108 protein-coding genes and 1 rRNA gene (1 of these 109 running past the window's edge) are annotated in these 114,413 nt (G+C 75.4%); 35 read left to right on the forward strand and 74 right to left on the reverse strand.

Features of this window, described 5'->3' with window-relative positions; translation table 11 throughout:
- From BMY88_RS12000 to pheS, 14 genes are all read right to left on the reverse strand, one after another.
- Positions 1-170 (reverse strand): 16S ribosomal RNA (locus BMY88_RS12000); the annotation flags it as partial.
- 387 nt (positions 171-557) lie between these two features.
- On the reverse strand, positions 558-1,844 hold the full coding sequence (gene tyrS, locus BMY88_RS12005; RefSeq protein WP_091943460.1) for a tyrosine--tRNA ligase: 1,287 nt from the start codon (positions 1,842-1,844) through the stop codon (positions 558-560).
- Positions 1,841-2,485, reverse strand: coding sequence for a DNA-3-methyladenine glycosylase (locus BMY88_RS12010; protein WP_091943462.1), 645 nt, complete (start codon positions 2,483-2,485; stop codon positions 1,841-1,843). The genes tyrS and BMY88_RS12010 overlap by 4 nt, the downstream gene beginning before the upstream one ends.
- Positions 2,486-2,489: 4 nt before the next feature.
- On the reverse strand, positions 2,490-3,932 hold the full coding sequence (argH, locus tag BMY88_RS12015) for an argininosuccinate lyase (RefSeq protein WP_091943464.1): 1,443 nt from the start codon (positions 3,930-3,932) through the stop codon (positions 2,490-2,492).
- Positions 3,929-4,480: an arginine repressor gene (locus BMY88_RS12020; RefSeq protein WP_091943466.1), complete on the reverse strand. Its 552-nt coding sequence runs from the start codon at positions 4,478-4,480 to the stop codon at positions 3,929-3,931. Before BMY88_RS12020 ends, argH begins: the two co-directional genes overlap by 4 nt.
- Before the next feature lie 13 nt (positions 4,481-4,493).
- Entirely contained in the window at positions 4,494-5,441 is a 948-nt protein-coding gene (gene argF, locus BMY88_RS12025; protein ID WP_091943468.1) for an ornithine carbamoyltransferase, read from the reverse strand.
- Positions 5,438-6,721, reverse strand: coding sequence for an acetylornithine transaminase (locus tag BMY88_RS12030; RefSeq protein WP_244524629.1), 1,284 nt, complete (start codon positions 6,719-6,721; stop codon positions 5,438-5,440). Before BMY88_RS12030 ends, argF begins: the two co-directional genes overlap by 4 nt.
- On the reverse strand, positions 6,718-7,770 hold the full coding sequence (gene argB / locus BMY88_RS12035) for an acetylglutamate kinase (RefSeq protein WP_211435619.1): 1,053 nt from the start codon (positions 7,768-7,770) through the stop codon (positions 6,718-6,720). The genes BMY88_RS12030 and argB overlap by 4 nt, the downstream gene beginning before the upstream one ends.
- Positions 7,767-8,918 carry a bifunctional glutamate N-acetyltransferase/amino-acid acetyltransferase ArgJ gene (gene argJ, locus BMY88_RS12040; RefSeq protein WP_091943470.1) on the reverse strand — a complete coding sequence of 384 codons (1,152 nt, stop codon included), beginning with the start codon at positions 8,916-8,918 and terminating at the stop codon, positions 7,767-7,769. Before argJ ends, argB begins: the two co-directional genes overlap by 4 nt.
- Before the next feature lie 25 nt (positions 8,919-8,943).
- On the reverse strand, positions 8,944-9,984 hold the full coding sequence (gene argC / locus BMY88_RS12045) for an N-acetyl-gamma-glutamyl-phosphate reductase (protein ID WP_091943472.1): 1,041 nt from the start codon (positions 9,982-9,984) through the stop codon (positions 8,944-8,946).
- Positions 9,985-10,102: 118 nt separating this feature from the next.
- Positions 10,103-10,333: a DUF6158 family protein gene (locus BMY88_RS12050; protein WP_091943474.1), complete on the reverse strand. Its 231-nt coding sequence runs from the start codon at positions 10,331-10,333 to the stop codon at positions 10,103-10,105.
- Positions 10,334-10,373: 40 nt separating this feature from the next.
- A complete protein-coding gene (locus BMY88_RS12055; RefSeq protein ID WP_091943907.1) occupies positions 10,374-11,183 on the reverse strand; it encodes an SDR family NAD(P)-dependent oxidoreductase in 810 nt (269 codons plus the stop codon).
- Positions 11,176-13,662 carry a phenylalanine--tRNA ligase subunit beta gene (pheT, locus tag BMY88_RS12060; RefSeq protein WP_091943475.1) on the reverse strand — a complete coding sequence of 829 codons (2,487 nt, stop codon included), beginning with the start codon at positions 13,660-13,662 and terminating at the stop codon, positions 11,176-11,178. The genes BMY88_RS12055 and pheT overlap by 8 nt, the downstream gene beginning before the upstream one ends.
- Complete coding sequence (gene pheS / locus BMY88_RS12065; protein WP_091943477.1) at positions 13,663-14,730, reverse strand: phenylalanine--tRNA ligase subunit alpha; 1,068 nt, start codon at positions 14,728-14,730, stop codon at positions 13,663-13,665.
- Between the two features lie 182 nt (positions 14,731-14,912).
- Here pheS and BMY88_RS12070 point away from each other — a divergent pair, with 182 nt between their 5' ends.
- Positions 14,913-15,749, forward strand: a complete 837-nt coding sequence (locus tag BMY88_RS12070; protein ID WP_091943479.1) for an EamA family transporter — start codon at positions 14,913-14,915, stop codon at positions 15,747-15,749.
- Positions 15,750-15,819: 70 nt separating this feature from the next.
- Positions 15,820-18,105 (forward strand): diguanylate cyclase domain-containing protein, encoded by a 2,286-nt coding sequence (locus tag BMY88_RS12075; protein WP_091943481.1) that lies wholly within the window; start codon positions 15,820-15,822, stop codon positions 18,103-18,105.
- A 24-nt stretch (positions 18,106-18,129) separates the two neighbouring features.
- Here the strand turns inward: BMY88_RS12075 and BMY88_RS12080 are convergent, their stop codons facing one another.
- Positions 18,130-18,759, reverse strand: a complete 630-nt coding sequence (locus BMY88_RS12080) for a TetR/AcrR family transcriptional regulator (RefSeq protein WP_170861084.1) — start codon at positions 18,757-18,759, stop codon at positions 18,130-18,132.
- A 90-nt stretch (positions 18,760-18,849) separates the two neighbouring features.
- Between BMY88_RS12080 and BMY88_RS12085 the strand changes: the two genes are divergently transcribed.
- Positions 18,850-19,767 carry an AurF N-oxygenase family protein gene (locus BMY88_RS12085; RefSeq protein WP_091943483.1) on the forward strand — a complete coding sequence of 306 codons (918 nt, stop codon included), beginning with the start codon at positions 18,850-18,852 and terminating at the stop codon, positions 19,765-19,767.
- Positions 19,768-19,806: 39 nt separating this feature from the next.
- Here BMY88_RS12085 and BMY88_RS12090 read toward each other — a convergent pair whose 3' ends face one another.
- The 5 genes from BMY88_RS12090 to BMY88_RS12110 form a co-directional block, all read right to left on the reverse strand.
- Positions 19,807-20,598, reverse strand: coding sequence for a TrmH family RNA methyltransferase (locus BMY88_RS12090; protein WP_091943485.1), 792 nt, complete (start codon positions 20,596-20,598; stop codon positions 19,807-19,809).
- An 82-nt stretch (positions 20,599-20,680) separates the two neighbouring features.
- Positions 20,681-21,070 carry a 50S ribosomal protein L20 gene (gene rplT / locus BMY88_RS12095; RefSeq protein ID WP_091943487.1) on the reverse strand — a complete coding sequence of 130 codons (390 nt, stop codon included), beginning with the start codon at positions 21,068-21,070 and terminating at the stop codon, positions 20,681-20,683.
- 35 nt (positions 21,071-21,105) lie between these two features.
- A complete protein-coding gene (rpmI, locus tag BMY88_RS12100; protein ID WP_091943489.1) occupies positions 21,106-21,300 on the reverse strand; it encodes a 50S ribosomal protein L35 in 195 nt (64 codons plus the stop codon).
- Between the two features lie 107 nt (positions 21,301-21,407).
- Positions 21,408-22,049 carry a translation initiation factor IF-3 gene (infC, locus tag BMY88_RS12105; protein ID WP_091943491.1) on the reverse strand — a complete coding sequence of 214 codons (642 nt, stop codon included), beginning with the start codon at positions 22,047-22,049 and terminating at the stop codon, positions 21,408-21,410.
- A 440-nt stretch (positions 22,050-22,489) separates the two neighbouring features.
- Entirely contained in the window at positions 22,490-22,978 is a 489-nt protein-coding gene (locus BMY88_RS12110; protein ID WP_244524630.1) for a PH domain-containing protein, read from the reverse strand.
- Between the two features lie 47 nt (positions 22,979-23,025).
- On the opposite strand from BMY88_RS12110, the gene BMY88_RS12115 reads away from it, so the two are divergent.
- Entirely contained in the window at positions 23,026-24,090 is a 1,065-nt protein-coding gene (locus BMY88_RS12115; RefSeq protein ID WP_211435620.1) for an MBL fold metallo-hydrolase, read from the forward strand.
- A 118-nt stretch (positions 24,091-24,208) separates the two neighbouring features.
- Positions 24,209-25,327, forward strand: coding sequence for a uroporphyrinogen-III synthase (locus BMY88_RS12120; RefSeq protein ID WP_091943493.1), 1,119 nt, complete (start codon positions 24,209-24,211; stop codon positions 25,325-25,327).
- A gap of 49 nt (positions 25,328-25,376) precedes the next feature.
- On the opposite strand, the gene BMY88_RS12125 is transcribed toward BMY88_RS12120, so the two are convergent.
- Positions 25,377-26,771 carry a nitrate/nitrite transporter gene (locus BMY88_RS12125; RefSeq protein ID WP_091943494.1) on the reverse strand — a complete coding sequence of 465 codons (1,395 nt, stop codon included), beginning with the start codon at positions 26,769-26,771 and terminating at the stop codon, positions 25,377-25,379.
- Positions 26,772-26,945: 174 nt separating this feature from the next.
- Between BMY88_RS12125 and BMY88_RS12130 the strand changes: the two genes are divergently transcribed.
- From BMY88_RS12130 to BMY88_RS12145, 4 genes are all read left to right on the forward strand, one after another.
- The gene (locus tag BMY88_RS12130) at positions 26,946-27,743 is read left to right on the forward strand and encodes a hypothetical protein (RefSeq protein WP_244524631.1); all 798 of its coding nucleotides are present in this window, start codon (positions 26,946-26,948) and stop codon (positions 27,741-27,743) included.
- A gap of 62 nt (positions 27,744-27,805) precedes the next feature.
- Positions 27,806-28,324, forward strand: a complete 519-nt coding sequence (locus BMY88_RS12135) for a SigE family RNA polymerase sigma factor (RefSeq protein WP_091943498.1) — start codon at positions 27,806-27,808, stop codon at positions 28,322-28,324.
- The gene (locus BMY88_RS12140; RefSeq protein ID WP_091943499.1) at positions 28,321-29,754 is read left to right on the forward strand and encodes a hypothetical protein; all 1,434 of its coding nucleotides are present in this window, start codon (positions 28,321-28,323) and stop codon (positions 29,752-29,754) included. Before BMY88_RS12135 ends, BMY88_RS12140 begins: the two co-directional genes overlap by 4 nt.
- A 210-nt stretch (positions 29,755-29,964) precedes the next feature.
- Positions 29,965-30,417 (forward strand): nuclear transport factor 2 family protein, encoded by a 453-nt coding sequence (locus tag BMY88_RS12145; protein ID WP_091943501.1) that lies wholly within the window; start codon positions 29,965-29,967, stop codon positions 30,415-30,417.
- Positions 30,418-30,496: 79 nt separating this feature from the next.
- Here BMY88_RS12145 and BMY88_RS12150 read toward each other — a convergent pair whose 3' ends face one another.
- The 4 genes from BMY88_RS12150 to BMY88_RS12165 form a co-directional block, all read right to left on the reverse strand.
- Positions 30,497-31,504, reverse strand: a complete 1,008-nt coding sequence (locus BMY88_RS12150; RefSeq protein ID WP_091943502.1) for an iron-siderophore ABC transporter substrate-binding protein — start codon at positions 31,502-31,504, stop codon at positions 30,497-30,499.
- A gap of 79 nt (positions 31,505-31,583) precedes the next feature.
- A complete protein-coding gene (locus tag BMY88_RS12155; RefSeq protein WP_091943504.1) occupies positions 31,584-31,994 on the reverse strand; it encodes a Rieske (2Fe-2S) protein in 411 nt (136 codons plus the stop codon).
- Positions 31,991-34,537: a nitrite reductase large subunit NirB gene (gene nirB / locus BMY88_RS12160; RefSeq protein ID WP_244524632.1), complete on the reverse strand. Its 2,547-nt coding sequence runs from the start codon at positions 34,535-34,537 to the stop codon at positions 31,991-31,993. Before nirB ends, BMY88_RS12155 begins: the two co-directional genes overlap by 4 nt.
- Entirely contained in the window at positions 34,537-37,140 is a 2,604-nt protein-coding gene (locus BMY88_RS12165) for a molybdopterin oxidoreductase family protein (protein ID WP_244524633.1), read from the reverse strand. The genes nirB and BMY88_RS12165 overlap by 1 nt, the downstream gene beginning before the upstream one ends.
- A 157-nt stretch (positions 37,141-37,297) precedes the next feature.
- Here BMY88_RS12165 and BMY88_RS12170 point away from each other — a divergent pair, with 157 nt between their 5' ends.
- From BMY88_RS12170 to BMY88_RS12210, 9 genes are all read left to right on the forward strand, one after another.
- Positions 37,298-38,116 carry a TetR/AcrR family transcriptional regulator gene (locus BMY88_RS12170; protein WP_091943506.1) on the forward strand — a complete coding sequence of 273 codons (819 nt, stop codon included), beginning with the start codon at positions 37,298-37,300 and terminating at the stop codon, positions 38,114-38,116.
- A gap of 119 nt (positions 38,117-38,235) precedes the next feature.
- Positions 38,236-39,024, forward strand: a complete 789-nt coding sequence (locus BMY88_RS12175; RefSeq protein WP_091943508.1) for a DUF2382 domain-containing protein — start codon at positions 38,236-38,238, stop codon at positions 39,022-39,024.
- On the forward strand, positions 39,021-39,629 hold the full coding sequence (locus BMY88_RS12180; RefSeq protein WP_091943510.1) for a hypothetical protein: 609 nt from the start codon (positions 39,021-39,023) through the stop codon (positions 39,627-39,629). The genes BMY88_RS12175 and BMY88_RS12180 overlap by 4 nt, the downstream gene beginning before the upstream one ends.
- Before the next feature lie 70 nt (positions 39,630-39,699).
- A complete protein-coding gene (locus BMY88_RS23845; RefSeq protein ID WP_091943512.1) occupies positions 39,700-40,359 on the forward strand; it encodes a GNAT family N-acetyltransferase in 660 nt (219 codons plus the stop codon).
- A 61-nt stretch (positions 40,360-40,420) separates the two neighbouring features.
- Positions 40,421-40,780, forward strand: coding sequence for a YciI family protein (locus BMY88_RS12190; protein WP_091943514.1), 360 nt, complete (start codon positions 40,421-40,423; stop codon positions 40,778-40,780).
- Between the two features lie 5 nt (positions 40,781-40,785).
- Positions 40,786-42,018 carry an RNA polymerase sigma factor gene (locus BMY88_RS12195; protein WP_091943516.1) on the forward strand — a complete coding sequence of 411 codons (1,233 nt, stop codon included), beginning with the start codon at positions 40,786-40,788 and terminating at the stop codon, positions 42,016-42,018.
- A gap of 61 nt (positions 42,019-42,079) precedes the next feature.
- Positions 42,080-42,922 carry an SDR family NAD(P)-dependent oxidoreductase gene (locus BMY88_RS12200; RefSeq protein ID WP_211435621.1) on the forward strand — a complete coding sequence of 281 codons (843 nt, stop codon included), beginning with the start codon at positions 42,080-42,082 and terminating at the stop codon, positions 42,920-42,922.
- A 56-nt stretch (positions 42,923-42,978) separates the two neighbouring features.
- Positions 42,979-43,254, forward strand: coding sequence for a DUF1905 domain-containing protein (locus BMY88_RS12205; RefSeq protein ID WP_091943518.1), 276 nt, complete (start codon positions 42,979-42,981; stop codon positions 43,252-43,254).
- A gap of 109 nt (positions 43,255-43,363) precedes the next feature.
- Positions 43,364-43,924: a dihydrofolate reductase family protein gene (locus BMY88_RS12210; protein WP_091943520.1), complete on the forward strand. Its 561-nt coding sequence runs from the start codon at positions 43,364-43,366 to the stop codon at positions 43,922-43,924.
- Between the two features lie 133 nt (positions 43,925-44,057).
- Here the strand turns inward: BMY88_RS12210 and arfB are convergent, their stop codons facing one another.
- The gene (gene arfB / locus BMY88_RS12215) at positions 44,058-44,510 is read right to left on the reverse strand and encodes an alternative ribosome rescue aminoacyl-tRNA hydrolase ArfB (RefSeq protein ID WP_091943522.1); all 453 of its coding nucleotides are present in this window, start codon (positions 44,508-44,510) and stop codon (positions 44,058-44,060) included.
- Between the two features lie 735 nt (positions 44,511-45,245).
- On the opposite strand from arfB, the gene BMY88_RS12220 reads away from it, so the two are divergent.
- The 4 genes from BMY88_RS12220 (at position 45,246) to BMY88_RS12235 (ending at position 50,216) form a co-directional block, all read left to right on the forward strand.
- On the forward strand, positions 45,246-47,807 hold the full coding sequence (locus BMY88_RS12220; protein ID WP_091943524.1) for a DEAD/DEAH box helicase: 2,562 nt from the start codon (positions 45,246-45,248) through the stop codon (positions 47,805-47,807).
- A gap of 82 nt (positions 47,808-47,889) precedes the next feature.
- Positions 47,890-48,675: a sulfite exporter TauE/SafE family protein gene (locus BMY88_RS12225; protein ID WP_091943526.1), complete on the forward strand. Its 786-nt coding sequence runs from the start codon at positions 47,890-47,892 to the stop codon at positions 48,673-48,675.
- Entirely contained in the window at positions 48,672-49,442 is a 771-nt protein-coding gene (locus BMY88_RS12230) for a sulfite exporter TauE/SafE family protein (RefSeq protein ID WP_091943529.1), read from the forward strand. The genes BMY88_RS12225 and BMY88_RS12230 overlap by 4 nt, the downstream gene beginning before the upstream one ends.
- 51 nt (positions 49,443-49,493) lie before the next feature.
- Entirely contained in the window at positions 49,494-50,216 is a 723-nt protein-coding gene (locus BMY88_RS12235) for an ANTAR domain-containing protein (RefSeq protein WP_091943927.1), read from the forward strand.
- 54 nt (positions 50,217-50,270) lie between these two features.
- On the opposite strand, the gene BMY88_RS12240 is transcribed toward BMY88_RS12235, so the two are convergent.
- The 3 genes from BMY88_RS12240 to BMY88_RS12250 form a co-directional block, all read right to left on the reverse strand.
- Positions 50,271-51,071 carry a hypothetical protein gene (locus BMY88_RS12240; RefSeq protein ID WP_091943531.1) on the reverse strand — a complete coding sequence of 267 codons (801 nt, stop codon included), beginning with the start codon at positions 51,069-51,071 and terminating at the stop codon, positions 50,271-50,273.
- Positions 51,072-51,201: 130 nt separating this feature from the next.
- The gene (locus BMY88_RS12245; protein ID WP_091943533.1) at positions 51,202-52,881 is read right to left on the reverse strand and encodes an alpha-amylase family protein; all 1,680 of its coding nucleotides are present in this window, start codon (positions 52,879-52,881) and stop codon (positions 51,202-51,204) included.
- Positions 52,882-52,913: 32 nt separating this feature from the next.
- Positions 52,914-53,963 carry a TIGR03885 family FMN-dependent LLM class oxidoreductase gene (locus tag BMY88_RS12250; protein WP_091943535.1) on the reverse strand — a complete coding sequence of 350 codons (1,050 nt, stop codon included), beginning with the start codon at positions 53,961-53,963 and terminating at the stop codon, positions 52,914-52,916.
- Between the two features lie 78 nt (positions 53,964-54,041).
- On the opposite strand from BMY88_RS12250, the gene hrpB reads away from it, so the two are divergent.
- The 4 genes from hrpB (at position 54,042) to BMY88_RS12270 (ending at position 59,310) form a co-directional block, all read left to right on the forward strand.
- Positions 54,042-56,546 (forward strand): ATP-dependent helicase HrpB, encoded by a 2,505-nt coding sequence (hrpB, locus tag BMY88_RS12255; protein ID WP_091943537.1) that lies wholly within the window; start codon positions 54,042-54,044, stop codon positions 56,544-56,546.
- Between the two features lie 70 nt (positions 56,547-56,616).
- Entirely contained in the window at positions 56,617-58,461 is a 1,845-nt protein-coding gene (gene malQ, locus BMY88_RS12260) for a 4-alpha-glucanotransferase (protein WP_091943539.1), read from the forward strand.
- Between the two features lie 156 nt (positions 58,462-58,617).
- The gene (locus BMY88_RS12265) at positions 58,618-59,016 is read left to right on the forward strand and encodes a hypothetical protein (protein WP_244524634.1); all 399 of its coding nucleotides are present in this window, start codon (positions 58,618-58,620) and stop codon (positions 59,014-59,016) included.
- A gap of 93 nt (positions 59,017-59,109) precedes the next feature.
- Positions 59,110-59,310, forward strand: a complete 201-nt coding sequence (locus BMY88_RS12270) for a hypothetical protein (RefSeq protein WP_091943543.1) — start codon at positions 59,110-59,112, stop codon at positions 59,308-59,310.
- On the opposite strand, the gene BMY88_RS12275 is transcribed toward BMY88_RS12270, so the two are convergent.
- Positions 59,307-60,578, reverse strand: a complete 1,272-nt coding sequence (locus BMY88_RS12275) for an MFS transporter (RefSeq protein ID WP_244524635.1) — start codon at positions 60,576-60,578, stop codon at positions 59,307-59,309. The two genes, BMY88_RS12270 and BMY88_RS12275, sit on opposite strands and share 4 nt — an antisense overlap.
- Positions 60,579-60,633: 55 nt before the next feature.
- On the opposite strand from BMY88_RS12275, the gene BMY88_RS12280 reads away from it, so the two are divergent.
- Positions 60,634-61,446 (forward strand): DUF998 domain-containing protein, encoded by an 813-nt coding sequence (locus BMY88_RS12280; RefSeq protein WP_244524636.1) that lies wholly within the window; start codon positions 60,634-60,636, stop codon positions 61,444-61,446.
- A 14-nt stretch (positions 61,447-61,460) separates the two neighbouring features.
- Positions 61,461-61,919, forward strand: coding sequence for a pyridoxamine 5'-phosphate oxidase family protein (locus BMY88_RS12285; RefSeq protein ID WP_091943547.1), 459 nt, complete (start codon positions 61,461-61,463; stop codon positions 61,917-61,919).
- Between the two features lie 52 nt (positions 61,920-61,971).
- On the opposite strand, the gene BMY88_RS12290 is transcribed toward BMY88_RS12285, so the two are convergent.
- Positions 61,972-62,715: an SDR family oxidoreductase gene (locus BMY88_RS12290; protein ID WP_091943933.1), complete on the reverse strand. Its 744-nt coding sequence runs from the start codon at positions 62,713-62,715 to the stop codon at positions 61,972-61,974.
- Between the two features lie 152 nt (positions 62,716-62,867).
- Between BMY88_RS12290 and BMY88_RS12295 the strand changes: the two genes are divergently transcribed.
- Positions 62,868-64,379 (forward strand): helix-turn-helix domain-containing protein, encoded by a 1,512-nt coding sequence (locus BMY88_RS12295; protein ID WP_091943550.1) that lies wholly within the window; start codon positions 62,868-62,870, stop codon positions 64,377-64,379.
- Positions 64,380-64,451: 72 nt separating this feature from the next.
- Here the strand turns inward: BMY88_RS12295 and BMY88_RS12300 are convergent, their stop codons facing one another.
- Positions 64,452-66,305 carry a PucR family transcriptional regulator gene (locus BMY88_RS12300; protein ID WP_091943552.1) on the reverse strand — a complete coding sequence of 618 codons (1,854 nt, stop codon included), beginning with the start codon at positions 66,303-66,305 and terminating at the stop codon, positions 64,452-64,454.
- A 405-nt stretch (positions 66,306-66,710) separates the two neighbouring features.
- Between BMY88_RS12300 and BMY88_RS12305 the strand changes: the two genes are divergently transcribed.
- Complete coding sequence (locus tag BMY88_RS12305) at positions 66,711-67,706, forward strand: oxamate carbamoyltransferase subunit AllH family protein (protein ID WP_091943560.1); 996 nt, start codon at positions 66,711-66,713, stop codon at positions 67,704-67,706.
- Between the two features lie 115 nt (positions 67,707-67,821).
- Here the strand turns inward: BMY88_RS12305 and hisG are convergent, their stop codons facing one another.
- The 7 genes from hisG to rpe form a co-directional block, all read right to left on the reverse strand.
- Positions 67,822-68,688, reverse strand: coding sequence for an ATP phosphoribosyltransferase (gene hisG, locus BMY88_RS12310; protein ID WP_091943562.1), 867 nt, complete (start codon positions 68,686-68,688; stop codon positions 67,822-67,824).
- A gap of 103 nt (positions 68,689-68,791) precedes the next feature.
- On the reverse strand, positions 68,792-69,055 hold the full coding sequence (locus BMY88_RS12315) for a phosphoribosyl-ATP diphosphatase (RefSeq protein WP_091943564.1): 264 nt from the start codon (positions 69,053-69,055) through the stop codon (positions 68,792-68,794).
- On the reverse strand, positions 69,052-69,576 hold the full coding sequence (ribH, locus tag BMY88_RS12320; protein ID WP_091943566.1) for a 6,7-dimethyl-8-ribityllumazine synthase: 525 nt from the start codon (positions 69,574-69,576) through the stop codon (positions 69,052-69,054). The genes BMY88_RS12315 and ribH overlap by 4 nt, the downstream gene beginning before the upstream one ends.
- Positions 69,573-70,886: a bifunctional 3,4-dihydroxy-2-butanone-4-phosphate synthase/GTP cyclohydrolase II gene (locus BMY88_RS12325; protein ID WP_091943568.1), complete on the reverse strand. Its 1,314-nt coding sequence runs from the start codon at positions 70,884-70,886 to the stop codon at positions 69,573-69,575. Before BMY88_RS12325 ends, ribH begins: the two co-directional genes overlap by 4 nt.
- Positions 70,883-71,506, reverse strand: a complete 624-nt coding sequence (locus BMY88_RS12330) for a riboflavin synthase (RefSeq protein ID WP_091943570.1) — start codon at positions 71,504-71,506, stop codon at positions 70,883-70,885. Before BMY88_RS12330 ends, BMY88_RS12325 begins: the two co-directional genes overlap by 4 nt.
- Before the next feature lie 2 nt (positions 71,507-71,508).
- The gene (gene ribD / locus BMY88_RS12335) at positions 71,509-72,567 is read right to left on the reverse strand and encodes a bifunctional diaminohydroxyphosphoribosylaminopyrimidine deaminase/5-amino-6-(5-phosphoribosylamino)uracil reductase RibD (RefSeq protein WP_244524637.1); all 1,059 of its coding nucleotides are present in this window, start codon (positions 72,565-72,567) and stop codon (positions 71,509-71,511) included.
- Complete coding sequence (rpe, locus tag BMY88_RS12340) at positions 72,564-73,238, reverse strand: ribulose-phosphate 3-epimerase (RefSeq protein ID WP_244524638.1); 675 nt, start codon at positions 73,236-73,238, stop codon at positions 72,564-72,566. Before rpe ends, ribD begins: the two co-directional genes overlap by 4 nt.
- 124 nt (positions 73,239-73,362) lie before the next feature.
- Between rpe and BMY88_RS12345 the strand changes: the two genes are divergently transcribed.
- Positions 73,363-74,007 (forward strand): GPP34 family phosphoprotein, encoded by a 645-nt coding sequence (locus tag BMY88_RS12345; protein WP_170861085.1) that lies wholly within the window; start codon positions 73,363-73,365, stop codon positions 74,005-74,007.
- 87 nt (positions 74,008-74,094) lie between these two features.
- Here the strand turns inward: BMY88_RS12345 and BMY88_RS12350 are convergent, their stop codons facing one another.
- The 17 genes from BMY88_RS12350 to pyrR form a co-directional block, all read right to left on the reverse strand.
- A complete protein-coding gene (locus BMY88_RS12350) occupies positions 74,095-75,492 on the reverse strand; it encodes an RsmB/NOP family class I SAM-dependent RNA methyltransferase (RefSeq protein ID WP_091943576.1) in 1,398 nt (465 codons plus the stop codon).
- Complete coding sequence (gene fmt, locus BMY88_RS12355; protein WP_244524639.1) at positions 75,489-76,466, reverse strand: methionyl-tRNA formyltransferase; 978 nt, start codon at positions 76,464-76,466, stop codon at positions 75,489-75,491. The genes BMY88_RS12350 and fmt overlap by 4 nt, the downstream gene beginning before the upstream one ends.
- Positions 76,415-76,948: a peptide deformylase gene (gene def, locus BMY88_RS12360; RefSeq protein ID WP_091943578.1), complete on the reverse strand. Its 534-nt coding sequence runs from the start codon at positions 76,946-76,948 to the stop codon at positions 76,415-76,417. The genes fmt and def overlap by 52 nt, the downstream gene beginning before the upstream one ends.
- 129 nt (positions 76,949-77,077) lie before the next feature.
- A complete protein-coding gene (locus tag BMY88_RS12365; RefSeq protein ID WP_244524640.1) occupies positions 77,078-79,039 on the reverse strand; it encodes a primosomal protein N' in 1,962 nt (653 codons plus the stop codon).
- 157 nt (positions 79,040-79,196) lie between these two features.
- Positions 79,197-80,393, reverse strand: coding sequence for a methionine adenosyltransferase (metK, locus tag BMY88_RS12370; protein ID WP_091943580.1), 1,197 nt, complete (start codon positions 80,391-80,393; stop codon positions 79,197-79,199).
- 128 nt (positions 80,394-80,521) lie between these two features.
- Complete coding sequence (gene coaBC / locus BMY88_RS12375) at positions 80,522-81,787, reverse strand: bifunctional phosphopantothenoylcysteine decarboxylase/phosphopantothenate--cysteine ligase CoaBC (RefSeq protein ID WP_487410555.1); 1,266 nt, start codon at positions 81,785-81,787, stop codon at positions 80,522-80,524.
- A gap of 116 nt (positions 81,788-81,903) precedes the next feature.
- Complete coding sequence (rpoZ, locus tag BMY88_RS12380; protein ID WP_012949163.1) at positions 81,904-82,167, reverse strand: DNA-directed RNA polymerase subunit omega; 264 nt, start codon at positions 82,165-82,167, stop codon at positions 81,904-81,906.
- Between the two features lie 55 nt (positions 82,168-82,222).
- The gene (gene gmk / locus BMY88_RS12385; RefSeq protein ID WP_091943584.1) at positions 82,223-82,834 is read right to left on the reverse strand and encodes a guanylate kinase; all 612 of its coding nucleotides are present in this window, start codon (positions 82,832-82,834) and stop codon (positions 82,223-82,225) included.
- Between the two features lie 32 nt (positions 82,835-82,866).
- Positions 82,867-83,223 carry an integration host factor, actinobacterial type gene (gene mihF, locus BMY88_RS12390; RefSeq protein WP_091943586.1) on the reverse strand — a complete coding sequence of 119 codons (357 nt, stop codon included), beginning with the start codon at positions 83,221-83,223 and terminating at the stop codon, positions 82,867-82,869.
- A 323-nt stretch (positions 83,224-83,546) separates the two neighbouring features.
- Complete coding sequence (gene pyrF, locus BMY88_RS12395; RefSeq protein ID WP_091943588.1) at positions 83,547-84,440, reverse strand: orotidine-5'-phosphate decarboxylase; 894 nt, start codon at positions 84,438-84,440, stop codon at positions 83,547-83,549.
- A complete protein-coding gene (locus BMY88_RS12400; RefSeq protein WP_244524641.1) occupies positions 84,437-85,375 on the reverse strand; it encodes a dihydroorotate dehydrogenase in 939 nt (312 codons plus the stop codon). The genes pyrF and BMY88_RS12400 overlap by 4 nt, the downstream gene beginning before the upstream one ends.
- The gene (locus tag BMY88_RS12405; protein WP_091943590.1) at positions 85,372-86,265 is read right to left on the reverse strand and encodes a dihydroorotate dehydrogenase electron transfer subunit; all 894 of its coding nucleotides are present in this window, start codon (positions 86,263-86,265) and stop codon (positions 85,372-85,374) included. The genes BMY88_RS12400 and BMY88_RS12405 overlap by 4 nt, the downstream gene beginning before the upstream one ends.
- Complete coding sequence (gene carB, locus BMY88_RS12410) at positions 86,262-89,555, reverse strand: carbamoyl-phosphate synthase large subunit (protein ID WP_091943592.1); 3,294 nt, start codon at positions 89,553-89,555, stop codon at positions 86,262-86,264. Before carB ends, BMY88_RS12405 begins: the two co-directional genes overlap by 4 nt.
- 70 nt (positions 89,556-89,625) lie before the next feature.
- A complete protein-coding gene (gene carA / locus BMY88_RS12415) occupies positions 89,626-90,789 on the reverse strand; it encodes a glutamine-hydrolyzing carbamoyl-phosphate synthase small subunit (RefSeq protein WP_091943593.1) in 1,164 nt (387 codons plus the stop codon).
- The gene (locus tag BMY88_RS12420) at positions 90,786-92,075 is read right to left on the reverse strand and encodes a dihydroorotase (protein ID WP_091943595.1); all 1,290 of its coding nucleotides are present in this window, start codon (positions 92,073-92,075) and stop codon (positions 90,786-90,788) included. Before BMY88_RS12420 ends, carA begins: the two co-directional genes overlap by 4 nt.
- Positions 92,072-92,992 carry an aspartate carbamoyltransferase catalytic subunit gene (locus BMY88_RS12425; RefSeq protein ID WP_091943597.1) on the reverse strand — a complete coding sequence of 307 codons (921 nt, stop codon included), beginning with the start codon at positions 92,990-92,992 and terminating at the stop codon, positions 92,072-92,074. Before BMY88_RS12425 ends, BMY88_RS12420 begins: the two co-directional genes overlap by 4 nt.
- Positions 92,989-93,612, reverse strand: coding sequence for a bifunctional pyr operon transcriptional regulator/uracil phosphoribosyltransferase PyrR (gene pyrR / locus BMY88_RS12430; protein ID WP_091943599.1), 624 nt, complete (start codon positions 93,610-93,612; stop codon positions 92,989-92,991). The genes BMY88_RS12425 and pyrR overlap by 4 nt, the downstream gene beginning before the upstream one ends.
- 279 nt (positions 93,613-93,891) lie before the next feature.
- Between pyrR and bldD the strand changes: the two genes are divergently transcribed.
- Both bldD and BMY88_RS23850 read left to right on the forward strand, forming a co-directional pair.
- Positions 93,892-94,437, forward strand: coding sequence for a transcriptional regulator BldD (gene bldD, locus BMY88_RS12435; RefSeq protein WP_091943601.1), 546 nt, complete (start codon positions 93,892-93,894; stop codon positions 94,435-94,437).
- Positions 94,438-94,696: 259 nt separating this feature from the next.
- Positions 94,697-94,846: a hypothetical protein gene (locus BMY88_RS23850; protein ID WP_170861086.1), complete on the forward strand. Its 150-nt coding sequence runs from the start codon at positions 94,697-94,699 to the stop codon at positions 94,844-94,846.
- 257 nt (positions 94,847-95,103) lie between these two features.
- Here the strand turns inward: BMY88_RS23850 and nusB are convergent, their stop codons facing one another.
- The 15 genes from nusB to BMY88_RS12510 form a co-directional block, all read right to left on the reverse strand.
- Positions 95,104-95,508, reverse strand: a complete 405-nt coding sequence (gene nusB, locus BMY88_RS12440) for a transcription antitermination factor NusB (protein ID WP_091943603.1) — start codon at positions 95,506-95,508, stop codon at positions 95,104-95,106.
- Between the two features lie 11 nt (positions 95,509-95,519).
- A complete protein-coding gene (gene efp, locus BMY88_RS12445; protein WP_091943605.1) occupies positions 95,520-96,080 on the reverse strand; it encodes an elongation factor P in 561 nt (186 codons plus the stop codon).
- Positions 96,081-97,193 (reverse strand): M24 family metallopeptidase, encoded by a 1,113-nt coding sequence (locus BMY88_RS12450; RefSeq protein WP_091943606.1) that lies wholly within the window; start codon positions 97,191-97,193, stop codon positions 96,081-96,083. It lies immediately after the preceding gene.
- A 31-nt stretch (positions 97,194-97,224) separates the two neighbouring features.
- Positions 97,225-97,659, reverse strand: a complete 435-nt coding sequence (gene aroQ, locus BMY88_RS12455; RefSeq protein WP_091943608.1) for a type II 3-dehydroquinate dehydratase — start codon at positions 97,657-97,659, stop codon at positions 97,225-97,227.
- A 25-nt stretch (positions 97,660-97,684) separates the two neighbouring features.
- Entirely contained in the window at positions 97,685-98,734 is a 1,050-nt protein-coding gene (gene aroB, locus BMY88_RS12460) for a 3-dehydroquinate synthase (protein WP_091943611.1), read from the reverse strand.
- Positions 98,731-99,282, reverse strand: a complete 552-nt coding sequence (locus BMY88_RS12465; protein WP_091943616.1) for a shikimate kinase — start codon at positions 99,280-99,282, stop codon at positions 98,731-98,733. Before BMY88_RS12465 ends, aroB begins: the two co-directional genes overlap by 4 nt.
- A gap of 20 nt (positions 99,283-99,302) precedes the next feature.
- Positions 99,303-100,481, reverse strand: a complete 1,179-nt coding sequence (aroC, locus tag BMY88_RS12470) for a chorismate synthase (RefSeq protein ID WP_091943618.1) — start codon at positions 100,479-100,481, stop codon at positions 99,303-99,305.
- 84 nt (positions 100,482-100,565) lie between these two features.
- Positions 100,566-101,168, reverse strand: coding sequence for a prepilin peptidase (locus tag BMY88_RS12475; RefSeq protein ID WP_244524642.1), 603 nt, complete (start codon positions 101,166-101,168; stop codon positions 100,566-100,568).
- 74 nt (positions 101,169-101,242) lie between these two features.
- The gene (locus BMY88_RS12480; protein WP_091943620.1) at positions 101,243-102,064 is read right to left on the reverse strand and encodes a shikimate dehydrogenase; all 822 of its coding nucleotides are present in this window, start codon (positions 102,062-102,064) and stop codon (positions 101,243-101,245) included.
- Entirely contained in the window at positions 102,064-103,755 is a 1,692-nt protein-coding gene (gene mltG, locus BMY88_RS12485) for an endolytic transglycosylase MltG (RefSeq protein ID WP_244524643.1), read from the reverse strand. Before mltG ends, BMY88_RS12480 begins: the two co-directional genes overlap by 1 nt.
- Positions 103,752-104,411 (reverse strand): Holliday junction resolvase RuvX, encoded by a 660-nt coding sequence (ruvX, locus tag BMY88_RS12490; RefSeq protein ID WP_091943622.1) that lies wholly within the window; start codon positions 104,409-104,411, stop codon positions 103,752-103,754. The genes mltG and ruvX overlap by 4 nt, the downstream gene beginning before the upstream one ends.
- A 1-nt stretch (position 104,412) precedes the next feature.
- On the reverse strand, positions 104,413-107,103 hold the full coding sequence (alaS, locus tag BMY88_RS12495) for an alanine--tRNA ligase (RefSeq protein WP_091943624.1): 2,691 nt from the start codon (positions 107,101-107,103) through the stop codon (positions 104,413-104,415).
- Positions 107,104-107,165: 62 nt separating this feature from the next.
- Positions 107,166-107,447, reverse strand: coding sequence for a hypothetical protein (locus BMY88_RS12500; RefSeq protein ID WP_091943626.1), 282 nt, complete (start codon positions 107,445-107,447; stop codon positions 107,166-107,168).
- Positions 107,447-107,872 (reverse strand): DUF948 domain-containing protein, encoded by a 426-nt coding sequence (locus BMY88_RS12505; RefSeq protein ID WP_091943628.1) that lies wholly within the window; start codon positions 107,870-107,872, stop codon positions 107,447-107,449. The genes BMY88_RS12500 and BMY88_RS12505 overlap by 1 nt, the downstream gene beginning before the upstream one ends.
- Positions 107,873-108,008: 136 nt before the next feature.
- Positions 108,009-109,343, reverse strand: a complete 1,335-nt coding sequence (locus BMY88_RS12510) for a replication-associated recombination protein A (protein ID WP_091943630.1) — start codon at positions 109,341-109,343, stop codon at positions 108,009-108,011.
- 45 nt (positions 109,344-109,388) lie between these two features.
- Here BMY88_RS12510 and BMY88_RS12515 point away from each other — a divergent pair, with 45 nt between their 5' ends.
- A complete protein-coding gene (locus BMY88_RS12515; RefSeq protein WP_091943952.1) occupies positions 109,389-110,243 on the forward strand; it encodes an aldo/keto reductase in 855 nt (284 codons plus the stop codon).
- Positions 110,244-110,408: 165 nt separating this feature from the next.
- On the forward strand, positions 110,409-111,266 hold the full coding sequence (locus BMY88_RS12520) for a hypothetical protein (protein WP_091943632.1): 858 nt from the start codon (positions 110,409-110,411) through the stop codon (positions 111,264-111,266).
- A gap of 101 nt (positions 111,267-111,367) precedes the next feature.
- Here the strand turns inward: BMY88_RS12520 and BMY88_RS12525 are convergent, their stop codons facing one another.
- The 3 genes from BMY88_RS12525 to BMY88_RS12535 all read right to left on the reverse strand — a co-directional run.
- The gene (locus BMY88_RS12525) at positions 111,368-112,459 is read right to left on the reverse strand and encodes a pyridoxal-phosphate-dependent aminotransferase family protein (protein ID WP_091943634.1); all 1,092 of its coding nucleotides are present in this window, start codon (positions 112,457-112,459) and stop codon (positions 111,368-111,370) included.
- A gap of 93 nt (positions 112,460-112,552) precedes the next feature.
- A complete protein-coding gene (gene aspS / locus BMY88_RS12530; RefSeq protein ID WP_091943636.1) occupies positions 112,553-114,364 on the reverse strand; it encodes an aspartate--tRNA ligase in 1,812 nt (603 codons plus the stop codon).
- A gap of 29 nt (positions 114,365-114,393) precedes the next feature.
- On the reverse strand, positions 114,394-114,413 hold the final stretch of the coding sequence (locus tag BMY88_RS12535; RefSeq protein WP_170861097.1) for an aldo/keto reductase. The gene runs 961 nt beyond the window's last position; 20 of the gene's 981 nt are visible here — the last part of the coding sequence; its start codon lies beyond the right edge, outside the window; its stop codon occupies positions 114,394-114,396.

Here is a 114,413-nt window from a genome sequence, read left to right on the forward strand (position 1 = left end):
CGGTATTAGCCCCAATTTCTTGGAGTTATCCCAGAGCTGAGGGCAGGTTGCCCACGTGTTACTCACCCGTTCGCCACTGATCCCCCCGCAAGCGGAGTTCACCGTTCGACTTGCATGTGTTAAGCACGCCGCCAGCGTTCGTCCTGAGCCAGGATCAAACTCTCCGTAGATGATTTGATCACAGCTGAGAACCGCGAGCTGACACTCGCGATATCAATCAACCAAAGGAATCCCAAACACCACACAACCAAAGCTGCGCAGTGCACGGGGTAAAACTTGGCACTGACTTTCGGCACGCTGTTGAGTTCTCAAGGAACGGACGCGCGAAGAACCGGACTCCCAGTGGAAGTCGTCGTCAACGGCGGCTTGTCCTGCTCTGCGCCGCATCCGGGGCGACCCTCGCGGGCCCTCCCCCTCGCGGCCCCTCCCGGGGTCCCGCGCGGCGCAGAGAGAAAGTTACGCGCCCGCCGGAGCCCGTGTCAAACCGGTCCGGGGGTGACGGTCGACACCCGGCCGGAACCGGCGCGTCACCTCGCGTTCACACGCCCGGAGGCTCCTCAGGGCGCTGCCGGGCGTCGCTGCACGCCGGCCACGGCCCGCTTGCCGCGGCGCAGCACGAGCCATCCCCCGGGGAGCCACGCGTCCTCCTGCGGGACGGCGTCGGCGTCGGTCACGCGCTCGTTGTTCAGGTAGGCGCCGCCCTCCTTCACGGTCCGGCGTGCCTCGGAGAGGCTGGCCGCCAGGCCGGTCTGCTGGAACAGCTGCGCGATGGTCGGGACCTCGCCGTCGACGGTCACGCTGCCCGCCTCCTGGAGGGCGGCGCCGAGCGTCTCCGGCCCCAGGGCGGACAGCTCGTCACGGCCGAACAGGGCCCGGCCCGCGGCCTCGGCCTGGCGGAGCTCCTCGGCGCCGTGCACCAGGAGCGTGAGCTCCTCGGCCAGGGCCCGCTGGGCCGCGCGGGACGCCGGCCGTTCCTCGCTCTCGGCCACCAGGGCCGCGACCTCCTCCGCCGGCCGCTCGGAGAACAGCGGCAGCCACGTCCGCGCGTCGGCGTCGTCGGCGTTGAGCCAGAACTGGAAGAACGCGTACGGCGACGTCAGCGCCGGGTCGAGCCAGACGGTGCCGCTCTCGCTCTTGCCGAACTTCTGCCCGTCGGCCTTGGTCACCAGCGGCGTGGAGAGGGCGTGCACGCCCGCGCCCTCGGTCCGGCGCACCAGGTCGATGCCGGCGGTCAGGTTTCCCCACTGGTCGGAGCCGCCGCTCTGCAGCGTGCACCCGTGGCGCCGGTGCAGCTCGCGGAAGTCGTTGGCCTGCAGGATCTGGTAGCTGAACTCCGTGTAGCTGATGCCGGCCTCGGAGTTGAGGCGGGCCGACACCGCCTCCTTCGCCAGCATCCGGCCCACCCGGAAGTGCTTGCCCAGGTCCCGGAGCAGGTCGATCGCCGACAGCGGCGCCGTCCAGTCCAGGTTGTCGACGTAGATCGGTGGTCGCAGGCCGTCGCGCTCCGCGGGGGCGTCGAGGAAGGGCGCGACCTGGCGGCGGATGCTCGCCACCCACTCGGCGACCGTGGAGCGCTCGGTCAGCTGGCGCTCGGCGGTCGGCCGCGGATCGCCGATCAGACCGGTCGCGCCCCCGACCAGCACGATCGGCTGGTGCCCGGCCCGCTGCAGGGCCCGCAGGACCATGAACTGCAGCAGGCTGCCCACGTGCAGGCTGGGCGCCGTGGGGTCGAAGCCGCAGTAGTAGGTGACCGGGCCGGCGTCCAGGTGCGCGCGCAGCGCCTCCTCGTCGGTGGTCTGGGCGATCAGCCCGCGCCGGTGCAGCTCGTCGATCACATGGCTCACGGGTGCTGATCCTGCCCCGTGCCGCGCCGGGCCCTCCGGCCACCCGCGCGGAAGGGGCTCACCGTGTCCGAGTCCGCGTCCCAGAACCGCCACGGCAGGTCCGTCGCCGTGCTGATCCCGACCCGCGGCCCGGCGGTGACCGCCGGCGGCGGCGTGCCCGCGTGCAGCCGCACCGGGGAGTCGGGGTCGAGCAGGTCCGCGCCGCGGTCGCCCGGACCGATCGCCAGCGCCTGCGTGAGCCGGGCCGGGCCGCGCGCCAGGTCGCGGGCCACCCGGGCGGCCGGACGGCGGGCGCGCGCCACCCCCTCCCCCGCGACGACCTCGCCGGCCCGCAGGAGCACCGCCGCCCCGCGACCCTCGGGACCGACGACGACGTTGGCGCACCAGTGCACGCCGTAGCTGAAGTACACGTACAGCCGCCCGGGCGGGCCGAACATGATCGCCGCGCGCGGGGTCGGGCCGCGGTGGGCGTGCGACGCCGGGTCCTCCCCGGCCCCCGAGTACGCCTCGACCTCGGTCAGCCGCAGCCCGACCCGCCCCTCCGGCCGGTCGGTGACCACCCAGCAGCCCAGCAGAGCCGGGGCGACGACGTCGACCGGCCCGAGCAGCTCGTCGGCGGTGAGCAGTCGTCCCGGCGTCACCGGGTCAGAGCGCGGGTGCCACGGGCGAGGACGACGCCCACTCGGCGTGCTGCCGGGCCAGGTCCGCGAGCTGCACCAGCTGGTCGGCCACCCGCTCCGGCGCCGTGCCCCCGCGGGCCTTCCGGGCGGCCAGGGCGCCGCGCACCGAGAGCACCGAGCGGACCTCGGGGGTGAGCCGCTCGTCGATGCCGGCCAGCTGCTCGTCGTCGAGCTCGTCGAGCTCCAGCCCGGCGGACTCGCAGAAGGCGACCATCTCGCCGGAGATCTCGTGCGCCGACCGGAAGGGCACGCCGGAGGAGACGAGCCACTCGGCGACGTCGGTGGCGAGCGCGAAGCCCTGCGGCGCGGCCGCCTCGAGCACCTCGGGCCGCAGGGTGAGGGTCGCGATCATCCCGGTGACCGCGGGCAGCAGGAGCAGCAGCTGCTCGAGGGAGTCGAAGACCGGCTCCTTGTCCTCCTGCAGGTCCCGGTCGTAGGCCAGCGGCAGGCCCTTCAGCATGGTGAGCAGCCCGGTGAGGTTGCCGACGAACCGGCCGGACTTCCCGCGGGCCAGCTCGGCGATGTCGGGGTTCTTCTTCTGCGGCATGATCGACGACCCCGTGGCCCAGGCGTCGTCGAGGCGTGCCCAGCCGAACTCGGTCGACGTCCAGAGCACGACCTCCTCCCCCAGCCGGGACAGGTGCACGCCCAGGAGGGCCGCGACGAAGCAGAACTCCGCGGCGAAGTCGCGGTCGCTGACCGCGTCGATGGAGTTGTCCGCGGCGCGGTCGAACCCCAGCTCGGCGGCGACGGCGTCGGGGTCCAGCGGCAGCGAGGAGCCGGCCAGCGCCCCCGAGCCCAGCGGGCTGACCGCCGCCCGCCGGTCCCAGTCGACGAGCCGGTCGACGTCGCGGGCGATCGCGTGCGCGTGGGCGAGCAGCTGGTGGGCGATGAGCACCGGCTGCGCGTGCTGCAGGTGCGTCATGCCCGGTGCGGGGACGTCGGCGTAGCGCTCGGCGAGCCCGACCAGCGCGTACTCCAGCGAGGAGAGCTCGCGGGCCAGCGCGCGGACGTTGTGCCGCAGGTACAGGCGCAGGTCGGTGGCGACCTGGTCGTTGCGGCTGCGCCCGGCCCGGAGCTTGCCGCCGAGCGTGCCGAGCTTCTCCAGCAGGCCGCGCTCGAGCGCCTCGTGCACGTCCTCGTCGGCCTCGATCGGCGCGAAGGTGCCCGCGGCGACCTCGGCCGAGAGCTCGGTGAGCGCCCCGATCATCCGCGCCAGCTCGTCGTCGCTGAGCAGGCCGGCGCGGTTCAGCACCCGGGCGTGGGCGCGCGAGCCGGCCAGGTCATAGGGGGCCAGCCGCCAGTCGACGTCGGTGGACTTGCTCAGCGCGGCCATCGCCGGCGAGGGACCGCCGCCGAAGCGGCCGCCCCACAGCCGGGTGTGTGCAGGCTGCGGTTCGACGCTCACGGTGCGAGTTCCTCCGGGGTGTCGGCGCCGAGGTCGGCGTCCAGTTCGGGATAGACGGGCGGGGTCCGCCGGGCGAGTGCCCGCAGCCGCTCGGCCAGGGCCGGGCCGCCGTCGGGGTCGCGGGACACCACCAGCAGAGTGTCGTCCCCGGCGATGGTGCCCAGGACGTCGGGGAGGCCGACCTTGTCCAGCGCCGAGGCCAGGAACTGGGCGGCGCCCGGGGGCGTGCGCAGGACGGCGAGGTTGGCACTGCCCTCGGCGCTGGTCAGCAGGTCGGCCAGCAACCGGGTGAGCCGGGCGGGCGCGCTCTGGGCCGGGCGCAGCGGGGCGTTCTCCGGCGGCAGGACGTAGCTGGCGGGCGCGCCGTCGGCACCGCGCATCTTGACCGCGCCCAGGTCCTCGAGGTCCCGCGACAACGTGGCCTGGGTGACCTCGATGCCCGACTCCGCGAGCAGCGCGGCCAGCTGCGTCTGCGAGGTCACGGGCCGGGCGTCGATCAGCTCGCGGATGCGCGCCTGCCGGGCGCTGCGCGACAGCGCGCCCGTCATCGTCGGACCGGCCTCATCGGGAGTGCTCCAGCAGCCAGATGAGCACCGCCTTCTGGGCGTGCAGCCGGTTCTCCGCCTCGTCCCAGACGACGCTCTGCGCGCCGTCCAGGACGCCCGCGCTGATCTCCTTGCCCCGGTAGGCGGGCAGGCAGTGCAGCACGACGGCGTGCGTGGCCGCCCGCGCCAGCGCCGCCTCGTCGACGGCGTAGGGCAGGAACGGCGCGATCCGCTCCTCGTACTCCGACTCCTGGCCCATCGACACCCACGTGTCGGTGACCAGCACGTCGGCGCCGTCCGCCGCGTCCGCCGGATCGGCGGTCCAGCGCACCGAACCGCCGGTCCGCGCCGCGATCTCCCCCGCCCGCGCGAGCACCTCCGGGTCGGGCCGGAACGCCTCGGGCGAGCCGATGCGCACGTGCATGCCGGCGGTCGCCCCGCCCAGCAGGTAGGAGTGCGCCATGTTGTTGGCGCCGTCGCCCAGGTAGCTCATCGTGAGCCCGCCCAGCTCGCCCTTGTGCTCGGCGACGGTCTGCAGGTCGGCGAGGATCTGGCAGGGGTGGAACCCGTCGGTGAGCGCGTTGACGACGGGAACGCTGCTGGCCGCGGCCATCTCCTCGAGGCGGTCCTGCCCGAAGGTCCGCCAGACGATCGCGGCCACCTGCCGGTCGAGCACGCGGGCGGTGTCGGCGACCGGCTCGCCGCGGCCCAGCTGGCTGCTCGCGGCGTCGATGACGAGCGGGTAGCCGCCGAGCTCGGCCACGCCGACGGAGAACGAGACGCGGGTGCGGGTGGAGGGCTTGTCGAACAGCACCGCCACGGCCCGCGGCACGCCGTTGGGCGCGCGCAGCGGGGTCGGTGCCGCGTCGGAGTGCCGGGTCCGCTTGAGCTCGGCGGCCAGCGCCAGGACCTCGGCCTGCTCGGCGGGCGACAGGTCGTCGTCCCGCAGGAAGTGCCGCGTCACTGCTGTCCCGCCGCGGGGTTGCTCGGCTCGGCTCCGGCCTCGTTCCGCTCCTCGGTCGCCGGCGCTCCCTGCGATGCTCGCTCGGCCGTCACCGTCGCGGTGCCCAGCGCCGCGGGGAGCGCCGCCACGAAGGCGTCCACCTGCACGTCGGAGAGCACCAGGGACGGCGCCAGCCGGACGACGCCCGGCGCGACGGCGTTCACGAGGTAGCCGGCGTCGCGCAGCGCGGCCTCCACCTCGGCGGCCACGGGCGCGGCCAGGACCACGCCGAGCAGCGCACCCCTCCCCCGCACGCCGGAGACCAGCGGGTGCCCGAGGCCCTCGATGCCGGCGGTGAACCGGTGCTCGAGCTCCTTGGCCCGCTCCAGCAGCCCCTCGTCGCGGATCGTGTCGAGCACCGCGAGGGCGGCGGCCGCGGCGATGGGGTTGCCCCCGAACGTCGAGCCGTGCGAGCCGGCGGTCATCAGCTCGGCGGCGTCGCCGAAGGCGAGGGTCGCGCCCAGCGGCAGGCCGCCACCCAGCGCCTTGGCCAGGGTGACGACGTCGGGCTGCAGGCCGTCGGCCGCGTGGGCGAACCAGTGGCCGGTGCGGCCGATGCCGGTCTGCACCTCGTCGAGGGCGAACAGCGCGCCGGCGCCGGCCGCGGCCGAGGCGGCCGCGGCGAGGTAGCCGGGCGGCGGGGGCTGCACGCCGCCCTCGCCCTGGATCGGCTCCAGCAGCACCATCGCGGTGGCGGTGGAGACGGTGCCGGCGAGGGCGGCCGCGTCCCCGTAGGGCACGTACCGGACGCCGCCGGGCAGGGGCGCGAACGCGGCGGCCTTGCTCGGCTGACCGGTGAGCGCGAGCGCGCCCATCGTCCGCCCGTGGAAGGCGCCCTCGGCGGTGATCACCTCGGTGCGGCCGGTGAGCCGGCTGAGCTTGAACGCGGCCTCGTTGGCCTCGGCGCCGGAGTTGCAGAAGAAGACCCGCCCGGGCCGGCCGGCGAGCTCGATCAGCCGCTCGGCGAGGAGCACACCGGGCTCGTGCATGGCCAGGTTGGAGACGTGGCCCAGGGTCTGCGCCTGCCGCGTGATCGCCTCGACGACCTTCGGGTGCGCGTGGCCGAGGATCGTCGTCGCGATGCCGCCGAGCAGGTCGGTGTACTCGCGGCCGTCGACGTCCCAGACGGTCGCCCCCGCGCCGCGGGCCAGGGCGATCGGCGGCGTCCGGTAGTTGCCCATCATCACGGCCGACCAGCGGGTGGCCAGCTCGTTGGTCTTCTTGCTGCCGGCGCCGGTCACGGTGCTGACTCCTTCCCGGTGTCGGCCGGGACGACCATCGTCCCGGTTCCCTCTGTCGTGAACATCTCCAGCAGCAGGGCGTGCGGCGTGCGGCCGTCGACGACGGTCGCCCGCTTCACCCCGCCGTTGACCGCCCGCAGGCAGGCGGCCATCTTCGGGACCATCCCGGAGTCCAGGTCCGGCAGGATCTCGGCGAGCTCGGCGGCGTCGATCTGCTGGACCAGCGAGCCCCGGTCGGGCCAGTCGGCGTAGAGCCCCTCGACGTCGGTGAGGACGACGAGCTTCACCGCATCCAGCGCCACCGCGACGGCGGCCGCGGCGGTGTCGGCGTTGACGTTGTGCACCACGCCGTCGGCGTCGGGGGCCACGGTGGCGATGACCGGGATGTGCCCGGACTCCAGCAGCGCCCGCACCGGGCCGGGATCGACCTCGACGACGTCGCCGACCAGTCCGACGTCCACCGGCTCGCCGTCGACCGTCGCCGTCGTCCGCTCGGCGCGCAACAGGCCGCCGTCCTCACCGGACAGGCCCACGGCGAGGGGGCCGTGCTGGTTGATCAGCCCGACCACCTCGGGCGTGACCTGGCCGGTGAGCACCATGCGGACGACGTCGATGGTCTCCTCGGTGGTCACCCGCAGGCCGCCGCGGAACTCGCTGGCGACGCCGAGCCGGCCGAGCATCTCGGTGATCTGCGGGCCGCCGCCGTGCACCACCACGGGCAGGATGCCGCAGGTCCGCAGGAACGCCATGTCCTCGGCGAACGCGCGGCGGCACTCCTCGTCGACCATCGCGTGGCCGCCGTACTTGATGACCACGACGTTGCCGTGGAACTCCTTGAGCCACGGCAGCGCCCCGGTGAGGACGGCGACCTTGCGGGCGTCGCCGTCGGGGTCGTAGGTCCGCATCTTGCGGGTGGTGCCGATCCGGCGGCGCACCGCCGGCACCTCGGGCGCGTGCTCGTCGAAGCGCACGTCGGGCGGGGTCGGGTCCTGCGCGTTCGGGTCGTGCACGGTCGTGACGTGGGGTTCGGGCTCGCTGGTGCCGCTCATGTGGAGTACGCCGAGTTCTCGTGCACGTAGGCGATGGACAGGTCGTTGGTCCAGATCGTCGCCTGCTCGGCGCCGGCCCGGAGGTCGACGTCGATGGTGATGGTCCGGCCGGTGAGGTCGACGCCCTCCCGCGGGTCGCCGATCGCCCCGCCGCGGCAGACGGGAACGCCGTTGATGATCACGTCGACCCGGTCGGGCTCGAACGCGGCATCGGTGGTGCCGATCGCGGCCAGCACCCGGCCCCAGTTGGGGTCGTTGCCGAACAGCGCCGTCTTCAGCAGGTTGTTGCGCGCGCAGGCGCGGCCGGCGGTGAGCGCGTCCTGCACGGTCGCGGCGTTGCGCACCGTGATCGCGATGTCCTTGGTGGAGCCCTCGGCGTCGGCGAGCAGCTGCATCGCGAGGTCGGTGCAGGCGGCCGTCAGCGCCGCGGTGAACTCCTCGGCGGTCGGGGTCACCCCGCTCGCGCCGTTGGCCATGACGATCACGGTGTCGTTGGTCGACAGGCAGCCGTCGGAGTCGACCCGCTCGAAGCTGACCGCCGTCGCCCGCGCCAGGGCCGGCTGCAGCAGCTCGGCCGGCACGACGGCGTCGGTGGTGAGGACGACGAGCATCGTGGCCAGGCTGGGGGCGAGCATGCCCGCGCCCTTGGCCATGCCGCCGACGGTCCAGCCCGCCCCCTCGACCGCCGTGGTCTTGGGCACCGAGTCGGTGGTCATGATCGCGCGGGCCGCGGCGGGCCCGCCGTCGGCCGACAGCGCCTGCGCCGCCCCGGTCACGCCCGGCAGGAGCCGGTCCATGGGCAGCCGGACGCCGATCAGGCCGGTGCTGGCCACGGCGACGTCGATCGCGCCCAGGCCGAGCTGCGCGGCGGCGTGCTCGGCGGTGGCGTGGGTGTCGGCGAAGCCGTCGGCACCGGTGCAGGCGTTGGCGCCGCCGGAGTTGAGGACGACGGCCCGCAGCCGGCCGGTGGACAGGACCTGCCGGCTCCAGGTGACGGGGGCGGCGGGGAAGCGGTTGGTCGTGAAGACGGCGGCCGCGGCGTCGTCCGGTCCGTCGTTCACGACCAGGGCGACGTCGGCGGCGCCGCTGGACTTGAGCCCGGCGGCGACGCCGGCGGCCCGGAAGCCCTGGGGGGTGGTGGTGCTCACTGGGCGTCCTCGGTTGCGTAGCCGGTCACGGCGCGACCCCCACGAGGGGCAGGCCGGTGGTCTCGGGAAGGCCGAGGGCCAGGTTGGCGCACTGGATCGCCGCGCCCCCCGTGCCCTTGGTCAGGTTGTCGACCGCGGCGACGACCACGAGCCGGCCGACGTCGGGGTCGACGGCGACCTGGATCGCCACGGTGTTGGCGCCGAGCACCTGGGCCGTCGTCGGCCACTGGCCCTCGGGCAGCAGGTGGACGAAGGGCTCGTCGGCGTAGGCGCTCGCGTAGGCGGCCCGCGCCGCCGCGGCGTCCGTGCCGGGCGCGAGCCTCGCCGAGCAGGTGGCGAGGATGCCCCGGCTCATCGGCACCAGGGTCGGGGTGAAGCTGACCGACACCGGCGCGCCCGCGGCCCGGGACAGGGTCTGCACCATCTCCGGCGTGTGCCGGTGCACCCCGCCGACGCCGTAGGCGCTCACCGAGCCCATGACCTCGCTGCCGAGCAGGTGGGTCTTCGCCGACTTGCCGGCGCCGGACGTGCCGGAGGCCGCGACGACGACCACGTCGTTCTCGACCAGCCCGGCGGCCAGGGCCGGGGCCATCGCCAGGGTGACCGAGGTCGGGTAGCACCCGGGGACGGCGATCCGCCGCGCGCCGGTCAGCTGCTCCCGCTGGCCCGGCAGCTCCGGCAGGCCGTAGGGCCAGCTGCCGGCGTGCTCGGAGCCGTACCACCGGGCCCAGGCGGCGGGGTCGTCCAGCCGGTGGTCGGCGCCGCAGTCGATCACCAGCGTGTCGGCGGGCAGTTGCGCGGCGATCGCGGCGGACTCCCCGTGCGGCAGCGCCAGGACGACGACGTCGTAGCCGGCGAGGTCCTCGACGCCGCTGGGCCGGACCTCGAGGTCGGCGTAGGGCCACAGGTGCGGCTGCAGCTCACCCAGGCGTCGGCCGGCGCTCGATGCCGCGTGCACCCCGGCCAGCCGGAGCTGCGGGTGCCCGGCCAGCAGCCGGCACACCTCACCCCCGGCATACCCGGTGGCGCCGGTGACCCCGACCGTCCACGTCTGCGGTGTACTCACGATGCATGACCATACACGGTCATGCATGACTCCTCATACCGGTTTCCGGGCGCGGAGCATGTCGCGCGCGAGGGGCTCGCCCGGGCGAGCGTTCCGCGCACGACAGGCTTCCCGGGCCTCAGGAGGCGGTCGACACCCCGTAGCCGGCGAGCTTGGCCGCGGCGTCGGTGACGCCGCGGGAGAACCGGCGCAGGTACTCGGCCTCGAGCTGGTCGGTGCGCTCGCGGTGGTTGGCCCAGGCGTCGGCGGAGCCGGTCCGCAGGATGTCGTGCCGCTTCTCGTAGAGGTGGTTGAGCTCGCGGTTCAGGTCCTCGTCGGAGATCTCCGCCATGGCCGGTGGTTGCAGCATGGCCCCGACCCTAGGCAGCGCGGGGCGCTCCCGCAGCCCGTCAGCCGAGCGGATCGCCGTCGCCCCAGGGGCGCAGCCGCAACCGTCGCGCGTCGCCCTCCGGGCCGCGGCGGGCGAGGTCCTCCGGCGCGTCGTTGTTCACGTGCAGGAACCGCCCCGACCAGGCGTCGAGCTCCCCGGCCGCGATCGCCGCGACCATCCGCACCACCCGGTCCGGCGGCGTCCAGTCGGTCTGCCCCTGCCACATGGGCATCCCCCGGGTCATCGGGGTGTCCACCAGCCCCGGGGCGACGTCGAAGGCGTGCACGTCCGACCCCTCCAGCGCGCCCTGCAGCGCCTCGGTCAGCCGCATGAGCCCGGTCTTGGCCACCGAGTACGCGGAGTACTCCGGCCGGGCCCGCAGGCTCATCCCGCTGGCGAGGTTCACGATCCGGCCGCGGTTGCGCAGGACCATCCACGGCACGACCGCGCGGCACAGCAGGAAGCCGCCGAGCACGTGGCCGGAGACGACGTCCCACCACTGGTCGGGATCGGCCTCCCACAGCGGCTCCTCGGCCGCGTCGACGCCGCCGGCGTTGTTGACCAGCAGGTCCACGCGCCCCAGGTGCTCGGTCACCTCGGCGACCGCGGCCTCGACGGCGGCGCGGTCGGTGACGTCGGCGGTCACGGCCAGGGTGCGCGCACCGGTGGCGGCGGCGACCTCGTCCATCGCCGTCGCCAGCCGGTCGCCGGTGCGCGCGAGCCCGGCGACGGCCATCCCGCGGGCGGCCAGGCCCTCGGCGAGCGCCCGGCCGATGCCGGAGCTCGCGCCGGTGACCAGGGCGACCCCGGTCAGGCCGTCGTCAGCCACGGAGGACCGCACCCGTCCGCTCGCCGGCCAGCGCGACGGCCCGCTGCCGCACCTCCCCCGCTTCCTCGCCGGTCAGGGTGCGGTCGGGCGCGCGCAGCGTGAGCGCGTACGCGAGGGACTTCTGGCCCTCGGGCACCGGCGCCCCCGTGTAGACGTCGAAGAGGCGGATCGACTCCAGCAGCGCGCCGGCACCGTCGCGCAGCGCGGCCTCGACGTCCGCGGACGCCACCTCCGCCGCCACCACGAGCGCCAGGTCGGTGAGCACCGGCGGGAACGCGGAGATCGGCGGGCCGACCGGCACGGGCGCGGCGGGCAGCGCGTCGACGTCGAGCTCCATCACCGACGTCCGTGGCGGCAGCTCCAGCGCCGCGCACACCCGGGGGTGCAGCTCGCCCGCGTACCCGACCACCGCGTCACCGACGAGGAGCTCGGCGCAGCGGCCCGGATGCCAGGGCGCCCGGTCCCCCGCCCGGACGGTCAGCTCGACCCCGGCGGTCTGCGCGACCAGCCGGGCGGCCTGGACGGCGTCGGCCCACTCGGCGGGCCGGCCCGCGCCCCACCACCCGCGGGCCTCGCGGGAACCGGTGAGCGCCACGGCGACGTGCCACGGCTGCGCCGGCACCGCACCGAGCACCGCGGCGAGCGTCGCGTCGTCGGGCCGCCGGTCCACCCCCGGCAGCGGCGCCGGGGCGCGCCGCGCTCCGGGGAACACCGCGCCGTGCTCGAACAGCGCCACGTCGCGCTGGCCGCGGGCCAGGTTGCGCGCCAGCGTGGCGAGCAGGCCGGGCAGCAGCGTGGTGCGCAGCGCCGGCTCCTCCTCCGACAGCGGGTTGCGGACGACGACGACCTGCCGGCGCTCGTCGTCGGCGGGCAGGCCGAGCGCGTCCAGCGCCGCCTCGCCGACGAACGGGTAGGCGGGCGCCTCGACGTAGCCGGCCTCGGCGAGCGTCCGCCCGATGCTGCGGCGGCGGCGCTGACCGTCGGTGAGCCCCCGGCCCGGCGGCGCGGTGGGCAGCACCGACGGGATGTCGTCGTAGCCGGCCAGCCGCAGCACCTCCTCGACCAGGTCGGCGGGGTCGGTGAGGTCCGGGCGCCAGGACGGCGGGGTGACCGAGAGGGGGCCCTCGGCGCCCTCGACCGCGCAGCCGACGGCGGTGAGCAGCTCGACCACCCGCGCCGGCGGGTAGGCCACCCCGGCGACACGGGAGGGCTTCGACGCCTCGAGCGGGATGGGCACGCGCGGGCGGCGGGTGTCCACGTCGACCGCCGAGCCGACCACCCGGGCGCCGCCGTACCGCGCCAGCAGCTCCGCGGCGCGGACCAGCGCGGCCGTCGTCATCTCCGGGTCGACCCCGCGCTCGAACCGCTTGGCCGCCTCGCTGGGCAGCCGGTGCCGGCGGGCGGTGCGGGCCACCCCGGTGGGCTCCCAGTGCGCCGCCTCCAGCAGGACGGATGTCGTCCCGTCGCCGATCTCGGTCGTGGCGCCGCCCATGACCGCCGCCAGGCCGATCGGGCCGGTGTCGTCGGTGACGAGCAGGTCGTCGGCGTCCAGTGCGCGGTCGGCGCCGTCGAGGGTGGTCAGCCGCTCCCCCGCCCGCGCCCGGCGGACGACGATGGGGCCGGTCACCGCGTCGCGGTCGAACGCGTGCATCGGCTGCCCGAGCTCGAGCATCACGTAGTTGGTGACGTCGACGGCCAGCGAGATGCTGCGCACGCCGGACTGGGCCAGCCGGCGGCGCATCCACCAGGGGCTGGGCGCGGACGGGTCCAGGCCCTCCAGCGCGATCATCGAGAAGCGGTCGCAGCGGTCGGCGTCCTCGACCCGCACCTGCCAGGCCGGCTCGCCGGACCAGGCGGGGAGCCCGACCGCGCCCGGGTCGCGCCGGTCCACGCCCAGGCCGGTGCCCATCTCGCGGGCGATGCCGCGCATCGACAGGCAGTAGCCGCGGTCGGGCGTGACCGCGAGCTCGATGACGACGTCGTCCAGGCCGACGAGCGGCCCGGCGGGGGTGCCCGGCGCCGGAGCGTCGTCCCCCAGCACGAGGATCCCGGCGTGGTCGTCACCGACGCCCAGCTCGCGGACCGAGCAGATCATCCCGTCGGAGATCCGGTCGTAGGTCTTCCGCGAGGCGATCTCGAAGCCGCCGGGCAGCACGGCCCCGGGCAGCGCGACGACGACGGCGTCGCCGGCGGCGAAGTTCCGGGCGCCGCAGACGATGCCGACGACTCCGCCCCGCCCACCGTCCCCGGCAACGGCCTCCCCGACGTCGACCCGGCAGAACCGGATCGGCTTCTTGAAGTCGGTCAGCTCCTCGATCTCCAGCACCCGGCCGACCACGAGCGGGCCGGTGACCGGCTCGGGGCGGTGGATCTCCTCCACCTCGAGGCCGAGCCGGACGAAGGCGGAGTCGAGGTCCTCGACGCTCGTCCCGGCGGGGACGTCGACGTACTCGGCCAGCCAGCCGATGGGGACCCGCATCTACAGCTCCACTCCGAACGCCCGGGTGAACCGGACGTCGCCCTCGACGATGTCGCGCATGTCGCTGATGCCCGAGCGGAACATCAGCCCCCGCTCGATGCCCATGCCGAAGGCGAAGCCGCTGAACTCCTCCGGATCGATCCCGCAGGCGACCAGCACGCGCGGGTTGACCATGCCGCAACCGCCCCATTCCACCCAGCGCGGCCCGTCGCGGTGCTCGGGGAACCAGACGTCGAACTCCGCCGACGGCTCGGTGAACGGGAAGTAGGACGGGCGCCAGCGGGTGACCGCGTCGGGTCCGAACATCTGCCGGGCCAGGTGGTCCAGCGTGCCCTTGAGGTGCGCCATGGTCAGGCCGCGGTCGATGGCCAGGCCCTCGACCTGGTGGAAGACCGGGGTGTGCGTCGCGTCGAGCTCGTCGGTGCGGTAGACCCGGCCGGGCGCGACGACGTAGATCGGCGGCGTCCGGGACAGCATGGTCCGCGCCTGCACCGGGCTGGTGTGGGTGCGCAGGACGAGCCCGGAGTCCTCCGGCGCGACGAAGAACGTGTCCATCATCGAGCGCGCCGGGTGGTCCCGGCCGATGTTGAGGGCGTCGAAGTTCAGCCACTCCGCCTCGAGCTCGGGCCCCTCGGCGACCTCGTAGCCCATGCCGACGAAGACGTCGGCGATCCGGTCCATCAGCGTCGTCAGCGGGTGCCGGGCGCCACGGGGCGCACGGTCCCAGGGCAGCGTGACGTCGACCCGCTCCTCGGCCAGCGCCCGGGCGTCGCGCTCGGCCTCGAGCTCGGCCAGCCGCCCCTCGTAGGCCTCGGTGACGGCGACCCGGGCGGCGTTGACCCGCTTGCCCGCGTCGGAGCGGGCGGCCGGGGGCAGGGCACCGAGCTCGCGGCGGGCCAACAGCACCGGCGCGCGGTCGCCCAGGTGGGCCGGCCGCACCGCCGCCAGGGCCGCGAGGTCGGCCGCGGCGCCGAAGGCCTCGACCGCGGCGGAGACCGCGGCGTCGAGCGCCTCGGCCGACAGCGCGGCGACCTGCTTGGGGTCGTAGGGGTCGTTGGCGCCAGACACGGGAGGCCATTCTGCCCGCCCGGGCCGGACCGACGCGCGTGGGTTACCGGACCCGCCCGCCGTCGTCGTCCCCGCGATCTGCACACTCGTGCCCGCCCGGCACGCCGCGGCCCCGCGGAGGCCGCTGCCGAGGGACGGATCGCGGTCGGCAGCGCGCGGAGCACGACGGCGGAAGGGGCAGCGTGGCGGTCGTCCTGGCGTTGGCGTCCGCCGTCGTCTACGGGGCGGCGGACTTCCTCGGCGGGCTCGCCAGCCGGCGCGCGTCGGTGTTCGCCGTCGTGGCGCTGTCCCAGGCGGCGGGCCTGGTCGCGCTGCTGCTCGTCCTGCCCTGGCTCGGCGGCCCGGCGACCGGCACCGACCTGGCCTGGGGTGCGGCGGCGGGCCTGGCCGGGTCGACGGGGCTGATGATCTTCTTCCGCACCCTGGCGACCGGGGTGATGAGCGTCGTCGCCCCCACCACCGCGGTCACCGCCGCCGCCGTCCCCGTCCTGGTCGGCGTCGCCTCCGGGGACCGGGTCGGCGTCCCGGCCACGGTCGGCATCGTGCTCGCGCTCGGGGCCGTGGCCCTCGTCTCCGCCGAGCAGGGGCTGGGTGCCCTGCGGTCGGCCCGCCCGGCGGCCCTGCTGCCGGCGCTGCTGGCGGGCTCGGCGTTCGGCCTGTTCTTCGTGCTGCTGGACCAGCCGGCCGAGGAGTCGCGGCTGACGCCGCTCGTCGCGGCGCGGCTGTCGTCCGTCGCGCTCGTGCTGGTCCTGGCGGCGACGGCGCGGCGCTCGCTGCGGCCGCCCCGGTCGGCGCTGCCGCTGATCGCCGTCTCCGGCGTCGGGGACATGGCCGCGAACTCCCTCTTCCTGCTCGCCACCCAGGCACCCGGGCCGCTCGCCGTCACCGGCGTCCTCGCCTCGCTCTACCCGGTGAGCACCGTCGTGCTGGCCCAGGTCGTGCTGCGCGAGCGTCTCGCCGGCACCCAGGTGGCCGGGCTGGCCGTCGCCGTGGTCGCGATCGTGCTCATCACGTCCTGACCTGACCCGGCCGGGTGGGATCGCCCGCGGCCGGGTGGAGCCGCGGCCCGGCCCTGCCGATGGCCCTCTCGTGCACCGAACCGCCCAGGCCGCCCCCCCGGCCGCCGACGCCGCCCTCGACGCCGCCCTCGCCCCCGGCGGGGTGCGCAGCGTCTTCCAGCCGATCGTCGAGCTCGACACCGGCCGCGTCGTCGCCTACGAGGCCCTCGCCCGCGGACCGCTCGGGCCGCTGGAGCGCCCCGACGAGCTGTTCGCCGCCGCCCGCGTGGCCGGCCGGCTGGCGGAGCTGGACCAGCTCTGCCGGACCGCCGCCCTGAGCGGCGCCCTCGAGCACGGCCTGGTCGCGCCGCTGACCCTGTTCGTCAACGTGGAGCCCGAGGTGCTCGACCGCGCGCCGATGGAGACGCTGCTCGGGCTGGCCGAGGCCGCGCCGGACCGGTTGCGCGTCGTCCTGGAGATCACCGAGCGCGCCCTCGCCACGCGGCCGGCGGAGCTGCTGCGCACCGTGGAGCGGGTCCGGTCGGTCGGCTGGGGCGTGGCGGTGGACGACGTCGGCGCCGAGCCGATGTCGCTGGCCTTCATGCCGCTGCTGCATCCCGACGTCGTCAAGCTCGACCTGCGCCTGGTCCAGGAGCGCCCCGGACCGGACGTCGCCGAGATCATGAACGCGGTCAACGCCTACGCCGAGCGCACCGGAGCGGTCGTGCTCGCCGAGGGCATCGAGCACGAGGAACACCTGGACATGGCGCGCGGGCTGGGGGCCACCCTCGGGCAGGGCTGGTACTTCGGCCGCCCCGCCGACGGCCCGGCCCTCGACCGCGAGACCGCCGAGCTCGTCCTGCCCACGCGGGGCGGCGACGCCGTTGCGGAGCCGGCCTCGCCGTTCGCCTGCCTGCCCGACGGCGTCGCGCTGCGCTCGGCCCCCAAGGCGCTGCTCATCGAGCTGTCCAAGCAGCTGGAGCGCGAGGCCCTGCGGATGGGGCAGACCTGCGTGGTCACCGCGGCCTTCCAGGAGGCCCGCCACTTCACGCCGTCGACCACGCAGCGCTACCGCGACCTGGTCGAGCGGACCGCGTTCGTCTGCGCCCTCGGCGAGGGCCTGCCCGAGGAGCCGCTGCCCGGCCTGCGCGGCGCCACCCTGGCCGCCGGCGACCCGGTGCGCGGCGAGTGGGACGTCACCGTCCTCAGCCCGCACTTCGCCGCCGCGCTCCTGGCCCGTGACCTGGGCGACTCCGGCCCGGACGCGCAGCGCCGGTTCGAGTACGCGCTCACCTACGACCGGGAGACGGTCGTGCGGGCGACGGCGTCGCTGCTGGCCCGGGTCGCCCCGCACGTGGAGCACGCGGTGCCCGCGGACGCCCCGGCCCCGGCCGCCGGCGCCCCCCGCCCCGTCGCCGCCCCGCCCGTCGCGCCCGTCGGACCCGGCGGGGACGCCCTGCTGCTGAGCGCGCTGGCCGCCACCCCGAGCGGGGTCGCCGTCGCCGATCTGCGGCTGCCCGACCAGCCGCTGGTCTACGTCAACCCCGCGTTCGAGCGGCTCACCGGCCTGCCGCGCGAGGAGCTGCTGGGCCGCAACTGCCGCTTCCTGCAGGACCCCGACACCGACCCGGCCGCCGTCGCGCGCATCCGGGCCGCCGTCGCCGCCGGGGAGGAGTGCCGGGAGACCCTGCTCAACGTCCGCGGGCCCGACCGGACGCCGTGGTGGAACGAGCTGCACCTGGCCCCGGTCCGCGATGCCGACGGGACGGTGGTGCAGTACATCGGCGTCCAGGTCGACGTGACCGCGCGGGTCGAGGCCGAGCGGGCGCTGCTGCAGGAGCGCGACCGCACCCGGGTCGCGCTCGCGCGGATCGAGGAGCTCGCCGCCACCGACCCGCTCACCGGCCTGGCCAACCGCCGCCGGCTGCAGGAGCAGGCGGAGACCGCGCTGTGGAACGCCCGGGCCTCCGGCGACGCCCTGGCCCTGCTCTTCCTCGACCTCGACGGCTTCAAGGCCGTCAACGACCGGCTGGGGCACGCCGCCGGCGACGAGCTGCTGAAGGAGGTCGCCGCCCGGCTGCGGCAGCGGCTGCGGCGGCGCGACCTGGTGGCCCGGCTGGGGGGCGACGAGTTCCTCGTGGCGCTGCCCGACCTGTCGAACGACGCCGGGTCCGGCAGCGCCGCCGCCGAGGCGGGGCGGGTGGCCGAGGACCTGCTCGCCGCGGTCCGCCGTCCGTTCGCGGTGCAGGGCACCACGGTGACGGTCGGGGCGAGCGTGGGGATCGCGGTGGCGCCGGAGGACGGCGACGACGTCGCGACGCTGCTGCACGTCGCCGACCTGCGGATGTACGAGGCGAAGGCCGCGCGCGTCCCCTGATACCGCGGAACTGCACGGGAGGGGTCAGCGGTCGGGCAGCGGCGGCAGCAGCGCGGTCAGGCCGCCGGAGGCGAGGTCGGCCAGCTGCTCGACGAGGTCGGCGGCGGGCACGGCCCGGGTACCCGACCACCAGTGCGCCGTCAGCTGCACCATCCCGACGACGCCGTAGGCCCAGGTCATCGCCGCGTCGGTGGGCCGCCCGGCCGCGGCGAGGCGCTCGGTCATGAGCATCCCCAGCGCCTCGGCGACCTGCCCCTCGGTGGCCGCGACCAGGTCGGCCCGGCCGGACCGGCCGGCCTGGGCGTAGGCGAACCGGTACAGCGCCGGCTCCTCCTCGATGAGCTGCACGAACGCGGCGATGACGGCGTGCAGGCGGGCGCGGTCGTCGGCCCGCTCCAGGGCCAGCTCGCCCAGCAGCCGCGGCAGCAGCACCTCGGAGGAGATGCGCTCGAGGACGGCGTCGACGAGCTCGTCCTTGTCGGTGAAGTACCGGTAGAGGACGGTCTTCGAGACCCCGGCCGCCCGGGCGACGTCGTCCACGGCGAAGTCCGGGCCCGCCGTCCGGAGCGCGGTCAGCGCCGCGCCGACCAGCACCTCGCGGCGGCTGCGGCGGTGCTCGGTCCAGCGGGCGCTGCGGCCGTCCGTCTTCGACACGCCGACATCCTCTCGTACCAGTTGCCTGTGTCCATGGGTAACAGCTACCTTCGGGCACAGGATCGCCCGACCATCCTCGGAGGCACGCCGATGACCGCCACCCTGCCCGCCGCCCGGACGCCGACCCGCTCGGCCGACCGCCAGGAGCTCTCGACCCGCTTGCTGGGGTCCGCGGCGCGGACGTCGTTCGACCCCGCGGTCGACATCGACTGGTCCGCGCCGATCCCCGAGGACCTGTACGGCCTGTCCCCCGAGTGGTCCTCGCTGTACGGCACCCCGCTGTGGGACGGGCTCAGCGAGCGGCAGCGGGTCACGCTGACCATCCACGAGTACTGCTCGATCTCCGGCGTCGGCATCTGGTTCGAGTGCCTGCTCATGCAACTGGTGCTCAAGGACGTCTACGGCGACGACCCGGCCCAGCCGCACGTGCAGTGGGCGCTGACCGAGATCGCCGACGAGTGCCGGCACTCGGTCATGTTCGCGCGGACCGCGCAGACATTCGGGGCGCCGTCCTACCAGCCGCCGCCGTCGATCCTGAAGCTCGGCAAGGCCTTCGCCGCGCGCGGCTCCGGCCCGGCGGCGTACGCCGCGATCCTGGTCGCCGAGGAGATCCTGGACATCTTCCAGCGCGACCTGATGCGCGACGAGCGCGTGCAGCCGCTGACCCGCGCGACCAGCCGGATCCACGTCGTCGAGGAGGCCCGGCACATGCGCTTCGCGCGCGACGAAGTCGCCCGCCGCACCCCGCGGCTGGGTCGCTGGGCGCTGCGCCGGCACCGCACGGAGGTCGCCGCGGTGGCCGCGATCGTCGCCGACAACCTCGTCCAGCCGCAGGTCTACGCCTCCGTAGGACTTGACCCGCAGCAGGCCAAGGCCGCCGCCCGCGCGAACGAGGCCTACCGGGCGAAGCTCCGCGACGCGTCGTCGGGGCTGGTCGCCTTCCTGCGCGAGGTCGGCCTGATCGGCGGCTCCTCGGAGCTGCTCTGGAAGCGCGCCGGCCTGGCCTGATGCAGGCCCGGGACGGGGCCACCGCCGGTCACGAAGGCCTCAGCCCTGCGCCAGTTGCGTGGCGTAGAGGCAGATCGCGGCGGCCGCGGCCAGGTTGAGGCTCTCCGCCCGGCCGCGCATGGGGATCCGCACCCGCGCGTCGGCCAGCGCGGCGAGGTCGTCCGGCACGCCCCGGGCCTCGTTGCCGAACAGCCAGAGCACCGGCCCGGCGAGCGCGCCCTCCAGCGCGTCGAGGGACGCCTCCCCCCCGCCGTCGGCGGCCAGCACGGTCACCCCGGCCGCGCGGACGGCGGGCAGCAGGTCGGCCAGCGGCGCGCCACGGACGACGTCGACGTGGAACAGGCTGCCGGCGCTGGACCGCACCGCCTTGCCGCCGTAGGGGTCGGCCGACCCCGCGCCGAAGACGACCGCGCCGGCCCCGCACGCGTCGGCGGTGCGCAGCACGGTGCCGGCGTTGCCCGGGTCGTTGAGCCCGGCCAGCGCCACCGACAGCCGCGGGGGCGACCCCAGCCACGCGTCGGCGGGAATGTCGCGCAGCGCGCACACCGCCACCAGCCCCTGCGGGGTGACCGTCTCCGACAGCCCGGCCGCCGCCTTCTCCGTGATCAGCCGCACGGGGACGCCGGAGCCGGCGACGAGACCACCGGACGCGGCCGCGGCGGCCTCGGTGGCGAAGACCTCGCGGACGTCGTCCGGCGCGGTGGCGAGGGCCTCGGACACGGCCTGGCGCCCCTCGGCCAGGAACAGCCCGGCGGCGTCGCGCCCGGCCCGGCGGGTGAGCTTGCGGGCGGCCAGGACGCGCCCCGACCGCTCGGTGAGCAGCTCGGTCACGACTCTCCTCCCGACCGACGCCGACGCCGCCGGTGCCCACCCGGGAGGGCGGTCACCGACGGCGTCGGAGGGGTGGTCCTGTTCAGGCTGCCTGGTTGCCGGTCGCCTCGGGGTTCGCGAGGAGCGCGGCCCGGGCGGACTCGACCAGCGCGGCGAACGCGGCCGGCTCGTTGACGGCCAGCTCGGCCAGCACGCGCCGGTCGAGCTCGATGCCGGCGAGCTTGAGGCCCTGCATGAACCGGTTGTAGGTCATGTCGTTCAGGCGGGCCGCGGCGTTGATGCGGGTGATCCACAGCTTGCGGAAGTCACCCTTGCGCACCTTGCGGTCGCGGTAGTTGTAGGTGGCCGAGTGGAGGATCTGCTCCTTGGCCTTGCGGTACAACCGGGACCGCTGACCCCGGTAGCCGCTGGCGGCCTCGAGGGTCGTACGGCGCTTCTTCTGGGCGTTGACCGCCCGCTTCACGCGTGCCACGTGAGAGCTCCTGTCTGTTCGTTACGGGACGGCGGTCAGATGCCGAGGAGCTTCTTGATGTTCTTGGCGTCGGCCGGCGAGACCAGCTGGTCCGTGTCGAGGCGGCGCTTGCGCTGCCCCGACTTGTGGGCGAACTTGTGCTGGTTGTTGGCCTGCTCGTGCATGAGCTTGCCGGTGCCGGTCACGCGCACCCGCTTGACCGTGCCCTTGTGGGTCTTCTGCTTCGGCATGTCCTCGCCTGTCCTGGTCGTGGTCGTGCGGGTGCGTGCGGCAGCACGTGGCTGCCGCACGCACCCGGTGGTCTCGGTCGTGCGGTCCTGCGCCGAGGGGCAGGGGGTCAGGCGCTGGGCGCCTGCTCCGCCGGCTGCTCCTGGCCCTGCTCCTGGCTCTGCTCCTGCGCCCGCTCCTGGTCCTGCTCGGCCTTCGCCTCGCGGCCCTTGGCGGACTGCGCTGCCTGCTGCAGGGCCTGCGCGTTCCGGTGCGGGGCGATCACCATGACCATGTTGCGGCCGTCCTGCTTGGGGTTGGACTCGACGACGCCCAGTTCGGCGACGTCGGCGGCCAGCCGCTGCAGCAGGCGGTAGCCCATCTCCGGGCGCGACTGCTCGCGGCCACGGAACATCACGGTGATCTTGACCTTGTCGCCGCCCTTGAGGAAGCGCTCGACGTGGCCCTTCTTGGTCTCGTAGTCGTGCGGGTCGATCTTGAGGCGCAGCCGCATCTCCTTGATGACGGTGAGCGCCTGGTTCCGCCGGGCCTCGCGGGCCTTCTGGGCGGACTCGTACTTGAACTTCCCGTAGTCCATGAGCTTGGCGACGGGCGGCCGGGCCATGGGCGCGACCTCGACGAGGTCGAGTTCGGAGTCCTGGGCCAGGCGCAGCGCCTCGCCGATCGACACGATGCCGACTTGCTCGCCCTCGGGACCGACCAGACGGACCTCGGGGACGCGGATGCGGTCGTTGATGCGGGGCTCGGTGATGGCCTCTCCTCTGCTTCAGCATGGGGAGGGCTCGCTCGACCACCGGACGCCGGAAGACAGGAGGCCCCGCGAGCGACTGCTCGTCGGGGCCCACTGGCCGGTGGCACGTCCACCCGAGGGCGGATGTGCGTCGCGGGCACCGACCGAGATCGGTGCCTGCGAACCGGGGACCTGGGCACCGGATCGGCGCCAGGTGGGAGCGGGCTCCTCTTGGTCAGCGGCCCGGGGCGGGGCCGCTGGGTGGTTCACGCGCCTCGTGTAGCGGGGAGGCACGCCCATGCTACAGCGTCCGTTCGGCGCTGCACATTCCCCCCTGACGTGCCCGGCGGCGGCCCCCTCGCAGGGACCCGCGCCGCGCGGAGCGTGGCGTGGGGGGCGAGAAGAAGGACCCCGTCCCCCGCATTCCTCGCGAGCTCGCGGTGAGCCTCCGGACGGGGCCGTCAGTCCTCGTACAGCAGCGGCGGCCGGGGCGGCTCGGCGGCCTGCGCCGCGGCCAGCAGCGCCCGCAGGTCCTCGACGGCGCGGACGGCGCGCTCGGTGTCCGCGGCCTGGATCGCCAGCACCGACACCTCGTCGCCGTTGGTGAGCAGCAGGCTGGCCCACGAGGAGTGCCGGTCGAACCGGACCGACCGCACCGCGCTCCAGGGCAGCACGTGGCGGACGAAGAGGTTGCGCACCGCCACCCCCGAGGCGTCGGCGTCCACCCGGGACCGCCCGAACGTCAGGATCCCGCCCCCGAGGCACACGCCGACGCCGATGATGGCGACCTGGTCGACCCAGCCGAACTCGACGACGCCGACCGAGGAGCTGGGCAGCAGCAGGCCGACGACGGTCATCGCGGCGGTCACCGCGATCGCCGCCGCGGCGCAGACCAGGCGCAGCCGGCGGGGGACGGCGGAGACGCGGGCGGGGGCTTCCGTGGCGGGCACGGCGCCATCATCCCAGCCGCGCGGGCGTCCGCTGGCACAGTGCTGGCGTGGACAGCGACGTGGAGATCACCGGGACGACCCAGCGCGAGGCGTGGCTGGCGCGACTCACACCGCCGGTGGAGCAGGTGCGCGAGGACCTGTGGTCGGTGCCGGTCCCGATGCCGGACAACCCGCTCCGCTACGTGACCTCCTACGTGTTCGCGCTGGCCGGCGGCGGGCTCGGCCTGGTGGACACGGGCTGGGACTCCGACGACGCGTGGACGTCGCTGCAGGCCGGCCTCGCCGCCATCGGTGGGGACGTCGCCGACGTCCGCGGGGTCCTCGTCACCCACATGCACGGGGACCACAACGGGCTGTCCGCCCGCGTCCGGGACGCCTCGGGCGCGTGGGTGGCGATGCACCCGGCGGACGCCGCGATCGTGCGGGGCATGAGCGAGACCGACGTCGAGCAGTTCATCCGCGACCAGACGGCGTTCATGGTCTCCCTCGGCGCCGACGAGGAGACGGCGGCGTCCGACGCCCCCACACCCGAACGGCTGGCCGGCCTGCGGAAGCAGGCGGTCCCCGACCGGCTCCTGGAGGACGGCGAGCTGGCGGACTTCCCCGGGTGGTCGCTGCGCGCGCTGCACACCCCCGGGCACACCCCGGGACACCTCTGCTTCGCCGAGGAGCGCACCGGGCTGTTCCTCTCCGGTGACCACGTGCTCCCCCGGATCAGCCCGAACATCTCGGCCGGTCAACGGCTCGAGGAGGACCCGCTGCGCGACTACCTCACGTCGCTGGCCTCCGTCGGCGACCGCGACGAGCCGGTCGAGGTGCTGCCCGCCCACGAGTGGCGCTTCCGCGGGCTGGGCCTGCGCACCCGGGAGCTCACCGGCCACCACGAGCACCGGCTCACCGAGCTGCTGGACGCGATCCGCGCGCACCCGCGCAGCACCCCGTGGGAGCTCGCCGGGTACCTGACCTGGTCGCGCCCGTGGGAGCAGTACGCCAACGCGATGCGGATGTTCGCCGTCACCGAGACCGATGCGCACCTGCGGCTGCTGGCCAGCCGCGGTCTGGTCGTCGGCAGCGGCGGCCCGGTGCCGACCTGGACCGTCGCCGTCCGCTGAGACCGCGAGACGTCAGCAGGTGACCGGTGCCACTGCCCGTGTCGCCGTCCGGACACATACCCGCAACGCGGGTGCCCCACGATGGAGCGGCTACAGCACCGAACCAGGGGGACGCGGCTTGACCGACACCGAGCAGGGAGCCGACGTCGTCCTGCCGCTGGCCGGGTACACCGTCGCGGTCACCGCGGCCCGCCGCAAGGAGGAACTCGGCGCCCTGCTGGACCGCCGCGGGGCCCGGGTCCTCTACGCCCCCGCGATCCGGATCGTGCCGCTGTCGGACGACACCGAGCTCGTGGCCGCCACCCGCGAGGTGCTGGCCGCCCCGGTGGACCTGGTGATCGCCACCACCGGCGTCGGCTTCCGCGGCTGGCTGGAGGCCGCCGACGCCTGGGACCTGCCGCTGGTGGAGCACCTGCGGACCGCGCGGGTGCTCGCCCGCGGGCCGAAGGCGCGGGGCGCCATCCGCGGCGCCGGGCTGGTCGACGCGTGGTCGCCGGAGTCGGAGTCCTCGGCCGAGGTGCTCCAGCACCTGCTGTCCGGCGCCGAGGGGTCGCTCGAGGGCCGGCGGATCGCCGTCCAGCTGCACGGCGACCCGCTGCCCGACCTCGTCGCCGGCCTGCGCGACACCGGCGCCCAGGTGCTCACGGTGCCGGTCTACCGGTGGGTGCTGCCCGAGGACGTCGCTCCCGTGCGCCGGCTCGTGGCCTCGGTGATCGCCGGTCAGGTGGACGCCGTCACCTTCACCAGCGCCCCCGCCGCCGCGAGCCTGCTGGCGGTCGCCGAGCAGCTCGGCTCGACGGACGCGCTCGTCGCGGCGATGCGCGACCGCGTCATGGCGGTCGCCGTCGGCGCGGTGACGGCGGGCCCACTGGAGGCCGCCGGGATCCCCACCTGCCAGCCCGAGCGGGCCCGCCTCGGTGCGCTGGCCCGCGAGGTGGTGGCCCGGCTGCCCGAGCGCGACCCGGTGCTGTGCCTCGGCGACATCACCCTGCAGGTGCGGGGCAGCGCCGCGGTCGTCGACGGCCGGCTGGTCGAGCTGGCGCCGGGGCCGATGGCGGTGCTGCGCGCGCTGGCCCGCCGTCCCGGCGTCGTGGTCGCCCGCCCGGAGCTCGTGGGGGGCCTGCCCGGCGGCGGCGACGAGCACGCCGTCGAGATGGCCGTGACGCGGCTGCGGGCGGCGCTGGGCCGCGGCGTCGTCGAGACGGTCGTCAAGCGCGGCTACCGCCTCCCGGTGTGACCGGAGGAGATCCGTCGGGGACACACCGACGGATCTCCTCCGATCGGCTTCAGACCCCGGCCATCGGGGCGCCGCGGCGCAGGTAGACCACCCACGTCACCGCCACGCAGACCACGTAGAAGGCGATGAACGCGATGTAGGCGCCGTCACCGCTGCCGCTGGAGAGGAACGACTGGCGGAAGGCCAGGTTCACCAGGACGCCACCGAAGGCGCCCACCGCGCCGGCGATGCCGATGAGGGCGCCGGACATCCGCAGCGCCCGCCGGTCGGCGGCGACGCTGTCGCCGCCGGCGGCGACCGACAGCTGGGCCTGCGTGCGGAAGATCGCCGGGATCATCTTGTAGGTCGACCCGTTGCCGAGGCCGCTGAGGACGAAGAGGACGACGAAGCCGACGACGAACAGCGGCAGCGACTCCACCAGGCTGGCGGTGAGCACGATCGAGGCCCCGACCGCCATCGCGATGAAGTTGACGAACGTGATCCGGGCGCCGCCGAAGCGATCGGCCAGCGAGCCGCCCAGCGGGCGGATGAGGCTGCCCAGCAGCGGGCCCAGCCACGTCAGGTAGGCCGCCTTCAGCGGGGTGTCGAAGTCGACGGCGAACTGGTTCTGCAGCACCTGGCCGAAGGCGAACCCGAAGCCGATGAACGAGCCGAAGGTGCCGATGTAGAGGAAGGACATGATGTAGGTGTGCGGCTCGCGCAGGGCCTGACGCATGGCCCGCGGCTGGTTGCGCGCCGTCGCCAGGTTGTCCATCAGCAGCGCGGCGCCGACCGCGGCGATGACGATCAGCGGGATGTAGGCGATCAGGATGATCCGCGGGTGCTGGGCACCGGCGGTGGCGAGCACCAGCAGCCCGACCAGCTGGATCACCGGGACGCCGAGGTTCCCGCCGCCGGCGTTCAGGCCCAGCGCCCAGCCCTTGAGCCGGTCGGGGTAGAAGGCGTTGATGTTGGCCATCGAGCTGGCGAAGTTGCCGCCGCCGACGCCGGCCAGGCAGCTGACCACCAGCAGCGTGGAGTAGTCGACGCCCGGCTCCAGGACGATCGCCGTGGCGATGGTCGGGATGAGCAGCAGCGCGGCCGAGACGATCGTCCAGTTGCGGCCGCCGAACTTGGCGACGGCGAACGTGTACGGCAGCCGCACGAATGCACCCAGCGCCGTCGGCAGCGTGGTGAGCAGGAACTTGCCCGCCGGGTCGATGCCGAACACCGGCTCGGGCAGGAACAGCACGAGCACCGACCACAGGCTCCAGATGGAGAAGCCGATGTGCTCGGAGAACACGGAGAAGAACAGGTTGCGGCGGGCGACGCCCTTACCCGTGCCTTCCCAGAACTGGGGGTCCTCCGGGCGCCAGTCCTCGATCCAGCGCCCTCCCCGCGGTGGAGCTGAGGTGGGCGCCGGAGGCGCGGGGACGGCGTCGGTCGGACGGGTGGGGGCAGCCATACGGAGACGGTGACGGCAGCCCGTTCCCCGCCCGTTGCCGTCCGGGGGAACTCGTGTTCCGTTTCGCTCACCGCGGCGGGCGGACGACGGTGAGGTCGGGTGACGCCCCCCGCCGTGGTGAGAGCCGGGGCCGGCGCGGTGCGCCCGCCGCGCCGTCCCGGGATGATCACCCGCGTGACGGAGATCGTGGACGGCGCGGCGCCCTCGGGGCGGACCCTGGTCGAGACCGGCGAGCCGGTGGCCGGGTCGATGAGCCGGTCGGCCGCCGCGCTGCTGTTCGACGCGGGCGCGGCCCGGGTGACGGTCGACCCGCGGCTGGCCGCGTGCCTGCGCCGGGTGGCCGCCGACAGCGCGCTGCTGCCGGTGCCGCGGGAGCGGGTGCGGGCGGGGGCCGCGCTGGCGTTCGCCGTGGAGCTGGCGGTGACGCGGGGGTCGCAGGGCCGGCCGGTGCGCTCGGACGGGTTCCTGGCCCCGGACGTGGGCGGCCGCGCGCCGGCCGACGAGCTCGCCGAGGCCGCCGTCCTCGCCGCGCGGCAGACGCCCGAGGAGTGGCGGGTCCGCCACCTGGGATACCTGCTGGCCGAGGCCGCCGTCTCCCCCGACCTCGACGCCGGCGTCGTGCACCGCGGGCTCCGGCTGGCCGGCGAGCTCACCGGCCGGCAACTGGTGGTGCTGGCGGCCGTCGGCCGCCGGGAGCGGACGCCGCTGCCGATGGCGCCGCTGCCCGTCGACCCCCGCGGGTGGACGGCGTGGGGCGCGCTCGAGGACGTCGCCGACCTGCAGCGCCGCGGGCTGCTCGACCCGCCGCCGGCCGCCCCCCGCCCCGGCGGGGCCGCGCTCCCCCGCCTGCGCATGGCCGACCTGCGGCTGACCCGCCGCGGGGTGCTCGCGCACCGCCTGCTCGCGCTGGACTTCGTGCGCGACGAGGCGATCGCCGCCGCCCTCGCCGCGCTGGACCTCCCCCGGGACTGACCGTGTGGGTGTTCCGCGCCGCTCGACGCGTGTAGAGGGCAGGACCTGCGAGAGGGGACTGCGTGCGCGCCGACGACGAGCGGGGCTTCGAGGACTTCGTGTCCGACGAGCAGCCCGCGTTGCTGCGCCTCGCCGTCCTCCTGACGGGTGACCGCGGACATGCGGAGGACCTCGTGCAGACGGCGTTGCTCACCACCTACCGGCACTGGCCCCGGATCAGCGCGGCCGGCCGGCCCACGGCGTACGTGCGGCGGGTGCTGGTGACCAGCCACATCGGCTGGCGGCGCCGGCTGATGACCACCGAGCAGGTGGTCGACACGCTCCCCGACCGCGCGGATCCCGCGGCGGGCGCCCCGGATCCGGACGAGGCCCTGTCCGCGGCGCTGCGGGCGCTGCCGCCCCGGATGCGCGCAGCCGTGGTCCTGCGGTTCTACGCCGACCTCACCGAGCGGCAGGCCGCCGAGGTCATGGGCTGCTCGGCCAGCGCCGTCAACACCCAGACCACCCGCGGCCTGGCCCGCCTGCGCGCCGTCCTGGCGACGCCGGCCTCCCCCTCCGTCCCCGCCGAGGAGCTCTCGTGACCACCGAGGCCGACCTGCGCGAGCAGCTGACCCGCCTCGCCGAGGCGACCGCCCCGCGCGAGGATCCGTTCCTCGCCGGCCGGATCGCTGCGCTGTCCCGATCGCGGCGGCGCCGGCGGATCGGGCTGACCGCGCTGGTGGCCAGCGTCGCCGCGGTGGTGATCGCCGTGCCGGTCGTGCTGTCGGGGTCCGGGGCCGAGCCGAGCCGGTCCGCACCGGCGGACGGCCCGACGGCGGTCGACGTCCTCGCCGGTCCGACCCGCGGCTCCCTGGCCGGGGACGCCGCGTTCCTGGAGGGCGTGCGGCAGCTGCCCTGGGTCGGGTACGGCAGCGGACCGGTGCCGGACCCGCCCGTCGACACCCGGCGGGTGGTGTGGGCCGGCGACGTGCCCGGTGGCCGCTGGGCCCTCGTCGTCGGCGACAACACCGCCCGGCCCGTGGGCGAGGAGGCCGACCCCGAGCGCCAGACCGACCTCGACGCGCTGAGCGACGTCGCGATGCTCTGGTTCGCCGGTCCCCCCGGCGCCGACGCCACGCAGATGGGCGCGGCGTCGGTGGCGCACGGCGTCGACGTCACCCGGCCGGTCGCGTTCACCACCGGGACGGAAGGCGTGATGGTCGTGATCGCCGCACCCGGGGACACCGTCGAGTTCTCCCGCCGGCCCGATGTCGCCGCCGACGCGACGGTGAGCCGCGCCTGGGAACCGGCCGGGACGACCGACGGCGTGGCCGTCCTCTCCCTCGGCGAGGGCAGCGGAGAGCCGCGGCCCGCGGTGCGCTACCGGGTGCTGCGCGACGGTGCGGAGGTCGTGGTCTCCGTCCCCGAGAGCTTCAGCGCCTGGGGTGACGCGGTCGTCGACGCCGAGGTCGAATGGCTGCGCGGCGGGCCGGAGCCGTCGCCCGGCGTCGACCCGGTGGCCCGCCGCGCGCAGCAGGTGTCGTGGCTGCTCGGCCTGCCGGCGGACGCCGTCCGCTTCGCCGTCGTCTGGGCCGGTCCGGTGCCCTCCCCCGACGAGCGCCGGGCCGAGGTCTCCCTCCTCGCCGCGACCCTCCCGTCGGGGGCGGTCTACCTGCAGGCCGACGCCATGCTGTCCGCCCAGGACGGCAGCGTCGCCGGAGCCGGCTGCGGCAGCGCGCTGCAGGCCGCGGGACCCCCGCTGGCCGAGCGGACCTTCGTGCTGAGCTGCTCGCTGCCGTTCGCCGAGGGCGGGACGCCGGGGCGGCCGAGCCTGGTCGTCGTCGCTCCGCCGTCCGCGACCACGGCGCGGCTGCTGGACGCGGACGGCGAGGAGCTCGGCTCGTCGCCGCTGCGGGACGGCGTCGTCGTGGCCGACGTACCTGCCGGGCTCACCACCGTGCAGACGCTCGCCGCCGACGGAACCGTGCTCGCCGAGACCGCGCCCATGGGGAACGTCGACTGGGACGAGTGACGGGCCGACCGGTCCGCTGACCCGCCGGGCGTGAGCCGAGCGCTCCCGTCAGGGCAGCCGGGGCGGCGCTCCGCAAGCGTCGTCCCCCTACCGGCCACAGGCGGACCGGTTCTGGCCGCTCCAGGGACGACGCCCCCGACCGCGCGACCGCCCGCGTGATCACGACATCGCTATGGTCCCGGTCACATCCCCGCATCCCCCGGAGGCCCCGTGGACCTGCAGACCCTCGCCGACCGCATCGAGATCCGCGACGTGCTGACCCGCTACTGCCACGGCATCGACCGCGGCGACTGGGAGATGTACCGCAGCGTGTTCACCGACGACGCGATCGTCGACTACAGCTCCGCCGGCGCGCCCAAGCTCCCCCGCGACGAGATGGTCGAGTTCCTCTCCGCGGGCTTCGCGGCCTTTCCGTTCACCCAGCACCACGTCACCAACATCGAGGTCCACCTCGACGGCGACACGGCGAAGGTGATCGCCGACTTCTACAACCCGATGCAGATCCCGGGCGTGCAGGGCTTCACCTACACCGGGGGCTACTACCACCACGACATGGTCCGCACCCCGGACGGCTGGCGCTCGCGCCACCTGTACGAGGAGAGCATCTGGTTCGTGAACCCCGTGCAGGCGCCTCCGGAGGGCGTCGTCGTCAGCCCCTCCTGACCCGCCCCCCGACGGCAACGGGCGCCGCCCCCATCAGGGAGCGGCGCCCGTCGTCGTCCGGATCGGCGGAAGTCCGTGCTCAGGCCTGCACGATCGCCGAGATCTTCGGGACCAGGCTCTCCAGCAGGTACGGCAGGCTCAGGACGCTGCCGAACTGCAGCGCGTCGTAGTCGGCCCCCTCGACGAACAGCGCGCGACCCTGCGCCACCGCGGGGATCGAGTTGAGGATCGGGTCGTTCTCGATCTGCGCGCGCTCCTCGTCCGAGCCCGACTGCCACAGCAGCACGTCGGCGTCGAGCAGGTCGGCCTGCTCCTGGCTGACGGTGCCGTAGAACTCGTCGCCGGCGATCTCGTCCAGCTCCGGGGCGACCACCATGCCGAAGTCGGTGAAGAACTGGGTCCGGGTGTCGCTCGAGGAGTGGAAGGGGTACTCGCCCTCGTAGGCCACGCCCGACAGGGTGACGGTCCGGTCCGACAGCTCCGGATGGGCGGCGACCGTCGCCTGGAACTGCGCCTCGACCTCGGCGACCAGCTCCTGGGCCCGCTCCTCCTGGCCCAGCGCCCGGCCGGTGATCAGCGTCTGGTCCTGCCACGGGGTGCCGAACGCCGGGAACTCCTCCGGCTGGACGACGACGGGCGCGATCCCGCTGAGCGTGTCGTACTCCGCCTCGGTCAGCCCCGCGGTCACCGCCATGATCAGGTCGGGCTCGAGCGCGGCGATCGCCTCGATGTCGACCTCCTCGCGCGGGATGATCTCCGGGTCGGCGTCCCCGGCCGCCTCGTCCGCCCACGGGAAGAACACGTCGTCCTCCGGGCCGAAGGCGTAGCGGACGGCGACCGGGACGACGCCGAAGGCCAGGATCGCGTCCTGCTCGGTGAAGCCCAGGGACACCACGCGCGTGGGCTCCTCGGGGATCTCGGTCTCGCCGTAGGCGTGCTCGATGGTGACGGGGAAGGCCGACGAGCCGCCGGACGACGACGGGCCGGCGGAGTCGCCGCCGTCGTCGTCGGAGCCGCAACCGGTGAGGACCAGCGAGAGGGTCAGGCCCGCGACGGCGGCGCCGCGCGTGCGAGTGGTGATCGACATGGGTGGAGTTGTAGCCGGGCGCCGCGAGTTAGGCAAGCCTCACCTGACCAGCGTGCCCGTTCCGTGATCGGACCGAGGCTCACACGTCGACGACGAGCATCCCGTCGACCTCGCGCACCGGGTAGGTGCGCACCGCGAGCGCGCCGCTGGTCGCGGCGCCGTCGACCCACCGGTAGGCGTACAGGTGCAGGGGGCAGACCAGGACGTCGGGATCGGTCTGCCCGTCCGCGAGCGGGCCTCCGGCGTGCGGGCAGGCCGCCTGGGTGGCGTGCAGCGAGCCGTCGCGCAGCCGGAACACCGCCACCTGGATGTCGCCGGCGACGAACGCGCGGCCCTCCCCGGGCGGCACGTCCTCCACGCGGCCGACGGCGTGGGCGCGGCCGCCGGACGGCGCCGGTGCCCTCCCCGGGACGGCGACCTCGCGGGCGGGACTGCCGAGTTCCGTCCCGGCCGTGGTCGGCTCGGCGATGTCGGACGTGGTGACGCTCATCGGACGGGCACCTTCGGCAGCGGGATCAGGGGCAGGGAGGAGCGGAACTGACCGGGGGTGGCGGGCTCGCCGCCGTCGGTCCCCCACGGGTCGCGGTAGGCGTCGACGGAGCGCTGCATGCCGGCGTCGAGGTCGGCGCAGATGCCCTCGCTGTCGTCCAGCAGGACGGCCTTGATCTTCTCCAGGCCGATCCGCGGCACGAAGTCGTAGGTGCGCTCGAGCCAGTTGGCGTTCTCGCGGTAGTACTGCATGAACCGGCCCGAGAGCTCAATCACCGCCTCCGGGGAGTCGACGGTGGCCAGCAGGTCGCCCTTGCGGACCGAGGCGCCGGCCGCGCCGCCGATGTAGACCTCCCACTTGCCGTTGCCGACGGCGACCACGCCGACGTCCTTCACGTAGGCCTCGGCGCAGTTGCGCGGGCAGCCCACGACGGCGAGCTTCATCTTGGCCGGGCTCTCGATGCCCTGGAACCGGCTCTCCAGGTCGATCCCCAACTGGGTGGAGTCGCCCAGGCCGAAGCGGCAGAAGTCGCTGCCGACGCAGGTCTTCACCGTGCGCATGCTCTTGCCGTAGGCGTAGCCCGAGGGCATGCCCAGGTCGGCCCACATGGCCGGCAGGTCCTCCTTGCGGACACCGAGCAGGTCGATCCGCTGGCCGCCGGTCACCTTGACCATCGGCACCTCGTACTTCTCGGCGACGTCGGCGATCTTCCGCAGCTGCGCGGGCGTGGTCACCCCGCCCTTCATCTGCGGGACGACGGAGAACGTGCCGTCGCGCTGGATGTTGGCGTGCACCCGGTCGTTGATGAACTCGCCGTCCTTCTCCGGGACGAAGTCCACGCCCCAGATCATCTTCAGCAGCGAGGTCAGGCCCATCTTCGACTTCGCGTCCTCCTTGCCGCCGGGCACCAGGGCGGCGAAGACCTGGGAGACGCTGCGCAGGTCCTGCTCGCGGATGGCCGCCATGAGCTCGGGCTTGGCCAGCGGGACGCCCGGCACGTACCAGGAGGCCGACGGGTCCTCGACCACGTCGCCGTCGGCGGCCCACTCCACGATCTGCTTGACCAGGCTCTTGCAGGAGCCGCAGCCCTTGCCGGCGCGGGTGCGGTCCATGACGGCGCCGACGCTGCCGCAGCCGTCGGCGACCGCGCCGCAGATGTCGCCCTTGGAGACGCCGTTGCAGTTGCAGACCTGGCTGTCGGCGGGCATCTCGGCGACGCCCACCTCCTCGGCGCCGTCGGAGAGGTCGACCAGCAGCCGGATGCGCTCCTCGGGCAGCGGCGCGCCGCGGTCGAACGCCTGGGTGAGGAAGGCGACCTTGCGGGTGTCGCCGAGCAGCGTGGCGCCCACGAGCTTGTCGTCGCGGATGACCACCGACAGGTGCACGCCGCGCCGGGGCTCGCTGATGACCAGGAACTCGTCGTCGTCCCGCTCGGGGGTGTTGATCCCCATGGTGGCGACGTCGACCCCGGCGACCTTCAGCTTGGTCGCGGTCCGGCTGCCGGAGTACTCGGCGGCGGGGTCGGTGCCGGTGAGGACGTCGGCCAGCACCCGGGCGTGCTCCCAGGCCGGGGCGACCAGCCCGTAGACCGAGCCGCGGTGCTGGGCGCACTCGCCGATCGCGTAGACGTCGGGGTCGTCGGTGCGCAGCTGGTCGTCGACGACGATCGCGCGCTCGACCTCCAGCCCGGACCGGACGGCGACGTCGGTGTGCGGCCGGACGCCGGCGGCGACGACCAGCAGGTCGCAGTCCAGCCGCCTGCCGTCCTTGAGCAGCACGCCCTCGACGGAGTCGGTCCCGAGGACCTCGCCGGCCATCGCGTCCAGGTGCACGGTGATGCCGAGGGACTCGACGCTCTTCTTCAGGATCGCCCCGGCCTCGGCGTCGAGCTGGGCGTTCATCAGCCACGGCATCGCGTGCACCAGGTCGACCTGCAGCCCGTGGCCCTGCAGGGCGCGGGCGGCCTCCAGGCCCAGCAGCCCGCCGCCCATGACGACGGCGCGCTTGCAGCGGCCCGTGGCCTCGAGCATGGCGCGGGTCTCGTCGATCGTGCGGAAGCCGTAGACCCCGGGCAGCAGCTCCCCGTCGGCGGTGCGGACGCCGGCCATCGGCGGCACGAACGAGTAGCTGCCCGTCGCGAGGACCAGGTGGTCGTAGGGGGTGACGCTGCCGTCCGCGGCGTACACCAGCTTGGCGGCGGTGTCGGTCTTCTCCACCCGGACCCCGGCCCGCAGGTCCACGCCGTTGTCGGCGTACCAGTCGTGGCTGTTGAGGACGATGTCGTCCTCGTGCGACTCCCCGGCCAGCACCGGGCTGAGCATGATCCGGTTGTAGTTGCCGTGCGGCTCGTCGCCGAACACGGTGATCCGGAACTGCTCGCCGCCGCCGCGCTCGAGCACCTCCTCGACGAAGCGGGCGCCGGCCATGCCGTTGCCGACCACCACCAGCCGCGCGCGGGTGTCCAGGTCGTCGTCGCCCAGGCCCAGGGACGTCATGCCCTGCGGGCGTCCGCCGAGGACCCCGTAGGTCGCCGTGATCGTCATCAGACCTCCACCAGACCCAGGTCGAGCACGAGCTCACCGGTGACGCCCTCGGGCGCCGCGGCGTGCAGCTCGACGACCGTGCCGCCGGGCAGGTCCTCGACCACCCGCAGCGGCACGTGCACGTCGCCCTTGGCCCCGATCGGGAACCAGCGCATCGCCTCCCCGTCGCGCAGCAGCAGGACGTAGACCAGCTCGCCGGTGGAGTTGCCGCCGCGGAAGTACAGTGCCTGGGCGCTGCAGCCCGAGGGCACGGTGTACCGCAGGGCGGCGTCGACGGGGCCGGGCTTGGCCAGCCCCTCGCCGGTGATCGGGTAGACGCCTTGCAGGAAGCGGGGGGTGCTCTTCACGCGGGTGCTCCTCTGTGCTGCGGATCGGGATCGGGCCGGGGGCCTGGGCTCGGGGGTCGGAACGGGGGCGTGGGCGCGCGGCCGGGGCTGGGTGGCCGCGGCCGGCGGGTCGATCCGCTCGGTCGGCCCGCTCACGCGGGTGACGGCGACCGCGCAGACCTTGAAGGCCGGCATGCGGCTGACCGGGTCGAGGGCGGCGGCGTCGGTGAGCGCGTTCGCGCTGGACCCGCCGCCCCAGTGGAAGGGCGCGAAGACGACGTCGGGCCGGATGGCGTCGGTGACCTGCGCGGCGAACCGGGCGCGGCCGCGGCGGGTGGCGAGCTCGACGACGTCGCCCTGGCCGATGCCCAGCTCGCGGGCGAGGTCGGGGTGCAGCTCGGCGCGCGGCGTCGGGGCGATGAGCTGCAGGCTGCGCGAGCGGCGGGTCTGGGTGCCCGACTGGTACTGGGCGAGCACCCGGCCGGTGGTGAGCACGAACGGGTACTCCGCGTCGGGGCGCTCGTGGGCGTCGACGTGCTCGACGCGGACGAACCGGGCGCGGCCGTCGGGGGTGGCGAAGCGCTCGGTGAACAGCCGCGGCGTCCCGGGGTGGGCGGGATCGGGGCACGGCCAGAAGACACCGTCCTCGGCGTCGATCCGGTCGTAGCTGATGCCGGCGTAGTCGGCCACTCCCCCGGCGCTGGCCCGGCGCAGCTCCTCGAACACCGTCTCCGGGTCGCCGGAGAACCGATCCCCCGCGCCGAGCCGGCCGGCGAGCTCGGCGAGCAGCTGGAGGTCGTCGAGGATGCCGTCGGGCGGGTCCAGCGCCCGGCGCCGGCGGATCACCCGGCCCTCGAGGTTGGTCATCGTGCCCGCCTCCTCGGCCCACATGGCGCTGGGCAGGACGACGTCGGCGAGCTCGGCGGTCTCGGAGAGGAAGAAGTCGCTGACGGCGAGGAAGTCGAGGTCGGCGAGCCGGCTGACGACCCGCCGGGCGTCGGGCGCGGAGACGGCGACGTTGGAGGCCAGCACGAGCAGCGTGCGCACCCCGCCGTCCGTGCCGAGGGCGTCGAGCATCTCGAACGCGCTCTTCCCCGGCACCGGGAGGTCGTCGGGGTCGATCCCCCAGACGGCGGCGACGTGGGCGCGGGCGGCGGGGTCGCGCAGGCTGCGGTAGCCGGGCAGCTGGTCGGCCTTCTGCCCGTGCTCGCGGCCGCCCTGCCCGTTGCCCTGCCCGGTGACGGTGCCCCAGCCGCTGCCGGGCCGGCCGGGCAGGCCGAGGGCCAGGGCGAGGTTGATCCACGCCTGCGCGGTGTCGGTGCCGCTGCGGTGCTGCTCGGCGCCGCGGGCCGTCAGCACGATCGCCCGCTCCGCCCGGGCGAGCGCGAACACGGTCCGCCGCTGGTCGGCGACGGGGACGCCGGTCAGCCGCTCCACCCGGTCGGGCCAGTAGGCGGCCACGCCGGCCCGGACCTCGTCGAAGCCGGTGGTGCGGGCGGCGACGTACTCCTCGTCGACCAGCCCCTCGGCGAGCGCGATGTGCAGCAGCCCGTTGGCCAGCGCGAGGTCGGTGCCCGGCAGGGGCTGCAGGTGCAGGGCGGAGTTGCGGGCGGTGGCCGTCCGCCGGGGGTCGACCACGATGTGCCCGGCGCCGCGCTCGCGGCCGGCGTCGAAGTACTGCATCGCCGGGGGCATCGTGTCGGCCGGGTTGCTGCCGACCAGGACCACGACGTCGGCCTCGGCGATGTCGGCGAGCGGGAACGGCATCCCGCGGTCCAGGCCGAACGCGCGGTTGGCGGCGCCCGCGGCCGAGGACATGCAGAACCGGCCGTTGTAGTCGATGGCGGAGGTGCGGAGCGCGACCCGGGCGAACTTGCCGAACTGGTAGGCCTGCTCGTTGGTCAGCGAGCCGCCGCCGAAGCAACCGACGGCGTCGCGCCCGTGGGTGCGCTGCGTCCGCCGGATGGCGCCGACGAGCCGGCTCAGCGCATCGTCCCAGGTGGTCTCCACCAGCGGGCTGGTGCGGTCGCCCGGAACCGCCCGGACGAGCGGGTGCAGGAGCCGCTCCGGGTGGTCCAGCAGCTCGACCGACGACCAGCCCTTCGAGCACAGCCCGCCGCGGTTGGTCGGGAAGTCCAGCGGCACGAGGGTGGCGGGCCGGTCGCCGGCCGTGACGCTCATGCCGCACTGCAGGGAGCAGTACGGGCAGTGGGTCTTCGTGGTCCGCGAGCCACCCCGGCCGCGGGCGGCGGAGTCGGGCACGGCTGCTGCGGTCACGACGACGAGGTTGCGCGAGCGGCGTTTCCCGGCGTGGGCCTCGGCGTCAACGCTGCGTTCCGTTGACCTCACAATCCGAGGGGGGCGGCGGTGCGGTGCGGCGACGACCGGGCAGGATGCAGAGGACGGACCAGCGACCCGACGGCGAGGAAGTGCCATGGCGAGGGCGGCCGATCCCGACGAGCCGGCCGGCAGCGCGCCCCGGACAGCCGATCCCGACTCCCCCGAGGCGCGCGGCGGCGCCGCCTTCGTGGTGACCTCGGGGCCCCCCGGCACCGGCCGGGCGGCACTGGACCGCCGGCGCATCCTGGGCGCGGCGATCGAGTTCATCGACTCGCACGGCCTGAGCGCGCTGACCATGCGGCGGCTGGGCGCCGTCCTGGGGGTGGAGGCGATGGCCCTCTACCGGTACGTGCCGGGTCGCGAGCAGCTGCTCGACGGCGTCGTCGAGAGCGTCGTCGACGAGTTGTACGGCGACCCCGACGTCCACATGGAGGCCGCGCACGGCTGGCAGGACTACCTGCAGCGCCTGGCACACGGCGTCCGGCGCATCGCCCTGGCCCACCCGGAGCTCTTCCCCCTCGTGGCCACCCGCCCGCCGGCGGCCCCGTGGGTGCGCCCCCCGCTGCGCAGTCTGCGCTGGGTCGAGTCGTTCCTCACGGCGCTGACCGGCAGCGGATTCTCCGACGAGTCCGCGGTGGCCGCCTACCGGGCCTACAGCAGCTTCCTGCTCGGTCACCTGCTGCTGGAGGTGTCCCAGAAGGGCGTGGCCATCAACGCGGCCGACACCGGCGAGGCGACCCCTGCCGTCGACCCCGACCTCGGCGAGTACCCCACGGTGGTCCGGCTGCAGGAGCTGCTCTCCGTGGACGAGTCCGCGGCGGAGTTCGAGGAGGCGTTGGAGAACCTCCTCGGGCGCCTGGAGCACGTCCGCCGCGAGGGCCGCGACCCGCGCGACCCGGACAGCTTCACCTGAGCGGCCCTCCGCCGGCGGCGTTTACAACGTAAACCAGCGGGCACGACTGGAGCAGCGCTCACCCGGTGTACCCGGCCCGGAGGAGCGCCGAACCCCCGTCGAACCCCTGAGGAGCACCCGTGATCACCGAGCAGCAGATCAGCAGCGTCATCGGCAGCATCGCCGTCGGCCCGGAGGGCAAGCTCGGCACCGTCGGCGAGGTCTACCTCGACGACTCGACCGGCCGCCCCGAGTGGGCGACCGTGCGCACCGGCCTGTTCGGCACCAAGGAGGCCTTCGTGCCCCTGGCCGACGCCACCGCCTCCGGCGGCGAGCTGCGCGTGCCCTACGACAAGGACATGGTCAAGAACTCCCCGCACCATGACGCGGAGGGTCACCTCTCCCCCAGCGAGGAGGCCGACCTCTACCGCTACTACGGCCTCGACAGCAGCCGGTCGGTCGCCGACGCCGTCGGCACCGCCCGCGGCCCGGAGCTGGTCGACCGCGACGTCGATGCGCGCGGCACGGTGGGCCACGACACCTCGGGCCCGACCACCGACGACGCGATGACGCGGTCGGAGGAGCGGCTCACCGTCGGCACCCAGCGGGTCCAGGCCGGCGTCGCCCGGCTGCGCAAGTACGTCGTCTCGGAGAACGTGACCGAGACCGTGCCGGTCTCCCACGAGGAGGTCCGGGTCCAGCGCGAGCCGATCACCGAGGGCAACGCCGGCCGCGCGATGGACGGCCCGGCGATCTCCGAGGAGGAGCACGAGGTCGTGCTGCACGCCGAGCGCCCCGTCGTCGCCAAGGAGGCCGTGCCGGTCGAGCGCGTCCGCCTCGACACCGAGACCGTCACCGGGCAGGAGACCGTCAGCGACACCGTGCGCAAGGAGCAGATCGAGCTCGACGGCGACTCGACCACCCGATGAGCGGCAGCATCGCTCCCGACAGCGAGGTGGGCACGGGGGCCCGTGCGAGCCGCGGCCCCGCCCGTGACGCGGTCGAGGCCCAGCACGCCCGCTTCGGCGGCATCAAGTGGGGCGCCGCGTTCTTCGGCTGGCTGTCCGCCAACGGCCTGGCCGTCATCCTCATCGCGCTCGTGGCGGCGGCCGGGGTGGCCGTCGGGCTCACCCAGGGCGTGGACACCGACACCGCCGTGGACGACGCCGCCGCCATCGGCCTGGGCGGCGGCATCGCGCTCGTCGTCGTGCTGTTCCTCGCCTATCTGGCCGGCGGCTACGTGGCCGGGCGGATGTCCCGCTTCGACGGCGTCCGCCAGGGTCTGGCGGTCTGGCTGATCGGGCTGCTCGTCGTCGCCGCGTTGGCGATCGCCGGGCTGCTGTTCGGCTCGGAGTACAACGTGCTCGAGCGGCTGAACCTGCCGCGCATCCCGATCGACGAGGGCACCGGCACCACCGGCGGGATCGTCGCCCTCGCCGCCGTGCTGCTGGCCACGCTCATCGGTGCGGTACTCGGCGGAAAGCTCGGCACCCGGTACCACCGCAAGGTCGACCGCGCGGGCTTCGACGCCTGAGCGACGACCCGCTCCCCCGCCGCCGGACCACCCCAGCCGGGGCGGTCCGGCGGCGTGGTCGAATGCCGGGGTGAGCGACGTCCCCACCGTGGTCCGCGTGGGCATCCCGTCCGTGCGCCCGGCCGAGCAGCGCGACGTCCCGCGGATCGCCGCGACGCTCACCGTGGCCCTGGCCGACTCCCGCTGGACGCGCTGGGCGCTGCCCGAGGACGGCCGGATCCAGCGGCTGACCCGCTGGCACGAGCTCTCGGGGGGCCACCGCGGCGTCTCCACCCGCAGCGCCTGGGTCACCGAGGACGTCACCGCCGTCGCCACGTGGGTCCCCCCCGCCGGCGCCCCCGGGACGACGCCGATGCCGGCCGACGTCCGTGCGGCGCTGGACCGGGAGCTGCCGGTGCTGTCGGGGGCCCACGCCGCACGCGTGGCCGCCACCCGGGAGCTGGTGGACGCCGCGCGCCCCGCCGGGCCGCACTGGTGGCTGGAGCACCTGGGCACCCGACCGACGGCGCGCCGCAAGGGCATGGGCCGGGCGGTGCTCGCCCCCGCGCTGGCCCGCTGCGACGCGGACGGGCTCCCGGCCGCGACCTCGGTCCACACCTGGGCCGGCGTCCGCTTCCTGCGCGGTTCCGGGTTCGCGGTGAGCGCCGCCCTGCACACCGCCGACGGCGAGCTGCCGGTCTGGGTGCTGGTGCGCGAACCCGGTGCCACGCCGGATGTCGATCCGGGCTGAGCCCGTTCGTACAGGGGGTGAGCGGGCGGAGGAGCCGCCCGCCGGACGGCGAGGAGACGCCATGCCGCACTACCTGCTGACCGTGGTCCAGCCCGGCGACGGGACCCCGCCCCCGCCGGAGGTCCTGGAGCCGATCATGCGCGACACCGACGCGGTACACCGGGCGATGGTGGACGCCGGCTGCTGGGTCTTCGGGGGTGGGCTGCACCCGCCCGCGGCCGCCACGACGCTGCGCCCGAAGGACGGGGAGGTCCTGCTCGTCGACGGGCCGTTCGCCGAGGCCAAGGAGCACGTCGGCGGGTTCTCGGTGATCGACGTCCCGGACCTGGACGCCGCGCTCGACTGGGGCCGGCGCCTGGTCGCCGCCACCACCCTGCCGATCGAGGTGCGCCCGTTCCACGACGGCTCGGGCACGCCCTGACCGGGATGACCCCCGAGCTCGTCGAGGCCGTCTTCCGCGAGGCGTACGGCCGCGCGGTCGCCGTCCTGACCCGCCTCCTCGGTGACATCGGATCCGCCGAGGAGGCGGTGCAGGACGCCTTCGTGGTCGCGCTGCAACGGTGGCCCGCCGACGGCGTGCCGCCCGCCCCGGCCGGCTGGATCGTGACGACCGCCCGGAACCGGGCGATCGACCTGATGCGGCGCGAGGCCACCCGCGACGACCGGCACCGGCAGGCGGCGCGGCTGGCCGAGCCCGATCCCCCGCCCGAGGAGGGCGCCGTGCGCGACGACCGGCTCCGCATGCTGTTCACCTGCTGCCACCCGGCGCTGGCGCTCCCCGCCCGCGTGGCGCTGACCCTCCGCCTCGTCGGCGGCCTGACCACCGCCGAGATCGCGCACGCCTTCGGGGTGCCCGAGGCGACGATGGCCCAGCGCCTCGTCCGGGCCAAGGGCAAGATCCGCGACGCGCGGATCCCCTACCGGGTGCCCACCGAGGCCGACCTGCCCGACCGGCTGCCCGGCGTGCTCGCGGTCGTCTCCCTCGTCTTCACCGAGGGGCACACCGCGAGCTCCGGGTCGGGGCTGGTGCGCCCGGACCTGTGCGCGGAGGCGATCCGGCTGGGCCGGCAGCTGGTCGAGCTGATGCCCGACGAGCCGGAGGCACTCGGGCTGCTGGCGCTGATGCTCCTGACCGAGGCGCGGCGCCCGGCGCGGGTCTCGGCCACGGGCGACCTGGTGCCGCTGACCGAGCAGGACCGCTCCCGCTGGGACGCCGCGCTGATCGCGGAGGGGCAGGACCTGGTGCGCCGCTGCCTGCGCCGCAACGCCCCGGGGGCGTACCAGGTGCAGGCGGCGATCCAGGCGGTGCACGACGACGCCGCGACGGCGGCGGACACCGACTGGCGGCAGGTCGTCGTCCTCTACGACCACCTGCTGACCCTGGCGCCCTCGCCGGTCGTCGCGCTGAACCGCGCGGTGGCCGTGGCGGAGGTCGACGGACCGGCGGCGGGGCTGGCCGCCCTGGAGGGGGTGGAGCTACCCCGGTCGCACCTGCTGCCCGCCGTCCGCGCCGACCTGCTGCGGCGGCTGGGGCGCACCGGCGAGGCGCTGGACGCCTACGCCGCGGCGCTCGACCTGACCGGCAACGCGTCCGAGCGGGCGTTCCTGGAGCGCCGGCGCGACGAGCTGTCGGCAGCCCACCGGTCGGCGCAGGCCTGAGCCCGCGCCCGCCCGGCGACGGCGCCCCGCCGTGGCCCCCGGCTGGATAGCGTGCGCGCTCGTGGCCATCGACGACGACGCGCGGTACCAACTGCCCCCCGGCGCGCGGGGGGCCCGGCTGCAGGGCCGGGTCGCCCTCGTCACCGGCGGAGGGTCCGACGGGGAGTTCCTGGGCATCGGCGCGGCGACGGCGATCCTCTTCGCTGCCCAGGGCGCGCGGGTGGGGGTCGTCGACGTCTCCCCCGAGCGGGCGGCCCGGACCGTCCAGCGGATCAGCGACCTCGGCGGCGAGGGGCTGGTCGCCGAGGCCGACGTGACGGACACGCTCGCCTGTGCCCGGGCCGCCGATGCCGTGGCCGAGCGGTTCGGGCGCCTGGACGTGCTCGTCAACAACGCCGCGGTGTCCGGTGGCGGCACGGTCGTGGACATCGACGAGGAGGAGTGGGAGCGCCTGCTGCGGGTCAACCTCGGCGGCGTCATGCGGATGAGCCGCGCGGCGATCCCGCACCTGGTCCGGGCCGGTGGCGGCTCGGTCGTGCACGTGTCGTCGATCGCCGGTATGCGGGGGCTCGGCACCGCTGCCTACGCGGCGGCCAAGGGCGGCGTGCAGGCGCTGACCGCGGACATGGCCTACTCGCACGGGCCGGAGGGGATCCGGGTCAACTGCATCGTGCCGGGGCACCTGCACACGCCCATGGGCTTCCATGGGTCGGCGCAGACGCGGCAGGTCCGGCGGCAGTCGGGCCTGCTGGACCGCGAGGGCGACGCCTGGGACGCCGCCTGGGCCGCCCTGTTCCTCGCCTGCGACGAGTCGCGGTGGATCACGGGGGTGCTGCTGCCCGTGGACGCCGGGACGACCGCGACGACGCACTTCGCCGTCCGCCGCCGGCTGGGCGATGTGTAGCGGCCGCCTTCGCACCGTCCGCGATGAGTTCCCGGGCGGGGCGCGGTCGGAGGGGTATGAGCTCCCCCCTGGACGTCACCTTCACCGCGCCGATCGAGAAGGACGGCGCCTTCGCCACCTACCTGACCGTGCCGCGCTCGGCGGAGCTCCTGGGCACCCGCCGCGCGGTCAAGGTCACCGGGACCACCGACGGGCATCCGTTCGCCGCGACCCTCATGCCGTCGGGCGCGGGGCCGCACTGGCTGCCGCTGCGCGCGGCGATCTGCACGGCGATCGGGAAGAGCGCGGCCGGCGAGCAGGTCACCGTCCACCTGCAGCAGCGGCTGAGCTGAGGGCGCCCGCCGTGCGCGAGGTGGACGAGGACGGGGGCCGGCACGCGACGTTCCGCGACCCATACGGCAACGAGGTCTCCTTCGGCGGACCTCCCGAGGAGGACTCCTGATGCGCGACGTCACGTACTCGCTCAGCGCCACGCTCGACGGCTTCGTCAAGGGACCGGACGGCGGTTTCGACTGGTCGGTGCCCGACGAGGAGGTCTTCCGCCTCGCCACCGACGAGGTGCGGCGGGCCGGCGTCCACCTGATGGGCCGTCGGCTGTACGAGGCGATGCTGTACTGGGAGCCGGACCGGGCGCCGGCCCTCGGCGACCTGGAACTCGTGTTCGCCGACCTCTGGCGGCGGCTCCCCAAGGTGGTGTTCTCCACGACGCTGACGTCCGTGGAGGGCAACGCCCGGCTGGCCTCCGGAGGCCTGGCGGAGGAGATCGACCGGCTGCGCGCCGAGCCGGGCGAGGGCGACATCGCGATCGGTGGTGCGGCCCTCGCCGCCCAGGCGGCCGACCTGGGGCTCATCGACGAGTACCGGGTCCGGGTCTACCCGGTACTCGTCGGCGGTGGCACGCCCTACTTCGCCCGGAACGAGCGCCAGGTCGGCCTCGAGCTCGTCGAGAGCCGCGCCTTCGACTCGGGCGTCGTCTACCTCCGCCACCGCGTGGTGCGTTGACCCCGGACGGCGAGTCGCCTGCCCGGCGACCACTCTGCGAGCAGGTTCCCGACCCTGCCGGCGGGATCCGGCCGGCAACGACCCGAACCCGCCCGCAGCGTGCTGCCGGCCGGGCGGCCGGTCGGGCGGCGGGTCAGTCCCAGGTGGTGCGGCGGCGCTTGAGCTCGCCGCGCTGCTTCTTCGCCGTGATCCGCCGCTCCTGCGAGCCGCGGGTGGGCTTGGTGCGCCGCCGGGCCGGCGGCGGTGGTGCCAGGGCCGCCCGGAGGACGGCGGCCAGCCGCTCGCGGGCCGCCTGCCGGTTCCGCAGCTGCTGACGGTGCTCGGACGCGACGACGGTGAGGACGCCGTCCACCAGCCGGCTCCCCAGCCGCTCGGTCAGCCGGGCCCGCTGCGCGTCGCGGAGCCCCGGGATCGAGAGGGGCGCCACGGAGAGCTCGACCCGCGAGTCGGCCGTGTTCACGCCCTGCCCACCCGGGCCGGACGAGCGGGAGAACCGCCAGCGCAGGTCCGCCGCGGGGACGACGAGCGCGCCGGTGACCGGGAGGTCACCCGCGGCGTCGTCGGACCGGGAGGCGTAGGAGGGCACCGGAACATTCTCCGCGCGGCGGCAAGCGGGTTCTCGGCCGGCGGCCGGAACCGGGTCGGCTCCCCCGGCCACGCCCGGCCGGCAGCGCACGAGCCGGCAGCGCACCAGCCGGCGCAGCGTCGGCCAGGAGCCCCGCCGGTTCCGTGACCGCTGCGCCGTCGTCGTCCCCCACCGCTGCTCCGGATGAACACCACGTGCCGAGCTCCGTTCCGTGCGGGAACGGGCTGGCACTGCCGCGCGACGGCGACGGCCACGGCGCGGCCGATGCGGCGCTGCGTCTCGGGGCGGGGTGACGACACGGGGGTTCCTCCTGCGGCGCGCGGCGCGGGGGCTGCTCCCCCGCCGCCTCGCCTGCCCGGCCGACCGCGGCAGGACCCCCGGACAGCACGGAACCGGCCGAGCGGAGTGCGTCGGCCGGTTCCCGTTCGTGCGTGTGCCGCGCGGTCAGACCGCGCGCGATCCCTGCTGCGCCGCCGTCGGCAGCTCCCAGCGCATCTCCATGTGCCGGTGCCCCGCCTTGTCGACGACGAGCACCCACCTCACCAGCGGTCGTTCCTCAACCCGCATCGCCGCGCCACCTCTCGTTCACCTGTTGTTCACCTTCTGACCTTAGTCGGTTCACCCCACACATCTCGGGAGGTTCTGTGACCGTTTCGTGACGGAGGGTCCGACGAGCGGGACGGAACGGGCGCCTGCGCGGGAAGCCACGGGCCGTCAGGCACGCTGGTGCGCACGATGACCACCACCTCCGCCCCTCCCCTGCTGGACGACCCGGCCGACCTCGCGCCGCTGCGGGCCCGCGGGGACGACGCCGACGAGCTGTTCACCGCCTTCGCCGCCTGGGCCGAGGCCGGCGGGACGACGCTCTACCCGGCGCAGGAGGAGGCGCTGATCGAGCTGCTCAGCGGCGCGAACGTCGTCCTCGCGACGCCGACCGGCTCCGGCAAGTCGCTGGTGGCGACCGGCGCGCAGTACGCGGCGCTGGCCGGCGGGCGGCGCAGCTACTACACGGCGCCGATCAAGGCACTGGTCAGCGAGAAGTTCTTCGCGCTGTGCGGGGTCTTCGGCGCGGCCAACGTCGGCATGCTCACCGGCGACGCCGCGGTGAACCGGGACGCGCCGATCATCGCCTGCACCGCCGAGATCCTCGCCAACATCGCGCTGCGCGAGGGCAACGAGGGCATCGGCCGCGAGCACCCGCTGGTCGTCATGGACGAGTTCCACTTCTACGGCGACCCCGACCGCGGCTGGGCCTGGCAGGTGCCCCTGCTGGAGCTGACCGGGGCGCAGTTCCTGCTGATGAGCGCCACCCTCGGCGACACCACCGACCTGCGCGAGGACCTCACCCGGCGCACCGGCCGGCCCACCGCGCTGGTGGCCAGCGCGCAGCGGCCGGTGCCCCTGCACCACTACTACGCGACGACCCCGATGCACGAGACGATCCAGGAGCTGCTGGACACGCGGCAGGCGCCGGTCTACGTCGTCCACTTCACCCAGGCCTCCGCACTGGAGCGCGCCCAGGCGCTGATGAGCGTGAACGTCTGCAGCAAGGAGGAGAAGGCCGCGATCGCCGACATGATCGGCGGCTTCCGCTTCACCTCCGCCTTCGGGACGACGCTCTCTCGGCTGGTCCGCCACGGCATCGGCGTCCACCACGCCGGGATGTTGCCCAAGTACCGGCGGCTGGTGGAGCAGCTGGCCCAGGCGGGGCTGCTCAAGGTCATCTGCGGCACCGACACCCTCGGCGTCGGGATCAACGTGCCGATCCGCACGGTCGTGTTCTCCGCGCTGAGCAAGTACGACGGCACCCGCACCCGGTTGCTGCAGGTGCGCGAGTTCCACCAGATCGCCGGGCGGGCGGGGCGCGCCGGGTACGACACGGCCGGCACCGTCGTCGTCCAGGCGCCCGAGCACGAGGTGGAGAACCTCAAGCAGTTCGCCAAGGTCGCCGACGACCCGAAGAAACGCCGCAAGCTGGTCCGCAAGAAGGTGCCCGACGGCATGGTGCCGTGGAGCGAGGCGACGATGAACCGGCTGGTCGAGGGCGAGCCCGAGAAGCTGACCAGCCACATGCGGGTGACGACGGCGATGGTGCTCGACGTCGTCGACCGCCCCGGCGATCCCTTCGCGGCGATGCGCCGGCTGCTGACGGACAACCACGAGCCGCGCGCCAAGCAGCTGAAGCTCATCCGCGACGCGATCGGCATCGCCCGATCGCTGCTGCAGGCCGGCGTCCTGGAGCGCCTCGCCGAGCCGGAGCCCGACGGCCGGCGCTACGACCTGACGCTGGACCTGCCGCCGGACTTCGCCCTCAACCAGCCGCTGTCGACCTTCGCGCTGGCCGCGATCGAGCTGCTGGACCCCGAGAGCGACACCTACGTCCTCGACGTGGTCAGCGTGATCGAGGCGACCCTCGACGACCCCCGGCAGATCCTCGCCGCGCAGCTGAACAAGGCCAAGGGCGAGGCCGTCGCGCAGATGAAGGCCGAGGGCATCGAGTACGAGGAGCGGATGGAGCTGCTCGAGGAGATCAGCTACCCCAAGCCGCTGGCGGAGCTGCTCGGCCACGCCTTCGAGGTCTACCGGCGGACCAACCCCTGGGCCGCCGACGGGCAGCTGTCCCCGAAGTCGGTGGTGCGGGACATGTGGGAACGGGCGATGACGTTCCGCGAGCTGGTCAACGACTACGGCCTGACCCGCGCCGAGGGGGCCGTGCTCCGCTACCTCTCCGACGCGTTCAAGGCGCTGCGGTCGGGCGTGCCCGCGGCCGCGCGCACCGAGGAGGTGACCGATCTCGTCGAGTGGCTGGGCGAGCTCGTGCGCCAGGTCGACTCGTCGCTGCTGGACGAGTGGGAGTCCCTCACCGATCCCGACCATCCCCTGGACCAGCCGGTCGCCGTGCCCGCGAGGCCGCGGCCGCTCACCGGCAACGCGCGGGCGTTCACCGCGATGGTCCGCAACGCGCTGTTCCTCCGCGTGCAGCTGTGGGGCCGCCGCCGCTGGTACGACCTCGGCGAGCTCGACGCCGGCGCCGGGTGGGACGCCGACCGCTGGGGCGAGGTCGTGCGGGCCTACTTCGCCGACCACGACGAGCTGAACACCGGCGGGGACGCCCGCGGGCCGGCCCTGCTGATCTGGGACAAGGACTCCCCCGGCGTGTGGCGGGTCCGGCAGATCGTCGACGATCCGGCCGGCGACCACGACTGGGGCATCGACGCCGAGGTCGACCTCGAGGCCTCTGACGACGAGGGCGCGCTCGTCCTCCGGGTGGTCGACGCCGGGCGCCGCGACGGATGACGACGGACCCCGCCGCCCCCCATCGCCACCCGCAGGCCCGCGGCGGAGCCCTGTGGCTCAGCCGACCCACCGGACGACGTGCATGACCGTCTGGGAGATGCTCGCCGTCGCCGCGGCGGGCCTGGCCGCGGGCGGCATCAACGCCGTCGTCGGCTCGGGCACGCTGGTGACCTTTCCCGTGCTGCTGGCCACCGGGCTGCCGCCGGTCACCGCCAGCGTGTCCAACAGCCTGGGCCTGGTGCCCGGCAACGTCGCGGGGGCGATCGGTTACCGCCGCGAGCTGACCGGCCAGCGCCGGCTGCTGCTGACCCTGCTGCCGGCCTCGGTGCTCGGCGCCCTGACCGGCGCGTTCCTGCTGCTGCACCTGCCGGCCGCCGCGTTCGAGGCGATCGTGCCCGGGCTGGTCGCGCTGGCCGTCGTCCTCGTCGCCGTGCAGCCGCTGCTGCAGCGCTCCCTGGCCCGCCGGCGCGCGGCGGCCGGCGAGGCCGGCCCGGTGACCGTCGGGCGCGGCCGGCGGGCCGCGCTCGTCGCGGGCGCCTACGCCACCGGTACCTACGGCGGCTACTTCTCGGCCAGCCAGGGGATGCTGCAGATCGGCGTCTTCGGCCTGCTGCTGCCCGAGCCGCTGCAACGGCTGAACGCGATCAAGAACGTGCTGACCTCCGCCGTCAACGCGGTCGCCGCGGTGACCTACATCGTGGTCGCGAGCGACCGGGTGGACTGGGCGGCGGCCGGGCTCGTGGCCGCCGGCTCCGTGGTCGGCGGCTACCTCGGCGGGCGCTTCGGCCGGCGCCTGCACCCCACCGCGCTGCGGGCCGCCATCGTCGCGCTGGGCCTCGTGGCGATCGCCGTGCTGCTGACCCGATGAGCCCGCTCGACTTCGGCTTCCTCGTCCTGGCCGGCGTCGGGGCCGGGCTCGCCGGCAGCATCGCCGGGCTGGCCTCGCTGTTCAGCTACCCGGCCCTGCTCGCCACCGGCATCGCGCCGGTGACCGCCAACGTGACCAACACGGTGGCGCTGGTGATGACCGGGGTCGGCTCGGTCAGCGCGTCCCGGCCGGAGCTGCGCGGCCAGGGGCGCCGGCTCGTGCCGCTGCTGGTCGCCGCCGTCGTCGGCGGGGCCGCGGGGGCCGCGCTGCTGCTGCTCACCCCGGCGGACTCCTTCGAGCGGATCGTGCCGTTCCTCATCGCCGCGGCGTCGCTGGCGATCCTGGTGCAGCCACCGCCGCGCGACCTGGCCGCCGAGGGAGCCGCGGCCCACGCCGGGCGGCGGGGCGATCCCTCGTGGCTGCCGGCGGTGATCTTCGCCATCGGCATCTACGGCGGCTACTTCGGCGCGGCGGCCGGCGTGCTGATGCTGGCCACGCTGCTGTTGAGCACCGGCGAGGGCCTGCCGCGCAGCAACGCGATGAAGAACGCCGTCCTGATGGTCGCCAACGGGGTCGCGGCGCTCGCCTACGTCGTCCTCGCCGACGTCGCCTGGGCGGCCGCGCTGCCGCTCGCCGTCGGGCTCCTCGCCGGCGGCCTGGCCGGGCCGCGGGTGGTGCGGCGCAGCCCGCCCACGGCGCTGCGCCGGCTGATCGCGCTCGCGGGGCTCGGGCTGGCCGTCTACCTGGGCATCGAGGCCTTCGCCTGAGCGGTGCGCGCTGAGTGGTGCGCGGCGCGGGCGGACCGCAAGCTGTCGGGCGTGACGACGACGGACGATCCCGGGGCCCGATTCCTCGAGGCGCTGCAGGCTCCGGTCCCCGAGGACCTGGCCGGCCCGGACATGCTGCCCACCCGCCTGGCGCGTGCCGCCGCCGACGCGCTGCCGGTGGACGGCGCCGGCCTGAGCATCCACGAGGGCGCGGGGCTGCGGACGCCGGTCGGGGCGAGCGACCCGGCGGCCGCGCTGGCCGAGCGGCTGCAGTTCACCCACGGCGACGGGCCCTGCCTGCGGGCGCACGACACCGGTGAGCGCATCGCCTTCGACCTGGAGGCCATCGCCCGCAACTGGCCGGACCTGCACGCCTCGCTGGTCGGCCGGACCCCCTTCTCGGGCGTGCTCTCGCTGCCCTTGGCCCCGCCGCTGGGCCCCACGGTGGTGCTCGACCTCTACGTGTCGGACCCGGTGCGGCTGACCCAGGTGCCGCGCGGCGACGTCGAGACCGTCCTGCTGTGCCTCACCGAGGAACTCGTCCGGGCCAGCGACAGCCCCGCCGGCGGGCCGCGGTGGTGGGACGCCCCGGACGCCCGGCGACGGGTCGCCGTGTGGCAGGCGACCGGGATGCTGAGCGTCGTCCTGGGCATGGACGTCGTCGCCGCGCTCGCCGTGCTGCGGGCCCACGCGTTCGCCACCGGCCGGGTCGTCGACGACGTCGCCGCCGACCTGGCCGCCGGCCGTCTGGACCCGGCGGACCTGCAGTACTGACGCGGCCGGGCGCCGGGTGCGGCGCCCTTTCCGGCGCCGGCCGCAGGCGCCCCCTCAGCGCCCGACGTAGGCGGCCAGGAAGAGCACGAAGGCGCTGGAGACCAGCAGCAGGCGGGCCGGGGTCAGGCCGTTGAGCAGCCCGGCCGTCGCCTCCACCCACGCGGGGCGGACGGCGGCCTCGCGGGCACCGCGGCGCACCAGCCGCACCTCGTCGGCCAGCAGCGCGCCGGCCGCGCCGAGCATGGTCAGGCCGACGGTGAGGAAGACCAGCGCCAGCCCCTCCGCGAAGGCGTCGGCACGCCCGGCCAGGACGGCGACGACGACCAGCCCGGCGACCAGCCCGAGCAGCGCGCCGGCCGCGGGCGCCCACGGGCCCATCCGGACCATCGGGGCGCGCCGGCGGGCCCGGACGGAGGGCCGGGTCGAGACCGGGGTGGTGGGGAAGGCGCCCGGCGGAGCCGGCGGCTCGTCCGGGCCGGGCGCCGGCCCGTCACCGGTCAGGGCCCAGGCGGCCACCGGGACGTCGTCGGGCCCGCCGTCGGCTGCGGGCCGGTCGACGGTGCGTGCCTCGGCGGTGGGCGCGTCGGCCAGGGGCGCGTCGGCCAGAGGCGCGTCGGCGGGGCTCGCGGCGGCGCCCGCGGCCGTGGCCCCCGCCGGCATGCCTCCGGCCGGGGGCATGCCGGTCGGACGGGTGGCCGGGTCGTCCGGAGCGACGTCGCCCTCGGCGGCCCGCGGAGCCGGGGTCTGCGCGGTAGCCGTGCGCTCCGAGCGGCTCATCGGGCCGAAGTACGGCGGGATGGGGCCGGTCAGGTGATTCGTGCCGGCCGGGACGTGGGGTGCGGTGGGCTCGGACATCGCCGCGACGCTAGGCCCGACCGCCGACGGTCCCGGGACCTGCGCCCCGTGTGTCGACATCTCGCCGTGTCGCCACCTCACCGTGTCGACGAGGTGACTCATGGACACGGGACGAGGACGGCGCCCGTCCTCAGAGGAGGCGGCGGCTGTCCTGCGCCACCACCCGCAACCACCGGTGGCCGTAACCGTCGAGGGTCAGCTCGACCGAGCCGTCGTCGGCGATCTCCGTCGTCTGCGTGACCAGCAGGTCCTCCAGCCGGTGGGTCGAGTCGCAGCCGCCGAGGGTCAGCGGCACCGTGCGCGGCTCGGCGCCGAGGTTGTGCAGCGCGATCAGCGTGCCGTCGTCCCAGGTGGACAGGCTCGCCAACACCTCCGGGTGGGGCTGGCCGAGGACCTCGTAGGTCCCCCAGCCGAGTTCCGGCGACTCGCGGTAGCGCCGGATCAGCAGCCGGATGAACGACAGCAGCGAGTCGGGGTCGCGGCGCTGGTCGGCGACGTTGACGAACTCCGGCGAGAAGCCTCCCTCGACCACCGGCCCGGGCAGCTTCGAGGGCCTGGCCGTGGAGAAACCGCCGTTGCGGCCCGACGTCCACTGCATGGGCGTGCGGACGGCCAGCCGGCCCTCCGCGGCGAGGTTCTCGCCCATGCCGATCTCCTCCCCGTAGAAGAGCACCGGCGTGCCGGGCAGGGAGAACATCAGGCTGTAGACCATCCGCACCCGCCGCGGGTCGCCGTCCAGCATCGGCGGCAGCCGGCGGGTCAGGCCGCGGCCGTAGACCTGCATCCGCTCCTCGGGGCCGAACGCGGCGAAGACCTCCTGCCGCTCCTCCTCGCCCAGCTTGTCGAGGGTGAGCTCGTCGTGGTTGCGGACGAACATCCCCCACTGGTTGTCCGGGGAGACCTGCGGCCGGGAGGTGAGCGCGTCGACCAGCGGGGCGACGTCGCCGCGGGCCAGGGAGAGGTACATCGCCTGCATCGCGATGAAGTCGAACTGCATGGTCAGCTCGTCGCCGTCGACACCGCCGAAGAACTGCTGCTGCTCCTCGTGCGGGAGGTTGACCTCGCCGAGCAGGACGGCGGCCTCGGCGCGGCGGGCGATCAGGGCGCGCAGGGCCCGCAGGTACTGGTGCGGGTCCTGGAAGTGCTCGACCTCCTGCTCGTCGATGCCGGCGGTCTCCAGCAGGAACGGGACGGCGTCCACCCGGAACCCGTCCAGCCCGAGCTGCAGCCAGAAGCCGATGACCTTGGCGATCTCGTCGCGGACCCGCGGGTTCGCGACGTTGAGGTCGGGCTGCTCCTTGTAGAACTTGTGCAGGTACCACTCACCCGTCGGCTCGTTCAGCGTCCAGATGCTGTCCTCCTGGTCGGGGAAGACGACCTGGTCGGAGGTGTCCGGCGGCTCGTCGTCGCGCCAGACGTAGAAGTCGTGGAAGGGCGACTCCTTGCTCCTGCGCGCCTGCTGGAACCACGGGTGGCGGATCGAGGTGTGGTTGACGACCAGGTCGGCGATCACCCGCATGCCGCGGTCGTTCGCGATGCGGATCACCTCGACGAGGTCGCCGTGGGTGCCCAGCCGCGGGTCGACGCCGTAGAAGTCGGTGATGTCGTAGCCGTCGTCGCGCTCCGCCGTCGGATAGAAGGGCATCAGCCACAGGCAGGTGACGCCGAGGTCGGCGAGGTGGTCGATGCGCTGGGCGAGGCCGGCGAAGTCGCCGATGCCGTCGCCGTTCCAGTCCATGTAGGTCTCGACGTCCAGGCAGTAGACGACGGCCGTCTTCCACCAGAGGTCACTCGTGTCGGTGATCCGCATGCTCGGGGCTCCCTGTGCTGAGGAGTGCGCGGTCAGGCCATCGAGGAGCGCAGGGGCTCCTGCTGCGGGCGCCACGGCCCGTCCGGGCCGGCCGGGTCGATCGCCTGCGCCGGGGCGGGGGCGGTGACGCCGAGCTGCGGCAGCACGTGCTCGCCGAAGGCGTCGAGGAAGGCCGTCTGCTCCTTGCCGACGTGGTGCAGGTAGATCTCCTCGAAACCGAGGTCCACGTACTCGGAGATCCACGCGGCGTGCCGGTCGAGGTCGGCCGACACCCGCACGGCGTCGGTCACCGCCTGCGGGGTCACGTGCGCGCTGGCCTGCTCGAAGGCCTCGGGGCTGTCCAGGTCCCAGCACAGCGGCGGCGGGAACACGTTGCTGCGCCACTGGTCGTGGGCCAGGGCCAGTGCGCGGTCGGCGTCGGGGTCCCAGGAGACGTGCACCTGGAGGACGAGCTTGCCGCGGCCGCCGGCGTCCCGGTACGCGGCGATCATCTCGCGCAGCTTGTCGTGCGGCTGGTTGATGGTGACCAGCCCGTCGGCCCAGTCGGCGCCGCGGCGGGCGGTCTCGACGCTGACCGCGGGGGCGATGAGCGCCGGCTGCGGATCGGCGAGCGTGTACATCTTCGCGCGGTCGACGCGGACCAGCCCGTCGTGGCTGACCTCCTCACCGGCCAGCAGGGCGCGGATGACGTCGACGCACTCGCGCAGCCGGGCGTCGCGCAGGTCCTTGCGGGGCCAGACGTCGCCGGTGACGTGCTCGTTCATCGCCTCCCCGCTGCCCAGCGCCACCCAGAAGCGCCCGGGGAACATCGCGCCGAGGGTGGCGATCGCCTGGGCGACGATCACCGGGTGGTAGCGCTGCCCCGGGGCGTTGACCGCGCCGAACGGCAGGCTCGTGGTGGCCATCGCGGCGCCGAGCCACGACCAGGCGAAGCCGGACTCCCCCTGCCGCGGGTTCCACGGAGTCAGGTGGTCCGAGCACATGGCCGCGGTGAAGCCGACGTCCTCCGCGTGTCGGACGGCGGCCAGCAGCTCGCGCGGGTGCACCTGCTCGTGCGAGTTGTGGAACCCGATGACGGTCATGCAGCCCTGCCTACCCGGGTCACGGTCGTCCACCCGCCGGAGCGCGGACGGAGTCGTCCCGCAGGCGAGACTGGGCCCGTGCTGCCGCCGCCGGGGACGCCCGGGACCGACCTGCCGGTCCGCTCCGCGCTGCCGGCGCTGGCCGACGCGCTGTCGGCGCGGGGCACCGCGGTGGTGGTGGCTCCGCCCGGCACCGGGAAGACGACGCTCGTGCCCCTAGCGCTGGCCCGGGACGTCCCCGGGCGCGTCCTCGTGGCCGAGCCGCGCCGCGTGGCCGCCCGCGCCGCCGCCCACCGCATGGCCGCGCTGCTGGGCGAGCGCGTGGGGGGTCGGATCGGCTACAGCGTCCGCGGCGAGAGCCGGCGCAGCGCCGCCACCCGGGTCGAGGTCGTCACCACCGGGCTGCTCGTCCGCCGCCTCCAGGCCGATCCAGAGCTGCCCGGGGTGGGCGCGGTGGTCCTGGACGAGTGCCACGAGCGGCACCTCGACACCGACCTGGCCCTGGCCTTCGGCCTCGACGTCCGCGGCGCGCTGCGCCCGGAGCTACGGCTGCTGGCGATGTCGGCGACCGCCCAGGCCGGCCGGCTGGCCGCCCTCCTCGGCGGGGAGGGCGATCCGGCCCCGGTCGTCGAGGCGCACGGCGCCGTGCACGACGTCGACGTGGTCTGGGCGCCGCCGACCGGTCCGGTCGATCCGCCGCACGGCCTGCGGGTCGATCCGCGGCTGCTGGCGCACGTCGCGGCGACGGTCCGCCGGGCGCTGGCCGAGCGGTCCGGCGACGTCCTGGTGTTCCTGCCCGGCGCCGGCGAGATCGGCACGGTGGCCGGGCAGCTGGGCGGGATCGACGCCGACGTGCTGCCGCTGCACGGCCGGCTGCCGGCCGCCGCGCAGGACGCCGCCCTGCGCGCCGGTCCCCGCCGCCGCGTCGTGCTGGCGACCGCGCTGGCGGAGAGCAGCCTGACCGTGCCCGGCGTCCGGGTCGTCGTCGACGCCGGGCTCGCCCGCGGGCCCCGGGCCGACCTGGCGCGGGGCCTCGGGGCGCTGGTCACCGTGCGGGCCTCCCGCGCGTCGGTCACCCAGCGCGCCGGCCGGGCCGGCCGGGAGGGCCCCGGTGCCGTCTACCGCTGCTGGACCGCCGCCGAGCACGACCGACTCCCTGCGCACGACGAGCCGGAGGTCGCCGTCGCCGACCTCACCGCTTTCGCCCTGGAACTGGCGGTCTGGGGTGCGCCCGGCGGCGCGGGCCTCGCCCTGCTCGACCCGCCCCCGGCCGCGGCCCTGCTGGTCGCCGGGCGGACGCTGCGCAGCCTCGGCGCCGTGGACGACGACGGCCGGGCGACCCCCCGCGGGCGCGCCCTGACCGCCGTCGGGGTGCACCCGCGGCTGGCCCGCGCGCTGCTCGACGGCGCTCCGCTGGTGGGCCGTCGCCGCGCGGCCGAGGTGGTCGCGCTGCTGTCCGCGGACCTCTCCCCGCGGGGCGACGACCTGGTCGCGACCTGGCGGGGGCTGCGGTCGGGGACCGACCGGGGCGCGACCGTGCGCTGGCGGGACGAGGTCGCCCGCCTGGAGCGCTCGGTCGGCGACGGCACCCCGCCGCGCTCGCCCGGAGAGCCCCTGCCCGACGACACGGTGGCCGGGCTCGTCGTCGGCCTGGCCCATCCCGAGCGGCTGGCGCGGCGGCGGCCGGGCAGCACCACGACCTACCTGATGACCGCCGGCACCGGCGCCGAACTGGCCCCCGGCACGGCGCTGACCGGGGCGCCGTGGCTGGCCGTCGCCGTGGCCGACCGCTCCCCGGGACGCCGGGACGCGCGGGTGCGGGCGGCGGTCGCGATCGACGAGGCGACCGCGCTGGAGGCCGGCGGTCCGCTGCACGCCGAGCTCGACGAGGTGTCGTGGCGCGACGGCACGGTGCACGGCGCGCGGGTCGAGCGGCTGGGCGCGATCGTGCTGGCCGAGCGGCCGCTGCCCGATCCCGATCCCGCCGCCGTGACGGCCGCGGTCGCCGAGGGACTGCGCGCCGAGGGCCTCGGCGTGCTGGCCTGGACGCCGGCGGCGCTCCGGCTGCGCGACCGGCTGGCCGCGGCGCACGCCGGGCTCGGGGCGCCGTGGCCCGCCGTCGGCGACGGTGACCTGCTCGCCGCGATCGACGTCTCCGCCGCCCGCAGCCGCGCCGACCTTGCCCGCGTCGACGTCGCCGCGGCGCTGCGGGCGCTGGTGCCCTGGCAGGTAGCCGGCGACCTCGACGCCGTCGTGCCCGACTCCGTGACGGTGCCCACCGGCTCCCGCATCCGCGTCGACTACACCGATCCGGCCGTCCCCACCCTGTCCGTGCGGGTGCAGGAGGTGTTCGGCTGGGCGCGGACGCCGCTGGTGGCCGGGCGACCGCTGCGGCTGCAACTGCTCTCCCCCGCCCGCCGGGTCGTCGCCACCACGACGGACCTCGCCGGGTTCTGGGTCACCGGCTATCCCGCCGTGCGCAGCGAGCTCCGCGGCCGCTATCCCCGCCATCCCTGGCCGGAGGACCCCGCCGCGGCCGCCCCCACCACCCGGGCCACCCCCCGGGCCCGCCCCCCGCGCTGAGCGGCGATCGAGAGCGGCGCCACTGCCGGCTTGCACTGCGGGCACCGGGAGCGGTGGGGAGTATCAGGGGGTGACGCGCACCCCGACGACCGACGAGTGGGGCATCGACGCCACGTGGCTCGATGCCTTCGACGAGGAGCACGAGGTCGACCAGGCCACCATCGACCGGCTGCGGGAGGTGATCGGCAGGCCGCCGGCCGACCTGGAGGACCGCGCGCCGATCGTGGCCCTGCCCGGCGACGCCCTCGAGGTGGACGAGGCCGAGGTGACCCTGGAGGACGGCTCGACCCGGCACGTCGACGGCGAGCTCGACGACGACTTCCCACTGGGCTACCACTGGCTGCAGGCGCCGGGCGGGCACCGGCGGCGGCTGATCGTGACGCCCGGGCGGTGCTGGCTTCCGGAGCGGTCGTGGGGCTGGGCGGTGCAGCTGTACGCCACCCGCGGCCGGGACAGCTGGGGCATCGGCGACCTCGCCGACCTGCGCGCCGTCCGGGAGATGGCCGCCGCGCAGGGGGCCGGGTTCGTGCTCGTCAACCCGCTGCACGCCGTCGCCCCGACCCCGCGGCAGGAGGCCAGCCCCTACCTGCCGGCCACCCGCCGCTTCCGCAACCCGATCTACCTGCGGGTGTCCGAGGTCCCCGGCGCGTCCGCCGTCGAGGTGGACGAGGACGCCGGCCGGGCGCTGTCCGATGGCGAGCTGATCGACCGCGACGCGGTCTGGGCCCGCAAGCGCGAGGTCCTCCGCCGGGTGTTCGACACCACCGGCCGCGACGACCCGGCCTTTCCCGACTGGTGGTGGCACCAGGGGCAGAAGCTGCAGGACTGGGCGACCTGGTGCGCGCTCGCCGACCGGCACGGCCCGGACTGGCGCGCCTGGCCCGAGCCGCTGCAGGACCCGCGCAGCGAGGACGTCGGCCGGTTCGTCGCCGAGCACGAGCGCGACGTCGCCTTCCACGCCTGGCTGCAGTGGGCCCTGCAGCTGCAGCTGGAGCGGGCCACCGAGGGCATGACCGTGATCCAGGACCTGCCCATCGGCGTCGACGGCGGCGGCGCCGACGCCTGGACGTGGCAGGGCGTGCTCGCCCGGGGCGTGAACGTCGGCGCGCCGCCGGACGCGTTCAACGGCCAGGGGCAGGACTGGGGCTCCCCGCCACTGGTGCCGTGGCGGCTGCGGCTGACCGGCTACGAGCCGTTCGTCGAGTCCATCCGCGCCACGATCGCCGGGGCCGGGGGGCTGCGCATCGACCACGTGATGGGCCTGTTCCGGCTGTGGTGGGTGCCGGCGGGTGGCACCGCCGCCGACGGCGCCTACGTCCGCTACCCGGCCGAGGACCTGCTCGGCATCGTCGCGCTGGAGAGCGCCCGCGCGCGGGCGCTGGTCGTCGGCGAGGACCTCGGCACCGTCGAGGAGGGCGTCCGCGAGGCGATGGCCGAGCACGGGGTGCTGAGCTACCGGCTGCTCTGGTTCGAGGACGACGCGCCCGCCGCGTGGCCGGCCGAGGCGATGGCCGCCGTCACCACCCACGACCTGCCGACCGTCGCGGGCCTGTGGAGCGGCGCCGACCTCGCCGAGCAGCGGGAGCAGGGCACCGGCACCGACGCGGAGCTCGAGCGGGGCCGGACCGAGCTGCTGGGCCGGCTGACGGGCGCGCCGAAGAAGGCGGGATCGGGGACGGCGGTGCGGCGGGCGCACGAGGCGCTGGCGACCGCGCCGTCGCTGCTGCTGTCGGCCACGCTGGAGGACGCCGTCGCCGACGAGCGCCGGCCCAACATGCCCGGGACGACCGGCCGGCCCAACTGGTCGCTGCCGCTCCCGGTGCCCGTGGAGGACCTTCCGCAGCACGAGCTGCTGCGAGAGGTCGCGCGGACGCTGGCCGATGGCGTCCGCGGGGGCGGGCCCGCCGCCGGCTGAGCCGGGGACGACGCTCTGCCGGCCGGGAAGCCGTCCCTCGCCTCCTTCCCGGCTCCGGCTTGTCCGTGCTCTGCGTACGGGAGGACGCAGAGCACGACGACCCTGGTCCGCCGTGTCGGGCGAACATGTGTTCGATGGTCGTGCCAGACTTCCTCCGTGGCGGGTGGCATGCAGCGGGGGCGGTCCGGGCGCTCCCTGAGCGAGCGCGCGGCCCGGTCGGGCGTCCCCGCGCCGGACGAGGACTGGGACGCCCCTTTCCCCCGGGCGGCACCCGCGCAGGCCGGGCACGCCGACCAGCCGGCGGCGCCCGCACCCCCGCCCGACGTCCGCGACCTCCCGCCCCCACCGCCGGTGGTGCGCCGCGCCGACGGGCGGGGGCGGCACTGCTGGGTGCACGACCCGCCCGGCGCGCCGGGGGTCTGGCCCGGGCTCCTGGTGGAGTGGCGACAGACGGACGAGGGGTGGCACGGCCGGGTGGCGTTCACCGTGGCCGGCCGGGCCGGGTCGGTGCTGATGGAGGCGTGGCTGCCCGCCGCCTCGCTCGAGCAGCGCTGAGCCGCCCCGCCCCGCCCCGCCGGGGTGGTTACGGCGGGTGGCGCCGGGCTATGCCCGGGACGGACACATCCGAAGAGGAAGCGGAGGACCGCGATGAGCACCCCGGACGAGCCGACGCTCGACGACGTCATCGACCCGCAGGAGTCGGCGCCGCGCGACCGCAGCCAGCACGCCGGCGGCTACGACCGTCCCGACGACGACGCGCTGCAGCACCGCACGGAGCAGGAGCGCCGGGCGGTCGGCTCCGACGACGCCGCCCCCACCGGCGACCAGTCGCATCCGGCGACGGACTAGCTGCGGTCCGGCGGGGCGAGCGCCCGGGTACGCCCGAGGACGGCGGTGAGCACCACCGCGGCCGCGCTCGTCCCGCCGGCCAGCCAGACGACGGCGGGCCAGCCCCCGGTGGCCCACGCGCGTCCGGCGACCGTCCCGCCCACGGACGACCCGACGTAGTACCAGAACGAGTACAGGGACGCGGCCTGCCCGACCGCCCGCTCGCCGTAGGCAGCCCGCGCGGCCACCCAGGAGCTGGCCACCCCGTGCGCGGCGAAGAACCCCGTCGTCAGCACGCACAGCCCGAGGACGAACAGCGCGAGCGGCGCCGCCAGCGTGAGCAGCACCCCGCCGAGCATGACCACCGCGGCCGCCGGCACGACGCGCCGCGGGGTCCACCGGGCGGCCAGCGCGCCGGCCACCGGGGAGCTGACCGAGCCCAGCAGGTAGGCCAGGAAGACGAGGCCGGCCACGGACGGCGCGAGCGCGTACGGCGGGGCCTCCAGCCGGAAGGTCGCCGCGTTGTAGACGGCCACGAAGCCACCCATCAGCAGCGCGGCCACCGCGTACAGGCCGAGCAGCACCGGATCGGTGAACGCCGCCGCCAGTTGCCGGACCAGCCGGCCGGTCCGCGGCACCGGCCGGAACCGGCGCGAGGGCGGCAGCAGCACCCACACCGCGACGGCGCACACCGCCGCCAGCGCGGCGATGCCACCCATGGTCGCCCGCCACCCGCCCGCGTCGGCGAGGAAGCCGCCGAGCACCCGCCCCGACAGCCCACCGATGGCCGTGCCGCCGATGAACAGCCCGATCGCCCGCGCCGACACCGACGGATGCAGCTCCTCGCGCAGGTAGGCCACGCCGACGGCGGGCAGCCCGGCCAGCGCGAAGCCCTGCAGCGCCCGGACGACCAGCAGCAGCTCCCAGCTCGGGACGACGGCCAGCAGCGCCGCCAGCACCACCGAGGAGACCAGGCTCGCCCGGAGGATGACCGTGCGCCCCCGCCGGTCGGAGACCGGGCCCAGCACGAGCAGGCCCAGGGCCAGCCCCGCCGTCGCCACCGACACGGCCAGCGTGGCCGCCCCGGGGCTCACCCCGAACGCCCGGGTCAGCTCGGGCAGCAGCACCTGCGGCTCGTAGAGCATCGCGAAGACCGCCAGCCCGGCCAGGAAGACCGCGAGCGAGGCGCGGCGCAGTTCCGGCGACCCCGCTCGGTGGCCCAGCGGCGCGCCGTCCGCGGAGGCCTCCGGCGCCGCCCGCGGCCGGGGAGCGGACGCGGGCGAGGGCACCCGCCCATGGTCCTCCCCCCGGATCGCCCCCGGCCTCCCAGGAGGGGCTGGGACGATGGCGGGCGTGACCTCCGTGCGGCTCCGCCTGGGCGCCCTCCTCTGGCTGCTGACCCTGCAGTTCTTCGTCGTCGAGGCCGTGGCCGCGGCCCGCTACGACGGCTACTCCCGCACCGACCTCACGATCAGCCTGCTGGGTGCCTCCACCTCCCCCGCCCAGGTGGCGATGAACGTCTCGTTCGTCGCGCAGGGGCTGCTGATCGCCGGCGGCCTGCTGCTGCTGCGGCCGGCGCTGAGCGGCCGGGGCACCTCGGTGGTCACCGCGATGCTCTCGGCGGCCGCTCTCGGCGTGATCGTCGTCGGGACGGTGCCGCTCGGGGACGGCGAGACCTGGCACGAGCTCGGCGCGTTCCTCTACCTGGTCGGCGGCGGTCTCGGGCTGATCGGGCTGGCCTACGCCGTCCGGCACCGGTCCGAGGCGCTGGGCACGATCCTGGTCCTCCTCGGGCTCGTCGCCACCGCGATGACCGTCTTCTACCTGGCCGCCGTCACCGGCTATCTCGGCGAGGGCGGCACGGAGCGGGCGGCGGCCTACCCGCTGCCCGTCGGGCTGGCCCTGGCCGCGGTCGGGCTGGTCCTGCTGGCCCGCCGTCCCGCGCCCGCCGACGGCGAGCCGGACCGGCGCGCCCGCAAGGAGCAGGAGCGCGCGGAGCGGGCCCGCATGGCCGAGGAGCGCGACGCGGCGCTGGAGGCGGCCGCCGCCCGCGCCGAGGGCCGGGGCGGCCGCGACCCCGAGCCCGCCCGGGACGCCGACGACGACTTCGATCCCGACGACCCGTGGGCCACCCCTCGCCGCCGCGACGACACCTGACCCAGGATGGCCCCATGAGCGCCGACGAGTCCGCCGCCACCATGCACGTCATCCCCGCCGACGAGTGCCACCGGCTGCTGGCCACGCAGGAGATCGGCCGGCTGGGGGTCAACGCCGAGCACTTCCCGATCATCGTCCCCGTCAACTACGCCATGGACGGGACGACGATCGTCATCCGGACCCAGCCGGGCAGCAAGCTCACCGCGGCGCAGCACGCCAACGTCGCGTTCGAGGTGGACGAAATCGACCGGCGCACCCGCAGCGGCTGGAGCGTCCTGGTCCGTGCGCTGGCCGAGGAGGTCGGCGAGGAGCACCGCGCCGACCTCGTGGCCCGCACGCACGCGACCGGGGTGGAGCCCTGGGCGCCCGGGGAGCACGGCCACTGGCTCCGGCTCATCCCCCAGGAGATCTCCGGACGGCGGATCGTGCCCGGCGAGCTGCCCCCGGCCGTCGACCCCCGCGCCTACCTCTAGGAGACCGCCGACCTCGGCTCGGGACGAGCGCCTGGACCGGGCCGACGCGAGGTCAGGCCGCCAGGTGGTCGGCGTAGCTGCGCTGTCCGCGCTCGCCGCCGATGGGGAGCGCCGCGCCGTCCCGGAGGGCGCTGCTGAGCCGGCCGGGGAACGGCGTGGACACCACGTGGGCACCCGGCTCCCGCGCCGCGGCCCACATCCGCGCGAGGTCGGCGACCGCCAGTTCCTCCGGGCCGCCGAAGTCCACGATCGCGCCGCTCGGCGCCTGCCGGGCCACCCCGGCCAGGTACCGGGCGGCGTCGGCCACGTCGACCGGTTGCACCCGCCAGCCCATCGGCACCGGTAGCACCGGCCCCTTGCGGGCGGTGGCGAGCAACTCGTCGACGAAGCCGTGGAACTGGGTGACCCGCACGATCGTCACCGGCAGACCGGAGGCCAGCAGGACCTGCTCGGTGGCGTACTTGGCCCGGTAGTAGGACCACGGGATCCGGTCGACGCCGACGATCGACACGTACACGAGGTGCTGGAGCCGGCCGCGGTCGACGGACTGCACCAGCCGCCGCGTCCCGGCGACGTCCACCGCCCATGCGTTGCGGGGATCGGAGGCCGCGTGCACCACGACCTCCGCCCCGGCCAGGGCCGCCGGCAGGTCGGCGCCGGTGGCGAGGTCGCCGCGCACGGCGTCGGGGCCCGTGCCCCGGCGCGACAGCTGCCGCAGCCGGTCGCCGTCGCGGTGCAGGGCCTGCACGAGCGAGGGGCCGAGCCGCCCGGACGCGCCGGTGACGAGGAGGTCCACGGGGACCATTCTGGCCGGACCGGTCCGTCCGCGACAGCGGCGTGGTGTCGCAGGCCTATCTCACATGCGAGATAGCGTGGCCCATCGTGACGGTGACCCCCCTGCCCCTCGAGCCAGCCGACACCCCCCAGCCGGAAACCGAGGGAACCGCCATGCAGCGCGTGGGCGCCCTCGTCCGCGACGCCCGCCGGCACCGGGGCCTCACCCAGGCCCAGCTGGCCGAGCGGCTGGGCACCAGCCAGAGCGCCGTCGCCCGCATCGAGCAGGGCGGGCAGAACCTCACCCTCGACCTGCTGGACCGGCTCTCCCAGGCCCTCGACAGCGAGCTGATCACCCTCGGCCCGGCCGGCCCCACCCACCTGCGCGTCACCGGCGGGACGCCGCTGCAGGGCAGCGTCACCGTGAAGTCGTCGAAGAACGCCGCCGTCGCCCTGCTGTGCGCCGCGCTGCTCAACCGCGGCCGCACCACGCTGCGCAACGTGGCCCGCATCGTCGAGGTCGAGCGGATCCTCGACGTGCTGCGCTCCATCGGCGTCTCGGCCGTCTGGAACACCGCCGGCCACGACCTCACCCTGGTCGTCCCCGACTCACTCGACCTGGCCGGCATCGACGCCGACGCCGCCCGCCGGACCCGCAGCATCATCATGTTCCTCGGCCCGCTGCTGCACCGCGCCGACAGCTTCCGGCTGCCCTACGCCGGGGGCTGCGACCTGGGCACCCGCACCGTCGAACCGCACATGATCGCGCTGCGCCGCTTCGGCCTCGAGGTCGAGGCGCACGCCGGGGAGTACCGGGCCAGCGTGTCGCCCCCCACCACCGCCGACCGCACCATCGTGCTGACCGAGCGCGGCGACACCGTCACCGAGAACGCGCTGCTGGCCGCCGCGCGCACCGACGGCACGACGACCATCCGCAACGCCAGCTCCAACTACATGGTCCAGGACCTGGTCCTGTACCTGCAGCTGCTCGGCGTGGACATCGAGGGCCTCGGGACGACGACGCTGGTGGTGCGCGGCCGGCCGGTGCTCGACGCCGACGTGGACTACACGATCAGCGAGGACCCGGTGGAGGCGATGAGCCTGCTCACCGCGGGCATCGTCACGCGCTCGGAGCTGACCGTGTGCCGCGCGCCGATCGAGTTCCTCGAGATCGAGCTCGCCGTCCTCACCGAGATGGGGCTGCGCTACTCGCTGTCGCCGGAGTACCGGGCCGCGAACGGCCACACCCGGCTGGCCGACATCACCCTCGAGCCCTCGGACCTGCGGGCGCCGATCGACAAGGTCCACCCGATGCCGTTCCCGGGCCTCAACATCGACCACCTGCCCTTCTTCGCGGTGATCGCCGCCGCCGCGACCGGCTCGACGCTCATCCACGACTGGGTCTACGACAACCGGGCCATCCACCTGTCCGACCTCACCCGCCTGGGCGCCGACGTCCGGCTGCTCGACCCGCACCGGGTGCTCGTCACCGGGCCCACCCGCTGGCGCGCCGCGGAGGTCGTCTGCCCGCCGGCGCTGCGGCCGGCGGTCTGCCTGCTGCTGGGGATGCTCGCGGCCAAGGGCACCTCGGTGCTGCGCAACGTCGACATCATCGCCCGCGGCTACGAGCACCTGTACGAGCGGCTGGTGGAGATGGGCGCCACCATCGAGGTCTTCCGCGACTAGCCCGCCCGGGGCCCCGGGGCCGACGCCCCCGCCGCGGGGACCCGGTCGCATCCGGCGGGGGCGGCTCCCGCGTCAGATCAGCGGGTCGAGGCCGTCGTCGGGGGGCAGCAGGCCGGCGTCCACCGGCGGGCGGTGCGGCTGGTCCAGCCCGCGCATGCGGGCCGCGTGGAGGGCGAGCAGCAGGTTCAGCCGCAGCGTCGGGTCGGTGGTGAACGGGCCGAGGAGCCGCTCCAGCTTGCCGATGCGGTACCGCATCGTGTTGTAGTGGAAGTGCAGCCGGCGGGCGGACTCGGCGACGTTGAGGTTGGTCTCCAGCAGCACCCGCAGCGTCTCGCGCAGGTCGGCGGAGTCGGGATCGGCCGCGTCGGCGAGGGAGCCGAGCACCTCGTCGACGTAGGAGCGCAGCTCCGTGCTGTCGGGGATGAGCGACAGCAACCGGAAGACGCCGAGCTGGTCGAAGTGCGTGACGGTGGCGGGACCGTGGATCTCCTGGCCGACGCTGAGCGCCCGCTGCGCCTGCTGGTAGGCCTCGCCGAGCGCCGACAGCGAGCCCGCGGGGCGGCCGATGCCGGTGGCGAGCACGCGGCCCACCCGCCGCACCCGGGCGTTGACCCGCGAGGTCACCGCGGCGACGAGGGAGCTGATCTCCTCCGGGCTGCGACCGTCCAGCGGCAGGACCGTGACGATCTCGGTCGACAGGCCGGCGACGGCCGCGCCGGCCACCTCGCCCTCCAGCGCCGAGCGCCAGCCGTCGGCGAGCCGGTCGAGGACGTCCAGCGCGCGGGTGGGATCGGCCGCCGGGTCGGCGGCGGTCTCGGTCGCCGTCACGAGGACGACGACGGGCCCGTCCAGCCGCCAGCCGAACGACCGCGTCTGGGCCAGCACCCGCTCGGTGTGCCGCAGCGACCCGGCCACCAGCCGCCGCACGAGATCGCCCTGGAAGCGCAGCTCGACCGAGTGGACCGCCTGCTGGCGGATGACCGACAGCGCGGCGACGACGGCCGCGCGCTCCAGCACGCCACCGGCGCCCCACAGCAGGGGCCCGGTGCGGTGGACGGCGACGAGCCAGCCCTGCCGCTGGTCACCGGCGACGATCGGCGCGACGGCGTACTCCCCCACCCCGCCGGGCAGCTGGTGGTGGCCCGGGACGAGCAGGATGCCGTCGGCGGGCGAGAGGTCGGCGCCGGCCAGCACCTCGGCCGGGGTGACCACGGCCTGCACGGCGCGCTGGCCGGAGATCCGCCGGGCGGGGGCCATCTCGGCCATCAGGTCGTCGGCCGCGGCGTCCAGCAGCCAGAGCCAGTCGCTGATCTCGGTGACGTCCCCGCTCGGCCCCGCGCTGGTGACGACCTCGCGGTCCGGGCCCAGGCCCAGGACGGCGGCGCCCTCCAGGTAGTTGGCCAGCTGGTCGGTGACCTCGGCCAGGCCGCCGCCGCTCAGCGCCACGTCGATGAACTGGTCGTGCATCCGCAGCGACAGGGCCAGGGCCTCGCCCTGCTTGGCGACGACGGCGCCCAGCACGTCGGACACGACCTCGTCCATGCGCGCGGTCGCCGGCACCGCCAGCACCGGGAAGTCCCGCCGGTCGGCCTCGGCCAGCACCTCGGGCGGCACGGGGGCCGGCCCCTCGGTGCGCCGGTAGGCCAGGCCCGCCGTGCCCATGGACACCAGGCGCTCGACCAGGGCGCGGCAGTTGACGGCGTCCGCGGCGGGCAGCCGGGCGCCCAGTACGACGAGGACGTCGGGGCCGGCCACCGACAGGGGGTCGGACGGGTCGTCGACGACCATGTGCCGGACGAGCCGCTGCCGTCCGCCGTCGCCGGCGACGAGCTCGGTGCCGACCAGTGCGGGCAGTTCGAGCGCCTCCTCGAGGGTGAGCCCGGAGCGCTCCTGCCAGCTGGCGTGCTGGGGTCTGACCTCGGTCACCGGGGCTGCCTCCGACGGCGCGAAACAGCGATGTTTGACTCTGCCGGGGGCCGGGTAGGCCCGATCGCTTCGCTGACGGTCCGAGAACCTGTCGTCACCGGGCGTGTCCCTCTTCTGCGAGTCGTAACAGCGCGTGAGCGTTCAGCACCGCATAGTTCCTGTGGTCGCTACAGTATTGGGGCCAGTCTGTCAGGAGTCCCCGTGTCGCACGCTCCATTCTTGGCGACTTCCGCCATATTTCGGCCCGCGACGCGCCGAATACTTTCGTAGTCCGGATCCACTCCGCCCGCTGGATGGTAGGTGGCGACCACGTCACGGACGCCCCGACCCCCGACGGGTGGACGGGTCCGGACGGGGGCACCGGTCAGGGGGGGCCCTCACCGCCACCACGGAGAAGGGCCTCCGATGCGCACCATCGACGACATCCCGCGGCGCGCCGCCGGTTCCCCGAACGCTCGGGGCCAGGCCGCACGCGCCGGTGTACCGACCATCCCGCTGCCCCGCGAGTCCGCGCAGGCGACCGCCCGCACCGCCGCCGCGTCCCGCGCCGCCAGCGCCGTCCCCGCATCCGCGAGCACGGGCGTCGCGGAGCTCCTGCGCGGCCCCGTCCGGCCGGCCCGGGTCCTCACGACCCTCCCGGCAGCCGTCTACCTGCAGGTCGCCACCGAGCGCGGCCCCGAGGTCGTCGGCGTCCTCACCAGTGACTCCGCCCGGCTGCCGCTGGGCTGCGTCCTCTTCCGGCCGAGCAACGGCCGGCCGCTGGTCGCGCTGCCCGCCGGCGCTCCGGCCGAGGTCGGGGGCGGCCGCATCGTCGTCGGGGACCTCGCGGTCAGCGCCGCGGCGTGGTGGGACCCGCGCCCGAAGCTGCCGAGTCCGCGCCCGGCGCTGCTGCCCGAGGGCGTCCGGCAGCTGCGCACCGCGCTGTACGGCGACGGTCCGCACAGCGCCTTCAACCTGCCGGGGCTGCCCGGGGGCCCGGGCGGTCCGTTGGCCGCGCTCCGCGGCGCGGTCCGCCGCGCCGACCTGGACGCCGCGCTGCGCACCGCCACGCGGCTGGTCGGCCTGGGCCCGGGGCTGACCCCGGCCGGCGACGACGTCATGGCCGGAACGATGGCCGGCCTGGTCCTGCTGGGTCACCCGGCCGCGGACCGGTTCGCCGGCGGCGTCTACGCCCTCACCGCCGGGCGCACCACCGAGCTCTCCCGGGCGCTGCTCCGGCACGCGATGGCCGGGCGGGTCAGCGGCGAGTACGCCGCCGTCCTGCAGGGCCTGGTCGGCGAGCGGCCGCTGGGTCCGGCGATCGCCGGCCTCCTCGCGACCGGCTCCACCAGCGGCCGGGCCCTCGCGCTCGGGCTGTCCACCGCGATCGACCTGGTCGACCGCACCACCCGCCCGCGCTGACCGCACCCCGCGGGGCGTAGGCCCTCGGCCGGCCGTCCGGGGAACCGCAACGGCCGGCGCCGGGCCGACGCTGCCGGCCAGGACCGGGACGCCGACCCCCGGAGCCGGACCGCCCTCAGATCCGGCAGGCGTGGATGCTCGTGACCAGGATGGCGCGCGCCCCGAGCTCCCACAGCTCGTCCATGAGCCGGTTGGTCTCGGTCTGGCGGACCATCGCGCGCACCGCCGACCAGCCCGCGGTCTGCAGCGGGCTCACCGTCGGGCCCTCGAGCCCGGGCGTGATCGCCGTGGCCCGCCCGAGCAGCTCGTTGGGGCAGTCGTAGTCCAGGAGCACGTACTGGCGGGCGACGAGCACGCCGCGCAGCCGGCGCCGCAGCTGCGCGACGGCCGGGATCTCCTCGGCGCCCTCGCGGCCGATCAGGATCGCCTCGCTGCTGAGCACCGGGTCGCCGATGATGTGCAGGCCCGCGGCCCGCAGCGTGGTGCCGGTCTCCACGACGTCGCACACGGCATCGGCCACGCCCAGGCGGCAGGCGGTCTCCACCGCGCCGTCGAGCTTGACCACCCCGGCCTTGATCCCGCGGTCGTCGAGGAACCGCTGCAGCAGGACCGGGTACGCGGTGGCGATGCGCTTGCCGGCGAGCTGGTCGACCGTCTCGATGCCGGACTCCACCGGCGAGGCGAACCGGAACGAGGAGCGACCGAAGCCCAGGGGCATGACCTCGATCGCCGGGGCGCCCTCGCCGTGGTCGGACCCGGTCTCCAGCAGCATGTCGCGGCCGGTGATGCCGACGTCGAGGGTGCCTGCGGCGACGTAGACCGCGATGTCCCGCGGGCGGAGGTAGAAGAACTCGGTGTCGCTGTCGGGGTCGTAGACCGCGAGGTCCTTCGTGCTGCGCCGCTGGCGGTAGCCGCTCTCGGCGAGCATCTCGGCGGCCGGCTCGCTCAGGACGCCCTTGTTGGGCACGGCGATGCGCAGCACTCGTGCGGCTCCTTCAGCAGACGTGGTGGACGAGTCCGGAGCGGCCTCGTCCCAGGGGCCCGCGGCGTGCGGAGCGCGTCGTGGGGAGGGACGAGGTCCTTCCTCAGAGGTGAGCGTAGACGTCGGCCAGGCTGAGACCCCGCGCCAGCATGAGCACCTGCACCCGATAGAGGAGCTGGCTGATCTCCTCCGCCGTCCGCGCCTCGTCCTCGTGCTCGGCGGCCATCCACGACTCGGCGGCCTCCTCGACCACCTTCTTGCCCGCGGCGTGGACGCCGTCGCGCACCGCCGTCACCGTGCCGGAGCCCGGGTCGCCGGTGGCGACCTTGTCCGACAACTCGGCGAACAGCTCGTCGAAGGTCTTCACGCTCGTCCTCCCAGGCCCGGGTTCGCGGCGAACCCGGTGGTCCGCTGTGGTGCGCGCAGCGCGCGCAGGGTCAGTGCCGTGGCCAGCGCCGCGACGGCGGCCTCCCAGCCCTTGTCCTCGGTCGAGCCGGGCAGCCCCGACCGATCGAGGGCCTGCTGCTCGGTGTCGCAGGTGAGGACGCCGTTGCCGACGGGCCGGCCCGCGTCCAGCGCCACCCGGGTCAGCCCCGCGGTCACGGCGTCGCACACGTACTCGAAGTGGGGGGTGCCGCCGCGGATCACCACGCCGAGGGCGACGACGGCGTCGTGCCGCTCGGCGAGCGCCTGGGCCACCACCGGCAGCTCGACCGCGCCCGGCACGCGGACGACGGTCGGGTCCGGCACGCCGCACGCGGTCGCCGCGGCGACCGACCGCTCCAGGAGGGCGGCCGTGATCTCCGCGTGCCAGGTCGTGGCGACGATGCCCAGCGACAGTCCGGCGGCGTCGACCGGCTCCGCGGTCGGTGCTCCCGATCCACTCACAGGACCTGCTCCGTCCGGCCCAGCGGCACGCCGGTGCCCGGCACGGTCGGGACGTCGTCGGGCCCGGACTCGGTCTCGGGCTCGAGGATGTCGAGCAGGTGCCCCATGCGGTCCCGCTTGGTGCGCAGGTAGGACAGGTTCTCGGCGGTGACGTGGCTGGGCAGCGCGACCCGGCCGACCACCTGCAGGCCGTAGCCCTCCAGGCCCGCGCGCTTGGCCGGGTTGTTCGTCAGCAGGCGCATGGTGCGGACCCCCAGGTCGACGAGGATCTGCGCGCCGGTGCCGTAGTCGCGGGCGTCCGCGGGCAGCCCCAGGTCGAGGTTGGCGTCCACGGTGTCGGCGCCGAGGTCCTGCAGCTGATAGGCCTGCAGCTTGTGCAGCAGGCCGATGCCGCGGCCCTCGTGTCCCCGGATGTAGAGGACGACGCCGCGGCCCTCGTCGGCCACCGCCGTGAGAGCGGCCTGCAGCTGCGGACCGCAGTCGCAGCGCAGCGAGCCGAACACGTCGCCGGTGAGGCACTCGGAGTGGACGCGCACCAGCACGTCGCGGCCGTCGCCGATGTCGCCCATGACGAAGGCGACGTGCTCGCGCTCGTCGTAGGAGCTCTGGTAGCCGACCGCGGTGAACGTGCCCGGCGGCAGCGGGACGACGGCCTCGGCGACCCGCTCCACGAGCTTGTCGAAGCGCTTGCGGTAGGCGATGAGATCGGCGATCGACACCATGACCAGGCCGTGGGCATCGGCGAAGGCGCGCAGCTCGCCGGCGCGCGCCATCCGCGTCGGCTCCTCCTCGCTGACCAGCTCGCACAGCACCCCGGCCGGCCGCAGCCCGGCCAGCACGGCGAGGTCGACGGCGGCCTCGGTGTGGCCCGGGCGGCGCAGCACGCCGCCCTCCTTGGCCCGCAGCGGGACGACGTGTCCCGGGCGGGAGAGCTGGGTGGGCGCGGTGGCCGGATCGGCCAGCAGCCGGATGGTGTGCGCGCGGTCGGCGGCGGAGATGCCGGTGCTCACGCCCTCCCGGGCATCCACGGTGACGGCGTAGGCCGTGCCGTGCCGGTCCTGGTTGACCCGGTACATCGGCGGCAGCTCGAGCCGGTCAGCGTCTCCCTCGCTCACTGCCACGCAGACGTAGCCGGAGGTGTAGCGGACCATGAAGGCGACCAGCTCCGGCGTCGCGTGCTCCGCGGCGAAGATCAGGTCGCCCTCGTTCTCGCGGTCCTCGTCGTCGACGACGACGACCCCGCGGCCGGCCTTGACGGCGGCGATGGCGTCCTCGATGCCGTCCAGGCGCACCCGCGGCTCGCCGCTCATCGCCGCGCCTCCAGCAGTCGCTCCACGTACTTGGCGACCACGTCGACCTCCAGGTTGACCGGGTTGCCGGGCTGGCGGGTACCCAGTGTCGTCTCGCGCAGGGTGGTGGGGATGAGGCTGACCTCGAACCAGGGCTCGGGGTCGTCGACGGCGCTGACCGCGCTCACGGTGAGCGAGACGCCGTCGACGGTGATCGAGCCCTTCTCCACCAGGTAGGGGGCCAGCGCCGGAGGCAGGGCCAGGCGCACGACCTCCCAGCGCTCGCCGGGGGTGCGGGTGAGAACCGTGCCGACGCCGTCGACGTGACCCTGGACCAGGTGCCCGCCGAGCCGGGTCTGCAGGGTGACCGCCCGCTCGAGGTTCACCGGGTCGCCCGCGCCCAGGCCGCCGAGGCTGCTGCGGCGCAGGGTCTCGGCCATGACGTCGGTGCTCCAGACGCCCGTGCCGTCGGGGCCCGGCTCGACACCGGTGACCGTCAGGCAGACGCCGTTGACCGCGATCGAGTCGCCGAGGGCGACGCCGCCGAGCACGGTGGCGGCGCGGATGGCGAGCTCGGCGGAATCCGCCTGCTCGGTGCGCGCGACGAGCGTGCCGATCTCCTCGACGATCCCGGTGAACACGGTCAGATCCTCTCGTCCCGGTCCGATCGGTCTCCCCGCAGGGCGGGGCGCAGCCGCATCTCGACGTCGGCACCCACGCGGGCGACGTCGACCACCGTGAGGGACAGCGCCGCGGAGATCGCGCCGATTCCCAGGTCCCCCACGAGCGGGGCGCCGGCGCCGAGCAGCTTCGGGGCCAGGTGCAGCACGACCTCGTCCACCAGCTCCTCGCGGAGGAAGGCCGCGGCCAGCGTCGGCCCGCCCTCCAGCAGCAGCCGGCGCACGTCGCGGTCGTAGAGCTCGGCCAGCAGCCCGGCGGGCGTGGGCGCGGCGCTGACCAGGGTGGGCGCGGCGTCGTCGTGCACGCGGGCGGTGGCGGGGAGCCGGCCGCGCCGGTCGACGACGACCCGCAGCGGACGGCGGTCCGCGGTGCTCCCGTCGGGACGCCGCACGGTGAGCTGCGGATCGTCGGTCAGGGCCGTCCCGGAGCCGACGACGACGGCGTCGCAGGTGGCCCGCAGCCGGTGCACGGCCTCCCGCGCCGCGTCGCCGGTGATCCAGCGGCTGGAGCCGTCGGCGGCGGCGACCCGGCCGTCGAGGGTGGCGGCGGCCTTCCACACCACGTAGGGCCGCTGCTCGCGCACGGCGGTCAGCCAGGAGGCCAGCGCGCCGGCCTCGGCGGCCGGGCCCTCCATGCCGATCTCGACCTCGACCCCGGCGTCGCGCAGCCGCTGCGCACCCCCGCCGGCCAGGGCGGTCGGCTCGGGAACGGCGACGACGACGCGCGCGATCCCGGCCGCCAGCAGCGCGTCGGTGCACGGGCCGGTCCGGCCGGTGTGCGCGCACGGCTCGAGGGTGACGACGGCGGTGCCTCCGCGGGCCCGGTCGCCGGCCTCGGCGAGGGCGGCGGCCTCGGCGTGCGGGCCGCCGGGCGGCGCGGTGGCGCCCTCCCCCACCGGGGTCCCGTCGGCGGCCAGGACCACGGCGCCGACCGGAGGGTTCGGGCTCGTGGTGCCGAGCACCGACTCCCCCAGCGCGAGGGCGCGCGCCATGGCCATGCGCTCGGCCCAGGGCGCGGTCACCCGGCCTGCGCTCCGGCGGCCTGGGCGCGCAGCGCGGCGATGGCGCGGGCCGGATCGGCGGCGCCGTAGACGGCCGAGCCCGCCACGAAGACGTCGGCGCCCGCCTCCGCGGCCTGCTCGATGGTGTCGGCGTTGATGCCGCCGTCCACCTCGACGAACAGCGTCAGGTGGCCGGCGTCGACCAGCTCGCGTGCGCGGCGCACCTTGGGCAGCACCTCGGCGATGAACGCCTGACCGCCGAAGCCCGGCTCCACGGTCATGACGAGCAGGGTGTCGAAGTCGCGGAGGATCTCGACGTAGTCCTCCAGCGGGGTGCCGGGCTTGATCGCCAGGCCCGCGAGGGCGCCGGCGGCCCGCAGGTCCCGGGCGACGGCGCGGGGGTCGCCGGTGCAGGCCTCGGCGTGGACGGTGACGTTGCGGGCGCCGAGCTCGGCGTAGCCGGGGGCCCAGCGCTCCGGCGCCTCGATCATGAGGTGGCAGTCCAGCGGGATCGGGCTCACCGCCTGAATCGCCTCCACGACGGGGCGGCCCAGGGTCAGGTTGGGCACGAAGTGGGCATCCATGACGTCGACGTGCAGCCAGTCGGCGTCGGCCACCCGCTGCGTCTCCTCCGCCAGCCGCGCGAAGTCGGCGGAGAGCAGGCTGGGGGCGATCATCGGGGCGCGGGGCACGTCTGCCGAGTCTAGGCAGCGGCGTCGCGCCCCTTCCGGGCGATGCTCCGTGCCGCCCGTCCACCCCCGTTCCCTAATCTGCGGGAATGACCGCCGACCCGGACCCGAGCGTGGCGTGGCCGGCGTGACGGGGGGCCCGCTGGCGGACGGCGTCGCCGTCCGGGTCTCCGCGCTCTGCCTGGATTCCCAGGGCCGCCTGTCCGACCTGCTGATCGCCTCGGCCGCGGTGCGCGCGGGGCTGCTGCTCGACCTCGCGCTGGCCGGCCGGGTGACGCAGACCGACGACGCCGTCGAGATCGACGCGGAGCCCACCGGTTTCCCGCCCGCGGACCGGCTGCTCGCCGCGGTCGTCGCCGAGCCGGGCCGGCCCCTGGACGGCTGGCTGGACGAGCGGCGGCTCGGGCTGGCCGACCTCGCCGCGGCCAACGAGGCGTCGGGGCGCTGGGTGCGACGCCGGCAGCTCCTGCGCCGGGACCGGTACGTCGACCGGGCCGCGGACCAGACCCGGCGCGACCTCGCGCGTTCCCCGGAGGTCGGCGGCGTCGGGCTGACCGCGCAGGACGCCGCGGTCACCGCGGTGGCCGCGGCCGCCGGGCTGCTCGATCGGCGGCGCGGGGAGCCGGACGAGCCCTCCCCCGGGCTGCTGGCCGCGACGGGCGACGTGCGGTGGCTGGCCGACCACGTCACGGGTCACGTGACGGCGGCCTGCTGGCGGTACCGCGCGCAGTCGATGGGCCTGCGCGTCTCGGGCACCGTCGGCCCCGGCTGAGCACCTCGCCGCCGCGCTCTCCGGCCGGGCACCCCGACGCCGCGCGCGCCCGCCGGGCACCTCGCCCCCGCGCGCCGGAGGCGGCCCTCAGCGGGTGCGGCGGAGCAGGCTCAGGAACATCGCGTCGGTGCCGTGCCGGTGCGGCCACAGCTGCCCGTAGTCCCCGCGGGCCATGCCGGGCACCTCGGGGAACAGCGGCGCGACGGGCAGCACCTCGACGTCGTCCCGCGCCGCGGCCGCGTCGGCCACCGCCACCGTCTCCGCGGTGTGCGGCGAGCAGGTCACGTAGGCCACGACGCCGCCGGGGCGCACCGCCGTCAGCGCGTGCGCCAGCAGGTCCCGCTGCAGCTCGGCCAGCGGGGCGACGTCGTCCGCCGTGCGGCGCCAGCGCACCTCCGGGCGGCGGCGCAGCGCGCCCAGGCCGGTGCAGGGGGCGTCGACGAGCACCCGGTCGAACGAGCCGGGCGCCCATGGTGGCTCGCGCCCGTCGGCCACGAGCACCTCGACGTCGTCCTCGCCGCGCAGCGCCTGCCGGACCAGCTCGGCCCGGTGCGGTGCCCGGTCCGCGGCCGTCAGCCGCACGCCGGCGGGGCGGACGGCGGCCAGCAGCCCCGACTTGCCACCGGGACCGGCGCACATGTCCAGCCAGGCGGCGTCCGGCCCCTCCAGGGGGGCGCGCGCCAGCAGCAGCGCGGCCAGCTGGCTGCCCTCGTCCTGCACCGCGGCGGCGCCGGACCGCACGGCCGCCAGCCGGCCGGGGTCGCCGCCGCCGAGCCGCACCGCGTACGGCGACCACGGCCCCGGCTCCCCGCCGGACTCCTCGACCAGCTGCTCCCGCGGCACCCGCCGGGCGACGAGGTGCACCTCGGGAGCGGCGTCGTCGGCGAGCAGGGCCGCCTCGAGTTCGGACTCGTCGCCGAGCGCCTCGCGCCAGGCCTCGACCACCCAGCGCGGGTGGTCGGTGGCCAGCGCCAGCCGCTCGTCGCCCGAGGCGTCCAGCCGCTCGAGCCAGGCCGCCCGGTCGCCGCCGGTGGCGACCTTGCGCAGGACGGCGTTGACCAGCCCGGCCGGGCCCGGGCCGACGATGGCGCGGGTCAGGTCGACGGTGGTGTCGACCGCCGCGTGCGCCGGCACCCGGAGGTCCAGCACCTGGTAGGCGCCCAGCCGCAGCAGGTCCAGCACCCGCGGGTCGAGCTCGCCCAGGGGGCGGTCGACCAGCGTCGCCAGGACGGCGTCGAGCGTGCCCCGGGCCCGCAGCGCGCCGTAGGCCAGCTGCGTGGCGAAGGCGGCGTCCCGGGTGTCCAGCTTCCGCTCGCGGAGCAGCTGCGGCAGGAGCAGGTTGGCGTAGGCCTCGCGTGCGGAGACGGCGTCCAGGACGTCGTAGGCGGTGAGCCGGGCGCCGTCGAGCTGCGGTCGCGGCCGGAGGTCCTGCCGCCCGGCCGGGCGGCCGGGGCCGCGGCCGCCCCGGCGCGGCGGGCGCGTCACCCGCCCACCCGCTCGCCGTGCTCGGGGCGCGCGCCGCGCGCCCAGTCCGGCGCGGGCAGCATCCGCTTGCCGGCCGGCTGGACCTCGCCGAGCCGGACCGCGCCGCGGCCGGTGCCCACGAGCACGCCGGTCGGCCCGACGGCGAGCTCCCCCGCCTCGAGCCCGAACGAGGTCGGCAGCGGTTCGACGGGCCCCAGGCGCAGCCGGTCGCCGCGCCACGTCGTCCACGCGCCGGGCGCCGGCGTCACCCCGCGCACCCGCCGGTCGACGACGTGCGCCGGCAGCGACCAGTCCACCCGGGCGTCGGCGACCTCGATCCGCGGCGCGAGGCTGACCCCATCGCCCGGCTGCGGCCGGGGCTCCAACGCGCCCGCGGCGATGCCGTCGAGGGTGGCCAGCAGCAGCTGCGCCCCGCTGACCGCGAGGCGCCCGAGCAGGTCCCCGGCGGTGTCACGGGGCCCGATGGGCTCGGTGACCGTGCCGAAGACCGGACCGGTGTCCAGGCCTGCCTCCAGCCGGAAGGTGGCGGCGCCGGTGATCTCGTCGCCGGCCATGATCGCGTGCTGCACGGGCGCGGCCCCCCGCCAGGCCGGCAGCAACGAGAAGTGCAGGTTGACCCAGCCGTGCACCGGCACGTCGAGGGCGGCCTGCGGCACCAGCGCGCCGTAGGCGACCACGGGGGCGCAGTCGACGGCGAGCTCGGCCAGCCGCTCGAGGAACTCCGGCTCGCGCGGGGACCGCGGCTGCAGCACCGGGATGCCCGCGGCGTCGGCCCGCTCCGCCACCGGGGACCGGCCGACCGAGCGGCCACGGCCCCGCCGCGCGTCGGGTCGGGTGAGGACGGCGACCACCTCGTGGCCGGAGCCGAGGAGCGCCTCCAGCGAGGGGACGGCGGGTGCCGGCGTACCGGCGAACAGGAGCCTCAGTGGGGGCTCACCTCCACGCGCGGGACCCAGGCGGCCATCCCGGCCCACTCGGCCTCGGCGAGGGCGGCCAGCGCGGCCTCGCGGGCCTGCGGATCGAGCCGCTCGACGAACAGGACGCCGTCCAGGTGGTCCACCTCGTGCTGCACCGCGCGGGCCAGCAGGTGCGAGCCCTCGATCCGCACCGGGTCGCCGTGCATGTTCCAGCCGGTGGCCGCGACGTGCAGGTGGCGGCGGCAGTCGTAGGCGTACCCCGGGATGGACAGGCAGCCCTCGGGGCCCTCCTGCTCCTCCTCGCCGACCAGGGTCACGTCGGGGTTCACCAGGTGACCGAGCTCGCCGTCGACGTACCAGGTGAACACCCGCAGGCCGACGCCGATCTGGGGCGCGGCCAGGCCGGCGCCACCGGCGGCCTGCATGGTCTCGGTCAGGTCGGCCACCAGGGTCCGGAGCTCGGCGTCGAAGTCGGCGACGGGCGCGGCCGGGGTGGTCAGCACCGGGTCGCCGTACAGCCGGATCGGGGTCACGCTCACCGGTCGATCCTAGGCGGCGGCCCGACGACCCCCTCCACCCGCGCCGATCATCGGCATCCGGCTGGTCGACACGCCGCCGGCGACGACCGGACGACGATGATCAACTCGAGGGGGGCGGGGTGGTCCTCGTCAGACGAGCTCCGTCGGGTCCAGCTGCACCCGCACGTGCTCGGCGACCTTCCGGGCACTGCGCACCCCCTGGACCGCGGCCAGCGCGTGCGCGAGCGCCGCCCCCTCGGTCCGCGCCGTGCGCACCAGGTAGCGCTCGCGCACCCCGTCCTGACCGGGTCGCGGCTGCTCCGGCACCGGCCCGAGCACGTCGGCGCCGTCCGGCAGCCGCAGCGCGGCCAGGAAGTCCGCCAGCGCCTCCGGCGAGCCCGACAGCGACGCCATCCGGGTGGCCGGCGGGAAGCCGAGCTCGCGCCGGTCGGCGAGCTCCCGCTCGGCCAGCCAGCCCGGGTCCCAGCGGACCAGCGCCTGGACGACGGGGTGGGCGGCGTCGGCGGCGACCACCACCTGCCCGCCGGCCGAGGCAGGGCGCACCAGCGAGGCGGCGTTCATCCACCGGCGCAGGGTCTCCTCCCCCGCCCGCAGGTCGGCCCGCCCCAGCAGCGCCCAGGAGTCCAGCAGCAGCGCGGCGCCGTACCCGCCCTCGGCGACGGGCTCCGCGCCCGGGGTGGCCACCACGAGCGCCGGGCCGGCGGGGACCGTCGCGAGGACGCCGGAACTGCGCCCCGACACCCGCACCGCCGCGCCGGGGAACGCCCGCCCCAGCTCCTCCGCGGTCCGCGAGGCGCCGACCACCGACGCCCGGAGCTTCGTGCCGGAGCAGTGCGGGCAGTCGAACGTCGCGGCCGGCCGGGCACACCAGCGGCAGGCGGGCACCCGGGAGCCGCCCGGGCCGGGGGTCGCCGCGATGCCCAGCGGCCCGGCGCAGGCCGAGCAGCGCGCGGGCGCCCGGCAGCGGTCGCACGACAGCCCCGGCGTGTAGCCCGATCGCGGCACCTGCACGAGCACCGGCGCCCCGGCGGCGAGGGCCTCGCGGGCGACGCGGTGCCCGAGGCTGGGCAGCCGCGCGGTGCGGGCGGCCGGGTCGCGGGCGAGCTCGGAGTCCGCGCCGAGCGCGTGCACCCGGGGCGAGGCCGCGCGCAACGCCGCCCGGTCGCCGGCCAGCTCCTGCGCCCAGCCGCTCTCCAGCAGCAGCGCGGCCTCGGCGGTGCGGGCCGTGGCCGCGACGACGGCGGCGCAGCCGGTCAGGTGGGCGCGGTGCACCAGCACGTCCCGCGCGTGCGCGTAGGGGCCGCGGGGCTCGGCGTGCAGGTCGTCGCCGTCGTCCCAGATCGCAACCAGGCCGAGGTCGGCGACCGGCGCGTAGACCGCCGCGCGGGTGCCCAGCACGACCTTCGCGCTGCCGCGGGCGACGTCGAGGAACCGCCGGTAGCGGGCGTCGGGGGCCGCGTCGGCCCGCAGCACGACCGCCGACCCCTTCGGCAGCAGCGCGTCGGCCGCCGCCTCGAGCCGGTCCAGGTCGCGCCCGTCGGGGACGACCACCAGCGCCCCGCGGCCGCCCGACAGCGTCGCCCGGCACAGCTCGACCAGCCGGGCGGGCCAGTCCTCGCCCGGCAGCGCCGTCCACACCGCCCGGGCGGGCCGGCCCTCGGCCAGCGCGCCCAGCAGCGCTGCGCCCGCGGGGTAGCGGGCGAACCCGGCGGGGTCGGGCGGCTCCGGCGGCGGCGGGGGCTCCGCGGGCGGCCGCTTCTCCGCCGACGCCCGTCGCGGCGGGATCGCCAGCCGCAGCACGTCGGAGAGCGTGCCGCCCCAGCGGTCGGCCACCGCCCGGGCGAGCGCCGCGACCTGCGGCGTGAGAACCGGCTCGGACGAGACCAGCTTCGCCAGCGGCGCGAGCCTGCCCTGGTGGTCGGTGTGCGCGGCCAGCTCGACGACGAACCCGTCGACCAGCTGACCGGCGAAGCGCACGCGCACCCGGCAGCCGGCGCGGACGCCGTCGACCAGCTCCGGGGGGACGGCGTAGTCGAACGGCCGGTCCAGGTGCGCCAGGGGCACGTCGACGACGACCCGGGCGATCAGCACTCGGCCAGTCTCTCCGCTCTCACCGACAGGACGTGCCGGCACCGTGCGACAGGGGCCCGTTCCGGACGCGGAACGGGCCCCTGCGGGCACGGATGTCGGCCCCGCTGCCCGGGGGCGTTCCGGGCGCGGAACGGATCCCTACGGACACGCAGGTGGGTTAGACCCCGCAGGCGGCGCGGAGGGCCTCGATGCGGTCGGTGCGCTCCCACGGCAGGTCGAGGTCGGTGCGACCGAAGTGGCCGTACGCCGCCGTCGGGCTGTAGATGGGCCGCAGCAGGTCCAGGTCGCGCACGATCGCGCCCGGGCGCAGGTCGAACACCGAGGTGATCGCCTTCTCCAGGACGTCGTCGGGGGCGGTCCCGGTGCCGTGGGTGTCGACGAACAGGCCGACCGGGTGCGCCGCGCCGATGGCGTAGGCCACCTGCACCTCGCAGCGCTTGGCCAGCCCGGCCGCCACGACGTTCTTGGCGACCCAGCGCATCGCGTAGGCGGCGGAGCGGTCGACCTTCGACGGGTCCTTGCCCGAGAAGGCGCCGCCGCCGTGCCGGGCCATGCCGCCGTAGGTGTCCACGATGATCTTGCGGCCGGTCAGGCCGGCGTCGCCCATCGGGCCGCCGATCACGAACTTTCCGGTGGGGTTCACCAGCAGCCGGTAGTCACCGGTGGGCAGGCCGAGGGCCTGCAGCTCCGGCTCGACCACGAGCTCCTTGATGTCGGGCGCCAGGAGCTGGTCGATCGAGATGTCCTCGGCGTGCTGCGAGGAGACGACGACGGTCTCCACGCCGACGGGCCGGCCGTCCTCGTAGACGACCGTGACCTGGGTCTTGCCGTCGGGGCGCAGGTAGGGCACGGAGCCGTCCTTGCGGACGGCCGCCAGCCGGCGCGCGAGCCGGTGCGCCAGCGCGATCGGCAACGGCATGAGCTCGGGGGTCTCGTCGGTGGCGTAGCCGAACATCAGGCCCTGGTCGCCGGCGCCCTGGCGCTCGATCTCGTCGTCGGTGGCGCCACCGGTGCGCGACTCGTAGCCGGAGTCGACGCCCTGGGCGATGTCCGGCGACTGCGAGCCGAGGGAGACGCTGACGCCGCAGGAGGCACCGTCGAAGCCCTTGCGGGAGGAGTCGTAGCCGATGCGGAGCACGGTCTCGCGGACGATCTGCGCGATGTCGACGTAGCCGGCGGTGGTCACCTCGCCGGCGATGTGGACCTGACCGGTGGTGATCATGGTCTCGACGGCGACGCGGCTGCGCGGGTCCTGGGCGAGCATCGCGTCCAGGATGGCGTCGCTGATCTGGTCGGCGATCTTGTCCGGGTGGCCTTCCGTCACCGACTCGGACGTGAAGAGGCGGCGTGACACTCGGTCTCCCTGACTGCTCGGCTGCGCGGAACGGCGCGCGGGGCGGAGTCGCCCGCACGCGGTGTGCGCCTGCACCGTACCGGCGCGGGCGGGGTCGGTGGCGCCGGAGGTCGGTCCCGGCTGCCCGATCACCCCGTGCGGGGGACGACCGCTGCCCAGATGCCGGCGGCCACGGCATCCTTGCTGCCGGCCGGGAGTTCGGTCGTCGACCCGTCGGATCCCAGCACCACCGCGGCGTTGTCCGGCTTGCCGAACACCCGGCCGTCGGACACGTCGTTGACGACCAGCAGGTCGCAGCCCTTGCGGGCGAGCTTGGCCCGGCCGTGGGCCAGCACATCGCCGTCGTCGTCGCCGGTCTCTGCGGCGAAGCCGACCACGAGCTGCCCCGGCGGGCGGTGCGTGACCAGTTCGACGAGGACGTCGGGGTTGCGCACCAGCGGGATCGCCGAGGGCTCGGCTGCGGACCCCTTCTTGAGCTTGGTGGTCGCGACGGTCTCGGGGCGGAAGTCGGCGACGGCGGCGCTCATCACGACGACGTCGGCGGCCCGGTCGCCGGCCCCGGCGGCCTCGTCGCGCATCGCCGTCCGCAGCTCCTCGGCGGTCCCGACGCGCACGACCCGGACGCCGAAGGGCGTCGGCGCGTCCACGTTCGCGGCCACGAGGACGACGTCGGCGCCGCGGGCCGCGGCGACGCGCGCCAGCGCCCAGCCCTGCAGCCCCGAGGAGCGGTTGCCCAGGTAGCGGACGGGGTCCAGCGGCTCGCGGGTGCCGCCGGCGCTGATCAGGACCCTCTTCCCGGCGAGGTCCGGGGCCAGCGCCGCGGCGCCCGAGTCGAGCACCAGCTGCGCCAGGGCCGCGATGTCGGCCGGCTCGGGCAGCCGGCCGGGGCCGGAGTCGGGGCCGGTGAGGCGGCCGACGGCGGGCGGCAGCACCAGGGCGCCGCGGCGGCGCAGGGTGGCCACGTTGTCCTGGGTGGCCGGGTGCAGCCACATCTCGGTGTGCATCGCCGGGACGAAGAGGACCGGACAGTGCGCGGTGAGCAGGGTGGCGGTGAGCAGGTCGTCCGCCCGGCCGGTGGCCGCGCGGGCCAGCAGGTCCGCCGTCGCGGGCGCGACGACGACGAGGTCGGCGGTCTGCCCGATCCGCACGTGGGCTACCTCGGGGACGTCGGACCACACGTCGGTCGTGACCGGGTTCCCCGACAGGGCCTCGAAGGTGGCCGCGCCGACGAACTGCAGCGCGCTCGGCGTGGGGACGACGCGCACGTCGTGCCCGGCCTCGGTGAAGGCGCGGAGGAGGAGGGCGGCCTTGTAGGCGGCCACTCCCCCGCTGACACCCAGCACGATCCGGCTCATGCGGTCATCCTCCCGCAGACACGACGACGCCCCCGGCACGGGCCGGGGGCGTCATCACATCGAGCAGGAGGGTCAATGACGCCACCCGCCGTCGGCCACGCTGTAGGGGCCCCATCGGGAGCTTGCGAGCGATGGGGGGACAGGGTGGTCCTTTTTCAGTTCTCGCCGGCGGTGTGGGTCAGCAGGCCCTCGTTGATCTCGCGGAGCGCGATGGAGAGGGGCTTCTCCTGGGGCGCGGTGTCGACCAGCGGGCCGACGTACTCCAGCAGGCCCTCGGAGAGCTGGCTGTAGTAGGCGTTGATCTGCCGCGCACGCTTGGCGGCGAAGATCACCAGGCCGTACTTGCTGCTGGTGCGCTCGAGCAGCTCGTCGATCGGCGGGTTGGTGATGCCCTCGGGGGCAGGTGCGACTCCGGACACGGGTGGGCGTGCTCCTCAGATCGATCAGCGGGAGTGGTCGGCCCGGGGGCCGGACTCACTCGTGAGCGCCTCCCCGGCAGAGGTCGGGCGAGGGCGCAGTCAACAAGCCTACCAACTCGTCGGCGGCGCGGGCCACGTCGTCGTTGACGACCACCACGTCGAACTCCCCGGAGGCGTCCAACTCGGCCTGAGCGATGGCCAGCCGGCGCTCCTGGACCTCCGGCGGCTCGGAGCCCCGCCCGGCCAGGCGGCTGACCAGATCCGCCCACGAGGGAGGCGCGAGGAACACCAGTTGCGCCTCGGGGTCGCGGGCCCGCACCTGGCGGGCGCCCTGCAGCTCGATCTCCAGCAGGGCGGGAGCCCCGGTCGCGAGACGCTCGCGGACCGGGGCCACCGGGGTGCCGTACCGGTTGCCCGCGTACTCGGCCCACTCGAGCAGGCCGTCGGTGGCGACCAGCCGGTCGAACTCGGCGTCGTCGACGAAGTGGTACTGCACCCCGTCCGTCTCCCCGGGCCGCGGCCGCCGCGTCGTCACCGACACCGACAGCCAGACCCCGGGGTAGCGGCGCCGGACCTCGGCGACCACCGTGCCCTTGCCGACCCCGGAGGGCCCGGAGAGCACGGTCAGTCGCGCGTGGTGCAGGAAGGCAGGGGCATCGGGCACCACGTCGTCGTCGTCCTCGTCCTGTGCGTGTGCGGTCAGCTGCGGGCGTCGGCGGGGACCTGCTCGGTCGCCACCTGGTCCCCGCCGAACTCCGCTTCCAGCGCCCGGCGCTGGTTGGCTCCCAGACCCCGCACGCGGCGGGTCGGGGAGATCTCGAGCCGCTCCATGATCTTCGCGGCGCGGGCCTTGCCCACACCGGGGAGGGACTCGAGCACGGCGCTGACGCGCATCTTGCCGATCACCTCGTCGGTCTCACCCTGCTTCAGGACGTCGGCGACCGTGGCGCCCTTGCTCTTCAGCTGCTCGCGCAGCTCGGCGCGGGCCTTGCGGGCGGCGGCGGCCTTCTCGAGCGCGGCCGCGCGTTGTTCGGGGGACAGGCTGGGAAGAGGCATCGTTGCGACCCAATCGTGTCGTCGCCGGCGACGGGTGGGCCCCGGCTGGTGGCTGAGCTCGGTGGTGCTGGAGCTCCGAGAGGAGCCTGACGTCAACCTAGTAACCGGCGTATGCGCAGGTCACGCCCACCCTCGGCACATTTTCGCGGCACTGGGTGCCGCCGTGTTCACCCTGCGTCCACCACCCAGCTGACCGTGCGTCATCCACGCTGGTCAACCGGGATACGTGACGATCCGGTTTCGCCGCCGTACGCCCGCGATCCCGGGGACATCCACATCGCGACACGCCGAGGGACCGCAGGTCAGCGGGGTACAAGGGCCCTTCAGGCCGCCAGCTCCCCCGCCCACCGCGCGGCGGCGGCCCGCAGCGCGGCCGGGTCGGGGCCGGCACCCAGGACGTCCCGCGAGACGGTGGGGACGACGGCGCCGTCTCGGCCGAAGAGCCGGCGCAGGTCCGCCGGCGACCCGCCCTGGGCGCCGAGCCCGGGGGCGAGCACGGGCCCGCCGAGACCGGTGAGGTCGACGTCCAGCTCGCGCAGCGTGGCCCCGACGACGACGCCGAAGGACCCGGTGGTCGGCCCGAACCTGCTCGCCTGGTCCCGGACGGCCCCGAGGTCGGGCAGCGGGTCGCCGACCACCCAGCCGGGGGTGTTCCAGCCGCGCACGGTGTCGACGACGACCTGCGCGACCGACCGCTCCGAGGCCCCGGGCCCCCGGACCACGGCGTGCTGCAGCGTGCCGGCGTCGGGGTTGGAGGTCCGCGCCAGCACGAACAGGCCGCCGCCGTGCTGCCGGGCGGTGTCGACCGCCGGCTGCAGGGAGCCCGGGCCGAGGTAGGGGCTGACCGTGAGGGCGTCGACGGCCAGCGGGTGGTCGGGCCGCAGGTAGTCGGCGTAGGCGTCCATCGTGGAGCCGATGTCGCCGCGCTTGGCATCCAGCAGCACGAGGGCTCCGGCGGCGCGGGCGCGGCCGACGGCGTCCTCGAGCACGGCGAGGCCCCGCGACCCGTGCCGCTCGTAGAACGCCAGCTGCGGCTTGAGGACGGCGACCGTGCCCGCCAGCGCGTCGACGACGGTGTCGGTGAACCGGGCCAGCCCATCGGCGGAGTCGGGCAGCCCCCAGCGCTCCAGCAGCGGCGCGTGCGGGTCGATGCCCACGCACAGCGGGCCGCGGGCGGCGACGGCGCCGGCCAGCCGCTGTCCGAACGTCGCGGTCATCGGTGCGCGTACCCGACGGCCTCGCGCAGCGAGGAGAACCCCCGCGCGGCCAGCGCCTCGGCCAGCTCCCGGTGCACCCGCGCGGTGGCGGACGGGTCGTGGAAGACCGCCGTCCCCACGCTGACCGCCGAGGCCCCGGCCAGCACGAACTGCAGGGCGTCGAGGCCGGTGCGGATGCCGCCCATGCCGAGGATCGGCACCTCCGGCAGCGCGGCGTGCACCTGCCAGACGCAGCGGACGGCGACCGGCCGCACCGCCGGGCCCGACAGCCCGCCGGTGACCCCGCCGAGCACCGGCTTCATCGTGTCGGGGTCGATGACCAGCCCGAGGAGCGTGTTGATCATCGACAGGCCGTCCGCGCCGGCCTCGGAGACCGCCCGCGCGACGGAGACGATGTCGGTGACGTCCGGGCTGAGCTTGGCGTAGACCGGCTGGGCCGGGTCCGCGGCGGCGCGGACGGCGGACACCACCTCCGAGGCGGCGACCGGGTCGCACGCGAACACCTCGCCGCGGCTCTCCACGTTCGGGCAGCTGATGTTGACCTCGAGGCCCAGCACGCCGGGAACGCCGCGCAGCCGGGCGGCCAGCTCGGCGAAGTCCTCGACCCGGGTGCCGGCGATCGAGACGAACGCCGGCACGCCGCGCTGCGCCAGCCACGGCAGCTCCCCGGCCAGCAGACCCTCGATGCCGGGGCCCTGCAGGCCGATGGAGTTGAGCATCCCGCTGGGCGTCTCGGCCATCCGCGGCGTGGGGCGCCCGGACCGGGGCCGCAGCTGCACGGACTTGGTGACGACGGCGCCGAGGCCGGCCAGGTCCACGAAGGGTTCGAGCTCCTGGCCGAAGGCGGAGCAGCCCGAGGCGGTGAGCACCGGGCTTCCCAGCGGCGCCGTTCCCAGCGCCGTCGTCATGTCCACGGCGGTGTCGAGCGCGGTCACGGGGCCACCACCCCCATCGCGTCGGCGCCGACGACGTCCCAGGGCAGCGCGCCGACGTCGGCGAAGCGCACCCGGTCCCCACCGAACACCGGCCCCTCGGTGCAGGAGCGGGAGAAGCGGGTCAGCCCGTCCTCCCCGACCACCGGCAGCACGCACGTCATGCAGACCCCGATCCCGCAGGCCATCGACTCCTCGACGGCGACGTAGGAGGGCACGCCCGCGGCGGTCGCGGCGTCCGCGACCGCGCGCAGCATGGGCATCGGCCCGCACGCGTAGGCGATGCCGGCCTCCCCGATGAGCTCGGCCACCGCGACGGTGACCCGCCCGGGCCGTCCGGCGCTGCCGTCGTCAGTGGTGACGGCGACGACGTCGGCCACCTCCCCGAGCTCGGCGACCGAGCACAGCCGCGCCGCGTCGGCCGCACCGGTGACCGCCAGCACGCGGGAGCCGCGGGCGCGCAGCAGCGAGGCCAGCCCGACCAGCGCCGCGGCCCCGTAGCCGCCGCCGACGAGCAGCGCGGGCACGCCGGGATCCGGCAGCGGGAACGGCCGGCCGAGGGGACCGACGACGTCCACGGCGTCCCCGACCCGGCGCTGCGCCAGCCAGGTGGAGCCGGGCCCGTGCGGGGCGACGACGACGGTGACGGTGCCGGCCCCCGGGCCGGCGTCGACCCCGGCGATCGCGATGGAGCGGCGCAGCAGGTGCGCGGTCATCGGCCCGCCGACGGCGAAGGCCACGAACTGGCCCGGCTGCGCGCGGTCGGCGATCTCCGGCGCGGCCAGCGTCAGCTCCACGTAGGCGCCGACCGGCCGGGCGGCGAGCACCGCCACCTCGCGCTGCACCGGCGGCTGCGCGGCCGGCGCCGCGGGCTCGGTCAGGTACGAGGTCACCGGTGCGCCGCCAGGGCGGCGTGCAGCTCCTGGAGGCTGCGGACGCCGATCTCCCCCGCCCGCAGCGCCTCGATGCCCTGCACGGCGGCGCCGAGGCCCTGCACGGTGGTGATGCAGGGGATGCCGGAGCTGACCGCGGCGGCGCGGATCTCGTAGCCGTCCAGCCGCGGTCCGCTGTTGCCCGGCGCGCCGAACGGCGTGTTGACCACGATGTCGACGTCGCCGGCCTGGATCCGCTCGACGCAGTTGCCCGGGCCCTCGCTGTACTTGCCGACCACCTCGCAGGTGACCCCGTTGCGCCGGAGGACCTGGGCGGTGCCTGCCGTGGCCAGCACCGTGAAGCCGAGATCGGCCAGCCGCTTGACCGGGAAGATCGCCGAGCGCTTGTCCCGGTTGGCCAGCGACACGAACACGGTGCCCTCGGTGGGCAGCGAGCCGTACGCGGCCGCCTGGGACTTGGCGAACGCGGTGCCGAAGTGGATGTCCAGGCCCATGACCTCGCCCGTGGACTTCATCTCCGGCGACAGCACGCTGTCCACGTTGTGCCCCTCCACGGTGCGGAACCGGTGGAAGGGCAGCACCGCCTCCTTGACCGCGATCGGCATGTCCTCGGGCAGGTCGCCGAAGTCGCCGGTGGCGGGGAGCACGCCCGCCGTCCGCAGCTCGGCGATGGTCTGCCCCACCGCGATCCGGGCCGCGGCCTTGGCCAGCTGGACCGCCGTCGCCTTGGAGACGAACGGCACCGTCCGGCTCGCGCGGGGGTTGGCCTCGATCACGTAGAGGATGTCGTCCTTGATCGCGTACTGGACGTTCACCAGGCCGCGGACCCCGATCCGGGCGGCCAGCTTCTCGGTGGCGGTCCGGATCTTGGCGATGTCGGCCGAGCCCAGGGTGATCGGCGGCAGCGCGCACGCGGAGTCGCCGGAGTGGATGCCGGCCTCCTCGATGTGCTCCATCACGCCGCCGAGGTAGAGCTCGGCGCCGTCGTAGAGCGCGTCGACGTCGATCTCGACGGCGTCCTCGAGGAACCGGTCGACCAGCACCGGGTGCGCCGGGCTGACCTCGGTGGACTTGGCGATGTAGGCCTCGAGGGTGGCGTCGTCGTAGACGATCTCCATCCCCCGCCCACCGAGCACGTAGGACGGGCGGACCAGCACCGGGTAGCCGATGTCCGCGGCGATCGCGCGGGCCTCGGGGAACGTGGTGGCCGTGCCGTGCTTGGGCGCGAGCAGGCCGGTGTCGGCCAGCACGCGAGAGAAGGCGCCACGGTGCTCGGCGTCGTCGATGGCCTCCGGAGAGGTCCCGAGCACCGGCACCCCGGCGTCCTTGAGCCGCTGCGCGAGCCCCAGCGGCGTCTGCCCGCCGAGGGTGCAGATGACCCCGGCGACCGGGCCGGCGGCACGCTCGGCCTCGACCACCTCGAGGACGTCCTCGAAGGTGAGCGGCTCGAAGTACAGCCGGTCGGCGGTGTCGTAGTCGGTGGAGACGGTCTCGGGGTTGCAGTTGACCATCACCGCCTCGTAGCCGGCGTCCTGCAGCGCCATGACGGCGTGCACGCAGGAGTAGTCGAACTCGATGCCCTGGCCGATCCGGTTGGGGCCCGACCCCAGGATCAGCACCGCCGGCTTCTCCCGCGGCTCCACCTCGGTCTCCTCGTCGTAGGACGAGTAGTGGTAGGGCGTGCGGGCCGCGAACTCCGCGGCGCAGGTGTCCACGGTCTTGTAGACCGGCCGGATCCCCAGGCGCCAGCGCAGCGTCCGGACGCCGTCCTCCCCCGCCAGCTCCGGGCGCAGCACGGCGACCTGCCGGTCGCTCAGGCCGTGCCGCTTGGCGCGGCGCAGCAGCTCGGCGGTGATCGCCGGGGCGTCGCGGACCTCCGCGGCGACCTCCTGGACCAGCGCGATCTGGTCGACGAACCACGGATCGAACCCGCTGGCCTCCGCGACCTGCTCCACGGTGGCGCCGGCGGCCAGGGCCTGCTCGGCGACGTAGAGCCGGCCGTCGACGGGGACGCGCAGGACGTCGAGGAGCTCCTCGGCCGACCGGCCGTCGGGCTCGCCGGTCCAGAAGCCGGCGACCTTGGTCTCGGTCGACCGCATGGCCTTGCCGAGCGCCTCGGCGAAGTTGCGGCCCATCGACATGATCTCGCCGACGCTCTTCATCGTCGTGGTCAGCCGCGGGTCCGCGCCGGGGAACTTCTCGAACGCGAACCGCGGGATCTTCACCACGACGTAGTCCAGCGTCGGCTCGAACGCCGCCGGCGTGACGCCGGTGATGTCGTTGGTGATCTCGTCGAGGGTGTAGCCGATGGCGAGCTTCGCGGCGATCTTGGCGATCGGGAAGCCGGTGGCCTTGGAGGCCAGCGCCGAGGACCGCGACACCCGGGGGTTCATCTCGATGACGACCAGCCGGCCGTCGGCCGGGTTGACCGCGAACTGGATGTTGCAGCCGCCGGTGTCGACGCCGACTGCGCGCAGGACGTCGATGCCGACGTCGCGCATCCGCTGGTACTCGCGGTCGGTGAGGGTCATCGCCGGGGCGACGGTCACCGAGTCGCCGGTGTGCACGCCCATCGCGTCGATGTTCTCGATCGAGCAGATGACGACCACGTTGTCGCTGCGGTCGCGCATGAGCTCGAGCTCGTACTCCTTCCAGCCCAGCACCGACTCCTCGATGAGGACCGTGTGCACCGGGGAGTCGGCCAGGCCGTGGGCGGCCATCCGGCGCAGCTGGTCCTCGTCGGTCGCGAAGCCCGAGCCCAGGCCGCCCATGGTGAACGAGGGCCGGATGACGACGGGGTAGCCGACCTCCTCGGCGGTGGCGATCGCCTCCTCGACGCTCGCGCAGACCGTGGACCGGGGGGCGTCGGCGCCGATCGAGCGCACGATGTCCTTGAACATCTGCCGGTCCTCGCCGCGGTTGATCGCGTCGACGTCGGCGCCGATGAGCCGCACGCCGTACTTCTCCAGGACGCCGTTCTCGTACAGGCCGATCGCGATGTTCAGCGCGGTCTGCCCGCCGAGGGTGGCCAGCAGCGCGTCCGGCCGTTCCTTGGCGATGACCCGCTCGACGAACTCCGGGGTCAGCGGCTCGATGTAGGTGGCGTCGGCGACCTCCGGGTCGGTCATGATCGTCGCCGGGTTGCTGTTCACGAGGCTGACGCGCAGCCCCTCGGCGCGCAGCACGCGGCAGGCCTGGGTGCCGGAGTAGTCGAACTCGGCGGCCTGGCCGATGAGGATCGGCCCGGAGCCGATCACCATGACGTGCTGGATGTCTGATCTCTTCGGCATGGTCAGGCAGCTCCACCGTCGCGTCGGCCGGTCATGTCGTGCACGGATCTCCCCGTGTGGCGCTCTGCCATCAGGCCTTCTCCCCCGTGCTCGACTGCACGGTGGTGGGCGGGCTGACGGCGTCGGCTCCCCCGCGGGTCGCCTCCATCAGGTCGACGAACCGCTGGAACAGCGGCGCCGCGTCGTGCGGGCCGGCCGCGGACTCGGGGTGGAACTGGACGCTGAACGCCGGCGCCTCGAGCAGCCGCAGGCCCTCCACCACGTCGTCGTTGAGGCCGACGTGGCTGACCTCCACCGGCCCGTAGGGGGTGTCGGTGGGCCGGTCGAGCGGGGCGTCGACGGCGAAGCCGTGGTTGTGGCTGGTCACCCGCACGGTGCCGCTGACCCGGTCGAGCACCGGCTGGTTGAGTCCGCGGTGGCCGAAGCGCAACTTGTAGGTGCCCAGGCCCAGCGCGCGGCCGAGGATCTGGTTGCCGAAGCAGATGCCGAACAGCGGCCGGCGGGCGTCGAGCACCCCGCGCACCGCAGCGACGGCGTAGTCGGCCGCGGCCGGGTCGCCGGGGCCGTTGGAGAGGAAGACGCCGTCGGGGCCCGCGGCGAGCAGCTCCTCGGCGGTGGCGGTCGAGGGCAGCACGTGGGTCTCGACGCCGAGCTCGGCCAGGTGCCGCGGGGTCGCCGTCTTGATGCCCAGGTCCAGCGCGGCGATGGTGAAGCGCTTCTCCCCCACCGCCGGGACGACGTAGGCCTCCTGCGTGCTCACCGTCGGCGCGAGGTCGGCGCCGGTCATGGCGTCGGCCGCCTGCACCCGGGCCAGCAACTGCTCGCCGTCGAGCTCGGTGCTGATGCCCGCCCGCATGGCGCCGCGCTCGCGCAGGTGCCGGGTCAGGGCGCGGGTGTCGATGCCGCTGATGCCGACGACGCCCTGCGCGACCAGCTCGTCGTCCAGGCTGCCGGTCGCCCGCCAGCTGGCCGCGCGGCGCGCCGGATCGCGGACGACGAACCCGGCCACCCACATGCGGCGGCTCTCGTCGTCCTCCCCGTTGACCCCGGTGTTGCCGATGTGCGGCGCCGTCATGGTGACGATCTGCCCGGCGTAGCTGGGGTCGGTCAGCGTCTCCTGGTAGCCCGTCATGCCGGTGGCGAAGACCGCCTCGCCGACCGTCGTCCCCGTCGCGCCGTAGGCGTCGCCGCGGAAGGTCCTGCCGTCCTCGAGCACGAGGATCGCGTCGCTCAACGCTGTGCCTTTCCATCCAGAACGGTCGGGACGCCCCGGAGGAACGTCGCGACCACGCGGCCGGGGAGCTCCCGGCCGGCATAGGGGCTGTTGCGGCTGCGGCTGGCCAGCGCCGCGGGGTCGACGACCGACCGCGCGGCGGGGTCCAGCAGCACGAGGTTGGCGGGCTCGCCGGGGGCCAGCGGGCGGCCGTGCCCGGCCAGGCGGGCGATCGCCGCCGGGCGTACCGACATGCGGTCGGCCACCCCGGCCCAGTCGAGCAGCCCGGTCTCGACCATCGTGTCCTGCACGATCGCCAGCGCCTGCTCCAGCCCGAGCATGCCGGGCCGGGCCTGGGCCCACTCGCACTCCTTGTCCTCCACGGCGTGCGGGGCGTGGTCGGTGGCGACGGCGTCGATCGTGCCGTCGGCCAGCCCGTGCCGCAGGGCTGTGACATCACCGTCGGTGCGCAGCGGCGGGTTCACCTTGAACACCGGGTCGTAGCCCTCGGCGCAGGCGTCGGTGAGCAGCAGGTGATGCGGGGTGACCTCGGCGGTGACGTCGACCCCGCGGGCCTTCGCCCAGCGCAGGATCTCCACCGACCCGGCGGTCGAGACGTGGCAGACGTGCAACCGCGCGCCGACGTGCTGGGCCAGCAGCACGTCGCGGGCGATGATCGCCTCCTCGGCGGCGGCGGGCCAGCCGGTGAGGCCGAGCTTCGCTGAGCGGTCGCCCTCGTGCATCTGCGCGCCGACGGTCAGCCGCGGCTCCTCGGCGTGCTGGGCGACGACCCCGTCGAAGGCCTTCACGTACTCCAGCGCGCGGCGCATGAGCGCCGGGTCGCTGACGCAGATGCCGTCGTCGGAGAAGACCCGCACCCGGGCGGCCGAGTCGGCCATCGCGCCCAGCTCGGCCAGCCGCTCGCCGCGCAGGCCCACGGTCACCGCGCCGACCGGGACGACGTCGACCAGCCCGGCCTCCTGTCCCAGCCGCCACACCTGCTCGACGACGCCCGCGGTGTCGGCGACCGGGTCGGTGTTGGCCATGGCGTGGACGGCGGTGAAGCCACCCAGCGCGGCGGCGCGGCTGCCGGTCTCGACGGTCTCGGCGTCCTCCCGCCCGGGCTCGCGCAGGTGGGTGTGCAGGTCGACCAGGCCGGGCAGCGCGATCAGCCCGGTCGCGTCGAGGACCTCGGCGCCGGTCGCCGACAGGCTCTCGCCGATCGCGGCGATCCGGCCGTCGCGCAGCAGCAGGTCGGCGGGGTCGCCGCCGAGGACGCGGGCGCCCTTGATCAGGTACGAGCTCACGACGGGGCGCCTCCGAGCAGCAGGTAGAGCACGGCCATGCGCACGGAGACCCCGTTGCCGACCTGCTCGACGATGGTGGACCGCACCGAGTCGGCGACGTCCGCGGCGATCTCCATGCCGCGGTTCATCGGGCCGGGGTGCATGACGATGGCCTCGTCGCCCAGCACGGCCATCCGCCGGGCGTCGAGGCCGTAGCGGCGGCTGTACTCCCGCGCGCTGGGGAAGAACGAGGCGGTCATCCGCTCGGCCTGCACGCGCAGCATCATCACGACGTCGACCTTGGGCAGGACGGCGTCCAGGTCGTAGGAGACCTCCGCCGGCCAGCTGCCGATGCCGACCGGGAGCAGCGTCGGCGGGGCGATCAGCGTGACCTCGGCGCCCAGGGTGTGCAGCAGCACCACGTTGGAGCGGGCCACCCGGCTGTGCAGCACGTCGCCGACGATGGCCACCCGCACGCCCTCCAGCCGGCCCAGCCGGCGGCGGATCGTGTACGCGTCCAGCAGCGCCTGCGTCGGGTGCTCGTGCGTGCCGTCGCCGGCGTTGACCACGCTGCCACGCACCCAGGAGGCCAGCTGGTGCGGGGCTCCGGAGGCGCCGTGCCGGATGACGATGGCGTCGCTGCCCATCGCCTCCAGGGTCAGCGCGGTGTCCTTGAGGCTCTCGCCCTTGGAGACGCTGCTGCCCTTGGCGGAGAAGTTGATGACGTCGGCGCTCAGCCGCTTGGCGGCCAGCTCGAAGCTGATCCGGGTGCGGGTGGAGTCTTCGTAGAAGAGGTTGACCACGGTGCGCCCGCGCAGGGTCGGCAGCTTCTTGACCTCGCGGCCGGTCAGCGCCGCCTCGATCTGCGCCGCGGTGTCGAGGACCAGGGTGGCGTCGACCCGGTCGAGGTCGCCGGCCTCCAGCAGGTGGCGCTTCACCGGGCCTCCCCCGTCGTCCCCGCCGCCGGCTCCTCCGGCTCGGTCACCCGGACCTCGTCGACGCCGTCGGTCTCGGCCAGCCGCACCCGCACCGACTGGCCGCGCGAGGTCGGAACGTTCTTGCCCACGTAGTCCGCGCGGATCGGCAGCTCGCGGTGGCCGCGGTCGACGAGCACCGCCAGCTGCACCGCGCGCGGCCGGCCGAGGTCGCGCAGGGCGTCCAGGGCGGCCCGGACCGAGCGGCCGGAGAACAGGACGTCGTCGACCAGCACGACCAGCCGGCCGTCGATCCCGCCGGCGGGCAGCACCGTGTCCTCCAGCGCCCGGACCCCGCGCAGCCGCAGGTCGTCGCGGTAGAGGGTGATGTCGACGGTGCCCACGTCGATCGGGGTGCCCGAGAACGCGGTGACCCGGGCGGCGAGCCGCCGCGCCAGCGGGGCGCCGCGGGTGGGGATGCCGACCAGCACGAGATCGGCCAGACCATTGGCGGCCTTCTCGATCAGCTGGTGGGCCATCCGGTCGACCACGCGGGCGACGTCGGGGGCGGTCAGCAACGCGCCGGGCGCTGCGGGACCGCGGGCTTCTCGGCTGCTCGACGCAGCCGGGGGCGAACCGGCCATCAGGCCTCCTTCCCCGCCTCGCCGGACGGGTCGTTAAAGGAGTGGGTGGACCGGCGACCACGGTACTGCACCCCCTGATGTGACCCACCTCGCGCGCACGGGCCCCGCCACCGGCCGACCACGGTCTGTCACGACGGAGCGCGTCGCAGGCCCTGCGGACGTCGCCGCTGGTCCAGGATGTGACACCCACGGGTGGCCCGCTGTCGTCCCGTCGGCTGGACCAGTACCGTGAGTGACGACAGCGCCCCACGAACGACGACGGACAGTGAGCGACACGGGATGAGCACCGACTACTCGCGGGCCCTCGGCGCCCGGCTGCGCGCCATCCGCAACCAGCAGGGTCTCTCTCTGCAGGGGGTGGAGGACAAGTCGCACGGCCGCTGGAAGGCGGTCGTCGTCGGCTCCTACGAGCGCGGTGACCGCGCCGTCACGGTGCAGCGGCTCTCCGAGCTGGCCGTCTTCTACGGCGTGCCGGTGAGCGAGCTGCTGCCCGACCCGCGGCCGAGCTCGGCGGTGACGGCCACGACGAAGATCGTGCTGAACCTGGAGTCGCTGGGCTCGCTGCCCGCCGACGAGGCCGGGCCGCTGGCCCGCTACGCCTCGACCATCCAGGCGCAGCGCCACGACTACAACGGCAAGGTGCTCAGCATCCGTGCCGAGGACCTCAAGTCGCTGGCGATCATCTACGACATGAGCCCCGACGAGCTGACCGGCCGGCTCATCGAGTGGGGCGTGCTGTCCCCCGGCATGGAGGGCATCGCGTCCGCCGACGACGAGGACGGCGAGCTCAACCCCAACTGGGAGCGCCGCCGCGCCCCGCGCTGAGGCGCTCTCCCCCGCACGTCCGAGGCCCGGTCCCTCCCCGAGGGGCCGGGCCTCGTGCCGTCCTGGTGCCCGCTGCCGCCACGTTGCGGGTGTTCCCCGTGCGTTGCCGGGCCTGCAGGCCCGGCAACGCACGAGGAACACCCGCAAGGCCCGGGGACGGCCGCGTACAGGCGCTCGCAAGCCGGCTGCAAGGGAACTGTCAGAGGGCGCCCCTAGCGTCCGCGGTGAGGTCGAGCCCACCACTGCCCGAGGAGTCCCCGTGTCCGCACCTGTCGTCACCGCGTCACCCGACCGCGATCTCCTGCTCGCGGCGCACCGCCGGGCGGCCCTGCGCCGGGCGCACCGCCGGCAGTCCAGCGCCCGCCTGGCCGCCATGCTGACCGCCGCCGGGGCGGGCCAGCGTTCCTGAACCGGCCGTGCGCGCGGTCCGGCTCAGCGGCGGCCGGGAACGGCACCTGGCCGCGGTGTCGTGCCCGAGTGGGGCCCGGAGGGCGTCGCGAAGGGTGCGACGGTCGGGCTCAGCGGCGGCCGGGAGGGCACCTGGCCGCGGTGTCGTGCCCGAGTGGGGCCCGGAGGGCGTCGCGAAGGGTGCGACGGTCGGGCTCAGCGGCGGCCGGGAACGGCACCTGGCCGCGGTGTCGGCCGGAGGCCGACGAAACGCACGACCTAGGCCGGCACCTCGGCGTCCAGGATCGCCCCGAGCACGCCGTTGACGAACGCCGGCGAGTCGTCGGTGGACAGCGACCGGGCGAGCTCGACGGCCTCGTCGATCACCACGGCGTCGGGCACGTCGTCGGCCCACAGCAGCTCGAAGGTCGCCATGCGCAGGATCGCGCGGTCGACGTCGGGCAGCCGGTCCAGCGACCAGCCGCGGGCGTGGGTGTCGATCAGCTCGTCGACGCGGGCGGAGTGCGCGACCACGCCCTCGACCAGCCGGACGGTGTGCTCGGCCACCGGAGGATGGCCCTCGGCGATGCGGTCGCGAAGCACGGCCAGCGGGTCCGAACTGCGCAGGTCGGCCTCGTAGAGGACGTCGACGGCGCGCTTGCGGGCCTTGCTGCGGGCGGCCATGCGGGGCCGGGTCAGTTGACGCGGCCGAGGTACCGGCCGTCGCGGGTGTCGACCTTGAGCTTGTCACCGGTGTTGATGAACAGCGGGACCTGGATCTGCGCGCCGGTCTCCAGCGTCGCCGGCTTCGTGCCGCCGGTGGAGCGGTCGCCCTGCAGGCCGGGGTCGGTGTGCTGGACGACGAGCTCCAGGGTCACCGGCAGCTCGACGTACAGCGGCACCCCGTCGTGCACGGCGACGACGGCCTCGGTGTTCTCCAGGAGGTAGTCGGCGCCGTCGCCGACGGTGGCGTCCGGCACGTGGATCTGGTCGAACGTGTCGCCGTCCATGAAGACGAAGTCGGCGCCGTCCTTGTACAGGTACGTCATGTTCCGCTTGTCGACCGTGGCCGTCTCGACCTTCAGGCCGGCGTTGAACGTCTTGTCCACGACCTTGCCCGAGAGCACGTTCTTCAGCGTGGTGCGCACGAACGCCCCGCCCTTGCCGGGCTTGACGTGCTGGAAGTCGGTGACGGTCCAGAGCTGGCCGTCCAGCTTGAGGACGATGCCGTTCTTCAGGTCGTTGGTGGTAGCCATCTAGAGAACCAGCAGTTCCTTGCTCGTGAGGGTCAACAACTCGGGCTCGTCGTCCGCGACGACCAGGGTGTCCTCGATCCGGACACCGCCGTGACCGGGCAGGTAGACCCCCGGCTCCACGGTGACGGCCATGCCGGCGGTCAGCGTACCCCCGCCGAGCGGGCCGATGCCCGGCGCCTCGTGGATCTCCAGCCCCACGCCGTGGCCGAGACCGTGCGAGAAGTGCTCGCCGTGGCCGGCCGCGGCGATGACCTCACGGGCGGCGGCGTCCACCGCCACGACGTCGGCACCCACGGCCAGCGCGGCCCGGCCGGCCGCCTGGGCCCGCGCGACGAGGTCGTAGATCTCGCGCTGCCAGTCCGCCGCGTGCCCGAGCACCACGGTCCGGGTCATGTCGGAGTGGTACCCGTCGACGGTCGCGCCGAAGTCGAGCTTGAGGAAGTCGCCCTCGCGCAGCACCGTCGCGTCGGGCCGGTGGTGCGGGATCGCGGAGTTCGCGCCGCTGGCCACGATCGTCTCGAACGAGGGCCCCTCGGCGCCCAGCTGCATCATCCGGGCGTCCAGCTCGCGGCCGACCTGCAGCTCGGTGCGGCCGGGGCGGAGCGCGCCCTCGGCGGCCAGCTCGGCCAGCGCCGTGTCGGCCACCGCGCACGCGCGCCGCAGCGCCGCCACCTCGTCGTCGTCCTTGGCCGCGCGCAGCTGCTCCACCGCGCGGCGCACGCTGGCCAGCTCGGGCACGGCGCCGCCGTCGGCCGCCTCGGTCACGACCCGCTCCAGCCCGGCGAGCCCGTCGACGGTCACCACGTGGCTCTCGAAGCCGATCCGGCCGGCGCCGCCGCGGACCGCGGCCCGCGCCAGCGCCGCCACGGTGCCGCGGTCGACGAGGACCTGCAGGTCGGGGACCTGCGCCGCAGCCTGGGTGGTGTAGCGGCCGTCGGTGCCGAAGAGGTCGGGGTGCGCCGCCGACGGGCCGGTCCGCAGCAGCAGCGCCCCGTTGGAGCCGGTGAACCCGGTCAGGTAGCGGACGTTGAGCAGGTCGGTGACCAGGACGGCGTCCAGTCCGCGCTCGGCGGCCGCGGCCCGCAGCCGCTCCCGCCGTCCCCGGGTGTCCATGGTCAGCGCCCTCCCCGTCCGGCTCCGCGCCTCACCGCGCGTCCCGGGCGGCGAGCCAGCGCAGCGCCAGCACGTAGCCGTCGATGCCCAGCCCCGCGATCACCCCGGACACCACCGGGGAGAGGTAGGAGTGCCGGCGGAAGTCCTCGCGGGCGTGCACGTTGCTGATGTGCACCTCCACCACCGGTGCGGTCGCGGCGGCCACGGCGTCGCGCAGCACCACCGAGGTGTGCGTCCAGCCGCCGGGGTTGATCACGATCGGGTCGCCGGCGTCGGTGGCCTCGTGCACCCAGCGCAGCAGCTGGCCCTCGTCGTCGGTCTGCCGGACCTGCACGTGCAGGCCGAGCTGGGCGGCCGCGGCCTCGATCAGCTCGACGAGCTGGGCGTGCGTCGTCGTTCCGTAGACCTCCGGCTCGCGGGTGCCCAGCCGGCCGAGGTTGGCGCCGTTCAGCACCTGGATCGTCATGCGGTCTCCGTCTCCGGTGGTGGGCTCAGGCGGCGACCGCGGCCCAGGCCGCGTCGAGCCACGCCTGGTCGGGGTCGGTCAGGATGCGCGGGTTGCCCATGCCGTCGAGGACGACGAAGCGCAGCGAGGCCCCGCGGGCCTTCTTGTCGATGCGCATGACGCCCTGGAGCGTGGCCCAGTCGCCGGCGTAGCGGGTCGGCAGGCCCATGGCCTCGACGAGGGTGGCGTGCCGGTCCACCTCGGCGCGGCTCAGCAGCCCCGCCTGGCCGGCGAGCTCGGCGGCGAAGACCAGGCCGACGGCGACGGCCTCGCCGTGCCGCCAGCCGAAGTCCTCGACCCGCTCGATGGCGTGCGCCAGCGTGTGGCCGTAGTTGAGGAACTCGCGGCGGCCGGTGTCGAACAGGTCCTCGCCGACGGCGTCGGCCTTGACCTGGACGGCGCGCTCGATGAGCTCGGCGGTGTCGCGGCGGCCGGTCGGGTCGGCCTCGAGCAGCTCGAGGATCCGGCCGTCGGCGATGAAGCCGCACTTGACCACCTCGGCCAGCCCCGACCGGAACTCGGCCGCGGGCAGCCCGGCGAGGACGTCGGTGTCGGCGAGCACCCCCGCCGGCGGGTGGAACGAGCCCACGAGGTTCTTGCCCGCGCCGGTGTTGATGCCGGTCTTGCCGCCGACCGCGGCGTCGACCATGCCGAGCAGGCTGGTGGGCAGGTGCACCACGCGCACCCCGCGGACCCAGGTGGCGGCGAGGAACCCGGCCAGGTCGGTGACCGCTCCCCCGCCGACGCCGACGACCGCGTCGGAGCGGGTCAGCCCCAGCCGGCCGAACTCCTCCCACGCCCCGGCCGCGACCTCCGCGGTCTTCGCGGCCTCGCCGTCGGGGACGACGACGGCCTCGGCGGCCACCCCGGCGGTCTGCAGCGTCTCCACCGCCGCGCCGGCGAGGGCGGCCAGCGGCGGTGCGTGGACGACGACGGCGCGCGGCGTGCCGGCCAGCACCAGGGCCAGCTCCGCCTGGGCGCCGGGACCGATGACCACCTCGTAGGGCTTGTCCCCCGCGACCGTCACCCGCCTCATCGCTGCCCCTCCGCGGGCGAACCGGCCGAGGCGGGCAGGGCGGCGAGCACGTCGGCGACGACCTCCTCGGGCGCGCGGTCGCCCGTCGCGACGGTCGCCGTGGCGACCTCGGCGTACAGCGGGGCGCGCTCGGCGAGCATCGTGCGCAGCATTGCCCTCGGGTTGACCGCCAGCAGGGGCCGGTCGCGGTTGAAGCCGGCGCGCTTGGCGGCTGTCGCCAGGTCGACGTCCAGCCACACCACGGCGCCGCCGGCCCGGCCGTGGGCCACCAGCAGCGCGCGGCTGGCCGCGGAGAGCACCGCGCCCCCGCCGAGCGCCAGGACGCCGTCGTGCTCGGCCAGGGCCCGCGCGACCGCGGCCTCCTCCAACTCCCGGAAGCGGGCCTCCCCGGCGTCGACGAACAGGTCGGCGACGCGGCTGCCCGTCGTCGCCTCCACGTCGGCGTCGGTGTCGCGGAAGGACAGGCCGAGCCGGGCCGACACCGCCCGGCCGACCGTCGTCTTGCCGGAGGTGGGCGGCCCGACGAGGACCAGGACGGGGCCGCTCACCGGTGAACTCGCGAGCTCGCTCACCTGATCGTCAGGGCGTCGAGGTAGGCCCGGGCGTTGCGGCGGGTCTCGGGGAGCGAGTCGCCGCCGAACTTCTCCAGCGCGGCGTCGGCCAGCACCAGCGCGACCATCGCCTCCATCACCACGCTGCCCCGCGGCACCGCACAGGCGTCGCTGCGCTGGTTGATCGCGACGGCCGCCTCGCGGGTGGCCACGTCCACGGTGGCCAGCGCCCGGGGCACCGTGGAGATCGGCTTCATCGCCGCGCGCACGCGGAGGACGTCGCCGTTGCTCATGCCGCCCTCGATGCCACCGGCGCGGTCGGAGAGCCGCTGGACGCGGCCGTCGGCGAGCACGATCTCGTCGTGGGCCACCGAGCCGCGGCGGCGGGCGGTCTCCAGCCCGTCGCCGACCTCGACCGCCTTGACCGACTGCACGCCCATGAGCGCACCGGCCAGGCGGGAGTCCAGCCGGCGGTCCCAGTGCACGTGGCTGCCCAGACCCGGCGGCAGCCCGTGGACGACGACCTCGATGACCCCGCCGAGGGTGTCGCCGTTCTTCCGGACGTCGTCGATCTCGGCGACCATCGCGGCGCTCGTCGCGGGGTCGGCGCAGCGCACCGGGTCCTGGTCGATCAGCGGGTTGTCCCCGGGCCCCGGGACGACGCCGTCGGGGACCACGACCGGGCCGATGGCGACCACGTGGCTGACCACCTCGACGTCGAGGGCCTGGCGCAGGAAGGCCCGGGCGATGGCGCCGAGCGCCACCCGCGCCGCGGTCTCGCGCGCGCTGGCCCGCTCCAGCACCGGCCGGGCGTCGTCGAACCCGTACTTCTGCATGCCGGGCAGGTCGGCGTGGCCCGGGCGCGGCCGGGTGAGCGGCGCGTTGCGCGCCTGCCCGGCGAGGATGTCGGCGTCGACCGGGTCCGATGCCATCACCGTCTGCCACTTGGGCCACTCGGTGTTGCCCACCTGGACGGCGATCGGGCCGCCCTGGGTCCGGCCGTGCCGGACGCCGCCGGTGAGGCCGACCTCGTCCTGCTCGAACGACATCCGGGCGCCGCGGCCGTGGCCCAGGCGCCGGCGGGCGAGGTCGAGGTCGAGGTCGGAGGTCTGCACGGCGACGCCGGCAGGCAGCCCCTCGAGGATGGCGGTGAGCTGAGGGCCGTGCGACTCACCGGCGGTCAGCCAGCGCAACATGCCGGGGATTCTGCCAGTCGCCGGCCCCCGCCCTCCTGCCGCCTCGCGCACCGGGGGCGGGGCGCCCGCCGGGCCCCGCGGCCGTCAGTGGGCCAGCGCGAGGGCCAGGACCGCGCCGGCCAGCAGCGGCGGCCCGAACGGGACGGCGGTGCGCCAGCCCGCCCGCCGGGTGGCGACGAGCAGCAGCGACACCGCGGCACCGGTCAGCAGGCCCAGGAACACCCCCGCGAGCAGCACGCCCCACCCCGCCCAGCCCAGCAGGAGCCCGAGGAGGCCCAGCAGCTTCACGTCGCCGAAGCCGAGCCCCTCCGGGGACGCGACCCGGGCTCCCGCGGCCAGCGCGAAGGCGGCTCCGCACGCGAGGGCCGCCCGGCCCAGCGCCGACCAGCTGCCGGTCGCCGGGGCGTCGACCAGGAGCGCGGTCGCGCACGCCGCCGCGGCCGGCAGCAGGACCCGGTCGGGCAGCCGGTGCACGGCCAGGTCGACGGCGGCGAGCACCACGCCGGCGCCCGCGGCCCAGGCCAGCGCCACCGCGGCGGGCCGGACGCCGGTCAGCGCCAGCACGCCGGCCACCAGCCCGCCGAACAGCGCGGAGGTGACCAGCACCCGGACCGGGCCGGGCGCGGCTCCCCCGTCCCTCCGGGCCAGCCGGACGCTGCACCGGGCCAGCCACGGGCCCACCCCCACCGCGGCGAGGACGGCGAGGACGGCGACCGCGAGCGGGTCGAGGGCGACCCCCGCCGTGCCGAGGCCGCTCCCGCTCAGGAGCCGGCCCCGGGCCGCGAGTCCAGCGCCCGGCGCATCTCCTCGATCGGCGCCGGGTGCCCGGTCATGAGCTCCACCTGCGCGGTGGCCTGCCAGAACAGCACCTCCAGGCCGCTGATCACCGCACCTCCGGCGGCCGAGACCGCCCCGGCCAGCGGCGTCGGCCACGGCGCGTAGAGCACGTCCAGGACGGTCTGCCCGGCGCGCCAGCCCAGGTCGAGCAGGCCGGGCTGCCCGTCGATCGGCACGGTGCTGACCACCACCGGGGCCGTCACGGTCGCCCCGGCCAGGCGGTGCACGGCGGAGGCGACGCCGAGCCGGTCGAGCACCCGGACCACCTCACCGGCGCGGGTGGGCTCGCGGACGACGACGTCGACGTGCTCGGCGCCGAGGGAGGCCAGCGCCACCGCGGCCGCCACCGCCGTCCCGCCCGCCCCGAGGACGGCCGCGTGCGGCACTCGTTCGGCCGCCCCGGGCGGCAGCCCGAGCTGCAGCGCCATGCCCACCCCGCCGACGTCGGTGTTCTCCGCCCGCCACCCGCCGCCGTCGGTGCGCAGGAGCGTGTTGGCCGCGCCGAGCAGCGCGGGCAACGGGTCGACGACGTCGGCGGCGCGGACGGCGGCCTGCTTGCACGGCATGGTCACCGAGAAGCCCCGCCACTCGGGACCGAGGCCCGCGATGAGCTCCGGGAGCTCCTCCGCCCCGACGTCCAGGGCGTCGTAGGTCCAGTCGTCGAGGCCGAGAGCGGCGTAGGCCGCCCGGTGCAGCAACGGGGAGAGCGAGTGCGTCACCGGGCGGCCGAGGACGGCCGCGCGCATCAGTCCGGGTTCTCCGCCAGCCACTGCCGGAACAGGGCCACGTTCTGGTTGTGCTCCTCGATCGTCACGGCGAACCGGGTCTCCCCGGTGTCGGGGTTCACCGTGACGAAGTAGAGCCACGGGCCCGGCGTCGGGGCCAGCACGGCACGCAGCGCGTCCTCGCCCGGATTGCCGATCGCCCCCGGCGGCAGGCCGGGGCGGGCGTAGGTGTTGTACGGGGAGTCGCTGGCCCGCTCGTCGGCCGTCGTGGTGATGCCCGTTCCGCCGGTCGCGTAGTTGACCGTGCTGTCCAGCTGGAGCGGCATGCCGGAGGCCAGCCTGTTCTCCAGCACCTGCGCGACGCGCCCCATGTCCTCGGGCAGGGATGCCTCGGCCTGCACCAGGCTGGCCTTGGTGACCAGCAGCAGCCGCTGCTCCGGCGCCACCCCGAGGGAGTCCAGCACCTGCACGGTCCGGCTCACCATCTGCTGGAGCATCTGCTGCGGCGTGGTCTCGGGCTCGAAGTCGTAGGTGGCCGGGAACAGCCAGCCCTCGAGCAGCCCGTTGGCGTAGGGCGGGAGGCCGATCGCCGCGACGTCCGTCGACGCGCTGAACAGTTCCTCCGCGGGCGTGTCGGTCTCCTGCGCCAGCCGTTCGAGGACCCGCTGCACGGTGAACCCCTCGGGGATCGTGACGCGGGAGAACAGCCGGCTGGCCGGGTCGAGCAGCAGGTCCAGGGCCGCCGCGCCGCTCATCTGCAGGCGCATCCCGTACACCCCGGGCTGGATGCCCATGGCCGCCGGAACCGCCTCGGCGGCCGTGACGAACGGGCCCACGGATGCGATGACGTCGGCCTCGGCGAGCGTGCGCCCGATGTCGCTGAGCGTGTCGCCGTCGGCGATGCGGACCTGCACGCTGCCCGTGCCCTGGCCGCTGTAGTCCTCGTCGGCGGGGTTGATCAGGTCCAGCAGGGCCTTGCCGCCGACGACGATGCCCGCCACCACCGCGGCGAGGACCACGAGCGAGACGAGGATCGCGACGGGGCGGCGGCGGCGGGGCCGCGCGTCGGCGTGGTCGTCGTCCTCGTGGGGGTCGTGGTCGTGGGGGTCGTGGTCGTGGGCGTCGTGGTCGTGCTCCGCGGCGCGGCGCGCCCGGCGGGAGCGGCGGTTGCCCGCGTCGGCCACGACGACCTCGAGGCCGCCGGTGTGGTCGTCGTGCCCGTCCACGGGGTGGGCGCCGGTGTCGTCGGTCGCGGCGGGCGGGTGCTCGTCGCCGCCCGGCGGCGGACCGGGGGTGCCGACCGCGGGCTGGGCGACGGTCGCCTCGTCGTCGGCAGCGACATCGCTGCGGCGCTGCAGCCGGGACCAGGTGCCCGCCGGGCGCGGGGGCAGCGGCGCGCCGGGCACCGGGGGCAGCGGCGGCGTCGCGGCGTCGCCCACGCCGGGCAGGCGGCCGGTGCTCTCGTCGTCGTCGCCACCGCCGCCGGAGTGGCGGGCGTACTCGGCGATCGGGAAGTCGGGTGCGTCGGCGCGGTCGATGACGCCCGCGCGGCGCCGCGGCGGCACCGCCACCGGGGCGGCCGGGGTGCCCGGATCCCGCCGCGCGGGCGGCTGCTGCCGGGGCAGCGCGGCCGCCCAGGCGCTCAGCGACTGCCCGGCGTCGCCGGGCCCCGGCTGCCCACCCCGCCCACCGGGCGGGGTCGGGAAGCTCACGAGCGCCCCCGTTGGGCGTCCAGATAGGTCTGCAGGATGACGACCGCGGCCGCCTGGTCGATCACGGGGCGCTGCTGACGGCTGTCGAGCCCGCTCGCCCGGAGGGAACCCGCTGCAGTCACGGTGGAGAGCCTTTCGTCGACGAGGTGCACGGGCACGGCGCCGATCCGCCCGGCGAGTGATCGAGAGTAGGCACGCGCCTCGCGGGCGGAGGCGCCCGACGCACCCGAGAGGTGTCGCGGCTCCCCCACGATCACCTCTGTCACCTCGTGTTCCACGACGAGCGCGGCGATGTGGTCCAGATCGGACTCGTCGCGGGCCCGGTTCACCGTCTCCAGCGGGCTGGCCAGCGTGCCGGTCGGGTCCGACAGCGCCACCCCGACGCGCACGGTGCCGACGTCCAGGCCGAGCCGGCGGCCCTGCCGGGACTTGCGCGGCGGGATGGGCAGCCCGGCCGGCATGCCGGAGAGGTCGATCTCGGTGGTCTCGTTGCGCACCGGCGGGAAGCCCTGGCGCAGGTCGATCTCCGTGGTGGCGTGGTGGACCGGCTGATCCTGCGGACCGGGCCGCGGCTTCGCGGGCGGGACGGCGGGGCGCTGCACGCGGCGCTCCCCGACCGGGCCGGTCTCCTCGGGGTCCCAGCGCTGCTCGGGCATCTCAGCTTCCCTCCGCCACGGCGGTCCGGACCGCCTTCTCGCCGGCCGCCAGGGCCGCGGGGATGCCGCCCGGGTCGGTACCGCCGCCCTGGGCGACGTCGGCCTTGCCACCACCTCGGCCACCGACGGGCGCCGCGGCCGCCCGCAGCACGTCGTTGGCCGACAGACCTCGCTCCTGCGCGGCGGGCGTGAGAGCCGCCACGAGGGCCACCTTGCCCCCCGACTCCGAGGCCAGCAAGACCACGGCGGGCCGATCGCCCAGCCGGCCGCGGACGTCGAGGGCGAGGGTGCGCAGGTCACCGCCGGACAGGCCGGCCGGCGCGCCGGTCACGACCGCCACCCCGCCGACGTCCGACGCGCCGGAGGCGAGCGTGCCGGCGGCGGCCACGGACTGCTGGGCCCGGAGCTCGGCCAGTTCCTTCTCGGTCTCCCGCTGCCGGGCCAGGAGCCCGCCGATCCGGTCCACCAGGCCGTCGGACGGGGTCTTCAGCAGCTCGCCGAGCTGGCGGACCAGGTCGCGCTCCCGGGCGAGGTAGCGGAAGCCCTCCAGCCCGACGGCGGCCTCGACGCGGCGGGCGCCGGAGCCGACCGAGGACTCCCCGGTCAGCGCGAGCGTGCCGATCTGGGCGCTGCCGCGCACGTGGGTGCCACCGCAGAGCTCGCGCGACCAGGGCCCGCCGATCTCCACGACCCGGACCTGCTCGGAGTAGGTCTCGCCGAACAGCGCGAGCGCCCCGAACGCCTGCGCCTCGGGCAGCGTCATCCAGCTGGCGGTGACCGCGTGGTCGGCGCGGACGGCGGCGTTGGCGACGTCCTCGATGTCGGTGCGCTGGACGCCGCTGAGCGCGCCCTGCCAGGCGAAGTCCAGCCGCAGGTAGCCCGGCCGGTTGTAGGAGCCCGACTGCAGCGCCTGCGGGCCGAGCACCTGGCGCAGCGCCGCGTGCACGACGTGGGTGCCCGAGTGCGCCTGGCACGCCGACAGCCGCCACTGGTGGTCCACCTCGGCGGTCAGCGCGACCCCCGCCCGCAGCTCGCCCTCGAGCACGCGCACCTGGTGGGCGACCAGGCCCTTGACCGGCCGCTGCACGTCGAGCACCTCGGCGCGGCCGCCGTCCCAGGTCAGGACGCCGGCGTCGGCCACCTGGCCGCCGGACTCGGCGTAGAACGGCGTCCGGTCGAGGACCACGCGGGTGATCTCGCCCGGGCCGGCGACGCTCGCAGCGCCGTCGTCGTCGGTCAGCTCGGACACCACCGCGAGCACCCGCGAGTCCGTGCGCAGGGTCTCGTAGGCCAGCCAGTCCGTGGGGCCGTGCTCGGCCAGCAGGCGGCGGTAGGCCAGGACGTCGACCGCGCCGGTGCGCTTGGCGCGGGCGTCGGCGCGGGCGCGGTCGCGCTGCTGCTGCATGAGCGCGCGGAAGCCGGCCTCGTCGACGGTGACGCCCTGCTCGGCGGCCATCTCGAGGGTGACGTCGATCGGGAAGCCGTAGGTGTCGTGCAGGGAGAACGCCTGCTCGCCCGACAGCGACGGCGTCCCGGCCTTCCGGGCCTGCCCGACCACCGTGTCGAACAGCGCCGTGCCGGAGGCCAGCGTGCGCCGGAAGGCCTCCTCCTCGGCGTAGGCGACCGAGGAGATGCGGGCGAAGTCGGTGGCCAGGTCGGGGTAGCTGGCGCTCATCGCGTCGCGGGACACCGGCAGCAGCTCGGGCAGCGAGGCCTCGTCGACGCCGAGCAGCTTCATGGACCGGACGGCCCGGCGCAGCAGCCGGCGCAGGATGTAGCCGCGGCCCTCGTTGCCCGGGGTGACGCCGTCGCCGATGAGCATGAGGCCGCTGCGCACGTGGTCGGCCACCACGCGCAGCCGGACGTCGGCCTCGTGGTCCTTGCCGTAGGTGACCCCCGCCAGGTCGGCGGCCCGGCGCAGCACGGGCGCGACCTCGTCGATCTCGTACATGTTGTCGACGCCCTGCAGCAGGAAGGCCACCCGCTCCAGGCCCATGCCGGTGTCGATGTTCTTCTTCGGCAGCTCGCCGAGGATCGGGAAGTCCTTGCCCTCCCCGGCGCCCCGCTCGTACTGCATGAACACGAGGTTCCAGATCTCCAGGAACCGGTCGCCGGCACGGTCCACGGCCGGGCCGCCGTCGGGCCCGAACTGCGGGCCGCGGTCGACGTAGATCTCCGAGCACGGGCCGGCCGGGCCGGGCGCCCCGGTGGACCAGTAGTTGTCCTCCATGCCCAGCCGCTGGATGCGCTCGGCCGGCAGGCCGGCGATGCGGTGCCAGGCCTCGGCGGCCTCGTCGTCGTCCAGGTACACGGTCACCCAGATCGTCTCCGGGTCGAACCCCAGGCCGCCGTCGGCCACCGGGCCGGTGACGAGGTCCCAGGCGTACTGGATCGCGCCTTCCTTGAAGTAGTCGCCGAAGGAGAAGTTGCCGTTCATCTGGAAGAACGTGCCGTGCCGGGTGGTCTTGCCGACCTCCTCGATGTCGAGGGTCCGGACACACTTCTGCACGCTGGTGGCGCGCTGGTACGGCGCCGGCTCCCGGCCGGTCAGGTACGGGATGAACGGCACCATGCCGGCGACGGTGAACAGCAGCGAGGGATCCGGCGAGACCAGCGAGGCGCTGGGGACGACGGTGTGACCCCGGGCGGCGAAGTGCTCCAGGAAACGACGACGGATCTCGGCGGTCTGCATGTCCTACTCGGTTCTCAGGGGTGCGGGGACGGCGTCGGCGGTGCGGCCGGCCCCGCCGGAGGTCAGCGGTCGGCGGGCGGTGCGCTGTGCCGGCCGGGCTCGGCGCCGCGCTCGGGCAGGGGCGCGTCCAGGCCGGTACCCGACCGCAGCTCGCCCTCACGCGTGGCCGCGGCGGCGCGGACGTCGGCCCCGAAGTCACCGATCGCGTCGGCGAGGTCGCGCAGCCCCTCGACCAGCGCCCCCGCGATGCCCTGCGGGGTGAGCTTCTCGGCGGCGCGTGAGAGCTTGCGGACCACCAGGGCGCCGATGGTCACGCCCATGGCCAGCCAGAACAGCCGGCGCATCAGGCGGCCCGCCGCGCCGCGCGGCGCTCGCGCCGGGCGTCCTTGTCGCGCTGCGCGGCCTCGGCCAGCGCCACGCCCTCCCGCCGCTTCTTCGCCGCGCTGCGGACGCCGTAGCTGAACGCGGCGACCTTGATCAGCGGGCTGCCGAGCGTGGCGGCCACGACGCTGGTCAGGGCCGCGACGTTGCTCGACACGTTCGCGGCGTTGCCGGTGATGTCGTCGACCCGCTCGAGGTTGGAGTTGACGTGGCCGACCGTGGTGGTCGCCTGCGCCAGGATCGGAGCGCTCTGCTCGCGCACCTGGCGGATGGTCAGCGTCGTCTCGTCCAGCGTGCGGCCCAGCTTGAGCAGCGGAACGGCCAGCAGCAGCACCAGCAGCACCAGCGCCAGGGCTGCGATCAGTCCGGCCCACTCTCCTGCGGACACGCGGCGTCTCCTCTTCGTCGGTTGCGACCGTGGCGCCGGGGCTCCCCGGCGTGGTCACAGTAGTCGCCGGGCGCCGGGCCGCCCCGCCAGCCGGGACCCGTGGGGCGGGGGTCGGCGGTCGTGGGCGGTGGGGTGCTCAGCGACCCCGCCGCAGGATGGCCCGCAGCTTGCCCAGCCGCGCCGCGATCGGCCCCTCGGCGCCGCGCTGCGTGGGCCGGTAGTAGTCGCGGCCCACCAGGGCGTCGGGCGGGTACTGCTGCGGCACGATCCCGTCGGGCGAGTCGTGCGGGTACCGGTAGGTACCGCCGTGCCCCAGCTGCTTGGCGCCCGAGTAGTGGGCGTCGCGCAGCCCCGGCGGCACGGGACCGGCCAGGCCCGCGCGGACGTCGGCGACGGACTCCCCGATCGCCACGGTGACGGCGTTGGACTTGGGCGCGGTGGCCAGGTGGACGACGGCGTGCGCGAGCGGGAAGTGCCCCTCGGGCATGCCGATGAAGGCCACCGCGTCGGCCGCGGCGACGGCGGTCTGCAGCGCCGTCGGGTCGGCCATCCCGATGTCCTCGCTGGCGGCGATGACCAGCCGGCGGGCGATGAACCGCGGGTCCTCCCCCGCCTCGACCATCCGGGCCAGGTAGTGCAGCGCCGCGTCGACGTCGCTGCCCCGGATGGACTTGATCAGTGCGCTGGCGACGTCGTAGTGCATGTCGCCCTGCCGGTCGTACCGGACGGCGGCCTGCGCGACCGCGGTCTCCAGCGTCGCCAGGTCGATCTCCTGCGCCCCCGCGGCGACGGCCGCGCCGGCACCGGACTCCAACGCCGTCAGCGCCTTGCGGCCGTCGCCGCCGGCGACGCGGACCAGGTGCTCCTGCGCCTCCGCGCTCAGCGTGACCGCACCGTCGAGCCCGCGGTCGCTGGTCAGCGCCCGGCGCAGCAGGGTGCGGACGTCGTCGTCGTCCAGCGGCTGGAGCGCGAGCACGAGGCTGCGCGACAGCAGCGGGCTCACCACGGAGAAGAACGGGTTCTCCGTGGTGGCGGCGATGAGGCTGACGATCCGGTCCTCCACCGCGGAAAGCAGCGAGTCCTGCTGCGTCTTGGAGAACCGGTGCACCTCGTCGATGAACAGCACGGTGCGGCGGCTCGCGTAGGTCAGCTCCCGCTTGGCGGAGGCGATGACCGCGCGGACCTCCTTGACGCCGGAGTCGAGCGCCGACAGCTGGACGAACTGCCGCTTGGTGGCCAGCGAGATGACGTGCGCCAGCGTGGTCTTGCCCGTGCCCGGGGGGCCGTAGAGGACCAGCGACATCGGCTCGTCGGCCTCGACCAGGCGGCGCAGCGGGGAGCGGGGCCCCAGCAGATGCTGCTGGCCCACCACCTCGTCGAGCGAGCGCGGCCGCATCCGGACCGCGAGCGGGGCGCCCGGATCGACGGCGCCCGGCTCCTGCCCGGCCGGCTCGTCGAACAGGGACGTCACGGTGCCTCCACGGTTGCGACGCTACCCGCGGGGAACGACAGCTCCGTGCAGCAGCGACGTATCGGAGACCGCACCGTCAGCGCCGTCGGGCTGGGGGCGATGCCCCTGTCGACGAAGACCGGCCGGCCCTCGCCGGCCGACGCCGAGGCGGTGGTCCACGCCGCGCTCGACGCGGGGGTGACGCTCGTCGACACCGCCGACGCCTACTCCCGCGACGAGGCGGAGTTCGGCCACAACGAGGAGCTGGTGGCCCGGGCGCTGCGCTCCTACGGCGGAGACACCTCCGGCGTCCTCGTCGCCACCAAGGGCGGGCACACCCGGCGCGGCACCGACTGGGACCTCGACGGCACCCCGGCCTACCTGCGCCGGGCGTGCGAGGCGTCCCTGCGGCGGCTCGGTGGCGACGCCATCGACCTCTACCAGTTCCACCGGCCCGACCCCGCGACGCCGTGGGAGGAGTCGATGGCCGGGCTGCGGGCCCTGGTCGACGCCGGGCTCGTCCGGGCGGTCGGGGTGTCCAACGCCGACATCGCGCAGATCGACGTCGCCCGGTCGGTGCTCGGGAACGCCCTGGTGGCGGTGCAGAACCAGTTCTCCCCCGGCTGGCGGTTCTCCGCCGACGAGCTGGCCCACTGCGCCGCGCACGGCCTGGCGTTCCTCCCGTGGAGCCCCTTCGGCGGGGTGTCGGCCGCGAAGTCGCTGGACGCCACCGCACCGGCCTTCGCCGAGGTGGCCGCCGAGCTCGGGGTCTCGGTGTACCGGGTGACTCTGGCCTGGCACCTGGCGCAGTCCGACGTCGTGCTGCCCATCCCGGGCGCCTCCCGGCCGGCGTCCATCACCGACTCCGCCGCGGCCGCGGACCTGCAGCTGACTCCCGAGCAGCTGGCCCGCCTGGGCTGATCCCTCGCTCGCTCTTTGCGTTGATCATCGGCGGGTGGCTGCCCTCCGCGGCGTGGCGGGCAGCCACCCGCCGATGATCGCCGCCGCGTCCACACCTCGTGGTCCGGTCCACAGATCCGCCGTCGCCCTCCCCGCGCGGCCGGCGGAAACGCAGCGTGCGCAGGCATGGCCCTCCCTCCGACCTTCTCGGCCGCCTCCGCACGGGCCGCCGGCCTCACCCGCGCCCGGCTGCGCGGGCCCTCCTACCTCCGCCTCACCCACGACCTCGTGGTGCGGCTGGACGACGCGATCGACCTCCGCGAGCGGCTGCAGCTGCTGGCCGCCGTCCTCCCCGCGGACGCCGCGTACAGCCACCGCACCGCCGCCGCCCTGCTCGGCGCCTGGCTGGACCCGCCCGCCCGGCACCACGTCGCCCTGCGCCCGCGGCGCGTGCTGCCGCAGCGGGCCGAGCTCGTCGTCCACACGCGGGCGCTGACCACCGCCGACGTCGTCGAGCTGGACGGCCTGCGTGTCACCGCCGCCCCGCAGACGTTCCTCGACCTCGCGGCCGTCCTGCCCCCGGAGGAGCTCGTGGCCGTCGGCGACGCCTTCCTGCGGCGCGGGCGGACGACCCCGCAGCACCTCCTCCAGCGGCTGGCGCGCGCCGACCGGGTCCGCGGCGTCGTCCGGGCCCGGGCCTGCGCACCCCTGCTCTCGGGCGCGGCGATGTCCCGGCCGGAGAGCCTCATGCGGTACTGGCTCCTGACCAGCGAGCTGCCCGATCCGGTGCCACAGGTCCCCGTGCACGACCGCCGGGGGAACGAGGTCGCCCACGGGGACCTCGGCTATCCGCAGTGGCGGGTGCTGCTGGAGTACGAGGGCGCGCACCATGCGGACGCCGACACGTTCGGCACCGACATCGACCGCTATTCGCTGATGGCGGCCGACGGCTGGCTCGCGCTCCGCTTCGCCAAGCGACACCTCAACCGGCCGACGGTGCTCGACCGCACCCGCCGGGCGCTGATGAGCCGCGGCTGGAGCTGACCGGCCCCGCTACGACCCCCGGGTGGAGCCGAACGGTGATCATCGGCAGGTGGCTGGACGGCGCGCCGTTAGGGGCAGCCACCCGCCGATGATCGACCGGGTCAGCGGGCCAGGACCTCCCGCAGCGCGGCCAGCACCAGCGCCACGCGGTCGGGGCGGGCGTTGGCCCCCATCAGGCCGATCCGCCACACGGTCGAGGCGTACGCGCCGACGCCGCCGCCGATCTCCAGGTCGTAGCGCTCCAGCAGCTCGGCCCGCACCGCCGCCGACTCCACGCCCTCGGGGACGCACACCGTGGTGAGCTCCGGCAGCCGGTGCCCCTCGGCGGCGAACAGCTCCAGCCCCAGCTCCGCGAGCCCCTCGTGCAGCAGCCGGCCGGCCTCGGCGTGCCGGGCGTGCACGGCGTCCAGGCCCTCGTCGAGGATCCGGCCGAGGGCTGCGTGCAGCGACACGACCATCCCGGTCGGCGCGGTGTGGTGGTAGGTGCGCCCCCCGCTGCCCGCTGCCTCGCCCGCGTACCCGCCCAGCATGCCGAGGTCGAGGTACCAGCTCTGCGGCTTCTCGATCCGCTGCTCCCAGGCGCGCTCCCCGATGGTGAACGGCGCCAGCCCCGGCGCGGTGCCGAGGCACTTCTGCGAGCCGGAGTATGCGAGGTCGACACCCCACTCGTCCAGCCGGACCGGGATGCCCCCCAGCGAGGTCACGCAGTCGGCGAGCAGCAGCGCGTCGCCCTTGCCGGCGGCGAGCGGCTCCAGGTCCGAGCGGACGCCGGTCGAGGTCTCGGCGTGGACGGCGGCGATGAGCGTGGGCGACGGGTGCGCGGCGAGCACCCGTTCGGCGTCCACCGGCCGACCCCACTCGTGGTCGACCCGCACGACGTCCGCGCCGCACCGGGAGGCGACGTCCACCATCCGCTCGCCGAAAAGGCCGTTGACGGCGACGACGACGACATCCCCCGGGCCCACCGTGTTGACGAAGGCCGCCTCCATGCCCGCCGACCCCGTGGCCGACAGCGGCAGCGTGCGCCGGTTCGCCGTCCCGAACAGCTGTCGCAGCCGGTCGGAGGTCTCGTCGAGGACCTCGAGGAACAGCGGGTCCAGGTGCCCGAGCAGCGGCTGCCCGAGGGCGACCGTGGCCTCCGGGTAGGGGTTGGAGGGGCCGGGTCCGAGCAGGGTGCGGGCGCGCAGCGGCATGGGGCGACGGTACCGACGACCGCCGCCGCCGACCGGTCGATCATCGGCAGGTGGCTGCCCGGCACGCCGGCGGGGGCAGCCACCCGCCGATGATCAACTCGCGGGAGCGGCCACGTCCCCCGCCGCCGCGGCGTCCGCAGCCGAGTCCCCCGCAGCCGAGTCCCCCGCCGCCGCGGCGTCCGCCGACTCCGGCTTGGCGTCGATGCCGGCCTCCGCGCGCTGGGCGTCGGAGATCGGCGTCGGGGCCCCGGTGAGCGGGTCGAAGCCGGCGCCGGTCTTCGGGAAGGCGATGACCTCGCGGATGGAGTCGACGCCGGCCAGCAGCGCGGTCAGCCGGTCCCAGCCGAGCGCGGCGCCGGCGTGCGGCGGCGGGCCGTAGGCGAAGGCCTCGAGGAAGAACCCGAACCGCTCGCGGGCCTCCTCGCGGGACATGCCGAGCGTCTCGAACACCCGCTCCTGCAGCCCGGCGTCGTGGATACGGACCGAGCCGCTCATCACCTCGTTGCCGTTGATCACCATGTCGTAGGCGTCCGACAGCGCCGCGCCCCGGTCCTCGGTGAAGCGGTCGCGCCACTCGGGGGTGGGCGAGGTGAACGGGTGGTGCATGAAGGTCCACTCGCCGTCCTCGGTCTCCTCGAACATCGGGAAGTCGACGACGAACAGGAACGACCAGGTGCCGGGCTCGATGAGCTCCAGCCGTTTGGCGATCTCGTTGCGGGCGGCCCCGAGCAGCTCCTGGGAGGTGCGGCGGGCGCCGGCGGCGAAGAAGACGCAGTCCCCCGGCTTCGCGCCGACGGCGGCGAGCAGGCCCTCGCGCTCGCCCTCGGAGATGTTCTTGGCGACCGGGCCGCCGAGCGTGCCGTCCTCGGCGATCGTCACGTAGGCCAGGCCCCGCGACCCGCGCGAGCGCGCCCAGTCCTGCCAGGCGTCGAACGCCCGCCGCGGCTGCGACCCGCCGCCGGGCATCACGACCGCCCCGACGTAGGGCGCCTGGAACACGCGGAACGGAGTCTCGGCGAAGTACTCGGTCAGCTCGGTCAGCTCGACGTCGAAGCGCAGGTCGGGCTTGTCGGAGCCGAAGCGGTCCATCGCCTCGCGGTAGGTCATCCGCGGGATCTCGGGCACGTCGTAGCCGGCCAGCTCCCGCCACAGCGAGCGGACGACGTCCTCGGCGATCGCCAGGACGTCGTCCCGGTCGACGAAGCTCATCTCGAAGTCCAGCTGGGTGAACTCCGGCTGCCGGTCGGCGCGGAAGTCCTCGTCCCGGAAGCAGCGGGCGATCTGGTAGTAGCGCTCGAGCCCGCCGATCATGAGCAGCTGCTTGAACAGCTGCGGCGACTGCGGCAGCGCATACCACTTGCTCGGCTGCAGGCGGACCGGGACGACGAAGTCGCGGGCGCCCTCGGGCGTGGAGCGGGTCAGCGTCGGCGTCTCGACCTCGGCGAAGCCGTGCCCGGCCATCACCCCGCGGGCGACGCGGTTGATCTCGCTGCGCAGCCGCATGATCCGCGCCGGCTCCTGGCGGCGCAGGTCCAGGTAGCGGAAGCGGTAGCGGACGTCGTCGCTGGCGGACTGGTCGGTCTCGATCGGGAACGGCAGGGGCGCCGCGGACGACAGCACGCGCAGCTCGGCGGCCACGACCTCGATCTCGCCGGTGGGCAGCTCCGGGTTCTCGTTGCCGGCCGGGCGCGGCCGCACCTCGCCGGTGACGAGCACGCAGTACTCGTTGCGGAGGGCGTGCGCCTCCTCCTCGCGGACGACGACCTGGACGTAGCCGGAGGCGTCGCGCAGGTCGAGGAAGACCACGCCACCGTGGTCGCGACGGCGGGCGACCCAGCCGGCGAGGGTCACCGTGGAGCCGGCGTCGGAGGCGCGCAGGGTGCCGGCGTCATGGGTGCGGAGCACGGGGGATCTCTCTCTGTGGTGGGGGTGGCTTACCAGCGGTCGTGCACGT

This window comes from Trujillonella endophytica (assembly GCF_900110555.1).
GTDB lineage: Bacteria > Actinomycetota > Actinomycetes > Mycobacteriales > Geodermatophilaceae > Trujillonella > Trujillonella endophytica.

Bases quoted from the DNA above. Each gene is read 5' to 3' on its own strand.
- BMY88_RS12020 (WP_091943466.1), bottom strand. From the start codon at position 4,480: ATGACGGGCGCGCTGTCGCGCAGCGCCCGGCAGGCGCGCATCCGCGAG.
- argB (WP_211435619.1), bottom strand. From the start codon at position 7,770: ATGAGCGGCACCAGCGAGCCCGAACCCCACGTCACGACCGTGCACGAC.
- BMY88_RS12050 (WP_091943474.1), bottom strand. From the start codon at position 10,333: ATGCTGCAACCACCGGCCATGGCGGAGATCTCCGACGAGGACCTGAAC.
- pheT (WP_091943475.1), bottom strand. From the start codon at position 13,662: ATGCGGGTCCCCATCGGCTGGCTGGCCGAGTACGTCGACGTCCCCGCC.
- BMY88_RS12085 (WP_091943483.1), top strand. From the start codon at position 18,850: ATGACCGCCACCCTGCCCGCCGCCCGGACGCCGACCCGCTCGGCCGAC.
- rpmI (WP_091943489.1), bottom strand. From the start codon at position 21,300: ATGCCGAAGCAGAAGACCCACAAGGGCACGGTCAAGCGGGTGCGCGTG.
- BMY88_RS12125 (WP_091943494.1), bottom strand. From the start codon at position 26,771: ATGGCTGCCCCCACCCGTCCGACCGACGCCGTCCCCGCGCCTCCGGCG.
- BMY88_RS12150 (WP_091943502.1), bottom strand. From the start codon at position 31,504: ATGTCGATCACCACTCGCACGCGCGGCGCCGCCGTCGCGGGCCTGACC.
- BMY88_RS12155 (WP_091943504.1), bottom strand. From the start codon at position 31,994: ATGAGCGTCACCACGTCCGACATCGCCGAGCCGACCACGGCCGGGACG.
- nirB (WP_244524632.1), bottom strand. From the start codon at position 34,537: ATGACGATCACGGCGACCTACGGGGTCCTCGGCGGACGCCCGCAGGGC.
- BMY88_RS12170 (WP_091943506.1), top strand. From the start codon at position 37,298: ATGGCGAGGGCGGCCGATCCCGACGAGCCGGCCGGCAGCGCGCCCCGG.
- BMY88_RS12180 (WP_091943510.1), top strand. From the start codon at position 39,021: ATGAGCGGCAGCATCGCTCCCGACAGCGAGGTGGGCACGGGGGCCCGT.
- BMY88_RS12190 (WP_091943514.1), top strand. From the start codon at position 40,421: ATGCCGCACTACCTGCTGACCGTGGTCCAGCCCGGCGACGGGACCCCG.
- BMY88_RS12195 (WP_091943516.1), top strand. From the start codon at position 40,786: ATGACCCCCGAGCTCGTCGAGGCCGTCTTCCGCGAGGCGTACGGCCGC.
- BMY88_RS12205 (WP_091943518.1), top strand. From the start codon at position 42,979: ATGAGCTCCCCCCTGGACGTCACCTTCACCGCGCCGATCGAGAAGGAC.
- BMY88_RS12210 (WP_091943520.1), top strand. From the start codon at position 43,364: ATGCGCGACGTCACGTACTCGCTCAGCGCCACGCTCGACGGCTTCGTC.
- BMY88_RS12220 (WP_091943524.1), top strand. From the start codon at position 45,246: ATGACCACCACCTCCGCCCCTCCCCTGCTGGACGACCCGGCCGACCTC.
- BMY88_RS12225 (WP_091943526.1), top strand. From the start codon at position 47,890: ATGACCGTCTGGGAGATGCTCGCCGTCGCCGCGGCGGGCCTGGCCGCG.
- BMY88_RS12230 (WP_091943529.1), top strand. From the start codon at position 48,672: ATGAGCCCGCTCGACTTCGGCTTCCTCGTCCTGGCCGGCGTCGGGGCC.
- BMY88_RS12240 (WP_091943531.1), bottom strand. From the start codon at position 51,071: ATGTCCGAGCCCACCGCACCCCACGTCCCGGCCGGCACGAATCACCTG.
- BMY88_RS12245 (WP_091943533.1), bottom strand. From the start codon at position 52,881: ATGCGGATCACCGACACGAGTGACCTCTGGTGGAAGACGGCCGTCGTC.
- BMY88_RS12250 (WP_091943535.1), bottom strand. From the start codon at position 53,963: ATGACCGTCATCGGGTTCCACAACTCGCACGAGCAGGTGCACCCGCGC.
- BMY88_RS12270 (WP_091943543.1), top strand. From the start codon at position 59,110: ATGAGCACCCCGGACGAGCCGACGCTCGACGACGTCATCGACCCGCAG.
- BMY88_RS12280 (WP_244524636.1), top strand. From the start codon at position 60,634: ATGGCGGGCGTGACCTCCGTGCGGCTCCGCCTGGGCGCCCTCCTCTGG.
- BMY88_RS12285 (WP_091943547.1), top strand. From the start codon at position 61,461: ATGAGCGCCGACGAGTCCGCCGCCACCATGCACGTCATCCCCGCCGAC.
- BMY88_RS12295 (WP_091943550.1), top strand. From the start codon at position 62,868: ATGCAGCGCGTGGGCGCCCTCGTCCGCGACGCCCGCCGGCACCGGGGC.
- BMY88_RS12305 (WP_091943560.1), top strand. From the start codon at position 66,711: ATGCGCACCATCGACGACATCCCGCGGCGCGCCGCCGGTTCCCCGAAC.
- BMY88_RS12325 (WP_091943568.1), bottom strand. From the start codon at position 70,886: ATGAGCGGCGAGCCGCGGGTGCGCCTGGACGGCATCGAGGACGCCATC.
- mihF (WP_091943586.1), bottom strand. From the start codon at position 83,223: ATGCCTCTTCCCAGCCTGTCCCCCGAACAACGCGCGGCCGCGCTCGAG.
- pyrF (WP_091943588.1), bottom strand. From the start codon at position 84,440: ATGACCGCGACGTTCGGACAGCGGCTGGCCGGCGCCGTCGCCGCCCGC.
- carB (WP_091943592.1), bottom strand. From the start codon at position 89,555: ATGCCGAAGAGATCAGACATCCAGCACGTCATGGTGATCGGCTCCGGG.
- pyrR (WP_091943599.1), bottom strand. From the start codon at position 93,612: ATGGCCGGTTCGCCCCCGGCTGCGTCGAGCAGCCGAGAAGCCCGCGGT.
- bldD (WP_091943601.1), top strand. From the start codon at position 93,892: ATGAGCACCGACTACTCGCGGGCCCTCGGCGCCCGGCTGCGCGCCATC.
- nusB (WP_091943603.1), bottom strand. From the start codon at position 95,508: ATGGCCGCCCGCAGCAAGGCCCGCAAGCGCGCCGTCGACGTCCTCTAC.
- efp (WP_091943605.1), bottom strand. From the start codon at position 96,080: ATGGCTACCACCAACGACCTGAAGAACGGCATCGTCCTCAAGCTGGAC.
- BMY88_RS12450 (WP_091943606.1), bottom strand. From the start codon at position 97,193: ATGGACACCCGGGGACGGCGGGAGCGGCTGCGGGCCGCGGCCGCCGAG.
- aroQ (WP_091943608.1), bottom strand. From the start codon at position 97,659: ATGACGATCCAGGTGCTGAACGGCGCCAACCTCGGCCGGCTGGGCACC.
- aroB (WP_091943611.1), bottom strand. From the start codon at position 98,734: ATGAGGCGGGTGACGGTCGCGGGGGACAAGCCCTACGAGGTGGTCATC.
- aroC (WP_091943618.1), bottom strand. From the start codon at position 100,481: ATGTTGCGCTGGCTGACCGCCGGTGAGTCGCACGGCCCTCAGCTCACC.
- BMY88_RS12480 (WP_091943620.1), bottom strand. From the start codon at position 102,064: ATGCGCGCGGCCGTCCTCGGCCGCCCGGTGACGCACTCGCTCTCCCCG.
- ruvX (WP_091943622.1), bottom strand. From the start codon at position 104,411: ATGCCCGAGCAGCGCTGGGACCCCGAGGAGACCGGCCCGGTCGGGGAG.
- alaS (WP_091943624.1), bottom strand. From the start codon at position 107,103: ATGCAGACCGCCGAGATCCGTCGTCGTTTCCTGGAGCACTTCGCCGCC.
- BMY88_RS12500 (WP_091943626.1), bottom strand. From the start codon at position 107,447: ATGCGCCGGCTGTTCTGGCTGGCCATGGGCGTGACCATCGGCGCCCTG.
- BMY88_RS12520 (WP_091943632.1), top strand. From the start codon at position 110,409: ATGGCCCTCCCTCCGACCTTCTCGGCCGCCTCCGCACGGGCCGCCGGC.
- BMY88_RS12525 (WP_091943634.1), bottom strand. From the start codon at position 112,459: ATGCCGCTGCGCGCCCGCACCCTGCTCGGACCCGGCCCCTCCAACCCC.